Genomic DNA, 110,962 nt, shown 5'->3' with positions numbered 1-110,962 from the left:
CCAAGCTGGAAGCCTTTCAAGGCCGCCACATCGACGGCCACGCCCCCCTGCTGCGCGGCAACGACTTGAACGGCTATATCGCGGCCGGGATCAGGACAGAACACGAGGCAACATCCTACGAAGAAGGCCTTGAGAAACTGCGCAAGGGCATGCGGGTGCTGATCCGCGAAGGCTCGGTTTCCAAGGATCTGCACGCGCTGGCGGGCCTGCTGACGGAACGCCACGCGCCCTATCTGTGCTTCTGCACCGATGATCGTAACCCGCTCGATATCGGTGAGCATGGGCATCTCGATTACCTGATCCGCACCGCGATCAGTCTGGGTGCCCCGCCCTTGGCCGTCTACCGCGCGGCCTCGCTTTCCGCCGCCGAGGCCTTCGGGCTGAAGGATCGCGGTCTGATCGCACCCGGCAAACGCGCCGATATCGTGGTGATCGACAGCTTGGAAACCTGCCATGTCGCGCAGGTGTTCACGGCTGGGGTTGAGATCACCGATGCCGCCTTTGCCGCACGCCAAGAAATCCCGCCTGTGGCGCGCCATTCGGTAAAGGCCCTCAAGATCGAGCCGCATCACTTCCGCACAGGCGGCAACCGGGTGGAAACCCCGGTGATCGGCATTCTGCCCGGCAAGATCATCACCGAGCATCTGACCTATCAGATCGCCCCCGAAGATGGCGACAAGCGCCCCGATATCGCCCGCGATCTGGTGAAGATCGCGGTGATTGAACGGCATGGTGTGAACGGCAACCGCGCGACGGGGTTTGTGAAGGGCTTCGGACTGCAACGCGGCGCGATTGCCTCTACCGTCTGCCACGACCATCACAACATCGCCGTGGTGGGGGCGGATTACGCCGATATGGCGCTGGCGGTGCAACGGCTGGGTGAGATTGAGGGCGGGTTTGTGGTGGTGGAGAATGGCCGCGTGCTGGCCGAACTCGCGCTGCCGGTGGCGGGGCTGATGAGCCTGAAATCCTTCGAAGATGTGCGGGCTGATCTGGTGGCGCTGCGGGCGGCGGCGGCCTCGCTGGGGGTGGTGCTGGAAGAGCCTTTCCTGCAACTCGCCTTCCTGTGCCTGCCGGTGATTCCGCATCTGAAAATCACCGATCACGGCATGGTCGATGTGGATCGGTTCGAGGTGATGCCCTAGCGCAATTCCGGCCCTCACCCCGAGATACGTTTGATCGGATGAAATGCGGAGTGCCGGGTATCTTCATCTTGGTTCAAATACTCCCGCCGGAGGCTCCTTCTGCCAATGTCGGATGCCTCCGGCGGGAGTATTTGAACCAAGATGAAGACGCGGTGCGGCGATCTTGGTCAGCGGTCAAGACCTGACCCGCGCCGTCTTGTGGGCGAGACCGCCGGGACGGGGTGCAAATTTAATCTTGTTTTAGGCAGCGCAGGCGTGCTCCCCAAGCCGCCCCGGACTTGATCCGGGGCCTCCACCGCGGGTCAAGGGGCGGTTCTGGCCATTGCTTTCCTTGGGCAGGCTACGCGATAGTCTTGCCAAATGGAGGACCCCAATGGCCAATACATCGCAAAGCTTGTTTGAACGCGGCACGCGCGTACTGGTCGAGGGGGTATCCTCGGCCTCGCGCGGGCCTGCGACCTTTGGCGGGGCGCCACGCTATATGTCGCATGGCGCGGGCGCGCGGCTTTATGACGTGGATGGGCGGGAGTATATTGACTGGATGATGGCGTTTGGCGCGTTGCCGCTGGGTCATGCGCATCCGGCGATTGTGGAAACCGTCACGCGCGAAGTGGCGCGCGGCACGCATTTCGCCACCGCGTTGGAGGTTGAGGTTGAGGTTGCCGAGATCCTTGTCGGCCTGCTGCCGCATGTCGACAAGGTGCGCTTTGCCAATACCGGAACCGAAGCCTGCATGGCCGCTTTCCGCCTTGCCCGCGGCCATACTGGGCGCCGCAAGATCATCAAGTTTGAGGGGCATTATCACGGTTGGGCGGATAATATCCTGCTGAACACCAACCCGATGCCCTTGGCTGCCTTGGGCCATCCGAACGACCCGATCCGCATTTGCGACTCGTCTGGCATCCCGCCAGAGGCGCAGGCCGATACCGTGGTCTGCCGCTGGAATGATGTGGAAGCGTTAGAGCGGGTGATGGCGCTGCACGGGCGCGAGGCGGCTTGCGTTGTCACCGAAGGTGTCATGTCAAACATGGGCGTGATCCCGCCCGCGCCGGGGTATCTGATGCGGATGCAAGAGCTGTGCCAGCACTACGGCGCGCTGTTTTATCTGGATGAGACGGTGACGGGGTTTCGCTTGGCAGCCGGGGGCTGTGCGGAACTGTATGGTCTGACGCCCGATATCGTCACCTATGGCAAGGCGCTTGGCGGCGGTTTGCCGATGGCGATGATCGGCGGGCGGGCCGAGATCATGGCGGGGCTGGAATGGGGCAAGGTCTTGCACTTCGGCACCCATAACGCCGGGCGTTTGGCGCTGCATGTGACCAAGATGATGTTGCAAACCATGCTGGCTGATGATCAGGCAGGGTTCCGCCGCATCAAGAACCTTGGCAAGGCGATGGCGGATGAGGTGCGCAAGGTCGCCAAACACTCCAACCGGCACGGAATCGTCGTGCAGGGGGTGAATTCGATGTTCCAGATCTTCTTCACCGATCTGGAAGCGGTAACTGATTACCGCGATTTCTGTGGCCATGTTGACCGCGGTAAGTTCCGCGATTTCGCGCTGCGGCTGATGGACAAGGGGGTTTACATGAACCCTTCTGCCACCTTGCACTCGTTGTCGTCGGTGGTGCATTCCGAGGCGGATATTGCCGCGACAGGCGCGGCGATTGCGCAGGTGCTGGAGGAGATGCCGTGAAGATCGGCATCCTCGGGGTCGGGCATCTGGCGGAATATCTGGTGCGCGGGGCTGCGGGGGTGGAGTTTGTTCTCAGCCCCGGTTCGGGCGGCAAGGCCGATCGGCTGGCGGCGCGGTTTGGCTGCACGGTGGCGGGCAGCAATCAGGCGGTGGTGGATCAGTGCGATATGGTGCTGGTCTGCCTGCCTGCGGCGACGGGATTGGCGGTATTGCAGGGCTTGCAGTTTCACGCAGGCCAGTCGGTGTGTTCTGCGATGGCGGGGGCGTCGTGGGCTGCGCTGTCGGCGGCGGTTGGTCCAGCGCAGGCGTTCTGCACCATGATGCCGGGGTTTGCCAATGCGTTCTCGGTCGGGCCGTCGCTGCTTTATCCTGATGATGCAAAGTGGGGGGCGTTTCTGGCCCTGCTTGGCCCGGTGCATCGGTTTGACGATGCCCGTAGTTTCGAGACGGCGGCGGTGTTTGGCGCGATGTCAGGCGCGTCGTTTTACCTCTTGCGGCATCTGATGCGCTGGTATGTGGCGCAGGGGCTGGAGGAAGCCGCGGCGCGGGCGCTGGTGGCCGAGACGTTTCGCGGCAATGCCGAGGTGTTCTTGCGCGCGGATGCGGGGCTGGATGCCATTGCCGATGGCGTGACGACCAAGGGCGGCATCACCGCGCAACTTGTGGGCGTGCTGGAGGGGGCGGGGGCGCTGGCGGCTTGGGATGCGGGGATGGATGCGGTGCTGGCACGGATGGTGCCGGGGCGCTGAACATTTCCATCGCCGCCCCGGACTTGATCCGGGGCCTCTGTTCACGCCAAGAGGCCCCGGATCAAGTCCGGGGCGGCGAGGTGCATTAGGTCAGCTCAGCACCAGCCCGCCCTCACGTTCCAGAAACGCCACCACATCCTTGATGCCCTTACCGTGGCGCAGTTGCGCCAGCACATAGGGGCGCTGGGCGCGCGCGGTCTGGGTGTCGCTTTCCAGCAGCGTCAGATCAACGCCGACGTAAGGCGCAAGGTCGGTCTTGTTGACCACCAGCAGGTCAGACCGCGTTACCCCCGGCCCGCGTTTGCGCGGAATGTCCTGCCCTGCGGCGGTGTCGATGACGTAGATGGTGATATCGGCCAGCTCGGGTGAGAAGGTGGCGGCAAGGTTATCGCCACCGGACTCGATCAGGATCAGGTCAAGGTCGGGGAAGGCCTGCCGCAGATCGGCCACGGCGGCAAGGTTGATGCTGGCATCCTCGCGGATCGCGGTATGCGGGCAGCCGCCAGTTTCCACTCCGCGAATGCGAGCGGCGGGCAACACCTGCGCGCGGGTCAGATAATCGGCATCCTCGCGGGTGTAGATGTCATTGGTGATCGCGGCCATCGAGCAGCGCTGGGCCAAAGCGCGGCAAAGCTGTTCGGTCAGCGTGGTCTTGCCCGCGCCAACCGGGCCGCCGATGCCAACGCGCAGGGGGCCATGAGGGTTCGTCATGTGCGGAAAATCCTTACCGGTAAAGTTTCATGGCGCATCGCGGCGATATCGGCGCGGAAGGCGCTGGAATGCAGCGCTGACAGCGGGGCCTCGGCATATTCGGCGGCCAAAGCGGTGATGCGCGGGGCAAGGCGGGCCAGCACCATCTGGCCATCGGTTTGCCCGAGCGGCACAAACCGCACGGCGGCAGAGGTTAGTTGCGCCGCAAGGCCTTGCAGCCAAAGCGTCAGAACCTCTGCGGTCGAAACGCGCAAGGGGGCGGTCGCAGCCCCCACGGCGATTGGATAGGGGCGGGCGGGATGATCAACCCCGGTGATCGCACTGATCGCAAGCGCAAAGGCGCGGCCTTGTTCCTGCAACTCGGTCACACGTTCGGCACTCGGGGCAAGCGCGAGGATCAGCGCCGTCAGCCCCGCCAGATCGGCCTGCGCTTGGCGGGCATGGGCAAGCACTATGGCGTCAATCCGGCCCGAGCCGTGGCGCAGGATGGCAGCAATCCATCCCTCCAGATCCTGCGCCGTGCGCACATCACCGTCCGAAATCGCCACCTCCAGCCCCTGCGAATAGGCAAAGGCCCCGATGGGAAAGGCGGGCGAGAGCCATTGCACAAGCCGCAGGCGGTCGGTCGGGTCAGCCATGCGTGGCCCCAAAGTTCAGCGCGAAATGGCCTGCGGGGCCATGATCATGCCCCATCGTGCGACCATGGCCATAAGCGCCACCTTCCGGGCGGAACGGCGCGATGTGCAGGGTCAGCGTTGCCCCCAGACCCTTCAGCATCGCCTCGATCACCGGATCGCGGCGGATCACCAGATGGCCCTCGGCCACCTGACAGGGCGTGTGCCGGTTGCCGATATGCCAGGCCAGCCGCGGCAGATGCCCCTCGACCCGCACCACGGGTTCTTCCGCCGCCACCACCGCGACCTTGCGGCCATCATCCAGCACAAAGGCATCGCCATCTTCAACCGAGATCGTCTCGGCCAGATCGACCATGAAACTGGCCCCGCTTTCGCAGGTCAGCCGTTTGCGGCGCAGAAAGCGTTCGTCATAGGACAGCACCACCCGATCCATCGCACCAGCGGCGGCGTTTCGCAGTAAAGATCGGGCAGGGAGCATGGGTCAGCCTTTCGGAGTAAGTGAGGTCAGCCCCAACTCACGGCTGGCATCGCCCTTGCGATCAATCACGCGGGTTTCCAAGCCAAAGCCAAGGTCGGGGAAGTAGATGAAGCGGCGGGTGAGGTCGGTGTTCTTGTTGGTGAAATGCGCCTCAACCGGCTGGATGGTATAGCTGCACCCCGACAGTTTCGCGGTCTTGGTCGGCAGATAGCTGTAGGTGACTTTATAGCTGCTGCGGGTGATCACCGGGCCGGATTGCAGGCCAGCCTCAAGGCTTTTGCGCTCTGACACCGTGGTCGCCCAAGTGGTATCGGCCTTGGGCAGCGGGGGCTTGCCGCTGAACTTATAGCTGAAATCGCCGCCCGGACCGCCGCCGACATAGTTTTCATTGGTGGGTGTCGATTGCCATTCGGAATCGTAAATGCCCAAGCGCGACAGGCGTTTGTCGCGCCATATGCCGTTGGAATTGGTCGCATAGTCGATTTCAAACATCTTGCCCGCCGCGCGGATAATGCCGGTGTGGCCATCCTCGCGCTTGAAGGTCACGCCCGTGGCAAGGCTGTCAGCGGTCACGCAATCGGCATGGGCGGGCAGGGCGATAGCAAGGCAGAAGGCAAGGGGAATGCGCAGCATAGTCATTGGGAACCTCGGCGTTGAACTGCCTCGATCATAAATCTGCCGATGCCTATCGCCCATGACAAATTCCGTCAGAACAGGAAATAGCGCTGCGCCAAGGGCAGCTCTGTCGCGGGTTCGCAGGTGAGGAGTTCGCCATCCGCGCGGACCTCGTAGGTTTCCGGGTTCACGGTGATTTCGGGCCGCGCGTTGTTCAGCACCATGTCGGCCTTGCCAATCGTCCGCGTGCCTTGCACCGCCAGAACGGTTTTGCCCAAGCCCAGCTTGCCGCCCACATCATCCGCCAAGGCCGCCTGGGAAACGAAGGTCGCAGAACTTGCCTGCATCGCGCGGCCCAAAGCGCCGAACATCGGGCGCGAATACATCGGCTGCACCGGGATCGAGCCATTGGGGTCGCCCATCTGCGCCACCACAATCATGCCGCCCATCAGCACCATTTCGGGCTTGGCCCCGAAAAACGCCGGGTTCCACAGCACGAGGTCTGCCCGCTTTCCTTCAGCAATCGAACCGATATGGGCCGAAACCCCATGCGCAATCGCCGGGTTGATGGTGTATTTCGCGACATAGCGACGGGCGCGCAGGTTGTCATTCTGCCCGGTCTCATCGGCCAGACGGCCCCGCTGGACCTTCATCTTATGCGCCGTTTGCCAGGTGCGGATGATCACCTCGCCAATCCGCCCCATCGCCTGACTGTCCGACGACAGGATGGAAAGCGCCCCCATGTCGTGCAGGATGTCTTCCGCCGCAATCGTCTCGCGCCGGATGCGGGATTCGGCGAAGGCGACATCTTCGGGGATGGATTTATCAAGGTGATGGCAGACCATCAGCATATCCAGATGCTCTTCCACCGTGTTGCGGGTGTAGGGCATCGTCGGGTTGGTCGAGGACGGGATGATATTGGCGTGGCCGACCACCCGCAGAATATCCGGGGCATGACCGCCGCCCGCGCCCTCGGTATGAAAGGCGTGGATGGTGCGGCCCTTGATCGCGGCCAAGGTGTTCTCGACAAAGCCGGATTCGTTCAGCGTGTCGGTGTGGATCATCACCTGCACGTCCATATCGTCGGCCACCGACAGGCAGCAGTCGATGGCGGCGGGGGTGGTGCCCCAATCCTCGTGCAGTTTCAGCGCCGATGCGCCTGCCTTGACCATTTCCACAAGGCCAGCAGGCTGAGATGCATTTCCCTTGCCGGAAATGCCAAAATTCATCGGAATGGAATCCAGCGCCATCAGCATCCGCCCGATATGCCACGGGCCGGGGGTGCAGGTGGTGGCCAAAGTGCCATGCGCCGGGCCGGTGCCGCCGCCGAACAGCGTGGTGACGCCGGAATGTAGCGCATCCTCGGCCTGCTGCGGGCAGATGAAATGGATATGCGCATCCATGCCGCCGGGGGTCAGGATGCGGCCTTCGCCTGCGATCACCTCGGTCGATGGCCCGATGATGATATCGACGCCCGATTGCGTATCCGGGTTGCCCGCCTTGCCGATCTTGTGGATCAGCCCATCGCGCAGGCCCACGTCGGCCTTGTAGATGCCGGAATGATCGAGGATCAGCGCGTTGGTGATCACGGTATCCACCGCCCCGCCCGCGCGCGGGATCTGGCTTTGCCCCATGCCATCGCGGATCACCTTGCCGCCGCCGAATTTGACCTCCTCACCATAGGTGGTCAGATCGCGTTCGACTTCGATGATCAGATCGGTGTCACCCAGCCGGATGCGATCCCCGGTGGTCGGGCCATACATGGCCGCATAATCGGCGCGGGCGATGCGTGTGGCCATTTACAGATCCCCCATCACGGCAGAGTTGAACCCGAACACCCGGCGCAAACCGCCATAGGGCGTTAACCGCACCTCGCGCGATTGCCCCGGCTCGAACCGCACAGCGGTGCCTGCGGCGATATCCAGCCGCATCCCGCGCGCGGCGGCACGATCAAAACTCAGGCCGGGGTTGGTTTCGGCAAAATGGTAGTGGCTGCCCACCTGCACCGGACGGTCGCCGGTGTTGGCGACCATCAGCGTGATGCTGGGCTGGCCTGCATTCAACTCTATCGTGCCTTCGGCGGGAAACACTTCGCCCGGAATGACTTTGGGGGGAATCATGGCGTCACCCTGCAAAGGCGAGCGCAAGGCCCGCCGCAGCCGTCACGCCACCCAAAGCGCGGGCGAGTTTGCCGTTCAGCGCCAGACCCAAAGCCAGCCCCGCCCCGTGCAGCAGCGCCGTGGCCGCCAGCATCGCCGCCCCAAAGGCCAGCCCGTTGCCAACCATCTCGGTCCCATGCGCCGCGCCATGGGCAAGGCCAAACAGGCCAACCAGCGGCAAAGCCACGGCCAAGGGCGCACGCAGGGCCAGCGCCACGACAGCGCCCAGCAGAATGACCGAGGCAAGGATGGCAGGCTCTACCGCCGCCGCAGCCGCACCAAGATCAAGGTTCATCGCAAAAGCGCCGCCCACGGCCATCGCAGACAGAAACGTCGCAGGCAGCGCCCAACGCGCCCGCCCGCCCAGCATCGCAGCCCAAAGCCCGACGCCGACCATCGCCAGCAGGTGATCGCTGCCGGTGAAAGGATGGGTGAAGCCCGCCAGCAAGCCCGTGCCATGCCCCGGATGCGCCAAGGCGACCGAGGGGGCCATGATCAGTGCGACAGAAAGAATACGTTTCATCTGAACCTCTTAGCGGATGGGGTGGTGGACGGTGACAAGCTTTGTCCCGTCAGGAAAGGTGGCCTCGACCTGCACCGAATGGATCATGCTGGGGATGCCATCCATGCATTGATCAGCGGTGATCACGTGCGCGCCTGCCTGCATCAGATCGGCCACGGTGCGGCCATCGCGCGCGCCTTCCACCACGAAATCGGTGATCAGCGCCACCGCCTCGGGGTGGTTCAGCTTCACCCCACGCGCCAGCCGCCCGCGCGCCACCATGGCGGCGACCGAGATCAGCAGTTTCTCACGCTCTCGCGGGGTCAGGTTCATCGCAGTCTCCTACATCTGCCAGACGCGGGGCAGCGGACCCGTCCGCAAAGCCGCCAGCGCCAGCGCCACTTGTTGCTTCAACGGCCAACCATCGCGGGCCGTGATCCGGGCGATACATTTGCCATCCCAACCCGAGGCCGCAGCCTCGCAGCCCGCATGAGTCAGCACAGTGCGCAACCGCGCCACCGCATCCTCGGCCCCCTGCGCGATCAACGCGATCACCGCAAAACCGCGCGCCTGCCCCAGCAGCGCGGCAGAGGCATCGGCCAGCACACTGGCATCCATCCGCAGCGTCTCGGCCCAGACCGTCACCCCGCCACGCCGCACCATCCGCGCATCGGTCAGCCTTGCATCGGTCAGGGCTTCGCCCATCGCGTGCCGCCCCAGAACCACGGTTTCGGCCAGCAGGCAACTCGCACCGCTTGCCAAATCCACCTGTGTATCCCGCGCCAAGTGGCTGGATTGAAACAAGATCGTCTCTTGCGGCAACCAATCCAGATGCCCGCCCGCCCCCACGCTGGCCTGCACCTTTGCCCGTGCCGCAGCACCCCGGCTGGCATAGACCCGCTCGGCCGTCTGCGTGGTGGCGGTCACGCTGCACCCCGCGCCCAAATCCAGCCGGTAGGACAGCGCATCGCCATCCGTCAGCCCGCCCGAGGTGTTCAGAAACACCACTTCCGGCACGCCCGCCACCCGTGGCAACATCGCCTTGGCCGAGCCTTGCTGCGCCAGATCGACCAATCGCGCACGCCCATCCAGACAGCGAAAGCTGGCAAAGGCAGCACCTTGGCTGCGCTGCATCGGGATCGCGGGGGTGGCCAGCATCAAGAGGACTCCTTGCCCGCGACTACAGCACCACGGATTGGGAGCGAAAATGCGCAGCCGAAGAATGGCGCGGAAAACGGCATAGTCGTGAGGGAATCCGCCCGATATAGCAGCGAAACGCCCAAATTATATGCAATAAGCCAATCGACAGTCGCGCGCTTGTGCAGCCAACTCCGGGCGGAAGCAGGAAACGCACCGCGTTTCCCCGCCCGAGTGCGTGGTCTCACCCTGTAGACGGTTCAGCACGAAACCCAATGAGGCCAGCACCCGACCCGGCGAGCGAGAAGCGCCCGCCATGGCTGCGTCGGGCGCTGGCCGGGCCTTGAAGGCCCGGCGGTTTCAGCGGCACGCGCACAGCGTGGCGAAGGCGATGGCCTTCGCCAAAACCCTAACACGGCGGGGCTGTGGTATCGCGCAGCACCAGCCGCAGCGGCAGGTCGGGCAGGGTGATCTCCTCGCCCGCCATCTGTGCCACCAGTTGCGCCACGGCCTGCGTGCCGATCTCACGCAGGGGCTGGGCAACGGTGGTCAGCGCGGGTAGCACATAGCGCGATTCCGGCAGGTCATCGAAGCCGATCACCGAGATGTCCCAAGGCACAGAAAGCCCCGCGCCAATCGCGGCATGCACCGCCCCAATGGCAGCAATATCCGTGGTGCCAATCAACGCCGTGGGGCGTTCGCCCCCCGTCAAGATCCCCGCCGCCAACGCGCGGCAGGCGTCGAAATCATGCGCGGGGCCAAGCACCACCTGCGCGCCCAACCCCGCCTCGGCCAGACGTTGCACCGCACCTTGCACACGCGCCTGCACCGGCGGGCTGTGCTGCGGCGCGCCGATCACCGCAAAACGGCGGTGGCCAAGGCCCAGCAAATGCTCGGCCATCATCCGCCCGCCCAAGTGATGATCTGCCGCCACCCGCTTCACCGATAGCCCCGGCAAGGCCCGGTCAATCGCCACAATCGGCACGCCCGCATCGACCAGCCGCTGATACTGCGCGCTATCCTCCAGCACGCTGGCCGCCAGCACGCCATCCACCTGCTGAGACAACAGCATCGAGATATACTGCGCCTCTTGATCAGCACTTTCATCGGTGCAGCAGATCAGCGCCTGCAAGCCACGGCGGAACAATTCCCGCTCGATCACATGCGCCAGAATCCCGAAGAACGGCACATCCAGCGCAGGCAACACCACGCCCACCATCCGGCTGCTGCCGCTGCGCATCCGCCGCGCGCTGGCGCTGGGGGTAAATGCCAGATCGGCAATCGCCTGCTCCACCCGAAACCGCGTCGCAGCACTGACATAGCCGCTGTTGTTGATCACCCGCGACACCGTCGTCACCGAGGCGCCCGCATATTTTGCAATGTCGCGAATACTGGTCATACGCCGCGCGCAACCCCGGTGGTCAAGATGTGCTTCCGTGCTAGTCCGATATCCGGCTTGTGTCAAAGCCGTCGCCGCCGTATCGCTGGGCCATCCGCCCTGCGGCCAGACCCGGAGTTTGACCTGATGCGCCTTCATACCCGCCTTTTCGCCACCTTGGCTGCTCTGCTGGCGCTAGCCAGTTGTCAGGTTGGCGGCGGCATGACCTCGCCGCGCGCAGCGCCGGTTCTGGGCGGTGCTTTGCAGATCGGCGTGCCGCCGGGCTATTGCATTGACGGCAAGGCCAGCCGTGAAACCCGCGACAGCGCGGTGTTTCTGATGGGTCGCTGCTCGGATGCGATGAAGGCCACGCCAGCGCTGATCACCGTGTCGATTGGCCAAGGCGGCTCGGCGGGGGTGATGACGGCGGGGGGGCCTGCGCTGGCGGCGTTCTTTGCCTCAAAGCAGGGCCGCGCCACGCTCTCGCGCTCGGGTCGGGCGGGAGATGTGAAGATCATCGCGGCCTTGGGGTCAGGCGATGCGTTTCTGCTACATCTGCAAGACCGCAATGTCGGCGAATACTGGCGCGCGGTGATCGGGGTGAAGGGCCGCCTTGTTACCCTGTCGGCCACCGGCACCGATGAGATCCGGCTGGACCCTGCCGAAGGCCGCAAAATTCTGGAACAAGCGTTGGATGCACTGCGGGCTGCCAACAAAACCGCCGCTTGATCGCGCCGACTTGCCCAGATCGCAACAGTTCTTCGCAAATCACACCGCTTTAGGGTGGAGTATTAAGAATTTTGCAGCGATAACAGCATAGTTTCCATATATTCAACAATGCACCCTCACGGGAAAATGCGGGAAGGTTTCATGGCAAAGCGATCTGGGGCAGAGCGATCAGGATCGGGTCGAATGTCAGGTTTGGTCGATCGGCTGTTGAACAAGCGCGCGCTGCGCCGCTGGGGCGAGGCTGCCGATGCCGCCCCCGCCACCGATCTGGATGGCCTGCGGTCCTTGCGCACCCGCGCCCGGGCCCTGCGCCGCAACCTTGACCGCGTTATCCACGAGGCCGACCACCGCCTTGCCCTGCCGGTGATCGGGTCAAACATCATCCGCAAACCGCTTGGCACCGATTGGGCGTGGCGACCCGAGTTGTGGAAGGGTTCGATCCCGGTGCCAGGCTTTGCAAGCGTGCCCAGCAAGGCCCCGGTTTACGACGGCGCGACGATTTTCCACGATTGCCGCCGATCAGAACTGACCGTCCGCCAGATTCGCAACACGCGAGAGGCCGATATCGCCCCGTTCGGCTTTCGGATGGACGTGTTCCGCTTTGACGGCTCTTTCCTGTCGCTGGTGGTCGATATGCCCGAAGACGCAGCGCGTGGGCTGAAACAGAACCATATCATCCGCATGGATGTGATCGTCGAGATGGAAAAGCCGCTGGAAATCTTCGCGCGGCTGAACATCAAACACGGGCCGAACATCGAACAAATCGTCCGCGAATTGCCGCTGAATGAGGAAGAGGTGATGGTGGAATTCGACCTCGCCTATTCCAAGATCAACGAAAAGCGGGTCGAGAAACTCTGGGTCGATCTGATCTTTGAAGGCCCCGAGATGAACCAGATCATCCTGCGCGACGTGACCTTCTCGCGCCGCCCCCGTGCTGAACTTTAGGCCATGCTGAACTTTGACCCGCGCCGAACTCTGAGGTTTTGATGTCTGACACTATTCTTACCAAAACCCGCATCCGCGCTGGCGTCTGGGAAGGCGTGCTGACCGGGGTTTCCGGTGCCCCGGCGCTGGATGTGCTGCATCTGGAACAACCCGTCCCTGGCATCAATGTCACCGCCATTGCGGACCGTCCCGGCGAATATGCCGTGCAGGTGCCGATCCCATCCGAATTGCTCAGCGAAGGCGTGCAGACTTTCCTGATCCGCAATCGCGGCACCGGGCAAACCTTGGCGCATTTCACCATCATCACCGGCGTCGCGATGGAAGACGATGTGCGCGCCGAGATCGACCTTCTGCGCGCCGAGTTGGACATGCTGAAGCGCGCCTTCCGCCGCCATTGCCTTGAAACCTCGATGTAAGCGGTAAGCGCTGCACCTCCGCCAATTTCTCGCCGCCCCGGACTTGATCCGGGGCCTCGTTTTCTCGCAAACCGCCAACATTGTCACAAACCGCCCGCGCCCCGTGGCCGCGGCCATCGCCGCGGCCATGCGCCCCGTCCGACCCTACCCGACCGTGGCCCAAAGGCCGCGGTCAACGCCCGCCCCCCGCAGGGCGGGTGTTCCACCCGCCGGGGCGAGCGCTGACCTACCCGGTCTTGTGTGATGAGCGGTCCAACCCCAAGGTGCCCACGCAGGCGGGGCCGAGGCAGTGCCTCGCCTTTTCCCGCCTGAAGCAATCGGCACAACGGGATGTCTGCTCTAACGACCTGATTTCAGGAACTAACCCGCCCTCCAACCTCCTGTCCCGTGACGCCGCGTTCCCGATGACAAGCCCGCAATTTCCCGCCATCCTGCGGCAAACCCGGAGGAAACCGATGCCCTATCCCCACCTGCTCGCCCCGCTTGATCTGGGCCATATCACCCTGAAAAACCGGGTGCTGATGGGCTCGATGCACACCGGGCTAGAGGAAACCGGCGACTGGAACCGCGTCGCCGAATTTTACGCCACCCGCGCCCGTGGCGGGGTTGCCCTGATGGTCACGGGCGGCATGGCCCCCAATGCCGAAGGCGGCGTGTTCCCCGGCGCTGCGGGCCTGTTCAGCCCTACCGATATCGCCAACCACCGCATCGTCACTGACCGCGTCCACGCCGCAGGTGGCCGGATCGCCATGCAGATCCTGCACGCGGGCCGCTACGCCTATTCCAAGGATTGCGTGTCAGCCTCCCCCATCAAATCGCCGATCTCGCCGTTTCCGCCGCGCGAACTCGATGAGGCGGGCATCGAAAAACAGATCAGCGATATCGTCACCGCCGCCACCCGCGCCCGCGAGGCAGGCTATGACGGGGTCGAGGTGATGGGGTCGGAAGGCTACTTCCTGAACCAGTTTCTTGTGACCCACACCAACCACCGCACTGATCGCTGGGGCGGCAGTTTTGAAAACCGCATGCGCCTGCCCGTTGAAACCGTCGCCCGTGTCCGCGCCGCCGTTGGTCCGGATTTTATCCTGATCTACCGCATCAGTCTGATCGACCTGATCCCCAATGGCCAAACCTGGGATGAGGTCACAACCCTCGCCCGCGCCATCCAATCCGCCGGGGCCAGCATCCTGAACACCGGCATCGGCTGGCACGAGGCGCGGGTGCCGACCATCGCCACCTCGGTGCCCCGCGCGGCTTTCGCGCATCTAACCGCCCGCCTGCGCCCCGAAGTATCGATCCCGGTGATCACCTCAAACCGCATCAACACCCCTGACGTGGCCGAGGCTTTGCTGGCCGAAGGCGCTGCCGATATGGTCTCAATGGCGCGGCCATTTCTGGCCGACCCGGATTTCGTCGCCAAAGCGGCGGCGGGGCAGGCGGACCGCATCGCCCCCTGCATCGCCTGCAATCAGGCCTGTCTCGACCATACCTTTTCCGGCAAGCTGACCTCCTGTCTGGTCAACCCGCGCGCCTGCCATGAAACCGTGCTCCGCTACGAACCCGCAGCCACCCCGAAATCCATCGCGGTTGTGGGCGCAGGTCCCGCTGGCATGATGGCTGCGTTGGTCGCAGCCAAGCGCGGCCATCGCGTGACGCTGTTTGACAAATCCACCACCCTCGGCGGCCAGTTGAACCTCGCACGCTTGGTGCCGGGGAAGGAAGAATTCAACGGCCTCGTCCACTGGTTCGCGGCAGAGGTTGCTGCCTCGGGGATCGAGACAAGGCTTGGTGCAACGGCAGGCATCGACGATCTGCGCGGCTTTGATGAGGTGGTCGTGGCCACCGGCGTCAGCCCGCGTGATCCGGGGATCGTGGGGCAAGCACGCGGGCTCAGCTATATCGAGGCGCTGAAAGGTGCCCCGGTGGGTCGCCGCGTCGCGGTGATCGGGGCTGGCGGCATCGGCTTTGATGTGGCTGAATTTCTGGTGGCGGGCGGTCATTCCACCACCGAACACCCTGCTGAATGGCGGCGAGAATGGGGTGTGGGCGATCCCGCCACCACGCCCGGTGGTCTTGCAGACCCCGCACCCGACGCGCCCGCCCGGCAGGTTTGGCTGTTGCAACGCAAGCCGGAAAAGCCCGGTCGCAAGCTTGGCAAGACAACCGGCTGGATCCATCGCGCTGCCCTGCAAATGAAGGGCGTCAAGATGTGGGGCGGGGTCAGCTATCTGGGCATCGAGGACGGCGGCTTGCGAATTGCGCGCGACGGGGTCGAGGAAATCTTGCCCGTGGATGATGTCATCCTCTGTGCGGGCCAAGTGCCCGAGCGCCACTTGGCCGACAGTCTGGCCGAGGCCGGGATCACCGCGCATATCATCGGTGGCGCGGATGTTGCGGCGGAATTGGACGCCAAGCGCGCGATTGATCAGGGCGCGCGGCTGGCGGCAAGTCTGTAGTTACGATTTGCCCGCCAGCAGGGCATCCATCGCGTCTTTCACCGCGCCCATCGGCTTGGCATTCGACCCCCAGCCCTTGACGAAATTGCCATCTGGGCCAATCAGCACCTTGTTGAAATTCCAGCCCGGCACAAAGCCTTGGCTGTCTTTCACCCACGCATAGAACGGGTCCACCGACCCTTTGGCGACATGCGCGATGGTCGTCATCGGCAGGGTCAGACTGTAGTTCAACTCGCAGAATTCCTTCACCTCGGCATCCGAGGACAGTTCTTGGTTGAAGTCATCGGATGGCACCGCCAGTACCACAGCCTTGTCGCCGTAATGGTCCGACAGCGCCTGAAGATCGGTATATTGCGGGGTGTAGCCGCACATCGAGGCGGTGTTGACCACCAGCACCGGCTTGCCGCGCCATTGGGCGGTGTCATAGGTGCCGCCATCAATCGAGGTGAATGTAAAGCTGGGCGCGGGATCGGCGGCTTCGGCCATCGGGATTGCTCCGGTTTGCGACAGGAAAAGTGCTGCGGCGAGAAGGGCAGGCGTGCGGTGCGGTATCATGCGGGCCTCCGGGGTTGCTTGGCAAAGATACGCTGCGGGGCGGGGATTGGATCAGTTATGGCAGGTCAGGTCCCGAACCGAGTGCAAACTCTGCGGGGCAGAGTTTGCCGGTTCGTTGCTCATAAGGCGGAACGCCGTTGAGCAAGGGGTGTGGGCCGAGGTGCTGCGCTCGGGAAATCTGGCCGCGCCTGACTGGGCTGGCGCGGTAACGCGCCTGCCGGGGGCAGGCAGGCGCGGCCAGATTTGTTTGGGAACAAATCTGGCAAGAAATTCACGCCGCGCTGCCGTATGAAAATAGGGCGCCAAACTCACCCCCGTATCGTGTCACCCTTTTGCAGCGTCGGGAACAGTTCGATCACCTCGCCGCCGATGGTGCCAGAGGCGTGTTTGCCGGCGATGATCTCTGCCGCAACCCGGCCGATTTCCAACCGGCAAGCGTCCATCGTCGCCAGTTTGCGCGGCAAACCATCCAGCAATTCAACGCCATTGAACCCAGCCAGACCGATCTGCCCCGGCACGTCGATGCCTTTCGACAGGCAATACAAAAGTCCACCTGCGCCGATCATGTCATTTGAATAATACAGGAAATCCACCTGCGGATTGCGCGTCAGCACCGCTTCGGTCATCTCGCGCCCCTTCAGCAGCGCTGATCCGCCCGAGTAAAACTCGCGCTCCACCAACGATAGCCCCGCTTTCGCCAAAGCCTCCTCGAACCCTTCCAGCCGTTTGCGCGCCCGGTGGTCGTGCGGCATCATCGTGCCAAGGAAGGCAATATTGCGATAGCCCGCGGCGATGATCGCCTCGGCCATTTGCCGTCCGGCGCGGCGGTGCGAGATGCCAACCGCGCTATCGACCGGGCTGCCGTCAATATCCATGATCTCGACAATCGGAATCCCGGCCTGCGCCAGCATCGCCTGCGACGCATCGGTATGCTCAAGCCCTGCGATGATCACGCCCGAGGGCCGCCACGACAGCATCTCATACAGCACCGATTCCTCGCGGTCGGGCGAGTAATTCGTCACCCCCACAACGGGTTGCAGGCCGGTGTCCTCCAGCGTGTCGGAAATGCCGGTCATCACCTCGGGGAACACCATGTTCGACAGCGAGGGGATGATCACCGCCACCAGATTGACCCGCTGGCTCGCCAAGGCCCCGGCGATCTTGTTCGGCACATAGCCCAGTCGGCGCGCGGCCTCCAACACCCGCTCGCGCGTGGTGTCCGACACATCGCCACGGTTGCGCAGCACGCGGCTGACCGTCATTTCGCTGACGCCTGACGCCTCGGACACATCGCGAAGGGTCAGGGTGCGGCGCGGATCAGAGATCGGGGGTTTGCTCAAGGGACTGGCCTGCAAAAGGGTTTCTTCCTTGTTATCGCCAATTGCGCATATGTCCAAGCCCCCGTTGGCCGATGCGCCCGCAGCCACGGACGCGGGCCGAAGATATGGCTTGTTTCGCGCGGCGATTTGCGCTATGTTAGCGGTAACAGCATTCGTGCTGGCGATATTCGGCGCGTCCTGCAAGCTCTCAACCCAGACGCGACGAACCCGAGGGGGAGTGGTGGGCCAAAAGTCACTCCCCCTTAATTTCCCCCCGTTGTTTTTGCCGATCTGCGCGGCCAATCCTGTTGCATCTGGCTTGGTTTTTTCGCATGAAAGGGCGTGTGACTCCGTAGCTCAGCCGGATAGAGCGGCGGTTTCCTAAACCGTAGGCCGCGTGTTCGAATCACGCCGGGGTCACCATTTTTACAAAGGAATGGTCATGCGGACGCAGGCGCTTCAAGGGTTTCTGACCGCTGTCGAGGCGGGCTTGCAGGCGACACAGGGCGTCGCGGCCGAAGTTGCGGCAACTGCCGTGGCACGCTGGCGCGGTGCTGCGGGTGTCGCCCAGCCCAAAACCGAACGCCTGCCGGTCTGCGACTGGATCGCCCCGGCACTGGCCGCCAATCCCTGCGCGCTGACCCAAAGCTTTGCCCAGATCGAGCAGCACCTGTGCTGGACCCGCAGGTCAACGGCGCGGCCCGAAGATACCGTGTTCTGGAACGGCCACGCCAATGCGTTGGTGCTGGGGCCGGGCGGACTGGAAGAGCGTGACGATGTCTGGCTGGGCGTCACGGTGATGGCCCCGAATGTGCTTTACCCCGACCACAACCACCCGCCCGCCGAGGTCTATCTGCCGATGAGCGCTGGGGAATGGTGGAACGCCGATATGAACTGGACCGACCCCGGTTTGCAGGGCTTCATCTACAATCCACCGGGGATCTTGCACGCGATGCGGTCCGGGCCAGCGCCGTTTCTGGCGCTGTGGGTGCTGCCGATCTAGCCATCGTGCGGGCTGGCCAAGATTGGCCCTTGCAGGTGGAAATCCGCCTGAACCACAACATATTGTATAAATCGGGCGAAACTCAGCCTTAAAGCACAAGTCATTCCCAGATGGGAAGGATTTTCGCCACGCCTGCGCCGCCTGCCGCAAACAAAAGGGCCCGCGTGATGCGGGCCCTTTCTATCACGCGTCCAGATGTTCGACGTTCAGCGCATTGGCCTGAATGAAGTCGCGGCGGGGTTCCACAACATCCCCCATCAGCTTGGTGAAAATGTCGTCGGCCTCGGCCAGATCATCGACCTTCACCTGCAGCAGCGTGCGCGCTTCGGGGTCAAGCGTGGTTTCCCACAGCTGTTCCGGGTTCATCTCGCCCAGACCTTTGTAGCGTTGCAGCGTCAGGCCCTTTTCCCCCTCGGCCAGCACCGATTTCAGCAGATCAATCGGGCCATGCACCAGTTGCTCGCGGTCTTTGCGGGTCAGCTTGGCGGGGTCGCGATAGACATCACGGGTCTCGCGCGAAATCGACGCCAACCGCCGCGCCTCGCCCGAGCGCAGAACCGCACCGTCCAGCGTGCGCAGCTCTTCCACACCGCGCAGCACGCGGCTCAGGCGGATGCCGTGATCTTGCGTGATGCGGCCCGTCCAGCCCTTTTCATACTCGGCAGCGATCAGGTTCAACCGTTCGGCCACGGTATTGGCCACCGCTTGCAGGTCACTGTCGGCTTGGCCCTGATCGAACGCCCCGGCCAAAGCCGCCTGTTCCAGAATCCCGCGCGGGTAGTTGGTGGGGAAGCTGTCCAGCGCCCGGCGGAAAGCCCGCGCGCCGTCGATCACCCGGCGCAGGTCGGCCCCGGCAAGTTCCTCGCCATGCGGCAGGATCAGCACGGCACCCTCAAGCCCCATGTCGATCAGGTAATCTTCCAGCGCGGATTGGTCCTTGATGTAAACCTCAGACTTGCCGCGCGCGACCTTATACAAAGGCGGCTGCGCGATATAGAGATGCCCCGCCTCAATCAGTTCCGGCATCTGCCGGAAGAAGAAGGTCAGGATCAGCGTGCGGATATGCGCGCCATCCACATCGGCATCGGTCATGATGATGATCTTGTGATAGCGCAGCTTCGCCAGATTGAACTCATCGCGGCCAATCCCGGTGCCCATCGCGGTGATCAGCGTGCCGATTTCCTGGCTGGCCAGCATCCGGTCAAACCGGGCGCGCTCGACGTTCAGGATCTTGCCCTTCAGCGGCAGCACCGCCTGATTGGCGCGGCTTCTGCCCTGCTTGGCCGACCCCCCTGCCGAGTCACCCTCGACCAGGAACAGTTCGGCCTTCGAGGCGTCTTTCTCCTGACAATCGGCCAGCTTCCCTGGCAGATTCGACACATCCAGCGCCGTCTTGCGGCGGGTCAACTCGCGCGCCTTGCGGGCAGCTTCGCGGGCCATCGCGGCCTCGATGATCTTGCCAACGATGATCTTGGCGTTCTGCGGGTTTTCTTCAAACCATTCCGCCAGCTTTTCGTTGACCATATTCTCAACCGCCGGACGCACTTCCGACGACACCAGCTTGTCTTTCGTCTGACTCGAGAATTTCGGATCAGGCACTTTCACCGACAACACGCAAGTCAGCCCCTCACGCGCATCATCGCCGGTGAAATCGACCTTCTCGCGCTTGGCGATGCCCGAGGATTGCGCATAGGCGTTGATGGTGCGGGTCAGCGCGCCCCGGAAACCGGCCAAATGCGTGCCGCCATCCCGCTGCGGGATGTTGTTGGTGAAGGGCAGAACCATCTCGTTATAGCTGTCGTTCCACCACATCGCGACTTCCACCACGATGCCGTTACGCTCACCGATCATGTAGATCGGTTCGGCCATGATCGAGGTTTTCGAACGGTCGATGTATTTGACGAATTCCTTCACACCGCCTTCATAGAAAAGCTCGGTGTGCAGGGCTTCGGCGGGGCGTTCATCTTCGATGATGATCCGCACACCCGAATTCAGGAACGCCAGTTCGCGCAGACGGTGTTCCAGCGTCTTGAAGCTGTAGTCCAGATTGGAGAACGTGCCATCCGGGATGTTGGTCTTGGCCGATGCCAGAAACCGCACCTCGGTGCCCCGCATCCCCGGCGCTGGGCCAACCTCATGCACATGCACCACGCATTCGCCATGCTCAAATCGGGCGCGATATTCGATGTCGTTGCGCCAAACCGTCAGCTCCAGCCATTCCGACAGCGCATTGACCACCGAAACGCCCACGCCATGCAAGCCGCCCGACACCTTGTAGGCATTGCCGGAATCGTCGGTGTTGTTGAATTTGCCGCCCGCGTGCAACTGGGTCATGATGACCTCGGCGGCTGACACACCCTCTTCCTTGTGCATATCGACCGGGATGCCGCGCCCGTTATCGCGCACCGAAACCGAGTTGTCGGCGTGGATTTTCACCGTCACCGCCGTGGCATGTCCGGCCAAAGCCTCATCAATGCCGTTGTCGACGACTTCATACACCATATGGTGCAGACCCGAGCCGTCGTCGGTATCGCCGATATACATGCCGGGACGCTTGCGAACAGCCTCTAGGCCTTTGAGAACTTTGATAGAATCTGCGCCATAGGATTCAGGCTTCTTGGGCTCTTCGGCCATGTGGTTTTCACCCCTTGAATTACCTGCGCAATATAGCGGTTCAGGGGGGGGATGTCACGCCTTGGGCCCAATATTTAGCGGTTTGACGCTGCAATCACCAAGCCAACGCCAATCAGCAAAATCCCCGAGATCAGGTTCAGTTTGCGGATGCTTTCCGGGCTGGACAACAGGCGGCGGGCGCGGTCGAGAAACAGCGCAAGGCCGATGTTGCCCAGCATCGGCACGGTGGCAGAAACCAGCAGGATCGCCGCGATGTCGGGGGCCTTGACGCGCGAAAGATCAAAGAACCCCGGCAGCACACCCATGTAGAACAGGATGGCCTTGGGGTTGCCGATCACCGCCGCGACGCCAACGGCAAAGCCCGCCCACATGCCCGGTTTGGTCATCCGCCCATCGGTGCTGGGGGCGACGGCAGGCTTGCGGATCAGCAGAATACCCATGACGACGAACACCACAGCCGCAACCCAGCGTAGGGCGTGCAGGAAATCGGCATAGACCGAGACGATCCAGGTCAGCCCAAAGATCGCAGCCATCGGCCAGATCAGATCGCCCAAGGCCACACCAACGGCCAGCGGCCATGCACTGGCAAAACCACCCGACAAAGCCCGCGCGGTCAGCGCCACCCAAACCGGGCCGGGGATCACCCAAAGCAAGGCCATGCCGCCCGCGTAAAGCATCAATTCGTAAAACGTGACGGTCATGATTATTCCCCCCGCGGCTTGCTTAGAAGAGCGGGCCGAGCATGTCCAGCGGGGCGGTGGCGGGCCAGATTTGGGCGCGCAGGGGCAGCACCATCAGGGTCTCCGCAGGCTCGGTGGTTATGGCAGTGGTGTGGGTGTTGGTCATCTCGACAAAGGTCAGGATGTTGCTGTGCCCAGCAAAGCCGTGGCCTGCGTAAAGCGGGGCGGTGCCGAACAGGGTCAGAAACTGGGCAGGGCTGGTGCGGCAGTGCCGGATCGCGGTTTGCAGCAGGCGGCTGGCAAGGCCTTGGCCGCGCTGGTTGGGGTGGGTGCAGACCTCGGCCAGACCGGCTGTATCGACCATGTCGGGGCCAAGCCGGACGGCGCGCAGCAGGATCGCGATATGTGCGGTGATCTGGCCCTGATCGCGGTGGATCACCCGCAGGTGCGGGCGCTGGCGCAGATAGCTGCGCTGGTCGAAATTATCGCCAAAGCAGAGGGTCAGCAGATGGGCGATCTGCGTCTCATCTGCTGCGGTCAGCGCCCATTCGGGGATGATTTCGATCATGGGCTGACCTCGGATTGGCCTTGGTGATCGCTGACATGCAGGGTTTGTCCGCGCGCGCCAAGGCTGTCGAACAGATTGGCCTCGGTTCCCGTCATCAGGGCTTGCGCACCCAAGGCGCAGATCTCGTCGTAAAGCGCGGCGCGGCGGGCGGTGTCCAAGTGAGCGGCCACCTCATCCAGCAGCAGGATCGGCGCAGCCCCGAGATCGGCGGACAGCGCGCGGGCATTGGCAAGGATCAGGCTGATTAGTAGGGCCTTTTGCTCGCCGGTAGAGCATTGCGCAGCGGGGGTGGCTTTGGCGGTAAACATCGCGGCAAGATCGGCGCGGTGCGGCCCGATCAGCGTGCGGCCCGCCGCCATGTCGCGGCGGCGGTTGTCGGCGAGGGCTGGGCCAAGATCGGCGGCATCCTCGCCGATCAGCGTCAGATCGGCGCGCGGAAAGGCGGTTTCGGCATCGGCTTGGGCGGCGTGCAGGCGGGCGAGGGCGGCCTCACGGTTGGCGGTGATCTGCGCGCCCGCCTGCGCCATCTGACTTTCCAGAGCGCCATACCAATGCGGATCGGTGATCTGGTCTTTCAGCAAACGGTTGCGGTCGCGCATGGCCTTTTCATAGGCCAGCACCGCCTCGGCATGGTCAGGCGTGAAAGACAGGGTAAGCCGATCAAGAAACCGCCGCCGCCCCTCAGCCGCCTCGATCCACAGCCGATCCATCGCGGGCACCAGCCACAGCACGCGAGCGATGCGGCCAAGCGCGGTCTGCGTGGCCAGTTTGCCGTCAATGCGCACAGCCCTGGCCTCACCGCCCTCGGCCCAGGTTTCCACCTGATGATCGGCGTCAAAGCCGTGGAGGTTGGCGGTGATCTTCCAGCCCAACGACTCGGGCTTGCGGGCAATCTCGTCGGCACCGGCGCGGCGCAGGCCACGACCGGGCGACAGCAGCGAAACCGCTTCAAGGATATTGGTCTTACCCGCACCATTCGGGCCGACAATCGCCACCGGGCGGCCATCAAACGCCAACCGCGCGGCCTTGTGGCTGCGGAAATGCGAAAGGCTCAGCGCGGTAATAGCCAGACCACTCACGCTTTAACCCTTCATCTTGGCGAAAATACTCTGGGGGTTTGGGGGCTAGCCCCCAATTCTGTCGCCCAGTTAAACCCGCATCGGCATGACGACATAGACCGCCGACATGTCATTGCCTTCACGCATCAGTGTCGGATCGCCCGAGGAATTGAACAGGAACACCGCGTTTTCGCGATCTACCTGAGACGCGATTTCCAGCAGATACTTGGCGTTAAAGCCGATCTCCAGCCGCTCATCGCCATAGGCCACGGCGAGTTCTTCTTCGGCGGCACCGGAATCCGGCGCGTTGACCGACAGGATCAGGCGGTCTTCGTCCAGCGCCAGTTTCACCGCGCGCGAGCGTTCCGACGACACCGTCGCCACGCGGTCCACCGCCTTGGCGAATTCGGTGGCATCAACTTCCAGACGGCGGGTGTTGCCGGTGGGAATGACGCGGGTGTAATCTGGGAAGGTGCCGTCGATGACCTTTGAGGTCAGCGTGATTGCCGGAGTAGCAAAGCGCACCTTGGTTTCCGACACCGAAACCGCGATTTCGGCGCTGTCGTCATCCAGCAGTTTCTTCAATTCGTTCACGGTCTTGCGCGGAACGATCACGCCGGGCATCCCCTGCGCGCCTTCGGGCAAGGGGGCGTCAATGCGGGCAAGGCGGTGGCCGTCGGTGGCCACACAGCGCAACACCGCGCCCACGTCACCTGTCGAGACATGCATGTAAACGCCGTTCAGGTAGTAGCGGGTTTCCTCGGTGGAAATCGCGAACTTTGCCTTGTCGAACAGGCGGCGCAGCACCGGCGCGGGGGCCGCGAAGTTCGAGGAATATTCCGAACTTGCCATCACCGGGAAATCTTCACGCGGCAGGGTGGCAAGGCTGAAGGTCGATTTGCCTGCAGCAATGGTCAGACGGCCGGAAGCCGCGTCCTCGGTCAGCGCCACCAGCGCGCCATCGGGTAGCTTGCGGATGATTTCGTGCAGCATCACGGCAGATACTGTGGTGGCGCCGGGGCGTTCCACCATCGCGGGCGCACGGTCGACCACTTCGATATCCAGATCGGTGGCGCGGAAGGACACAGTGTTGCCTTCGGCCTCGATCAGCACGTTGGCCAGGATCGGAATGGTGTTGCGGCGTTCCACCACCGATTGCGCCTGTGCCAGCGCCTTGAGCAGAGTTGCGCGTTCGATGCTGATCTTCATGTCATTCCCCTTGGCGGCACCCCCGGTCGGGGAGGCCAAAATTACCCGGATTTTGCCGGTTCACAAGCATTTTCGGGCGGTTGCAACCGAATCCGCGGCAGGCGATGCCCCAGCCGCGCGTGTTACGACTGCAATTGCCGCCGGAGCAGTTGCAGATCGTCGGAAAGCTGCGAATCGGTGGTCATCAACTCTTCGATCTTGCGCACGCCATGCATGATCGTCGTGTGATCGCGGCCACCAAAGCGACGGCCAATTTCAGGCAGACTGCGCGAGGTCAGTTGCTTGGCAAAATACATCGCCACCTGACGCGGACGCGCGATGTTGCGCAGCCGTTTCGGGCCGATCATGTCGGACAGGCGGATGTTGTAATGCTCGGCCACTTTGCGCTGGATTTCTTCGATGGTCAGCTTGCGGTCCGAGGCGCGCAGGATGTCGGCGAGGCAATCTTGCGCCAGTTCCAGCGTGATTTCACGGCCCACGAGGCTGGCAAAGGCGAACAGCCGGGTTAATGCGCCTTCCAGCACGCGGACATTGGTGGTGATGCGGTGGGCAAGGAATTCCAGCACTCCGGTGGAAATCGCCAAACCCTTGTATTGCTGGCGATAAAACTCGGCCTTCTGTTGCAGAATGCCCAAGCGCAGTTCGTAATCGGTAGGGTGCAGATCGACGACAAGGCCGGATTGCAGGCGCGATTTGATGCGGTCTTCCAAATCCTTGATCTCACCCGGCGCGCGGTCGGCGGAAATCACGATCTGTTTGTTTTGGTCAATCAAGGCGTTGAAGGTGTGGAAGAATTCCTCTTGGGTGCTGTCTTTGCCCGCGATGAATTGCACATCATCGACCATCAGCACATCGACCGAGCGGAACAATTCCTTGAAATCCATGATTTGTTTGTCGCGCAGGGCTTGGACGAAGCGATACATGAATTGCTCGGCAGACAGATACAGCACGCGCAGTTGCGGCTGGCGCGACTGAAGCTCATGCGCAATCGCGTGCATCAGGTGAGTTTTCCCCAAGCCGACGCCACCATACAGAAACAACGGGTTGAAGGTGACGGGGCCACCTTCGGCAACACGGCGGGCGGCGGCATGGGCGAGTTCGTTGGGCTTGCCGACGACAAAGCTGTCAAAGGTAAAGCGGGCATCCAGCGTGGCACCCGGCAGGTCTTCATCGCTGCGCGCACGGGTTGCTTTGGCAGTGGCCGGGCGGGCGGGCTTTTCCGGCGTGGGGGCTGCGGCGGGGGTATTCAGCGGCACGAAAAACTCGGTGCGGCCAGCGGCATGGCCCTCGGCATTCAAGAGGCCAAGGATATGATCGGAATAGTTGCGCGACACCCAGTCGCCGAAAAAGGTGGTGGGCACTTCAAACCGCGCGACACCATCGCGCAGACCGGCCCAGCGCAGGGGTTCGATCCAACTGGTAAAATTGTTCTTGCCGATCCGCTTTGCCAGCGTCTCGCGTACCTTGCCCCAGGCCTCGTGCGTCATTCTCTTGTCTTCCCCAAGCGCCTTACGCGGATGCGATGGCGCCTTCTGTTTGTCCCACGTTCCCACGCGGTTCAGCACGACTGTTTCCACCGGAAAAACACTCTGGGTACGCAGGGCAAAGACCCGCACACACAAGAGCGCCCCAACCCGGTGGAGGGGACAAAACTTTAACGTCCGCTTCCCTAAGATCGGGGGCGGTGTTTTGAAATTCTGTTGGCCAAATTCTGGCGCAAGCAGTGTAACATTCGGACGGAAAAGGATAATTTCAGGTTGTTTTACGTTTGGCTTGGCAGCAACGCCCCTGATTTTTCTACTTTTACGGCCTCATGTCCCCCAGACGAAGTGAATCGCTTGGGCAAGTTAGCAAGCCGTCGCGGGGCGCTGCAACCGAACTTGTTGCTTGACAGGAGTTTGCTTTCGCGAATCCCCCGGACCGTGCAATTCGGCAACGCTGCGGGCAGAAACCGCGAAAAATTGCGTCTTGGAATCGGGCTGACGCTTGCGTTTTGCGATTTCAGGACAGTGCGGATGACCGATTCTACGACCCGCTTGCGGGCCGGTTTCTGTGCGGAAATGCGATAGGGCGCGGCCTTTCGGCGCGCGCCCTATCGTGACGTAAGGTCAGCTTGGGCTTGGCAGCCCGATCAGTTCAGGCAGCCGGGGTTGCCAGCGCTTTGACGCGCGATGCCAGACGCGAGATTTTGCGCGACACTGTGTTCTTGTGCATGACACCTTTCGAGACGCCGCGTGCCAGTTCCGGCTGTGCGTTCTTCAGGGCCAGAGCAGCGGCTTCTTGGTTGCCGGAAGCCAGAGCTTCTTCAACTTTGCGCAGGAAGGTGCGGATGCGCGAACGGCGGGCTTTGTTGATGTCTTGACGGGCTTCAGCCTGACGAGCGCGTTTTTTAGACTGGGCAGTGTTTGCCATGGGTGGTGTATCCTTGGGGTCGGTTAAATTCGGTCGCGCAAAAACCCCAAGGCCCCCTCAAAGGTGAAGGGATGATTCTGCCTAGAAGCGGGCTCACACGCATGTAACGCAGGCCTATAGGGCAAGTGGGGCCGAAAGGAAACAGCTAATCTGCCGCTGATTGCGGGCGTTGACCCGGCATGGGTCGCGCGCGATGATGGCTGCAACCGATGATGACGGACATTTGCCCATGGATATGACTCGCCCGCCCGCCCATCTGTCTGCAACGGCGCTGGCGATGATTGCAAGCCCGGACCTGTTCAGCAATCTGCGCCGCACGCGGATCACCCGCACGGTTTACGATGGCACGCCGATTTTCTTCACGGTGGCTGATCGCAAAGACCGCATTCAGGCGCGCCATGCCAAGGGGCGGTTTTACGAGCCCGAGGAGTTGAAACTGATCGCACAGCACTTTCCGCGCGGCGGGGTGTTTTGTGATGCCGGGGCGAATATCGGCAATCATTCGATCTATGCGCTGAAACTGCTGGGTGCGTCGGCCAGTATCCCGTTTGAACCAAATCCGGCGGCCTATGAATTGTTTCTGTCGAACATGATCCTGAACGGGTGTCTGGATCAGGTGAACCTTTCGACGCTGGGTTACGGTCTGTCAGACAGCAGCGATGTGCCGTCGATGAATCTTGAGGCGCGCGAGAAAAATCTGGGTGCGACGCGGCTGGTGGCCTCGGATGAAGGTCAGATCACCATGGCGGCGGGTGATGCGCTGCTGGCGGGCGCGCGGATTGATTTTCTGAAGGTGGATGTCGAGGGGATGGAACTGGAGGTGCTGCGCGGGTTTGAGCAAACCATCGCGGCCCATCGTCCGCCGATCTTTCTTGAGGTCGATCACAAGAACAATGACGCGCTGATGGCATGGGCTGGGGCGCACGGCTATGGCGTGCTGGTCGAGGGGCGGTCGTTCAAGATGAACCGCAACGTGCTGTTGGGGCCGGTCGGATAGCGCAACGCTATGTAAAATGGCCGCCACGTTTCTGCGCGGCGGCCATGTGTTTGCAAGTCAAGGCTCAGGCGTTTTCTTTCGCCATCAGTGTTTCGGTCGAGGCGAAGAACATCGCCTGACTGACGGCAGAGCGCACTTGTTCTTCGGTATAGGGCTTGTTGATCAGGAAAGCGGGTTCGGGGCGTTTGCCGGTCAGCAGACGTTCCGGGAAGGCGGTGATAAAGATCACCGGAATCTGATCGAAACCGCCGAGAATGTCGTTCACCGCATCAATGCCCGACGAACTGTCGGCCAGATGAATGTCAGCCAGAATCAGATCAGGCATTTCTGCCTTGGCCAAAGCCACGGCTTCCTTGCGGGTGCGTGCCACGCCCGTGATCTGATGGCCCATGCCTTCGACGATGCCGATGATGTCCATGGCGATGATCGCCTCGTCCTCGATGATCATCACGCGGCCGCTGACGGTATCCGTCATCTCACGCAGGGCGAGCGTGATCAGGCCTTGGGCTTCTTCGGCGTCGATCTGCATGATGGCTGCGATCTGTTCCAGCGAGAAGCTTTCGATGTAGTGCAGCAGCAATGCCTCGCGGCTGTTCGGTGTCAGATCAGCCATATGCGCTTGGGCTGCGGCAGAAAGCCGATCATCCGCTTGGCCCAAAGGTGCGCCAGAACTTGCCCAAACCATGTGGAAAACATTGAACAACGCAACTTTTGCATCATCTGCTTCACCGATCAGCGCGGGTTCGGCCAACACGGTTTCCAAGGCCGCAACCGCATACTGATCGCCGCTGGTCTGATTTCCCGTCAAAGCGCGCGCATAGCGGCGAAGGCTGGGCAGATGCGCCGCAACCAGATCGGAAAGATTTGCCTTTGCTTCGGCGCTCATTATTTTACTCCCACTTCGATTTTCTTGGGAACCAAACGCACCGGACCGCGTTTGGTTCCCCGAGTAGAACGGGAATTTGTAAAATGCGCAATCATGGTTCGAGGCCGGAGCAGGACGGTCAATCAGACCAGATCAAGGCTCAGATCGAAGAAAACCTAAAGCGGGTGTACCAGTCGGCTTTGGTCGAGGAAGTGCCTGACCGCTTCAAAATGCTGTTGCAGCAGTTGAAAGAAAAAGACGCTGGTAAGAACGAGGCTCAGAAATGAACTCGGATCCGGCAGCTGAAACGGATCCGCGTGATCAGCTTGTGGAGCATTTGCGCCCCCTGCGCGCCTTTGCTATCAGCTTGACGCGGAATGTGGCCGCAGCGGATGACCTGGTGCAAGATACCATTTTGAAGGCCTGGGCCAGCATCGACAAGTTTCAACGCGGCAGCAATTTGCAGGCCTGGCTGTTCACGATTCTGCGCAACACCTATTATTCCAGCTTGCGCAAATCCCGCCGCGAGGTTTCTGACCCGGATGGGGCCTATGCCGCTGGCTTGAGCGTGAAACCAGATCACGATGGTCGCATGGCTTTCACCGACTTTTTGCGGGCATTTGATGCCTTGTCGGATGAACACCGCGAAGTGCTGATCCTTGTGGGTGCCTCGGGGTTTTCCACCGAGGAAGCCGCCGAGATGATGGGTGTCGCTGCGGGCACCGTCAAAAGCCGGGCTTCGCGGGCGCGCAAACGGTTGGCGCAACTGCTGGGGCTGGCCGATGGTGAGGGCATGTTTTCCGGCATAGATGCCATCACCGACGCAGTTATAGGACGGGGTGCGGCCGCCACCGGATGAACACGCACAAATCTCCTTCGCAGCAACCAGCAGCGCGTCCGCCGTTTCACAACCGGCTGGGCGCGCGTTTGGCTTTAATGGTCGCAGTGGCAATGTTGCCGCTGGGATTGCTGGGGCTTGTGCAATCGCGTGCCGCCAATGACGAGGCCGGACAGCGCGCAAATCTGGCGATCATGGACGAAACCTTGCGCGCAGCAACGCCGCAGATCCGGCTTATTCTGGCAGCGCAGGTGATGGCCTCGACGCTGGCGAAATCGGTGTCAGTCGCCGAGATTACCGAGGATACCACGCGTTGTCGGCAACTGATGGCGCAGGTGGCGGCAGAGGAACCTGCATTGTCGCTGGTGTCTTATGTGCCGCTGTCGGGCAAGCTGACCTGTTCCTCGGTTGGGCGCGATTTTGATCTAAGCCAGAGTGACGGCTTTCTGAAGGTGCGCGATCTGCTGAAGCCGGCCTTTAGCGTCAGCGCGAAAGGCCCGGTTTCAGGCGTTTCGGTTTTGTCGGTGACGCATCCGGTGTATGACGCGGCGGGGGTGCGGGTGGGGTTTGTCGCGCTTTCGATGCCGCATAAATCCTTGGGTGACGCGGCCATTCAGCATGACGTGGCAGAAGGTCATCAACCGCTGGCGCTGCTGACATTTGATGCCGATGGCGAGGTGCTGACCTCGTCGGTCGGTTTGCAAGAAGCGCCGCAAAGTCTGCCGGTGAACACCACGCTAAAGGGTCTGGCGCAGGGCAACGCACGAACCTTTGTGGCCGAAACCGTCGGGGGCGAGCGGCGGATATTTTCGGTCTTGCCGATGGCAGATGGTCTGTTCCTGCTCGGGTCGTGGCAACGCCCCAGCGGGATCACCGTTCTGGGTCAAGATATCGGGCCCTATGTGGTGCCATCGCTGATGTGGATTGCCGCCATGATGGTGGCGTTACTGGGTGCAGAAAGCCTGGTGGCGCGGCATATGCGGCGTGTGGTGGGGGCAATGACAGCCTTTGCTGGCGGTGATCGCAAGCGGGTGACGCTGGATCTGGCGAAAAGCCCCGCCGAGATCAAGGAACTGGGCCGCGCATTTTCTGTGATGACCGAGACGATCCTGCGCGACGAGGCCGAGCTTGAAGACATGCTGCGGCAAAAGGAAATCCTGCTGCGCGAGGTGCATCACCGCACCGGCAACAGCCTGCAACTGATCGCCTCGATCATGCGGATTCATATCCGGCAAGAAAAATCCGTGACCGTGCGGATGATTCTGGAAGGCTTGCATGATCGGGTGATGGCACTGGCGACGGTGCATATGGGGCTTTATGAGACCGCCGGTCAAAAAGATGTCAAAATGGATGCGCTGTTTTCGGGCGTGATCCGGCAGATCAGCGGTTTGGGCAAGAAAGCCAGCGCCAAGCCGCATATTGCGACCGATTTCCAGCCGATCCAATTGATCCCCGATCAGGCAGTGCCCTTGGCTTTGCTGCTGACCGAATTGCTGGCTGGTATGCCCCAATCCGAGGCGCAGGCGGGGCAGGTTGAAGTGTCGTTGCTGCTGCTGGATGGTGGCCAGCGCGCGCGGCTGCATATCAAAGGGCCGGCCAGCCTTGGCACCGCGGCGTCTGATCAGCCAACGCCGACGGCGATTGGCACGCAGTTGGTGCGCGGCTTTGCCCAGCAGATCGGCGGCGCGGTGACGGTAGCCAACACCAAGGAAGTGGTGGATGTGACCGTCGATTTCCCGATCCGCGAGGCGTTTGACGTCTGAAGATCGCCGCGCTGGGGTGGACGGACAGGCGCCCGCGTGGGCGGTTTGCCCCTGAAGTCAGGCCAGCCATAAATCCACTCAGGTCCGCTCCGGGCGCTGACCGGGCCTTTGGTGCCCGGCGCTTACAGCGGCACTTGCATCGCGTGGCGACTGCGGTGGCCATAGCCATATTGTTCAAGATGAATGTCGATCAGCCCTCGTTCGGCTGGCAAACATAGCAGGTTTGCCAACAAGAACGGAGACCAACAAAAACAGGCACCGCTGTCTTGCGACAGCGGTGCCTTATCGGGCAGGTTCAGCGACGGTCTACGCTACGAGGAGTTACGCAGACCGCGGCTTCCGGCCAGAATGTCCATCGCCTCATGCGCGCGGCGACGCTCATGCGCCAGCAGGCGCCGGGTTTCTTCCAACAAACGGTCCCGCTCTTTTGCCAGTTTGCGCTCTTGCGACGGCTGGCGCAGCCAAGCGGCCGTGACTGCGGCCCCCAAGGCCAAAGCCGCGCTGGTGACGGCTACGGGGTGATCGTTGACCACCTTTGCGGTCGAATTGCGCAGGGAAAGCTGTGCCTCATAAGCGGCTTCGCGTGCGGCGAGGATACGATCCTGAGCCGAGCTCGAAAGCTGCTCCAACCCGCGACGCATGGCCTTGCGCACATCCTGCGCCAGATCGGCCAGCACGGCTGCGCGCTGTTTGGCATAGTCCAGACCATCAAGCGCCAAGGATTCCAGCTTGTGCAGGCTGACATTGGCCTGCGCGCGCAAAGCCTCGGCTTCTTCGATCCAATCGAAATCATCATCTTCGATGGGCTGAGCCGGGCCACCTTCGTCTTCCCAGCGCGCCTTGGCCTCAAAGCTGGTGCCGCTGAGGCCATTCTCCAAAACAGGCTCGGGCTTGCGCCGCAGCATGTACCACGCCAGACCAGCCCCCAGCACCGAAACGATAACTGGATTGGCACGGGCAACCTGACCCACGGTTTGCGCATGGTTCAGCAGATCGGTGGCCACGCCGGGGCGGGCAAAGCGATCACCCAAGGCAGACAGCGAAGCTTTCAAAGCGGCGCGATCTTGCTGCATCCGCTCTTTCACCAGATGGGGTTCAATTTTATCCATTCGCATCGGACTCTCCTGTCGTTGCGCCTATTCGGCGGGGACACTGGGTTTGAAGCGGGTCAGACCCTTGCCCACATTTTGAAACGTTTGCGTTGCTTGCGGGCGCGGCTGTTCAAGCAGCGACAACCCCCAGCTTATGCAGAGATATGCCGCCATCAGCAGCACCGCGCCAACCGTCAAGCCGGCAGTCCCAGCTGTCAGCCCCATCGCGACCAAAGCCGCGACGCTTGCCCCGGCAAGCAGGTTCAGCGCAATCACGCCAAACATCGCTGCCATGACGAACTGAACCGCAGATCGCCGCATCGCACGCATGTTTTGCCGCACTTCGGTCTTGGCCACGGCAGCTTCGCCGCGCACCACCCGGTCCACTCCGTTCAGCACGTCGCTGAACAGAACGAAGCTGTCGCGGGACTGCGGCGCGCTCATCCGCGGCGACCGGGATTGCGGGATTTCGATTGCAGCAGTTGTGCAAACACGAAGCCCAATGCGGCTGCACCAATCGCGACGGTGCCGGGGTTGCGGCGGGCGTAGGCCTTGGTGCTGGACACCAGATCGCTGATCGAGCCTGCGCGCAAATGGTCGGCCACGTCAGACACGCCACCGGCAACGGCTTCTACCACGCGGCCAGACGCGGCGCGGGTGCCATCGGCGGCATCATGCAGCGCCTTGGCCAAGCGATCACCGCCATCAGCCAGTTTCGATTTCGCCGAACGGAAGCCCGATTGCGCGGCATTGCTGAGATCGTCCAGGCGGTCTTCGGCAGCCGCGGCGGCTTCAGAGGCCTGCGCACGGATTTTGCGCGATGCGGTCTGACCAAATTCTTTCGCGTCATCCACCACATCGGCCGCATTGTCGCGTGCTTTGCGGCCCAGTTGAGACGCTTTCTCGGCTGCGGTATCGACAGCCTCATCAGCCACAGCTTTGGCGTTTGCGACGGAGTCTTTCAGGGAGTTCGCGTTCATCTTCTGTCCTTTGTCTCATAACGCAGCCATGCGTCTGGAGAAGCCCCAGACGGGCAGGCCGCAGATCACAGTTGAAACCTTGGCAGCAGGGCGGGCCGTGCCACCGCGATACGGACGGTTCAAGTCCTGGGCGCAGGATTGGGGTGCTGGCCCGAGATAGTGCCGTCCTTGGCATCACTGACCCGATAACGTCGCTTGCCTTGAATTGGTTCCCAAGAAAAAGCGATCGTTGGTGGAATGATCGCAGCCCGATGATTGCCCGCACCCTGCATGACATCTGTTCGCTCAGACATGCAGAATAGGGCGCAGCCGAAATCTTATAAAGCTTCGCCGCCTGGCATCGGAATCTGCCATGGGAACCAGACACTGGCCTGCGTGTTGATACAGCATCACTGCACCGACAGCCGCCGCAACGCTGTCACATCCTACAGGAGAATGATCATGTTGAGCTGGGCTTTGACCTTTCTTGTTATCGCGCTGATCGCCGCTGCTTTGGGTTTTGGCGGCATCGCCGGCACCTCTGCCGGGATCGCTCAGATCCTGTTTTTCATCTTCTTGGCGCTGTTCGTCATCTCGATGATCGCGCGTTTGATGAACGGGCGTTCGCGATTCTGACACGCCTTTCTGACCTCCCAAGCCTTCTGCCCGGAAGGACACCTTAAGGCCGCAGGTTCGCCCTGCGGTCTTTTTTGCATGTTTCAGACTGTTTCAGCGATGTGTGGCGGGGGACATATCTCTGCCAACGGTTGATCTGCAAATTTCTTCAAAAATCAGAATGCGTATTTCAAAACGCGTAGATTTAATTCATGTATGCAAAACCGCGATGTGAATCGGCTTTAGATGCAAGGTAGGCGAGATATGAACGGGATCGAAGCCCCCTCGCAAGTCTGGGTGTGCCCGACCGAGAAGTCGCAGGGTATTCTGGGGTTTGTCACGGCGATGACGCTGGCCAAGCGTAGCTTGCCTTACGAGGTGGGCTTCGCCAGTTGTGCCTTTGGTCTGGCCTTGTACATCCGCTTTCTGTGCGATCCGATCCTGCCGCCCGGTTTCCCGTTTTTGACCTTCTTCCCGGCGGTGTTGCTGACATCGGCCTTTGCCTCCGTGCGGGCGGGAACGGTCGTTGCGGTGGCAAGCGGTTTGGCATCGCGCTATTTCTTCATCGCGCCAGTGGCCTCGTTTGGCCTGAGCGGGGCTTCCGCCGTGGCGATGGCGTTTTACACGCTGGTCGTGATGACCGAGATCTTGCTGATCACGGCGATCAAGCAAACCCTGTTGCGCCTGCGCGCGTCGCAGCAGCGCAGCGCCGATCTCGCAACCTCGCGTGAGTTGATGTTTTCTGAATTGCAGCATCGGGTATCGAACAATCTTGGCACGGTGGCAGCACTTTTGCGGCTTCAGGCAAGCCAGACCAAGGATGCCGAGGCCAAGCAGGTGCTGTCGATGGCGCAGGTGCGGATCGCCACGATCTCGCGGCTGCAACGCAGGCTGCATTCGCCCAACATCCAATCTGTCGCCGTGGCCGATTTCATTCGGGACATGGCGGCAGATACGATTGATGCGGCAGGGGCAGGCAGCAATGTCTCGCTGCAATTCAATCTGGTCCCCGTGCAAGTGGTCCACGAAAAGGCCATCCCGCTGGGGCTGATTGTCAGCGAGTTGCTGATGAATGCGGTCGAACACAGCGCGGGGCGCGATGCAGAATCGGTGGTGATCACCATTTCCCTGTCACAGCACCCGCGCGAGGGTGGCGGAAATCTGGTGACGCTGGATGTGAACGATTCCGGCAAAGGCGTGCCCGAGGGCTTTGATATCGAGACATCGAAAAGCCTTGGCATCAGCATTGCCCGGCAATTTGCCACGCAGTTGTCGGGCAAACTAAGCCTGTTCAACGCCCCCGATGGTGGCGCGATCGCGCGGTTGCAGTTCGAGAATTAAGGCAAGCTGCCGCAATAGCCCCTTGTTTCGATGTTTCCATGCCATCAACGATGCGCGGTAATACCCCGGATAGAACGCAAGCGCGCCCCGATCCTGCCCGATTTGGGATCAATAAGGGTCCATCTGCCCACTCTGCTCGCTTGGGGAAAACAATGGACCGACTAACCGAAATGGAAGCCTTTGCCACGGTCGTAGACCAAGGCGGCTTCACCGATGCTGCGAAGAAGATGGGGATTTCGAAATCTGCCGTTTCGAAACACGTCTCTGCGCTGGAGGCCCGCCTTGGCGCGCGTCTTTTGAACCGAACCACTCGCCGTGTCTCACCCACCGAGATCGGCCTTGCCTATTACGACCGCGCCCGCCGCGTGCTGAACGATGCCGGAGAGGCCGACGCCTTGGTGACGTCGATGCAATCCGCACCTTCGGGCCTGCTGCGAATTTCTGTCGCGACCGATTTCGGCGTTAACCTGCTGTCGCCAATTCTGGGCGATTTCCTGCTGGAATACCCCGACATCACCGTCAACATGGTGCTGAACAACCGCTATGTGGAATTGATCAGCGAAGGCTTTGATATGGCTATTCGGGTTGGGGAACTCGAAGACAGCTCACTCCGGGCCCGCAAGCTGACCGACACCACCAAGCGGATGATCGGCAGCCCGTCGTATTTCCAGAAATACGGTCGCCCGATGAAGATCGACGATCTGAACGACCACAAGCTGCTGCACTATTCCAACCAGGCCAATGGCAACGTCTGGAAGGTCATCGCGCCGTCAGGTGAAAAGCGTCAGGTGCGCACGGCTGGCTGGCTGACCGTCAACGATGGCCAAAGCCTGCTGAACGCGGCGATTTCGGGCCTTGGCATCGCCTATCTGCCCAGCTTCCTTTATGCTGATGCGATGAAAGCCGGTCAGGTGGAAGAGGCCATTCCGGGCCTGCCAGTGGAAACCCTGGGCATCTACGCCGTCTATCCGCCGGGTCGGTTCACTCAGCCGAAAGTGCGCGCCTTCATCGACTTTCTGGCGCGGCGGTATCTCGATAAAGGCCCCGATCTTTGGTGACACCAAAGCCATTCCCAAGCGCCAAGACAGTTTTGTAAGTGGTGCGATGGTTATTGCAGGGTCGAGGTCAGCACGACCTCGACCCTGCGATTTTGTTGCTGGCCTTCCGGCGTCTGATTGCTGGCGCGCGGCGCAAGTGGCCCCACGCCATTGGCGCTGACCTGCGCTGCCGCAACGCCATATTGCGCAATCAGACTTTGCCGCACACTTTCGGCGCGTTTCTTTGACAGCGCGATATTGCTGGCCATGCCGCCCGAAGCATCGGTGTGGCCCACCAAGGTCACGGCTTGGCTGGGGTTGGCCTGCAACCACTGCGCCAGCGCGGTAAGCGATGGATAAGTGCCGTCGCTCAGCGCCGAAGACCCCGATCCGAACACCAGATCGTCCAGCACCATCGCCTGCCCAAGGTCCAGCGTTTTGCCAATATCCGTATCGGATTGGGACGGTGCAGCGGGCTTTGCCGCAGGTGTCAGCGCAAAATTCCCGGTCTGCGGCGAAGTGATTGCAGCAGTAGCAGCCTTCGCCGCACCGCCGATCTGCGTCAATTGCACATAGGCGTTTTCCGGCGATTTGCTGACCATCAGGCCCAGGTATTCCTGCCCATTCGCCCCCACGCGCTGCGCCGCCAAATAGCGGTAATCGCCCAGATCAACATGCATATCCGGTTCGGCCACCACTTCGCTGCCATAGCGGAAATCATAGCCACCGCAGGCTTCGGTTTCGCATTCAAAGATCACCTTGAAACCCGCCGCCGCGATCTGCTGGCGCAAGGCATTTGTCACCTCAAGCGTCGAAGCTGCGGGCAGCGCAATCCGCCACGCGGTTTGCTCCAGATTGCCTTCGGTCAGTTCTGACGCGATCTGGCCATTCTGAAACGGGCCTACGGCCAGGCGGAAAGAGGCCAGCGCCTCGCTGCGTTCGGCGGTTGTGACGGCGGGGGCGGGAAACTGCAGCTTCAACTGCGGGGCCGCCTGCGCCGATGCGGCACAAAGGCTTAGGCAAAACGCCACGGGCAACGGGCTGATGTTCATGGTTCTGGCCTCTGTCGGGCTCATTTCTGTCGATAGTGATACTGTCCCACAATCGTCATCCCCAAGGAAGCATAAAGCCTGCGCGCCGGATCATTGGCGACCGTCACCACCAAAGACAGCGTATCTGCCCCATTTTGTTGCGCCCACACCGCCGCCGCCCGCAAGATATTGTGCGCGGAACCCTGCCGACGTTGGCTGGGTGTCACCTCAAGCGCGTGCAGCATCGCAACATTGTCATGGATCGCCACAAACGCCGCGCCCGCCGCGCGATCCTGCGCACGGCCCAGAATGACGGTTTTTGGCCCCTGCACCCGCTCCATCACCGCCAAACGTGCCGGACCAATCCCACCTTCGACCCAAAGATCGGCAGCAATCGCCATCGGCGGCCAATGCGGAAAGGTGGTCATATGTTCGGGCGGCTGTGTCATTCCCGCAAGGGCGGCGGCATAGGCCACCACCGGATCAACGATCCGATACCCGCGCGCCATCAGCGCCTGATCCAGCGCGCCATCACCCTCGCGGATCAGGAAAAGCGCCGGCTGCTGCAAGCCGGCCATCGCGGCTTCCGCCTGCGGAATGTCAGTGTCTTGCCAAGTGCCCTCTGCCGTCGTGGCCGATACCCGCTTGCCGCCGCCCTGACCGTTGCGAATGGTCCAAGGCCCCAGTGCCGATGTGGCGGCTGGCCCCCAAGTGGCCTCCATCACCGCCAAAAGGTGTTCAGGCGTCATCCAAACAGCTCCGTCAACTGCACCATCGCCGCGTTCAGCCGCGCGGCATCGGTGCCCCGGATCACCAGATTGGTGCCATAAGCGCCGTTCTGGGTGAACGGATATGACCCCATCGACAGATCGGGAAATGCCGCCGCCAAAGCGCCAAACTGCGCCGCAATCTCACCCTCGCCCCGCAAAACGCGCAAATTCTGGCTCAGCAGCGGCGGTCCTCCCGTCAGTTGCGGCAGCACCGAGGCCAGCATTGCCTCAAAGATATTCGGCACCCCCGCCATCACATGCACATTGCCAAGGCTGAACCCCGGCGCGATGGAAACCGGATTTTCGATCAGCACCGCGCCATCGGGGATGCGCGCCATCCGCTGCCGCGCCTCGTTGAACGGCAAGTTCTGGCGCTGATAATGCGCCGTCAGCAGCGCCACCGCATCATCGCGCAAGCCAATATGCACGCCAAAAGCCGCTGCGATCGCATCGGCGGTGATGTCGTCATGGGTGGGGCCAATACCGCCAGATGTGAACAGATGGTCATATTTGCCGCGCAACGCATTCACGGCGGCCACAATCTCGGCATGGTCATCCGACACCACCCGCGCCTCGGCCAGCGTGATGCCGTGCTTGGTCAGCGCGCCCGCAATATAATGCAGGTTGGAATCGCGGGTGCGGCCTGACAGAATCTCGTCACCGATCACCAGCATCGCGGCAGTAGGGTTGGGCATGGAACGCTCCTTTTCTTGTGGGCAGCATAGGTCAACTGGGGCGCAACAGGCCAGAGCGCACTGCACCTCTGGCAAACTGCCGCTGCATCGCTTATTTAAGCCGAAACCGGAGGATGACCCGTGGAAGAGATCCGTGGCCGCGTGACCAAGAATGGCATTCGCATTTATGAAGATGCGGATTTCGCAGGCATGCGCGCGGCGGGCCGATGTGCGGCGGAAATTCTGGATATGGTGGCCGATCTGGTCAAGCCGGGGGTGACGACCGCCGCCATCGACGATTTCATTCGCGAAGAGATCGAGCGGCGCGGCGTGGTCTCGGCCACGATTGGCTACAAGGGCTATCAACACGCCTCGTGCATCAGCGTCAACCACGTGGTCTGCCACGGGATTCCGGGTGCCAAGGTGTTGGCGGACGGCGATATTCTCAACGTCGATGTGACGGTGATCGTCGATGGCTGGTTCGGCGATACCAGCCGGATGTATGTGGCAGGCGCTGTGCCGCGCAAGGCCGAACGGCTGATCGAGGTCACGCATGAATCGCTGATGCGCGGTATTGCGGCGGTGAAGCCGGGCAATACCTTTGGCGATATCGGTTATGCCATTCAGTCTTATGTCGAGGCCAACCGCATGTCGGTGGTGCGCGATTTCTGCGGCCATGGGCTGGGGCTGGTGTTCCACGCGCCGCCAAACGTGCTGCACTATGGCCGCCCCGGCACGGGGGCTGTGCTGGAAGAAGGCATGATCTTCACCATCGAGCCTATGGTGAACCTGGGTCGCCCCGAAACCAAAGTGCTGGCAGATGACTGGACGGCGGTGACGCGCGACAAGTCGTTGTCGGCGCAGTTTGAACATTCGGTCGGCGTGACGGCAACGGGGTGTGAGATTTTCACCCTGTCACCCGCAGGCAAATTCCACCCAACCTGGGGCTGATCGGCGGGCTAAAGACCCAACAATCCCGGCAAGTCTTTCATATCGCTGAACAGAATCGCCCCCTCGGCGGCAAGGGCCTCGCCGCCATGTGCGGCATAACCATAGCAGCGCATCCCGGCACGCGCCGCCGCCCGCGCGCCGGTGGCGCTGTCCTCGATCACCACGCAATCGGCGGGGGCGGTCTGCATCGCCTCGGCGGCCAGCAGATAGACATCCGGCGCGGGTTTCGGTTTGCCGATGCTTTGGCCTGAAAACAGCCCTTTGAAGCGCTCGGTCAACCCATGCTGCCCCAAGGTGATTTGCATCTTCTCTGCCGAGCCGTTTGATCCCATCGCAAACGGAATCCCCGCCGCATCCAAGGCATCCAGCACCGCCAGAATCCCCGGCACCAACGGCGTGCCCAACCGCAGTTCAGCATAAAGCCGGGCGTAGAAATCATCGCACCAATCGGCGGGCAGGCTGGCCCCCATGCCGTTGGCCTTCTCGCGCAGGCCTTGCAGCGTCATGCCCAGAAAGATCTGCGGTAGATCGCCGATCGGCAGCGGCAGGCCAAATCGGGTCAGATCGCGCGACAGCATCTCAAACAACATCGGTTCGCTGTCCACGACAACGCCGTCACAGTCGAAAATTACAGCTTTCGGGGTCATTCCGGGGCTTTCAGGATGGTGACAAGCGTGTCACCATATTTGCGTTGATCCATCTGCGCGAAGCCAGAAGGAGGGTTGGGAGGAAGGCTTTCCTCCCATATAACAAGAGCTTCCGGCACAAGCCACGGTGTCAAAGCGGCCAGCGCCACCTCACCCATCGCCTTGCCATAAGGTGGGTCAAGGAAAACCACGTCAAACGCAGCGCCTAGGTTCAGGCCGGGTTTGGTAGCATCGCGGCGCAGGATCTCGCAGCGATCCTTGGCCCGCATCAGCGCGATATTGCGCTTCAGCAGCGCCAAACCCGCAGCACCATTCTCGATGAAACTGGCCGAAGCAGCGCCCCGCGACACCGCCTCCAGCCCCAACGCGCCGGTGCCCGCGAACACATCCAACACCCGCGCGCCCTGCAACGGATTGCCATAGCCGCCATTGATCAGCAGGTTAAAGATCGACTCGCGCACGCGGTCCGAGGTGGGGCGCAGATGCGCTTTCGCATCGCCCGTCCCAACCTCTGCCAGATGCAGTCCGCGCGCCGATCCGCCGATGATCCTCATGCTTTCAGCAGCGATTTCATCTCAGTGGCGGGGTCGGCCAGCGCGGCTTTCGACGGCGATTTACCGCTTTCAATCAACCGCTTGCCGACCATATAGGCCCGCGGATCGTTCATCGCATCGACGGCGAGCAAAGTATCGCCCTGGAAATACCAGAAGCTCACGCTGCCGCCATCCGGTCCACGGGTGACGATGTTGTCATAGCCCACGTTCAGCCCGGCGATTTGCAGCTTGCAGTCGTATTGATCCGACCAGAACCACGGCTGCGCCTCATAGACCACGCCCGCGCCCAGGATATTCTCGGCCACAGTTTCGGCCTGATGGATCGCATTGCCTACCGATTCCAACCGCCAGCGCCCGCCCTTGTGCGGGAAACTGGCGCAATCGCCTGCAGCCCAAATGTGCGGATCGGTGGTGCGGCCAAACTCATCGGTCTTGATGCCGTTCTCAATCGCCAGCCCCGCCGCCTCGGCAAGGCCTGTGCCGGGCAGAATGCCGACACCTGCGATGATGAAATCGGCGGGCAGTTCGGTGCCATCGCTGAGCCTCACGCCCGAAACCCGGCCCTCACCCAAGATCTGCTCCAACCCCGTCGATTCAAGGATCTTCACGCCATGCGCCGTGTGCAGCGCGCGGAAGTAATCGGAGGTTTCAGGTGCCGCGACCCGTTGCAGAATGCGCGGGGCCATCTCGATCACCGTCACATCCAGCCCAAGTTTCGCGCCCACCGCTGCCGCTTCCAGCCCGATATAGCCGCCACCGATCACCACCAGCCGCCGCCCCGGCGCGAATTCCGGCTTCATCGCATCGACATCCGCCAGACTGCGCACCGTATAAATCCCGGCCAAGTCGCCGCCGATCTTGCCGGGCAGCCGCCGCGGATATGACCCGGTGGTCAGCACCAGCGCATCATAGGAAATCACATCATTGCCGATCATCACCTTGCGGGTAATCGGCTCAATCGCCGAGACTTTTTCGCCCAGTTTCAAGGTGATATCATGCTCGGCATAGAAATCTGGGCCGCGCAGCCACAGCCGTTCTTCCTCCATCTCGCCCAGCAGATAGGCCTTCGACAACGGCGGGCGTTGATAGGGTGGCGCGGCTTCATCGCCGATCAGCGTGATGCCGCCTTGATGACCCAACGCGCGCAATTTGGCGACCAGGGCCGCTCCAGCCTGACCTGCTCCGATGACGACGATATCCATGCTGCGCACTCCCTCTGGTCGAATGTTCGCGCGGACCCTATATCCCGCAGGACAGGTAACGCAACGCGAGAGGGATAGAATATGACGATTTCTGTTGGGGCCAAACTGCCGGACGCATCCTTGCAGATCATGGGCGGAAACGGGCCAGAGGCCGTATCGCTGGCCTCGAAACTGGCTGGCCGCAATGTGGTGATCTTTGGGCTTCCCGGCGCTTACACTGGCACCTGCACCACTGCCCACGTGCCAAGCTTTATCCGCACCAAGGAAAAACTCGCCGCCAAAGGCGTGGACGAGGTGATCTGCCTGTCGGTGAACGACGCCTTCGTGATGAAGGCTTGGGGCGATTCGACCGGGGCCACCAACGCGGGCATCACCATGGCGGGCGATGTGGATGCGGGTTTCACCAAGGCCATCGGCATGGAATTTTCCGTGCCCGCAATCGGCTTCTTTGACCGCTCCAAGCGGTATGCTCTCTATGCAGTCGATGGCGTTGTGAAGGTGCTGCACGCTGAAGAAAACGCCGGTCAGTGCGATATCTCCGGCGGCGAAGCCATGCTGGCAGCGATCTGAGCAATTTGTGACTCTGCGTTCGCATCAATATGAATGCAGAGTCACAAACCCTAAGCGATCCGGTTTGCGCGGGTTTCGCAGAGGCAGGAAATCGGCTCGGAATGGTTGCGAACAACCTCGACCCCGCCCGCGATCTTGTCCATCTGTTTCGCCAAGGTGATGTCCAACGCCGACAACCCGTTGCAATCGTGTGTGACCAGCGTGACATCCACGATGTTGAATTTATTCGACCATTCCGGGTGATGGTTCAACTTTTCCGCCGCCAGTGCCGCGCGCGACATAAATCCCCAGGCTTCGGAAAAATTCTTGAATTTCCAAACCTTGCGGATTGCATCGCGGTCTGGCACCGCGCCCCAGCCGGTTTCGCCCAAGGCGGGCAGCGCAGCGCGATCTTCGGTGCTCAGCAGTTCAGCCATTGGGTTTCCTTTCAATCTTCTGAGGACACGCGCCGGAATGGTCCGTAGGCGGTGAGAACCTCGATTTCCTCATCAACAGCGCGGCGTTCTTCGACAAGATAGCGCGCCACCGCGTCGCGGAAAGCCGGATCGGCGATGTAGTGCAGCGAATGCACCGGCATCGGCAGATAGCCGCGCGCCAGCTTGTGTTCCCCCTGCGCCCCAGCTTCAACCCGTAACAGGCCCTGCGCAATCGCCCAGTCAATCGCCTGATAATAGCACAACTCGAAATGCAGGCAGGGGTGATCCTCGATACAGCCCCAATAGCGGCCATAAAGCGTATCCCGCCCGATGAAATTTAGCGCGCCCGCAACCGGAATTTCGCCGTTGAACGCCAGCACAAGCAACACATCCTCGCGCATCGTGGCTTGAATTTCATCGAAGAACGCGCGCGTCAGGTATGGCGTCCCCCATTTGCGGCTGCCCGTATCCTGATAGAAAATCCAGAACGCATCCCAATGCGCAGGCTCGATCTCATCCCCCGTCAGCGCGCGGATGGTCAGCCCCGACGCACGCGCAGTTTCGCGTTCCTTGCGGATCATCTTGCGTTTGCGGCTGGAGAGATCGGCAAGAAAATCATCAAAGCCCGCATAGCCGCGATTCTCCCAGTGAAACTGCTGGGTGATGCGGTGCAACATGCCATGCTGGCCCGCCAAAGCCTCGGCCTCGTCCTGAGTGCAGAAGGTGATGTGCAGCGATGACAGCTTGTTCTGCTCGGTCACGCCAATCGCGGCTTCCAGCAGGGTTTCGCGCAAGCCGGGATCGCCCAAAAAACGCGGCCCCGTGGCTGGGGTGAAGGGCACCGCCGCTTGCAGTTTCGGATAATACCGCCCGCCCGCGCGTTCGAATGCCTGCGCCCAGCCGTGATCGAAGATATATTCGCCCTGACTGTGCGATTTCACGTAAAGCGGCAGGGCCGCAACCGGGGCCTGATCGCGCAGGATCAACGGGCGCGGCTGCCAGCCCGTGCCTTTGCCGGTGGAATGTGAACGCTCCAGTGCCGACAAAAACCGATATGTGGTGAACGGGTCAGCCGGGCGACCGGGTTCGGGGCAGGCAAGGGCATCCCATTCCGCCGCCGTCAGCTCTGCCATGCCGTCAAGAAGCTCTGCCTGCATCATCCGCCTGTGTTTTAAGCCAAGGCTGGGGGCCGTGTGGCCCCCAGACCCCGATGAGTTCTGCCTGTGCAGCAGATGGGGTGGGGCCTGATTTCGTCAAGCGCTCAGGGCTGCGGCATAGCCTTCGAAGGTGACATTCTGTGCCACCTTGCGCGCCTCTGCCTCGGCTGCCGGGGATCGGATCGTCCAGCACAAAATTGCAGCACCTTGCGCTTTCAGATCAGCCACGCGGGGGCGGGACAGGTCGGCGGCTTCGTGGCTGATAAAGCTGGACAAAGTGCGGTCGTAATCGGGGATCGCGCGCAGTTGACTGCAGGTTTCAGCCGCCAGCGGCGCCCAGTCCGTCGGATCATAGGCCGAGGTGGTCAGCCCGCGCGGGATGGCGGGGGCAAGGCGCGCCATATGCGCGATGGAATGCGGATTGAACGACATCACCGCGACCGGACCTTTGTCATCAGCCAGCAGCGCGGCGGTCGCAGCCTCGAGCCGGCCATCGGTGTCAGACATGGTGTCGGTCTGGTCCTTGATCTCGATCAGCAGCGGGGTGCGGCCCGCCACCAGCGTCAGGATTTCCGCCAGCGTCGGGATTGTCTCGGCGCTGTCGCGCAAGCTGATCCGCGACAGTTCTGCGGCGGTGTGATCCTTGACCAGCCCGGTCGCAGGCGTAAGCCGATCCAGCGCCTCATCATGGAACACCATCGCCACGCCATCGCTGGACAGTTGCAGGTCGATCTCGATGCCATAGCCCGCCGCAATGGCCGCCGTGATGGCCGCCCGAGAATTCTCGGGGCGGCCTTGTGCGCGGTCATGGTAGGCGCGGTGGGCGAGGGGGGCGGTGAGAAACCCGGCGGGCAGGGGCGCGCGCATCACTTGATCTCGAAGATGCCTTCGATCTCCACCGCCACCCCGAACGGCAACGACGCTGCGGAAACCGCCGAGCGGGCGTGGCGGCCTGCATCCCCCAGCACGGCAACCATGAAATCGGATGCGCCGTTGATCACCTTGGGTTGGTCAACGAAATCGGCGGTGGAGTTCACGAAGCCCACCAGTTTCACTGCCCGCACCACGCGGGAAAGATCGCCGCCGCAGGCCTTCTTCAACTGCGCCAGCAGGGAAATCGCGCAGGCCTTCGCGGCTTCGGCCCCTTGTTCAATCGAAAGATCCGCCCCCAGCTTGCCCTTGATCTGGCCGCTGGCATTGGCGCTGATCTGGCCCGAGATATGCACCAGATTGCCGGTCTGAACGAAAGGCACGTAATTGGCCGCAGGCGCTGGGGCGTCGGGCAGGGTGACGCCAAGTTCGGCGAGGCGGGCTTCGATGCTGGACATGGTCGGGCTCCTGATCTGGTTTGGCGCAGGCTATCCGGGGCAGAGCATGGGGGCAAGACTTGGCTGGTCCCAACTCGGGACCTTTTTTGATATGACTAATCAATGGGTTAGCATAGTGGATTTAAGGAAATCTTAACGATTTGGCCCGTTCACAGGCTTTGGCAATGGCAGGGCGCGGCCATCCGGGTGCGCGGAAGGGGTACGGGGAGGGCTTGGCCCTCCCCGTATGCCGTCAGCCCTCGCGGAACGCCATTTTGAAGTAATCGGTGAACGGCTTCAAAAGATAGCTCATCGGAGAGCGTGCGCCAGTCTCGATAAACGCCTCCACCGGCATACCGGGCAGCAGGGTTTGCTCTTTCAGCTTGGCCAATTCGCCCTCATCCAGCAAAATCTCGGCGCGGAAATAGCTGGCTTGGGTGCGTTGATCGACCAAGGCATCGGCAGAGATCGTCGCCACATGGCCGAAAATCTCGGGCGTGGTGCGGGCCGAAAACGCCGGGAAGGCAAGGCGCACCTTTTGGCCGACATGCACCTCGTCGATATGGATCGGCTGCACCTGCGCGGTGATCACCAAGGGGCGGTCTTGCGGGATGATGTAAAGCACAGGCTCTGCCGGGCGCAGCACCGAGCGTGGCGAGGTGACTTGCAGCCCCAACACCAGCCCTGCCACCGGCGCGCGAATGTCCAGACGCGCGATGCGTTCGATCAACGCGCGGCGACGCTCGACAAGTTCCAGCACTTGCGGGCCAAGATCGCGCAACTGGGTGTTCGCCTCTTCGCGCCGGACCGCAGCCAGACGCAACACCTCCAGATCAATCTCGGTGCCGCGACCTTCGGCTTGGGCTTTCGAGGCGATCAACTCACCCATGCTGCCTTGCAACGAGGCCTTGTTGCGCTCCAGTTCCAGCACCCGGCTGGATTGGGCAAGGCCCTTGTCCAGCAGCGTTTGCTGCGCGGTCAGTTCCTGTTCGATCAGGGCAAGCTGTTGCTGCAAGGCTGCGATCTGCGCATTCACGCCATCAATCTGCGAGGCGATCTGACCTGCGCGTTTGCCCAGTTGCTCGGTCTGCCGGGCAAGACTTTCCTTGCGGGCGGCGAAAAGCTTGCGCTGGCCTTCGATTTGCTCGGCCACATCGGGGCGGGTTTTGGCCAGATCGACCAGTTCGCCGGTAAAGCTGGGCGCGTCTTTGTCGTCACGCTCTGCCTCCATCCGGGCGCGGCGGGCGAGCATCTCGAAAAGCTGGCCCTCGACAATGGCCAGTTCCGATTGCAGCAGGCTGCCATCCAGCCGGATCAACAGATCGCCAGCTTTCACCGCCTGTGCCTCTTTCACCGCGATTTCCGCGACAACGCCGCCGTCGGGGTGGTTCACAATCTGCTTGTTCTTTTCGACCTCAAGCTGGCCATTGGCCACGATGGCACCGTCGATTTCGGTGGTCAGGGACCAGCCACCAAAGCCGAACACCAGCAGGGCGACAGTGACAAGCCCGATGATCACCGGGCGCTTGGCCGACCATGCCGGGGCAAGGGTAGAGGGCGGATTGGCTGCGGATGCCACGGGGGCAACAGCGGTCGGTTTCACCGGGGCGGGGGTTTGGTTCATGATACGCCTCCGGGCGCGGTCGCAGTTGTGATCTGGTTATGGTTCTTCACCATCTCACGCAGGACGGCATCGCGGGGGCCAAAGGCGCGGCGCATCCCGTCTTCCAGCACCAAAAGCAGTTCACATTCCTGAATGGCGGCGGGGCGGTGGGCCATGATCAACACAGCGCCTCCTGCCTCTTTGGTGGTGCGAATGGCGGTGTTCAGCGCAATTGTGCCGTCGTTGTCGAGGTTGGAATTCGGCTCGTCCAGCACCAGAATCACCGGGTTGTTGTAAAGCGCACGCGCAAGGCCGATGCGCTGGATCTGCCCGCCCGACAGGCGGCCGCCGATCTGGGAAATCCGGGTGTCATAGCCTTCGGGCAGTTTGATGATCATGTCATGCGCTGCGGCCCGCTTTGCAGCGTCAACGATCTTGGCGGCATCGGCATGGTCTTGCAGGCGGGCGATGTTCTCGGCAATCGTGCCGTCAAACAGGGTGATGCGCTGCGGCAGATAGCCGATGTAGCTGCCGAGGATGTCGGGGTCGTATTGATCCAGCGTTGCGCCATCCAGACGCACCTTGCCGCCTGCGGGCTTCCAGACGTTGATCAACGCGCGGGCAAGGGTGGATTTGCCCGCACCTGATGGCCCGATCACACCCAAAGCCTGCCCCGGCTCCAGCCGGAAGTTGATCGCCCGCAGCACGGCTTGCTGTTCGCCGGGGGGGATCACGGTCAGGTTCTGCGCCTCAAGCACGGCTTTCGGATGCGGCAGGGCGGTGCGCGGTTGTTCTTCCGGCACGCGCGACAGCAGGTCCGACAGGCGGCGGTTGGCTTCCTGCGCGCGGGTGATGATCGCCCATTGGCCGATGACTTGCTCGATCGGTGACAGCGCGCGGCCCATCAGGATCGAGCCTGCGATCATCGCCCCCGAGGAAAGTTCGCCCTTCAGCACCAGCCAGGCCCCCATGCCCAGCATCGCCGATTGCAGAAACACCCGGAAGGTCTTGCTGATGCCGCCAAAGCTGCCCGCCAGATCGCCCGCCTTGATGCTGGCGGCAAGGGCCGCCCCGCGCGCCTTTTGCCAGCGGTCAAAGGCGGCGGTGGTCATGCCAAGCGCCTGCACGGTTTCGGACTCGCCCTTGATCAGGTCAGACATCCGCTCTGCCCCCAAGGTCAGGTTGTTGGTGCGGGTGAGTGGCGCAAGGGTCAGGCGCTGGTTCAGGATGGTGACGATCACCAGAATGATGCCACCCACCAGCGACAGGATGAACAGATAGGGGTGGAAGATGTAGATCGCGATGAAGAACAACGGCATGAACGGCAGATCGAAAAGCGCCAGCAGCACGGGTGAGGCCCAAAGCCGCTGGATCGCCTCCAGATCGCGCTGCGCGGCGATGGCGGTGGGCTCGTTCGGTTGCAGGGTCAGGCGGCGCATCGCGGCAGAGAACACCCGGCGGTCGAGCCGATCCTGCATCTTTGCACCGATGCGCGCCATGACGCGGGCGCGGACGTTATCCAGAATACCAAGCGCGAGGAACAGGAAGGTGACAAGCACCGACAGCGCCACCAGCGTCGCCTCGGATCGGCTGCCCAGCACCCGGTCATAGACCTGCAGCATATACAGCGACCCGGTCAGCTGTAGTGCGTTTGCGAACACCGAGAACAGCGCAACAGCCCACAACAGGCCGCGTTGATCGGCCCGCGCCGCGCGAAGCTCTGCTTCCCCGCGACGGTTATCCATTTGGCTCATCGCCATCTCCGTTTCTGCCCGTAGCCTGTCTGGCCGCAGCCCATTTTTATGGCCAAAGGATCGGCGGAAATCATCCAGCGTCACCGCTTGGCCACGTTTGGCCGTTGTCTTAACCTCTTGCGCCGCTTATCCCTTGTCTTTCACCGACAAAATCTATGTGTGACGCGTAAAGCTCGGCGGGAATGTAGAAGTATGGCGCAAGTGATTCCATCTCTTTCTGAAACAATCCGCCGATTTAGCGCGGTTTGTGTTGGGATTGCATTAACGCTGGCAATAGCGGGGTGCGCCAAGGCTCCGGTATCGGACACGGTGAATGATCCGGCCGAGGGATTTAACCGCAAGGTGTTTGCCTTCAACGTCGCCGTCGACAAGGCCGTCTTGCAGCCTGCTTCGGATGTGGCGGGGTCCGGGCGCGGCCCGATCCTGACCGGCGTGCATAACTTTGCGGCCAACCTCGACACCCCCGGCGATATTCTGAACAACGTGCTGCAGGGCCGTTTGATGAAGGCTGCGGCCAACACGCTGCGCTTTGGCGTCAACACCACGGCGGGGATCGGCGGGCTGTTCGACCCCTCAACTGCGCTTGGCCTGCCCGCACAGGAAACCGACTTTGGCGAGACGCTGTATGTCTGGGGTGTGGGCGAGGGCAACTATCAGATGTTGCCGCTCATCGGCCCCTCGACCGAGCGCGACACCGCTGGCCTGATCGTCGATTACGCGATCAACCCGCTGCGCTTTGCCATCAAATCGCCGGAAAGTGATTATGTGACGGGCGCGAAGGTGATTGATAAGATTGGATCACGCGCACGCCATAGTGATACGGTGGATTCGATCCTATATGACAGCGCAGACCCCTACGCGCAGGCCCGCCTGCTGTATCTGCAAAATCGACACTACACGCTGGGCGAGGCCCCATCGGATGCAAACTTTGAGGACCCTTATGCACAATAACCATTCCATGATGTCGCGTCGCCGCTTTGCAGCAGGCTTTGCGCTGGGTTCGGTTGCACTGGCCCTGCCGCTGCCGTCGCTGGCGCTGACGGTGGATGATGCCAAGGACATGATCGGCAAGGCTGTGGCCGAGATCAACACGACCATCGCCAGCGGCAAATCGCAAACCGCGATGTATGGCGATTTTGAGCGGATTTTCAGCCGCTACGCTGACGTTCCGACGATTGCACGTTCGGCTTTGGGTGTGGCGGCGAAAAAGGCTTCGTCTGCGCAGATGGCCAGCTTTACCAAGGCGTTTCAGGGCTACATCAGCCGCAAATATGGCTCGCGCTTCCGCGAATTCATTGGCGGCTCGATCGAAGTCACCGACGCCCGCCCGATCAAGAGCTATTACGAGGTGATCTCGGTGGCGCATCTGAAGGGGCAGGCACCGTTCGATCTGCGTTGGCATGTGTCGGACAAGTCTGGCAAGAACCTGTTCTTCAATATCATCATTGAAGGCGTGAACATGCTGGCGTCCGAGCGCACCGAGATTGGCGCTATGTTGGACAAGCGCGGCGGTGATATCGACAAGCTGATCGCGGATTTGAAGACGGCCTAAGGATGGCATGAAGAAGGTGCGTGCAAGCACGCACCCTACGGCCAAGCAGACAGCCTAAGCCCGGAATCAAGGCGCTTTAGCGCCGCCGGGCAGCGCCAGACCGCCCCCTCGGGCGGGCGCTATTGCGATCTCTCGCCTAGAATCTCTGGGGGGTTGGCTGACCCATAAACCGCCTAGAACCTATGTAGTTCGCCCACCCGGCGGTCAGGCGCTGCCCTGTGTTGCGCGCACAAACGAGCCCCCATCACCCCGCCGCCCCGGACTTGATCCGGGGCCTCATGGCGGATGAAGCGAGGCCCCGGATCAAGTCCGGGGCGGCGGGGGTTAGGGGATGGAAACAGCGCGGGATAACCCGTGCAAAATGCCACTCACCACAACATCTTGTGGAATCCGGGCTTAAACCCGCCCGAAACCACAAGTCATTCCCAGATGGGAAGCGATTTCCACCGCCCTGCCACCACGCCCTCGCTGCCAAAACCAGCGTCAGTTGCCGCTTTTCAGGATGTCTTTCAACAACGCTTCAACCTGATCATCGCTGGGGTTCATCAGCGGCACAGAAGGCTCGGACGGCTGCTGCTGATAGCTGGGGTCTTCCGCATAGGGGTCAACCGGCTGGCTAGAGGCGTTGGCAGCATTCGGCGGCGCGCGGTATTCCGGCACGATCAGCGGCAGTTCGGTGACAGGCACGCCATCTTCCACCCGTGTCATCACCTCGTGCCAGATCTCGGCAGGCAGACCGCCGCCCGTCACACCCTTCAACGGCGTGTTGTCATCATAGCCGATCCAGACACCCGCCACATAATCGGCGGTAAAGCCGATGAACCACGCATCCCGCGCAGCACTGGTGGTGCCGGTCTTGCCCGCAGCAGGGCGGCCATCCAGCCGCGCACGGGTGCCGGTGCCACTATCGACGACCTTTTCCATCATGAAGGTCAGCAGTTTGGCGGCCTTTTCCGAGATCACCCGTTCGCCAATACCCCCGCCCGCACCCATCAGGCTTTCGTCCTCGCCTTTCAGCTTCAACTCGACCAAGCCATAGGGCGTTACCGACGAGCCACCGTTCAGGATGCCGGCATAGGCCCCGGTCATCTCGATCAGCGTCGATTCTGATGCCCCCAGTGCCAGCGCGGGGCCAGCGGCCAGGTCAGACTGAATGCCAAAACCCTTGGCAATTGCCGCCACCGCATCGCGCCCGACTGCTTCGGAAACCTTCACCGCCGGAATATTGCGGCTTTCCTCCAAGGCTTGCGTCAGGGTGATCAGGCCTTTGAACTTGTGATCGTAGTTATCCGGTGTCCAGGCTCCTGATCCGGGGATATGCAGGGTCAGCGGCACGTCCTCGACATAGTCCGAAGGCGACCAGCCCAGATCAAGCGCGGCGGCATAGACAAAGGGTTTGAACGACGATCCGGTCTGGCGCAGCGCTTGCGTCGCGCGGTTGAACGCGCCCGCACTTTCGGTTTTGCGCCCGCCAACCATGGCACGCACGGCGCCATCCGCGCTCATCACCACAATCGCGGCTTGGGCCTTGGAGCCCTTGGCCACCTTGTTGTCGAACACCCAAGCAAGGGCATCTTCTGCGTCTTTTTGCAGTTTCTGGTCTAGCGTGGTGCGCATCACAACGTCTTCGGTGGTGGTCTTGGTCAGGAAGTCGGGCGCGGTCTCCATCACCCAATCGGCAAAAAAGCCGCCAGATTTGGTCTGCGCCGCCTCGGAAAGTTGGGCCGGGTGCGCATGGGCATCGGCGGCTTCCTCCGGCGTGAGATAGCCCTGCTCAGCCATCAGGTCGATGATCACATCCGCACGATCCTGCGCGCGTTTCAGGCTGTTGGTGGGCGCGTATTTCGACGGCGCTTTCAGAAGCCCCGCCAGCATCGCGGCCTGTGCCGGGGTCAGATCATTGGCCGAAGTGCCGAAATAACGCTGGGCGGCGGCCTCAAAACCCCGCGCACCGGCACCCAGATAGGCGCGGTTGAAGTAGATCGTTAGGATTTCTTCCTTGGTATATTTGGCTTCCATCGCGATGGCATAGGGGATCTCTTTCAGCTTGCGCTTCACCCCGCCGGATCGGCAGTCAGCTTCATAGTCCGCTTCGGATTTCCATTGTTTCGGGTCATAGGGCACGCCCAGACACAGAAGTTTCGCCACCTGCTGCGTGATGGTCGAACCGCCGTTGCCTTCCAGCGGCCCACGCCCTGCCGCGAGGTTGATGCTGATCGCCGAGGCAATACCGCGGGGCGAGACGCCAAAGTGGTGGTAAAACCGCTTGTCTTCGGTCGCGATCACCGCATTTTTCAGATAGGGTGAAACCGTGTCGGCGGTGATCTGGCCACCAAACGTCTCACCGCGCCAGGCGAACACGGTATCGTTGCGGTCCAGAAGGGTGACAGAGCCTTTGGCCCGGCCATCGAGCAGCGCCTCAACTGGCGGCAGTTGCTGGTAGAAGTAGAACACGATGCCCGCCAGCACCATGCCGCCCACCGCCGCGATGCGCCAGAACGTGCCCCAGATGATCCGCCAGATCGCGCGCACAAACCGCGTCAGGATGTTGCCCGAGCGTGGCGCAGGCGTCTTGCGTGGGGCAGGTTTCTTCGGCGGCGGAGTGCCGCGCCCGCCAGTGGTGGCTGCCTTTTGCGTGATATACCGCCGGTCTGCCACCAGCGATTTTCCGCCTTTGCCCGATGTCGCCATGCCTGTTTGTGCCCTTTTAAGCGGTTTTCAGCACTCTACCCGGTTCGGCGGGGAATGCGAAGCGGGGCGGCGTCCGATTCGCGGTTCCTTGCCGCTTAAATTTGCGCCGCGTGGTGGCTATCGAGATTAAATTTTAGGCAATACCCCGGCGCGCCCATTTTTTACGCCGCCGAAAACTTGTGCTGCACCTGCGAACGCCGCCTGATCATCGGCGAGGGCCGCCAAGGGCCTTGGGAAACAAAGGGGTGCATCGTGAAAATGATCATAGCCGCCATCAAGCCCTACAAGCTGGACGAGGTGCGCGAAGCGCTGACCGCGATCGGCGTGCAAGGGATGATGGTGACGGAAATCAAGGGCTTCGGCATGCAGTCGGGCCACACTGAAATCTACCGTGGTGCAGAATATGCGGTGAATTTCGTGCCGAAGATGCGGCTGGAGATCGTGGTCAGCGATGCGCTGGCCGATACGGTTGTGGACGCGATCACCAAGACAGCGCGCACCGGCAAGATCGGTGACGGCAAGATTTTCGTGTTGGATGTGGAGCGTGCCTTGCGGGTGCGCACCGGCGACGTCGATGACGACGCGCTGTGAGAGGGGACAGAACATGCTGAAGAAACTAGGACTTACGGCGGCGGCGATCATGGCGGCCTTGCCTGCTTTGGCGCAGACCGCGACGGATGCCACCGCTCCGGTGGTTGAGGCTGTGGCCGAGGCTGCGGCCCCGGTGATGGACAAGGGCGACGTGTCGTGGATGATGACCTCGACCGCCCTTGTGCTGTTCATGACCATTCCCGGCCTTGCGCTGTTCTACGGCGGCTTGGTGCGCAGCAAGAACATGCTGTCGATCCTGATGCAGACCACGCTGATCGCCTGCCTCGTCATGGTGATCTGGGCGGTTTACGGCTATTCGGTGACGTTCGGCGGCGGCACCTCGCCCTATTGGGGCGGCTTCGGCAAACTGTTCCTGTCGGGCGTGACCGCTGACAGCATGTCGGCGACGTTCTCGGCGGGCTATGTGATCCCGGAATATCTGTTCATCGCCTTCCAGATGACCTTTGCCGCAATCACGCCCGGTCTGATCATTGGTGCCTTCGCCGAGCGCGTGAAGTTCACCGCTGTTCTTGCCTTCTGTGCACTGTGGGTGACGTTCGTCTATTTCCCGGTCGCGCATATGGTCTGGGATGCTTCGGGCCTGATCTTCAACATGGGCGCGATTGACTTTGCAGGCGGCACGGTTGTGCATATCAACGCCGGTATTGCGGCCTTGGTCGGTTGCCTTGTGATCGGCAAGCGCGTCGGCTACGGCAAGGAAAACATGGCACCGCATTCGATGGTGATGACCATGATCGGCGCGTCGATGCTGTGGGTTGGCTGGTTTGGTTTCAACGTCGGCTCCAACCTGGAAGCCAACGGCGGTGCGACGCTGGCGATGATCAACACTTTCCTCGCGACTGCTGCGGCTACGCTGGCTTGGTCGGTGCTGGAAGGCATTCAGCGCGGCAAGGCTTCGATGTTGGGGGCTGCTTCGGGTATGGTGGCTGGTCTGGTCGCGATCACCCCGGCTTGTGGCACGGTTGGCCCGATGGGCGCGATTGCGCTGGGCATCATCGCGGTGCTGGGCTGCTATTTCTTCGTCACCGTGGTGAAGAACAAGCTGAAATATGACGACAGCCTTGACGTGTTCGGCGTGCATGGCGTGGGCGGCATCATCGGTGCCGTGCTGACGGGTGTGTTCTCGGCAGGCAGCTTGGGCGGTGTGAAGGGCGATGACTATTCCATCGCAGCACAGACCTGGATCCAGATCGAGGCTGTGGCAATCACGCTGGTCTGGTCGGGTGTGATCTCGTTCATCCTCTACAAGCTGGTGGATATGACCATCGGTCTGCGCGTGGATGCCGACACCGAGCGTCAGGGGCTGGACCTCGCCAGCCACGGCGAAGCGGCTTACCACGGCTAATCTGAGGCTTTACAGGCAAGCAAACGGCAAAGGCCCGCAGATTTCTGCGGGCCTTTGGCATGGGGGTGTCGACAATTTATCTCGGGTAGTCTGGCGAAGGCCATTGCCTTCGCCATGCGGTGCAGGTGCCGTTGAAACCGCCGGGCCTCTATGGCCCGGCCAGCGCCCGACCCGCCCTCGGCGGGCGCTTCTCGCCCACCGGGTCGGGCGCTGGCCTCAATGGGTTTCTCGCTGACGTGACTTCAGAGGCAAACCGCGCAAGCGGGCGGGGAAACGCAATGCGTTTCCTGCTCCCGCCCGGATTTGACTAGCTGCAAGCGTGTGAATGTTGATCGGCTCTAGGCGGCGAGGCTGATGACGGCGGTGCCTGCCACGGCGAGGATGGCACCGAGCCATGCCCAGAGGCCGGGGGCGCGGCGGCTGGTGGCCCAGATCATTGGCAGGATCAGGATCGGCGTCATCGAGGACAGGGTGGTGACGATGCCGACCTCTCCATAAGACAGCGCCGCCATCATCAAGGACATGCCCAGAAACATGCCGAACAGGGCAGAGAGGCTGACATCCCGCATCGCGCGTGGCCCCGGCAGCCGGGCAGCGCGGGCGAAGGGAAAGGCCATCAGCAGGATGTAGAACGCCACGCCAAGACCCGAGCGGATCGCCATGGCGGTGAAGGGATCAACGCCGCTGGCCATCGCGGGGCGGGCGAACAGGCTGCCCCCGGCTTGGCCTATCGCGGTGATCAGGCCCAGTGCCACGCCCAGCAGGGGCACGCGGCGGGGTGGGGCATCGGCGGTTTTCTCGGGCATGGCGACGGCGAACAGGATGCCCGCGACGATCATCGCGATGCCAAGCCCTTGGGTGGCATTGATCGTCTCACCCAGAAACAGATAGCCGAGCAGAAGGGCGAAGGGCGAGGCCAGTGCGAAGAACATCGCGGTGACGCGGGGGCCGGTGACGTAGATGGTGGCGAAGAAGGTGGTCGAGGCCAGCATGATGCCAGAGGCGGACGATGCGCTGAGCAGGCCGAATTGCGTCAGTGTCAGCCCGCGCCAGCCGCCGATGGCGATGGATGCGGTGGCGGTCAGGGCAAAGGCGATGCTCATTTGCCAACGCGCCAGTTGAAACAGGCCCATGCGGGTGCTGACCGAACTGATCAGCATCGACGACAGGGCAAAGCTGCTCGCCGCTGCCAGCGACAGGGCAATGGCGAGCATGTTTCTAGCCGAGCGATGCGATGGCAGCGGCGAGGATCGGCACGGTTTTGGCGTTCAGGCCGGCGATGTTGATGCGTGAATCGCCCACCATGTAGATGCCGTGTTTCTCGCGCAGGGTGTTCACCTGTGCTTCGGTCAGGCCCAAGCGGCTGAACATCCCGCGGTGGCTGGCGACGAAATCAAAGCGATCCGAGTTGGTGGCGCGGCGCAACTCATCCGCAAGGCTTTGGCGCAGGGTCAGCATGTTGAGGCGGACTTCCTCCAGTTCTGCCTGCCAATCGGCGCGCAGGGTGTCGTCCTCGAGGATCATCGTCACCAGCCGCGCGCCATGGTCGGGCGGGAAGCTGTAGTTCTGCCGGTTCAGGAAGGCGAGATTGCCTTGGGTGACAGCGCGGCGGGAAGGCTCGCCAAGGGCGATCAGGATGCCGGTGCGCTCGCGGTAGATGCCGAAGTTCTTGCTGCACGAGGCGGCGATCAGCACCTCGGGGAAGGTTTCGGCGATCATACGGGTGGCGGCGGCGTCTTGTTGCAGACCGTCGCCGAAGCCTTGATAGGCAAGGTCGATGAAGGGGATAGCACCACGCGCCAGCAGCAGGTTGGCGACCTCGACCCATTGCGGGGCCGACAGGTTCGCGCCGGTGGGGTTATGGCAGCAGCCGTGCAGCAGCACCGCATCGCCCGCCTTCACCGCGCCCAGGTCTTCAATCAGGCCCGCGAAGTCGATGCCACGGGTTGCGGCGTCGAAATAGCGATACTCGGCCATGTTCATGCCAAGGTATTTGATGATCGAGGGATGGTTCGGCCAGGTCGGGTTCGACAGCCAGACGGTAGCGGTGGGCGAGGCCAGCTTGATCAGTTCCAGCGCTTGCCGGATCGCCCCGGTGCCGCCGGGGGTTGCGACTGAAGCGGCGCGGTCTGCGTAGCCGTCGCCAAGGATCATCTTCACCATGGCCGCGTTATAGGCAGGCTCGCCCGCAAGGCCGGTGTAGGTCTTGGTGGTCTCAACCTCCCACAGCTTTTTCTCGGCGGCTTTCACGGCGCGCATCACTGGAGTCAGGCCGGTGGCGTCTTTGTAAACGCCGACGCCAAGGTCGATCTTACCGTCGCGCGGATCGTCCTTATACATCTGGATCAGTTGCAGGATTTTGTCCTGCGGCTGCGGGTTCAGCGACTCAAGCATTGATTTATCCTTTTTCGACCGCAAGGTCGTCATACATGCCCCATTCGGCCCAGGAACCGTCATAAAGCGCATGGTTGCGGTGGCCGATGCGTTCCAGCGCGAGGCTGAGAATCGCAGCGGTGACACCCGATCCGCAGGAAGTGATTGCGGGTTTTGAAAGGTTCACCCCAGCAGCCTCGAACACCGCGCGCAGGGCGTCGGGGGATTTCATCGTGCCGTCGGGGTTCAGCAGCGTGGTGTAGGGCACGTTTTTGGCACCCGGAATATGGCCCGAGCGCAGGCCGGGGCGGGGCTCGGGCACTTCACCGCGAAAGCGCGGTGCGCCACGGGCGTCGATGATTTCGGCCTCGCCCAGTTTGGCGGCATGGGCGACTTGGGTGACGTCTTTCACCAGATGGTTCTGGCGGCTGACGGTCATGTGGCGGTCGCGCACGATCGGCGGCATATCTTCAATCTCGCGCCCCTCGGCCCGCCATTTCGGCAAACCGCCGTCCAGCACGGCCACGTCGGTCTTGCCCATCAGCCGGAAGGTCCACCACACGCGGGCGGCGGAAAACAGGCCAGAGCCATCATAGATCACCACCTGATGCCCGTCACCGATGCCCATGGCGCGCAGGCGCGAGATGAATTTCTCAGGCGGCGGGGCCATATGTGGCAGGGTCGAGCGGTGATCGGTGATTTCATCAATGTCGAAGAACCGTGCGCCGGGGATATGGGCTGCGGCATATTCAGCCTTCGCATCGCGGCCCGCGTCGGGCAGATACCAACTGGCGTCGATCAGCCGCAGATCGGGGTCAGCGCGATGCGCGGCCAGCCAAGCGGTGCTGACGAGGGTTTTCGGATCATCGGCGGGGGATGGGGTCATCTGGGGCCTCGGGGCTGCGGGGATCGGCAGGATGCCGTTGCAGTTAAACCGATGGAGCCTGCCAGACAAGAGACGGCGGGCGCGGCAAGGCGCGCCCGCGCAAGAATATTAGCTTTTCGCCATCGCGTTCTTCACGGCACCAATGATCGCCATCAGCACGCCGCCACCGACGCCGCCCGAAGCCAGCGAGGCGATGATCGAGCCGACATCGGTGCCGCCGGTGGTCGCCGCCGCTGCACCCGCGCCGCCCAGCATCGACAGGATCTGCCCGCCGAGTCCGCCGCCCAGAATACCGACAATCGAATTGCCCAAGGTGCCGAGGTTGAGGTTCTTCAAAACCGCACCAGCCGCATTGCCACCCAGCGCACCAGCGATAAGCTGAATGATCAGATTCATATCCATAATACTCTTTCCTTACCCTATCCATGCCCGCCGTTGTAGCGTGACATTTCACAGGTTTTTCTGGACCTGAAAGCGGCCTGTCGCATAGGGGGAAATATTGCAGAGGTTCCGCAGAGTATCGGCCTCGTCAGCCAAGCCCTATAGCTTGGCCTTCATGCCCTCTTTCATGATACGGGATTTTTGACGATCCCAATCACGCTTGGCAGAGGTCTCGCGCTTGTCGGCCAGCTTTTTGCCCTTGGCGACCCCCAGCTTCAGCTTCACCATACCGCGTTCGTTGAAATACATCTTCAACGGCACGATGGTCATGCCTTCACGGCCCACGGCGTTCCACAGCCGCGACAGTTCCTTCTTGGAAACCAGCAGCTTGCGGCGGCGGCGTTCTTCGTGAGGAAACATCACCGCTTGCAGATAGGGCGCGATATAGCCGTTGATCAGCCACAACTCGCCACCTTCGACGCTGGCATAGCTTTCGGCGATGTTGGACCCGCCCTTGCGCAGCGATTTCACCTCGGAGCCGTGCAGCATGATGCCAGCCTCCAGATCCCACTCGATGGCGTAATCGAAGCGGGCGCGGCGGTTTTCGGCGATCAGTTTAGAGTTGGGGTCTGATTTTTCTACCATAATACGCCCGAAATAGGGGTTCGGGGACGCAGAGTCCAGCTTTCGGGGCGGGAAGTTTTGGTGGCAGCGGGGATGGGCTGCACCCACCGCTCCACTGCGGGCGGTCAGGCGGCAAGGCGTTTGGCGCGGCGCGACAGCAGGGCGCGCGCCGCTGCCAGATCAAGGCGGGGAAAGAAGCTATCCTCGGGAAACCGGTTCGCGCCGTCAAGCAGGCCGGGGCAGTGCAGCAAGACACCAGTGTTGGCGTAGATCACTTCCTCATCCGCGAAAAGCGGCGTGATGATCTGCAACGGGGCTTGCGGGCGATGCGGCTCTGCGGGTGCGTTGAGCAGCGCCAATGCAGGGATCAGGGCGTACGGGGTTGCATCGGTTGTGGCATCATCCAGCGTGTCGATCAGCAAATGCTGACCGGGCAGCAGGATCAGATCAGAGCAGGCATCGTAGTGGCCACCCGGCAAGGTCAGAACGCTGGTTTCTTGCGCAGGAAATAGCCAGCGGCGATCCATCCGCAGGATGCGGGCCAAGCCACCATCCAAAGTTTGGACACAATCTCCGGCCTTGAGGGCGTCAATCGGTTGCCAGCCTTGCGCTGTTTCGACCAAAGTGCCCGCGACAAGGCCGGTTGTCAGAGGGGAAAGCACCGTCTCGACCGGTGAGAAATCAGTGAGGCTGCGAGAAATATCCTGCATAAACATGCTGTTGTCCCTTCGTGTTAAGATGTGTGGCGGTGATGTCTGATTGCGGCCCAATAAGAACCTGAATTTCGCCATTTTTTCGACACGGGCGCGGCAGGGGTTTGTCACTGTTCTTCTATTCGAAACAGTATCTCGGAAACTGGCCGAGACTTGGCCGTTTCAGCGACGGATTAGCGCCTTGTTAAGCAACAATCCGGGGGAGTTCAGGTGATTCGGCGACTTTGGCCGAGGATGATCACGCCGCAGGCGACGATGATCGCGGCACCGGTCAGGGTCGCTGCGTCGGGGCGCTCGCCAAAAACCGTCACGCCGAGGATCATCGCGAACAGCAAGCGGGTGTAGCGGAACGGGGTGACGACGGCGATTTCGCCTGCGCGCATCGCGGTGGTTAGTGCGGCATAGGCGCTGATGCCAAAAGCGGCGGCCCCGGCGATCAGCGCCATGGCGTTTGGGCCGGGCATTGCCGCCTTGCCGGTGACGGCGGTGATGATCACGCCCGACAGCGCCAGCATGATAAAGCCGGTGACGCCAAGCTGTGCGTTTGACAGCGCGGGCGGCGCGGCGCGGGTGGCAAGATCGCGGCCGGCAAAGCCAAGCATGGCGACCAGTGCCAGCAGCGATAGTGCCGAAAAGCCGCTGAGACCGGGGCGCAGGATGATCATGACGCCCAGAAAGCCCAGCAGGATCAGCAGCCAGCGCTTCAGCCCAACGGTTTCGCCAAAGAACAGCGCGGCCCCCAGCACCACCACCAAGGGCGTGGCTTGCAGGATCGCCGAGGCGACGGAAATTGGCGTCAGCGCGATGGCCAGTGCGTAGAACAGCCGCCCGGTGATCTCAAACCCCGAGCGCAGCGCCATGGTGCGGGTGAACATCGCAGCGGGGATCGGGGCGTGGCCCGCGCGCAGGGCGAGGCCGGAAAACACCGCGATGCCGATCAGCCCCATGATCAGAATGGCCTCGCCCACCGGAATCGTCTGGCTGGCGGCTTTCAGAAACGCATCCTCGACCGCGAAGCCCGCCATGGATGCGGTCATATAGAGGCTGCCGCGCAGGTTGGGGGTCATCAGGCGGCCTTTCGCTTCATCTTGGCGCAAATACTCCCGCCGGAGGCTCCGCCGCAAGCGAAAGGCGCCTCCGGCGGGAGTATTTTACCAAGATGAAGACCAAAGATGGATCAGATCAGCCCAGCATGCTGCATGGCAGCTTTGATGCGGGTTTTGGTCGGATCAGTCAGTGTGAGCAAAGGCAGGCGGACTTCTTCGGCGCAGAGACCCAGCAGCGACAGGCCGTATTTGGCACCGGCAAGGCCCGGCTCAAGGAAGATCGCTTCGTGCAGCGGCATCAGTTTATCCTGATAGGCCAAGGCTTTTGTATAATCGCCCGCCAAAGTCGCCGCCTGAAATTCGGCGCAGAGGCGCGGCGCGACGTTGGCTGTGACCGAGATGCAGCCAACCCCACCATGGGCGTTGAAGCCCAAGGCGGTGTCGTCATTGCCCGAAAGCTGGATGAAATCGGCACCGCAGGTTGCGCGTTGCTGGCTGACCCGCTCGATCTTGCCGGTAGCGTCTTTGACGCCGATGATACGCGGCAGTTTTGCCAGTTGGCCCATGGTTTCCGGTGTCATATCGACGACCGAGCGGCCGGGGATGTTGTAGATCACGATCGGCAAAGCGCAGCAGTCGTGCAGGGTGGTGAAATGCGCGACGAGGCCTGCTTGCGTGGGCCTGTTGTAGTAGGGCGTCACCACAAGGGCTGCATCGGCACCAACTTTTTCGGCAAAGCGGATCAGCGAGATGCCTTCAACGGTGTTGTTCGACCCGGCACCCGCGATCACCGGCACGCGGCCCGCAGCGGTTTCCACCACCACCTCGATGACTTTCTGGTGTTCTTCGTGGGAAAGCGTCGGGCTTTCGCCGGTCGTGCCGACCGGAACCAGCCCGGTCGAGCCTTCGGCGATGTGCCATTCGACCAGCTTCTTCAGCGTCACCAGATCGAGTTCACCGTTCTTGAACGGCGTAACCAGTGCGGGAATGGACCCTTTGATCATGGTGCGCGTCTCCTCTGGAAGGGCGATTGGAATCGCCGTGTGTAAGCGCTGCCTACCTAACGGGGCTTCGGCGTTTTGCCAAGTATACGCGACGAATTGCCGGGTCACGGGGTTTTGGGTTGTGGGAAACCGGGGCTTCCGGCAAAGTTCGGCCATGAGCAGAATAAGCAAGATCGCAAAAGCGGTCACGATTGGCATTTTACTGGTGATGTCTCCTATGGCGCGGGCGGATGAGTCTGCGTCGCTGTCGGCTGCGCTGAAGGCGGCGGCGCGGCAGGATTGGCCTGCCGCGTTGACGGCGGCGCAGGGGGCGGGCGCGGTGGGAGGCGACGTGATCTTGTGGCAATGGCTGCGTGACGGTCAGGGCAAGCTGGGGGATTACGAAAGCTTCATCGCCCGCAGGCCGGATTGGCCGGGTTTGGCACTGCTGCGCGAAAAGGGCGAGGTGGCGGCGGCACGCTCGACCGACCCTGCGCGGGTGGTGGCGTATTTCGGCAAGGGCTCGCCGAAAACTGGCGCTGGGGCGGTGGCTTTGGTGCGGGCTTTGCAGGCGCTGGGGCGGAAAAGCGATGCCGAGGCGGTGGCGTTTCAGGCCTGGGTCGATCTGAAATTCACGTTGGAAGATGAGCAGGCGATGCTGGCGCTGGAGGGCGATGCGTTGTCGGTCGCGCATGAGGTGCGGCTGGATCGCATCCTGTGGCAAGGCGGGCGCAAGGCCGAGGCCGAGCGGATGATCCCGCGGGTGTCAAAGAACTGGCAGGCGCTGGCAAAGGCTCGGCTGGCGTTGCGCGACGACAGCCCCTTGGCGGTGGCTTTGGTCGATGCGGTGCCCAAGGATGTGTTGGGCGATCCGGGGCTGGCGTTTGCGCGGTTTGATTACCGGATGCGGGCGGATCGTTATGACGATGCCGCGACGCTTATCCTAGAGCGTAGCAAGACCGCTGCGGGCTTGGGCGACCCCGATGCCTGGGGTAAGCGGCGGGCAGATTTGGCGCGGGTTCTTCTGCGGCAGGGCGAGCCGAAGCTGGCGCTGCGGGTGGCAGCGAACCATCAGATGACCAAGGGCAACGACTATGTCGATCTGGAGTTTCTGGCGGGCTTCATCGCATTGCGGAAACTGGGCGAGCCGGATGTGGCGATCAAGCATTTCAAGCATTTGAAGGAAGCGGTGGCGACGCCGATCTCGGTGGCGCGGGCGGAATACTGGATGGGCCGCGCGCTGGAGGCCAAGGGCGACAAGGCGGGCGCGGATGTGGCCTATGCGCGGGCGGCGCGCAATCAGACGGCGTATTATGGCATGCTCGCGTCGGAAAAGATCGGGCTGCCGCTGGATCCGGCCTTGGTGAATGTGGGCGAACCGACGCCCGCTTGGCGGACCGCCGGGTTCGCGGGCAGTTCGGTGCTGGCGGCGGGGATGGCTTTGGCCGAGGCCGGGGATCGGACCTTGGCGAAGCGGTTTTTCTTGCAGGTGGCCGAGGGGCTGGATGCCACGGGCTTGCAGCAACTGGCCGATCTGGCGCTGCGGATGGATGAACCGCATATCGCGCTTTTGGTGGCCAAACAGGCCGCAGAGCGCGGCGTGATCCTGCCGCGCGCCTATTACCCAATGCCCGCGATGGTGCCGGATGGCTTGGCGGTCAGCCGGGCTTTGGCACTGTCGATCTCGCGCCGGGAGAGCGAGTTTGATCCGGCGGCGCAAAGCAAGGTGGGGGCGCGTGGCTTGATGCAGGTGATGCCTGCCACGGCCGAGCATGTGGCGAAAGGTTTGGGCGAGGCAGCTTCATCGGCCAGCCGGTTGATCACCGATCCGCCGTATAACGTGCGGATGGGGTCGATTTACCTGAGCCATATGATCGAGAAATTCGGCCCGTCGATTGCCCTGATCGCCTCGGGCTATAACGCAGGGCCGGGGCGGCCGGGGAAGTGGATCGACCAGTTCGGCGATCCGCGGAAGGAGAGTGTCGATGTGGTGGATTGGGTCGAGATGATCCCGTTTGGAGAGACCCGCACCTATGTGATGCGGGTGGCCGAGGGGGTGGTGATCTACCGCGCCAAGCTGAAAGGCGTGGCGGGGCCGGTGCGGATCACGGCGGAGTTGACGGGGCGGTAGCGCGCGACGCAATGCAGTTTGAACGCAGGCCAAGCAAACCGACGAAGCCCGGAATCAAGGGCGAAGCCCGCCGGGCAGCGCCCGACCGCCCCACCGGGCGGGCGCTATTGTCATGGTTCGCCTAGAAATTCTGTGGAGTTGGCTGATCTATAAAGTGCCTAGACGATCGGTGGCTCGCCCACCCGGCGGTCGGGCGCTGCCCTTTGTTGTGTTACACTTGCGGCGGTCCTTGCTGTTTTACTCATTGTCGCCCCGGATTAAGTTGGGGTGGCGGATGAGGGAGGTGGCGACGCCTCAGATCTGCGGCGGTTCCACCGCTTTCACCCGTTGCCGCCAGAGCGTGAACAGGCCGGCGGCGACGACCACGCAGGCGCCGATGGCTACATTCGGGCGCAGGGTTTCGCCAAACAGGAACACGCCCAACAAAGCGATGAACATCAGTTGCAGATAGGCAAAGGGCTGCACGGCAGAGGCTTCGGCCACGGCATAGGCTTTGATCAGCAACCAGTGGCCGATGATCGCGGTGCAGCAGAGCGCGCCCATCCACAGCCAATCGCCGGGCAGCATCGGTTGCCAGTGCCACAGGCCGATGGGCGTCATGGCGACGGCGCCGACCACGCCTGTCCAGAAGAATGACACCGAGGCCGGGTCTTTGCGGGCGACAAAGCGGGTGAGCAGGCCGTAAACCGCGAACATCAGCGCGCTGATGAAGGGGATCAGCGCCCAGGGCGAGAATACGGCAAATCCGGGCTCAAGGATGATCAGTACGCCGACAAAGCCGATGGCGATGGCAGTCCAGCGCCGCCAGCCGACTTTCTCACCCAGCACCGGGCCAGAGAGGGCTGCGACCAGCAGGGGATAGCAGGCGAACACCGCATGGCTTTGGATCAGACCCAGATGGATGAATGCCAGCACCATGGCGCAGACCTCGGCGACCAGAATCACGCCTCGGGTGATTTGTTGGGCGGGAAAGCGGGTGCGGGTGGCCGCACGAATGCCGCCGGGACTGCGCGCGGCGAGCGTGACGACGAAGGCTGCAAACACCCAGAAGCGAAGCATCACCACCATATAGACGTTATAGGTGCCGCCCAGATGGCGAGAGATCCCGTCTTGCAGAGCGAACACCACGGTGCTGGCCACCATCAGCCAGATGCCCAGCTTGAGATTTTGTGCAGTTTTCATGGCGTTACCTGATTGGTTGCATCGCCGGGCGCGGCGCGGGTTTGCCACAACGAATAGATGCCAGCGGCGATGATCAGGGCAGCCCCGATCAGCACGGGAAGGGCCAATTCCTCACCAAAGAAGGTGATCCCAAGCAAAGCGATGAACACGAAATGCAGATAGGCGAAGGGCTGCACGGCAGAGGCCTCGGCGACTTCGTAGGTCTTTTGCAGCAGCCAGTTCGACAGGATGGAAATGGTGGCATAGGTGGCGAAGATCGGCCAATCCTGCGCTTGGATCGGCTGCCACTGTGGCAGGCCAAGCGCGGTCATCATGATCGCTCCCAAAAACGCAGGCCAGAAAAAGCTGGGGAAGAAGGCTTCGTCCCGCGCGGTGAGGCGGGTCAGCACACTGTAGGACGCGAAGAAGAATGCGGTGATCAGCGGCAGCAGGGCGGGCCACGAGAACACGCCCTGGCCGGGGCGCAGGATGATCAGCACGCCGATCAGGCCGACGCCGACGGTAGCCCAGCGTTGCCATGTCAGCCTTTCACCCAGGATAGGGCCGGAAAGAGCGACGACGATCAAGGGGCAGACGGCAAACACGGCATGGGCGTTGATCAGGCCGATCAGCGTGTAGGCATAGACCATGACGCAGATTTCAATCACCAGCATGGTGGCGCGCAGAAATTGGGCAAAGGGCCGACGGCTGCGCAGGGCGGCGCGCAGGCCCTCGGGGCGGCGCAGCGCGAGGGTGATCACGAAGGCGGCAAACACCCAATAGCGGATCATCACCACCATCAGCGTGTTGTAATTGCCCGCGAGCAACCGTGACAGCGCGTCTTGCACCGCGAAGGCCGCAATGGCGGCGATCATCAGCAGGATACCTTTGCGGTTGTTCATCGAAGGATTCCTGCCGACATATGGCGTTTGCGGCCATGGCCGGGGCGGCGTTCTACCGCGAAGCCTGCGTCTTGCAAGGCGCGGCGGACGTGGCCTGCGGCGGTATAGGTGGCGAATGTGCCGCCCGTCGCGGTGTGGCGGGCGACTTGCGTCAAGATTTCGGGCGACCAGAGTTCGGGGTTTTTCGCGGGCGAAAAACCGTCAAGAAACCATGCGTTGGCTTTGTGCGGCCATTGGGCAAGGGTCTCGCGGGCATCACCGAGGATGATTTCGACGCTGATCGGGCCAAGCTGAAACCGGGTTTCGCCTGCGGCCCATGCGGCCAGAAAGGGGTCTGCCACGGCGCGGGCTTCGGGGAAGTGATCCAATGCGCGGGCGATGTCTGCGGCGGGTAGCGGGAAGGCTTCAAAGCTGGTGAAGCGGATCGGGGTCTTGGTGATCAGCGACAGGGCGAGCAGGTTCAGGCCAGTGCCAAAGCCGAGTTCTGCGACATGGAAGTCTGGGGTCAGGCGGGCGGGCAGGTCGTTGCCCGCCAGAAAGACGTGGCGGGTCTCGGACAGGCCATCGTTCAGCGAGAAGTAAGGGTCGTCAAAGCGGGTCGAGACCGGGATTGCGCCGTCTTGCCACGTCAGGGCTGATTGTGAGGAGGTGGTCATTGTCATATGCCCTTGGTCGGGCGGACCATGGGGAAGGCGGCGCGGAATGGCAAGAGTTGATCTGACGGTGCGGGGCGCTGGGATTTTCGGGCTGTCGGTGGCATGGGAGGCGACGCGACGTGGTGCGCGGGTGCGGGTGATCGAGGCGGTGGGCGTGGGGGCCGGGTCTTCGGGCGGCGTCGTTGGCGCGCTCAGCCCGCACGTGCCCGAGAACTGGAACGAGAAGAAGGCATTTCAGCTCGACAGCCTGTTGATGGCCGAGGGTTGGTGGCGCGAGGTTGAGGCGGCGTCGGGGTTACGGTCGGGCTATGCGCGGCTGGGGCGGTTGCAACCCTTGGCGGATGAGGCGGCGGTGGCGCTGGCGCTGGCGCGTGGGGCCGAGGCGGCAGAGTTGTGGCGCGGGCAGGCGGCTTGGCGGGTGGTGGCTGCGACGGGAGCGGCGTGGGAGCCTGTTTCGCCCTCGGGCTGGCTGGTCGCCGACGATCTGAGCGCGCGGCTGCATCCCCGGCTGGCCTGTGCGGCGCTGGTTGGGGCGATCAGGGCGGAGGGGGGTGAAGTTATTATGGGCGCGGCCGAGGATGCTGGGCCTGTGGTCTGGGCCACGGGGGCTTCGGGGCTTGCGGAGTTGGGGGCTGATCTGGGGCGCGACATGGGCGGGGCCGAGAAGGGGCAGGCGATCTTGCTGCGCCATGCCGCGCCGGAGTTGCCGCAGCTATTGGTCGCGGGGCTGCATGTGGTGCCGCATGTGGATGGTACGGTGGCGGTGGGGTCGACATCCGAGCGGGACTACCAGGATCTGGGCGTCGATCACCGGGCTGACGATCTGCATGCGCGGGCCGTGGCGGCGCTGCCGGTGTTGGCGGGGGCCGAGGTAGTGGAGCGCTGGGCGGGGCTTCGGCCCAGATCAAAGTCTCGCGCGCCGGTGCTGGGGGCCTGGGCGGGGCGGGCGGGGCATTTCATCGCCAATGGCGGCTTCAAGATCGGGTTCGGGATGGCCCCGAAAGTGGCCGAGGTGATGGTCGATCTGGTGCTGGAGGGGCGCGATGCGGTGCCGGAGGGATTTCGGGTTTAAGGGCGGTCCCGAGTTGGGACCTGAATTGTCTTGTTTGACAACAGGGAGTTGGTTTGTGGCGTTAACGCCTTGTTCAGATTTGGTACAGCAGGCGGGCATCTGCGCGGGTTGACGCCATGTGGCCCGGATCAAGTCCGGAGCGGCTTGGGAGGGGCGCAGATGTTGGGACTGACCGGCTGAGCGGGCTTGAACAACGGGCGTTGCGCTTTGGGCGACTGTGGGAGCCTCCGGCGGGAGTATTTGGGCCAATGTGAAATGCCAAAGGAGAGGCTTTTGGTCATCCTCTGCGCTTAAATATCCCCGCCGGAGGCATCCGCGGCTGCCGCAGGCGGTCACGCTAGCAGGCGCGCGCCCTCAATCCCGCTGATCGTTGCGGTCAGGATTTGGCCCTCGGACTGATCGGTGGCGAAGGCGACTTCGGTGAATTGCTCGGTGCGGCCCAGGCGGGGGCCTTCCAGCAGGATGCGGTGGGTGACGCCTATTTGCGCGGTCAGGTGGCGGGTGAGGGCGGCGTCACCCGCGGCGCGCAGGCGGGCGGCGCGGGATTTGATCTCGGGGCCTTTCACTTGCGGCATCCGCGCCGCGGGGGTGCCTTTGCGCGGGCTGAACGGGAAGACGTGCAGGAAGGTCAGGTTGCAGTCAGTCACCAGTTTCAGGGAGTTTTCGAACATCGCCTCGGTTTCGGTCGGAAAGCCTGCGATGATATCGGCGCCGAAGATCATGTCGGGGCGGAGTTTTTGCGCGTCTTCGCAGAAGCGGATGGCATCATCGCGCAGGTGGCGGCGCTTCATGCGTTTCAGGATCATGTCGTCGCCCGCCTGAAGTGACAGGTGCAGGTGGGGCATCAGGCGGGGCTCAGACGCGATGGCCGCCATCAGGGCATCGTCGGCCTCAATGCTGTCGATGGAGGAAATCCGCAGCCGGGGCAGGTCGGGCACAAGGCGCAGGATACGCATGACCAGATCGCCAAGCCGGGGTTGGGCGGGCAGGTCGGCACCCCATGAGGTGAGGTCAACGCCGGTGAGGACGATCTCGTTAAAGCCCTTGTCCACGAGGCGTTTGATCTGTTCGACCACGACTCCGGCGGGAACCGAGCGGGAATTGCCGCGGCCATAGGGGATGATGCAGAAGGTGCAGCGGTGGTCGCAGCCGTTTTGCACCTGCACATAGGCGCGGTGGCGGCCAAAGCCGTCGATCAGGTGGCCTGCGGTTTCCTTGACCGACATGATGTCATCGACCTGCACCTTTTCGGTGATGCCGATCAGGTCGGGGGCCTTCAGGCTGGCCCAAGTGGAAGCCTGCATTTTCTCGGTGTTGCCGATGACCTTGGTGACCTCGGACATGGCGGCGAAGGTTTCGGGCTCGGTTTGTGCGGCGCATCCGGTGACGATGATCTGTGCGCCGGGGTTTTCGCGGGCGAGTTTGCGGATTTCCTGTTTGGCCTGGCGCACGGCCTCTGCGGTGACGGCGCAGGTGTTGACCACGACAGCACCTTCGACACCTGCGGCGGCGGCGAGTTCCTTCATCGCCTCGGTTTCATAGGCGTTCAGGCGGCAACCGAGGGTGGCGAAGATCGGTGGGGCGGCGTTCATAGCGCGGCCAGAAAGGCGGGGGTCAGGGTGCCGCTGAACACGTGGGCGGTGGGGCCGGTCAGCCAGACGCCGTCGTCGCGCCAATCGACCTGCAGGGTGCCGCCGTCAGCCTCGACCGTCACCGCGCGCCCTGTGAGGCCGCGCAGATGGGCGGCTACGACGGTGGCGCAGGTGCCGGAACCGCAGGCGAGGGTAATGCCTGCGCCACGCTCCCACACCCGCATGCGCAGATGGTCGGGGGCGATGAGATGGGCGAATTCGACATTGGTGCGCTGTGGGAACAGCGGGTGATGTTCGATGCCGGGGCCTTCGGCGGGCAGGTCAACCGCTTCGGCGTCTTTGACGAAGAACACGCAATGTGGGTTGCCCATGCCCACGGCGGCGGGGGTGCCGGGCAGCGGCAGGTTTAAGGTATCGACGGCGTGGGACAGCGGGATCTCGGACCAATCGCGCTGCGGGTGGCCCATGTTCACCGAGACGCGGCCATCGGGCAGGCGTTTGGCATGCAGGGTGCCGCGTTGCGTGGTGAGGCTGAGGGCGTCGCTGCCAAGTTCGTGCATCATGTAATCGGACACGCAGCGGGTGGCGTTGCCGCAGGCCCCGGCGCGGGAGCCGTCGCTGTTCCAGAAATCCAAGGTGAAATCGGTGTCTTGCGAATCGCTGATCTCGGCCAGTTGGTCAAAGCCCGTGCCACGGTGGCGGTCGCCCAAAGCTTGTGCCAGTTTGGCGGTCACGACGGTATCGCGACCGCGTGAGTCGATGATGACAAAGTCGTTTCCGGCTCCGTGCATCTTCATAAAGGCAATCTGGCTTGGTGCTTTGCGGTTTTCCATGGCCCGCATATACGCCGCGCCGCAGCTTTTTGCCAGAGGGCGGCGTTTTGCCCCTTGACCCCATCCGCCCCGCCCCCTAATCAGCGCGGCAGTTGTGGGCCGGTAGCTCAGTTGGTAGAGCAGCTGACTTTTAATCAGCGGGTCATGGGTTCGAGTCCCGTCCGGCTCACCACCACACCTTAAGGCCCGACCGGAAACGGTTGGGCCTTTGGTTTTTCCGGGATCGAAATCAGCAACACTTACCGATGCAGGTCGACGATTCTGCGGGATCAGGCGCGCGGGATGGTCTGAAAAACGTCACGAGTTTTGCGGCTGATTTTCTGCCTGCGAATCGGGCTTCTTGCTTTGGATCGGCGGGGATTTATGGCAAGGTCTTTGATGTATCGGCAGAGGTCGTAAATGATCTATCCCGACATGCGGGGCCGTGATTTATGAGCGTTGTAAGGTGCCATTCGCAAGGATGGAGAATTGGGAAGCCGGTGTAATGCCGGCGCTGCCCCCGCAACGGTGATGAAGTTAAAGGCGTGACAGGAGGCCACTGAGGCGCAAGCTTTGGGAAGGTGTCGCGCTGGGGGTGAAAGTCCCGATTTCGCAGCCCGGAAACCAGCCTTGCCCCGAAAGATCAGCCCAGCCGGATGCGTCCGGTTTGCCAACACAACTGTCCGCGCGGGAGGCGGGGACTCATGAGGTGCCAGATGCTTAATTCAGCCGAAATCCATTCCGAACTGCTTGCCCGCCGCAAGGATTATGCCCTGAGCCATGCGCTTTATTGCGATGACGGGGTTTATGCCGCCGATCTGGAGCAGATCTGGTATCGCGAGTGGCTGTTTGCCGCCCCTGCTGCATCTCTGCCGAAAGCGGGCGCGTTCATGACCATGCAGGTCGGTGCCTATCCGGTGGTGATCACGCGCGGCAACGATGGCATGATCCGGGCGTTTCATAACGTTTGCCGCCATCGCGGCCAGCGGCTGTGCGCCAAAGAAACCGGGTCTTCGCCGAAACTCGTCTGCCCCTATCACCAATGGACCTATGATCTGGACGGCAAGCTGCAATATGCCCGCGACATGCAGGAAGGCTTCAACCCCGCCGAGCATGGCTTGAAGAAGGTGCATTGCGTCGATCTGGGCGGGATGGTTTTTATCTGCCTTGCGCAAGTGCCGCCGCCGATTGCCGAACTGGCCAAGACCATGCCGGGGTTCCTTGCCCCTTCGGGGTTGAAGGATGCCAAGGTGGCGTTCAGCTCGACCATCGTCGAGAATGGCAACTGGAAGCTGGTGATCGAGAATAACCGCGAATGCTATCATTGTGGCGGCTCGCATCCGTCTTTGTGCAGGACGTTCAGCGACAATCCGAAAATCGCGGCGATGAATGGCCCGAATGAGGCCAGCGGCGAGATTCTGGCGCATTGGACCCGGTGTGAGGCTGCAGGCCTGCCGTCGCGCTTCACCCATGACAAAGCGATGCAGTGGCGGTTGGCGCGGGTGCCTTTGTTGAACAACGCCGAAAGCTATACGATGGATACCAAGGCGGCGGTGGCCAAGCGGATGGGCGCGATGCCGTTCAATGATGCGGGCACGCTGTTGTTCTATCACTACCCGAACACTTGGAATCACTTCCTGGGCGATCATGCGATCACCTTCCGGGTGCTGCCGATCTCGGCCACCGAAACGCAGGTTACGACGACTTGGCTGGTGCATAAGGATGCGGTGGAAGGCGTGGATTACGATCTGAACCGGCTGACCGAGGTCTGGATGCACACCAATGACGAAGATCGTCTGGTGGTCGAGGAAAACCAGAAGGGCATTCTTTCACCTGCTTATGAGCCGGGGCCCTATTCGACGTTTCAGGAAGAAGGCGTGATCCAGTTCATTGACTGGTATTGCAACGTGATGACCGAGCGGATGGCGCCGAAGCCCGCCTTGGCGGCGGAGTAGATCATGGCGAAAACGCGTGCCAACTGGACTGCCGAGCCGTGGAACGACAGCCAGATGCTGGAATGTTCAATGGTGGTGCCGGAGAATGACGACACCGCTACCTTTGCCTTCCGCGCGCCGAATGGGGCGTGGTTTGATTATCAGCCGGGGCAGTTCATAACTTTGGACTTGCCAGTTCCGGGCGGCAATGTGCAGCGGACCTATACGCTGTCGTCCTCGCCGTCGCGGCCCCTGTCGATCACCATCACGGTGAAGGCGCAAAGCACGTCTGTTGGCACGCGTTGGATGCTGGATAACTTGCGTCCGGGGATGATGATCAAGGCTTATGGGCCGTCGGGTATTTTCAGTTTCCACCGCCATCCCTCGCCGAAATATCTGATGATCTCGGCAGGGTCGGGGATTACGCCGATGATGTCGATGACCACTTGGGCGTGGGATTCGGGGCAGATGCCGGACATCGTATTCGTGCATGCGGCGCGGCGTCCGTCCGAGATTATTTTCCGCGAGCGGCTTGAGCAGTTTGCCAACCGCGTGCCGGGGTTGCAGTTGCGCTTTACGGTCGAGGAGGCTGATCCGTTCCGGGCTTGGCCGGGGTATAAGGGGCGGCTGAGCCAGATCATGCTGGGGCTGATGGCGCCGGACTATCTGGAGCGTGAGGTGTTCTGCTGTGGCCCCGAGCCATTCATGCAGGCGGTGCGCGAGATGCTGCAAAGCCTGGGCTTTGACATGGCGCGCTATCATCAGGAAAGCTTTGGGCTGGCGGTGGGCAGCGAGGCCGATGCGCCAGTGCTGGACGATGTGACGCCCGAGGAGGGGGCGCAGGCCGAGATAACCTTTGCCGACAGTGGCGTGGTGGCTGCTTGTGGCGAGACCGATACCGTTTTGGCGGTGGCCAAGCGGTCGGGGCTGAACATTCCGTCGGGCTGCACCTTTGGGTTGTGCGGGACGTGCAAGGTCAAGAAGCTGTCGGGCGATGTGCATATGGTGCATAACGGCGGGATCTCGGATGATGATATCGCCGAAGGCTATATTCTGGCCTGCTGTTCGCATCCGATGGGCAAGGTGGCACTGGCGGTCTAAGGGCTGAAGTGGGGTTTTGCCCGACTTGGCCGCAGACAAATCGGGTTGCGGCACAATGCCCCTTGCTCAACGGCCTTCAGCCTTATGAGCAACGAACCGGCAAACTCTGCCCCGCAGAGTTTGCTTTCGGTTCGGGCCTATGCGGCATTTGCCACTATTCCTTTGGCTTGCCGCCCAGAAACATCCCCAGCAGGGCCGCAGCCAAGGCGGGGCCGATCAGGCTGAACAGGCTGGCTTCGGCGTTGTGCGCTTTCAACTCGGCCAGCAGCGTTTGCGCGGCAGGGGATTGCAGCGGGCTGGCGGTGCGCAATCTGATCCGCGCCAGCAGGCCGCAGATCAACGCCAGCACAAGCCCCGCAGCGCCAACCAGCAAAGCGGCCCCGATCGGGCCAAGCAGATGCGCCAGCCAGATCCACAGCGCGGCGGCAAAGCCAATCAGGGCGATGATGGCAAATACCACCGATGCGGCAAACAGGGCTGATGCCTGTGCCATCCGGCGCGCGGCATGGGCCATGGCAAGGCGGGCAGCGAGGGTGATCAGCGCCAGCATTTACCGACGCCCCCAGAGCAACCCGACCAGCAGACCCACCCCACCGGCCAGCGCCAGCGCTTGCCACGGGTTGCGGCGGGCTTGATCGGTCAGGTCGGCCAATTTCGCCTCGGCGCTGCCGCCGATATCGGCCAAGCGGGCGGCCCCACTTTGGCGCAGGGTCTCGGCATGAGCAGACAGGCTGGCACGCAGGGATTCTGCGCTGGTGTGGCGCAGATCGCCCAAGGTTGTCACGATATGCGCGATGTCATCGCGCAGCGCCGCAATCTGCGCTTCGAGTAGGGCAAGGTCTTGATCGGTATCAGATTTTGACATGGCTTCCTCTTAGGCTGGGATCTTGCTGCGGCGGCGCGATACGACGCGCGGCGTGGGTTTGTGGGTGTCTGGCACCGGCTTTGGCGCTTCGCGCTGCCAAGCGGCCTCTAACGCGGCTTCAAGGCTGGTTACGGCAAAATCGGCACCGATATCTTCGGCCTCGGCCAATTTCGAGGGCGAGACCGCCTGAAGATGCCGCAGACCCGAGGCGCTGTCGACCAGATCCGGGGGCATTTGCAGGATCACCACGCCCACGCGCAGATGCGGCGCGGCGCGTTTTATGCGGCGGATGTGCAGCAGCGAGGCGCGGGCGGGGCGGTGATCGAGATAGCAGAGCAGCAGGCAATCGGCGTTGTCGGTATCGAGCGCCGCCAGTCGGGACGGGGCGAGATCAAGATGCGGCGAAAACTCAGCCGCGGCGCCCTCGGCTTGCAACACCTGCGCCAGAACTGCGGCGGAGACATCATCCAGTGCCGAACGACCGCCGACGACGCGGAACCGCAGGCCAAGGCCGGGCAGCGGCGTTTCGGTGACGGCATCGCGCTCGGCCTCCATTTCGGCTTGCAAGTCGGCCACGACTTCAAACGCCACCGTGGCCAAGCGGGCCTGTTGTTCGGCAGTCAGCACGCCGCGCTCGGAATCGTCTTGCGCCAGCAGAAGGGCGGGGACCATTGCGGTTTGGTGGTAATCGACGACATCCAATTCCTCCAGCGCCTCGGTAGCACCAAAGGTGGCCTCCATCGCATCGCCTGCCAGCATCCGCTGATAGAGTTTCGCATGCGGGGCCAGAACGGGCTCGTCACCGAACAGGATGTCAAACAGCGCGAATTGCGGGATGTGGCGGCCCAGCACGACAAGGCACACCGTCAGCGGGGTGGACAGGATCAGGCCAAGTGGCCCCCAGAGGAAGGTCCAGAAGATCGCCGCGACGATGATCGCAAGCGGGCTGACCCCGGTGCGCGAGCCGTAAAGCCAAGGCTCGATCACGTTTGAGGTGACAAGTTCTACGACCGCAAACAGCGCGCCCGTCCACAGCACGGCCGACCAGTCGGGCGATACCGCGAAGGCCAGAAACAGCGGGAAGGCGGCGGCGAGGACAGAGCCGATATAAGGCACAAAGCGCAGGATCAGCGTCAGCATCCCCCACAGGGCGGCGTTGGGAACGCCGATGAAATACAGACCGATGCCGATGGGCACGGCATAGATGGTGTTCACCAGCAGTTGCACCAGCAGGTAATTGGCGACGCGGCCCCCGGCCTCTTCCAGCACTTGGGTGGTGCGATACAGGTCATTGGTGCCGACAAGGCGGATGAAGCGGTCGCGCAGGTCTTCACGTTCCAGCAGCATGAAGATCACCACGACGATGACAAGGCCAACGGTGGCAATCGGGCTGATCAGCGGGATGACGAGATTTTCTAGAAACGCCAATGCGTTGGAGGATTGAACCACCTCGACCGGCATCGGCTTTTCGATGCCCGAGGGCAGGGCCGCGCCGATTTCGGTGTTGATTGCGCTGATCATGTCCGACAGGCGCGAGGCGAGGCCATGCTCACCCCCGGTGGCCTTCAGGCTTTCAACCTTGTGGATGATATTGGCCTGAAAGATCGGTAGGTTCTGCGCCAGTTGCGCCAACTGGCTGGCCACAACAAAGGAAAAGATCGCGATCAGGCTGAACGCCAAAGCGACGACGATCAATACGCTCCATAACAGCGGCAGACCCCGGCGGCGCATCGCGGTGACAAGCGGTGACAATGCGAAGGTGATCAGCATGGCGATGGCCAGCGGCACGAACACATCTTGCGCAACAAACAGCACGATGGCGACGGCGACCACGGTGGCCAGTTGCGGCATGGTGATCCGGGACGCACCGCCGGGTTGCGGTGGCGGCAAGAAGCTGGCCTCAGACATTTGCGCCCCTTTGAAACAGGTAAGCTCACGCAGCCATGGTGCGGTGAGTGGGCATGTTGTCAAGCCCGTTACCAGAACGCACGGGCGGGGTGTCGGTTCCCTTTCGTTGGGCGGTCAGACCGAGACTTCTGCCCGCAGATCCTCTCGGCTGAAATCGCTGCGGGAACCGGATTTGGCGACAGCGCCCCGGCGCAGGACGTAGAACTGATCGGCAAGGTTGTAGGCAAAGTCGAAGTATTGCTCGACCAAGATGATCGCCATGTCGCCTTTGCCTTTCAGATATTCGATGACGCGGCCGATTTGCTGGATGATGTTGGGCTGGATTCCTTCCGTCGGCTCATCAAGCAGCAGGACTTTCGGGCGCATGATCATTGCGCGGGCGATGGCAAGTTGCTGTTGCTGGCCGCCCGACAGATCGCCGCCACGGCGGGCTGTCATGTCTTTCAGGACGGGGAAGAGGTCGTAGATTTCCTGTGGGATTTTGTGGTCGGGTTTTGGCAGCAGGGCGAAGGCGGTTTCCAGATTTTCTTTGACGGTGAGCAGCGGGAAGATCATCCGGCCTTGTGGCACCACGGCCAAACCGCGCTGGGCCATGTCCTGCGGGCGCAGTTTTCCCAAGTTTTCACCGTCGAGTTCCACCGTTCCGGCAGAGCGGATATGGGTGCCGGCAAGGGCCTTCAGAAAGCTGGTCTTGCCGACGCCATTGGTGCCCATGATGCAGGTGACTTCGCCAGCGCGGGCGGCAAAATCAATGCCGTGCAGGATTTGCGATCCGCCGTAATGCAGGGTCAGGCCTTGGGTTTTGATCATCATCCGCGCCCCAGATAAACGTCGATCACATCCTGGTTTTTCGTCACGTGGTCGAGGCTGCCTTCGGCCAGAACCGAGCCGTCGTGCAGCACCGTCACTCGGCAATTCAGGCGGCGAACGAATTCCATATCGTGTTCCACCACCACCACCGCGCGGGTTTTGGCGATATCGACCAAGAGTTCGGTGGTCTTTTCTCGCTCGGCCAATGTCATGCCTGCGGCGGGTTCATCGACCAGCAGCAGGCGGGGTTCTTGGGCGAGGAGCATGGCGATTTCCAGCCATTGCTTTTGGCCGTGACTGAGTTCGCCCGCCTTGCGCGGCAGGTGGTCGGAGAGGCCGACTTGAGCGGCGAGGGCTGCGATGCGGTCATGGTCGGCGGGCTTGCTGCGCCAGCCGAGGACGCGCCAAGGGTTGCGGCCGGCTTTCAGGGCAAGAGTGAGGTTTTCTGTCACCGTCTGATCTTCAAACACCGTCGGGCGCTGGAATTTGCGGCCCACGCCAGCGCGGGCGATCTTGGCTTCGGACAGTTTCAGAAGCGAGGCGGATTTTTCGCCGAAGGTGACGGTGCCGGAATCGGGTTTGGTTTTGCCGGTGACGATATCCATGAAGGTGGATTTGCCTGCGCCGTTGGGGCCGATGATGGCGCGCAACTCCGCCGGGCCGATCGAGAAGGTCAGGTTGTTTATGGCGCGGAAGCCGTCGAAGCTGACGGTGACGCCGGAGACTTCTAGAAGTTGGCTCATTCCAGTGCCTCCTGCTCTTGCAGCGATCCTTGGTCGGGGCCGAGGGGCGCGCCTTTGCGGTCAGGGGCATGGCTGCCGGTAAAGTAATCGAACAAGCCGCCGATGCCTTTCGGGGCGAACAGGGTGACGCAGACGAAGGCAGCGCCGAGCAGGACTTGCCACCAATCGACCCAGTTGATCGTAGCGAAACCCAGCGGGATCGAGGGGGCGCGGCCACCGGTGAACCAGCTTGAGAGCAGCGAGACGACGGCAGCGCCGATCACCGCGCCATACAGGCGGCCTCGGCCCCCGATGGCGACCCAGACGGCGAGATAGATTGAGGCGATGGGGGCGAGTTCGGCGGGGTTGATGATGCCGGCTTGCGGGTAGTAGAGCGCGCCTGCGAGGGCGGTGATCACTGCGGTCAGGGTGAACACGAACAGTTTGTAGCCTTCGACCGAATAGCCAAGGAAGCGAACACGGGCTTCGTCATCGCGGATCGCGCGGATCACCGAGCCGAATTTGCCGGAAACGATCCAGCTTAGGGTGAGGTAGGCTGCGCCCAAGGCTGCGGCAGAGGCCCAGAAGAACCACAGGCTGATGCTGTCTTGGCTGACGGCATCAAGGCCCGGCAGGTTTTGCAGGCCGGAGAGGCCGTTGTTACCGCGCAATCCGCTGTCATTCTGGAACAGGTAAAGCGCGAGGGCGAGGGTCATGGCTTGGGTCAGTATCGACAGATAAACCCCGGTGACGCGGCTGCGGAAGGCGAGCCAGCCAAAAATCAGGGCCAAGAGGCCCGGCAGCGCCACGACAAGCAGCAGTTGCAGCGGCAGGCTGTGCGCAAAGGCCCAGATCGTTGGCAGATCGGATGCGCCGACGACGCCGAAGATCTGGCTTGCGATGCCTTGCTGGATTTCCTGCGCCGTGGCGGGCAGGCCGGAATTGGCCAGCGAGGCGATGACGATTTCCTCGGTGCGGGCATACATCAGCCACATGCCGATCATGTAGCCACCCAAGGCAAAGAAGGCCATGTGACCGAGGCTGAGGATGCCTGCATAGCCCCAAATCAGATCCATCGCCAAGGCGGCAAGGCAGAGGCAGAGGGTTTTGCCCAATGTTTTGACGAAAGAGGTCGAGATCAGCCCGTAATGCGCGGCGAAGGTGGTGAGCAGGGTGAAGATCGCAAGGCAGGCGATGAAGATCAGCAGCGACGGCGTGCGGGTGAGGAATGAGCGGGTCATGCGATTTCCTTGCCCGAAGGCCGGGGGCCAGCCCCCGGACCCCCGGAGTATTTTTGCCAAGATGAAGGGGCTAAGGTGTGCTGCATATTCAATCTCCTGCCGCGCGGCCCTTGAGGGCGATGATGCCGCGGGGGCGGAACTGGATGAACAGGATGATGAACAGGATCATGTAGGTTTGCGCCGCGAGGGTGTTCGAGGGGTTGAGGAACTCGATCATCTTTTGCAGCCCGCCGATCATGGTCGCGCCCGCAAGTGCGCCCCAGATGTTGCCGACGCCGCCGACCACCACGGTCATGAAGCTTTGCACGATGTAGTCGGTGCCGAGTTCGGAGGTGACTTTGGCGAACAGGCCGATGGCCACGCCCGCGATGCCTGCGATGCCGGAACCAAGGCCGAAGGTCAGCATGTTGATGCGGTCGGGGTTGATGCCCATGCTGGCGGCCATGGTGGGGTTTTGCGTGACGGCGCGTACTTCGAGACCCAAACGCGTGCGCTTCATCAGCCAGAGGAAGAACGACAGGAATAGCAGGGCCAGCACGAAAATGGCGATGCGGATATAGCTGATCGAGACCACATCGTTCAGGGTCAGCGCGCCGTCCAGCCATGCCGGAGAGGTCAGCGGGCGGGCTTGGGTGCCGAAGACGTTTTTCAGGATCTGTTGCAGCGCAATCGAGATGCCGAAGGTGGCAAGCAAAGTCTCCAACGGGCGTTTGTAAAGGTGGCGGATCACCAGACGCTCCATCGCCACGCCTGCGGCGAAGGTGACGGCGAAGGCTAGCGGCAGGGCGATCAGGATCGAGGCGGTGTAGTTCGGGACGTAGAGTTGCACGACATAGCCGGTGTACGCGCCCATGGTGATGAACTCGCCATGAGCCATATTGATCACGCCCATGACGCCGAAGGTGATGGCAAGGCCGATGGCGGCAAGGAAGTAGATCGAGGCCAGCGAGAGGCCGTCTAGGGCGAGGTCGGCGGCCTGCATAGCGGCGACCTTATGGCCGATGGATTTCAGCGCGGCACTGGCGGCTGTGGTCACGGCGGGGTCCGGCTCGGTGTAGATGTCGTAGAAATGATGGGCATTCAGCGCGGCTGCGGCCTCATCATCGGTGGCGGCTTGCGGCACGGTGCCTGCGGCTTCCAGCGCGGTATAGGCGCGGTCGCGGGCGGCTTGGGTGTCGAGATCAGCGAGGGGGATGCCGCCGACTGCACCGTTGGCCAGGTTGGCGATCAGGGCGGCGCGTTGGGCTTCGATGGTCAGACGGGCAGGGGCGAGGTTGGCGTCAACCAGCAGGTCGTAGGCCTCGGCTTCAGTCAGATCGCGGCCGGGCTTCAACTCGCGCGCGATGTTGGCGGTAGGGGGCGTGGCGGCGGCCAGTTTGGTGATGGCCAGCAGCGGGTTCAACGCGCCGCGCAGATCAAGGCCAAGGTCGGCACCAAAGCTGTTGATGGCGGCGATGCGGGCGGCAGAGTCGGGGTCAAAGCGCAGGGTCAACAGGCGTTCGAGGCGCTGTTTCTGGGCTTTCAGCGAGGTGTCAGGTTCGGTGTCGATGGCGGCGCGCAGGGGGGCGAGGGCCTCGGGCTTGGGGTCTTTCGCGATGGAGTCCAGGGCTGCGGCGCGTTTGGCGCGATCAGGGTCGGACAGGGTGAATTGCACCAAAGCGGTGGCGATCATGCCGCGCACGCCGGCGTTGGGCTTCAACTCGGTGATGTCGGATTTCGCGGCCTGGCCTGCGGCAGCACCTGTCAGATCGCGCAGGGCGTAGCCGCCTTCGGTGGGCGTTATCAGAAAGAACATGCCATCGGATTTGCGGATGCCGAGGCCCTTGTTCGCCCAAGCCTCCAACACTTCTGCGGCGGCGGGGTCGCCACTGGCCCCCAAGGCATCAATCACCGGGGCGATGGTCTGGCGCGAGGCTTTCTGCACCAAAGCTGCGTTGCTGGCGAGGATTTCGGCGGCGGTTTCGGCGCGCAGAGGGGCGACGAACAGGAGTGCCAGAAGGCAGGCCAGCAGAAAGCGCATGGGGAAGTTTCCGGTGGGGGAGGAGGGGAGGGGCCGGATGGCCCCTCCGCGCTGCTTAGTAGTTGGATTTCAACTGCACGCAGGTCTTGGTTTCTTTGTTATACATGCCGCATTTCAGATCTTTCCAATCAGCCTCCAGCACTGCCGACTCGGGAAGGAAATCGGTCCATGCGTCGCCCGGAACCGGATCGGTCTGGCTGATGATGTCGAACTGACCATCGGCGCGGATCTCGCCGATCAGCACCGGCTTGGTCAGGTGGTGGTTCGGCAGCATCTCGGCGGTGGTTCCCGTCAGGTTGGGGAATTTCTGGCCGATCATCGCATCGGACACCGCATCGACAGCGGTGGTGCCTGCGGCTGTCACCGCGTTCACCCACATGTTGAAGCCGATGTAATGCGCCTCCATCGGGTCATTGGTCGGGCGCTTTTCGTCTTTGATATAGGCGTGCCATTGCTCGATGAACGCCTTATTTTCCGGGGTGTCAGCGGACATGAAATAGTTCCAGGCCGCCAGATGGCCGACGAGGTTCGAGGTATCGAGGCCCGCCAGTTCCTCCTCACCCACCGAAAACGCGCAGACCGGGAGTTTATCGGCGGTGACACCTGCGGCGGCGAGTTCTTTGTAGAAACCGATGTTGGCGTCGCCATTGATGGTGGAAATCACCCCGGTCTTTTTGCCGTCCGCACCCAAGGCCACCACATCGGCCACGATCTTCGACCAGTCGGAATGGCCGAACGGGGTGTAGTTGACGAAGATATCCTCTTTCGGGATGCCTTTCGAGATCAGGTAAGCCTCAAGAATGTTGTTGGTGGTGCGCGGATAGACGTAATCGGTGCCGAGCAGGGCGAATTTCTTCACGCCGAGTTCTTCAAGGTAATAGTCCACCGCCGGGATGGCTTGCTGGTTCGGGGCAGCGCCGGTGTAGAACACGTTCTTCGAGGATTCCTCGCCTTCATACTGCACCGGGTAGAACAGCAGGCCGTTCAGTTCCTCGATCACCGGCAGCACGGATTTGCGCGACACGGATGTCCAGCAGCCGAACATCACATCGACCTTGGAAACGGTCAGCAGTTCGCGTGCCTTCTCGGCGAACAGCGGCCAGTCGGAGGCCGGATCGACCACGACGGCCTCCAGCTTTTTGCCCAACACGCCGCCCTTGGCGTTTTGCGCCTCGATCAGCATCAGCATGGTGTCTTTCAGCGTGGTTTCCGAAATCGCCATCGTGCCCGACAACGAGTGCAGCACGCCGATCTTGATGGTTTCACCGGCAGCGAAAGCCGCGCGCGGCAGCGCCATGGCGGCGATGCCCGAGGCCAAAAGCGAACGTCTGGTCAGTTTCATATTGTGTCCCCTGTTGGGCCCGCTCTGGCGCTTCCATTCTGGGGAAGAACGTCCATGGTGAGAGGGCAGTTTTGTTGCAACCCTGCGGTGGCGCGGTTGTGAAACCGCCGCGCGACCACCGGCTTGTGCCTGAGCAGACCCAAGCAGATGCAGCAAAGGCCGGGGCTAACCCTGCGGCAACGGTCTTGCGGGCGAAACGGGCGGCAAATGCGGATGGGTCAGGGCTTCTGCCTGTTTTGTGGGCGCGGCGCGATGCTGCGGCGCAGAAAGTGGGCGCTGCATGTGTGAATCGGTGGCGTTGGGCGACGCAGAACGGCGGGAAACCGACATATCGGGTCGCAGGGCGGGGTGGACGGCGGCGGCGCGCTGCCTATGCTTGGGGCAAACAGGCAGGCCAAATGGGGCAGGGGTAAGCGATGACGGTTCACGGACAGACCACGGCAGAGTTTGCGCCGCTGCGGGCAGCGTTTGAGGATTGCTTTGCGCTGGGCCAGCATGGCGGCTCGGTCGCGGTGGTGCATCGCGGCAAGCTAGTGGCCGAGTTGTGGGGCGGTTTTGCCGATGCGGCGGGTCAGCGCGCCTGGGCGCAGGATACGCTGGTGAATGTGTGGTCTTGCACCAAGGGCATCGCGGCAGTGGCGATGGCGATGTTGGTAGACCGGGGGCTGGTCGATTACGATCAGCCGATGGCGCGCTATTGGCCCGAGTTCGCAGCGGGCGGCAAGGCTGATCTGACGGTGGGAGAATGTCTGTCGCATCAGGCCGGGCTGGATGGGCTGGCGGTGCCGATGGATCTGGCGGGGCTTTACGCCGGTGCGCCATATGCGCAGGCGCTGGCGGCGATGGCGCCGTTGTGGCCGCCGCGCTGCACTTCGGTCTATCACGCGATCTCACTGGGCACACTGGTGGCCGAGCCGTTGCGGCGTGTGACGGGGCAAAGCTTTGGCGCGTTTCTGCGCGATCAGATCGCGGGGCCGATGGCGGCGGATATCCATGTCGGATTGCCCGAGGCGCATGAGGCGCGGCTGGCCGAGGTTATCGCCGGTCCGGGGATCATGGATGGCATCCATCAGGTGCTGGAGTCGGCGCATCCGCATGCCTGGCGCAACCCGGCGATTGGCCCGACCGAGCCGAACAGCCGCGCTTGGCGGGCGGCTGAAATTCCGGGGGCGAATGGGCACGCAACGGCCAAGGCGATGGCGCTGATTTACGGCGATCTGGTGTCGGATGCGCCCAAGCTGTTGTCGCGCCGCGCATTGGCCGAGGCGACCAAGCCGCGTTTCATCGGGCTGGATGCGGCGTTGGGCGGCGAGGCGTCTTATGGCGCGGGGTTTGGCCTGATGCAGCAAGGCGCGGCAGCGGGCAGTTTCGGCCATGGTGGCTGGGGTGGCAGCTTTGGCTTTGCCGATCCTGCGGCGCAGTTTGGCATCGGCTTTACCACCAATCACATGATGGGCTTTGGCGACGATATCGACCCGCGCCGCAAGCGGCTTGTCGATTGCGTTTACAATGTGCTTGCTGGGCTGAAATAGGAGGATACCATGCAAAAACCTCGTGCCCGCGATCTTGGCTTGCCGTTTCCGGGCCACCCCGGGCCGCTGAATGCGATCACCGATGTGGCCGGTGTCACGGTGGGCTTTACCACGTTGACCGATCCGGCACAGCGGATGCGCACCGGGGTGACGGCGATCCGGCCCCGCGATGATGCCGGTGTTCCGGTGCCGATTTGGGCGGGGCATTATGCTCTGAACGGCAATGGCGAGATGACCGGCACGCATTGGATTGATGATGCGGGTTATATGATCGGCCCGGTTTGCATCACCAACACGCATGGCGTCGGTGCGGTGCATCATGGTGTGACCAAATGGATGATCGAGCATTATGCCGAGTTTTTCCAGAAAGATCACGGCTGGGCAATGCCTGTGGTGGCCGAGACTTATGACGGCGTGTTGAACGATATCAACGCGCTGCACGTCACATCGGATCACGCCATCGCGGCACTATGGGCGGCGAAGGGCGGGCCGGTGGCCGAAGGCTCGGTTGGCGGCGGCAATGGCATGATTGCCTATCAGTTCAAGGCGGGGACGGGCACGTCATCGCGCCTGTTCGAGATTGGCGGGCAAAGCTATACGATGGGCTGTCTGGTGCAGGCCAACCACGGGCGGCGGCCGGATTTTCAGGTGTTGGGCAAGCCGGTGGGGCAGTTGATGCCGGAAGGCATGTTCGACCGCGGCACGCCGCAGAAGGAAATGGGCTCGATCATCGTGGTGCTGATCACCGATGCACCGCTGTCGGGGCTGTCGCTGCGGCAAGTGGCCAAGCGGGCGGCTTTGGGGATCGGGCGCGGTGGCACGCCGGGGGGCAATTCGTCGGGCGATATCTTTTTGGCGCTGTCCACCGCCAATCCGGGGCCGATGCCGCAACGGGCGGCGGCGGTGCTGACCAAAGCCGAGATCAATGGCGAGTTGATTGATCCTTTGTATCTGGCGGCGGTGCAGGCGGTCGAGGAGGCCGTGGTCAATGCCATCGTCGCAGGCGAGGATGTGGCGACGGTCAAGCCTGTGGGGCAGGTGGTGCCGGGGATTGATACCAAACGGCTGGCCGCGTTGTTCTGATGTTTGATCTGGTGATCTTTGATTGTGACGGCGTGTTGATTGATAGCGAGATCATCTCGGCGCAGATGCTGATTGACGCGCTGGCGGAGCGGGGCGTGCAGATTGATCTGGCCTATGTCGCGCAGCACTTTCTGGGGCGCAGCTATCCCACCGTGATGAACACCATCCGCGAGGCGTTCAACCTGACGCTGCCACCGGATTTCGAGGATCAGTATCGGGCGCGTCTGCTGGCGCGGTTTGAAAGCGAATTGAAGATCATGCCGGGGGTGGCCGAGGTGATTGCCGAAATGGGGGTGCCCTATTGCATCGCCACCTCATCCAGCCCGATGCGGGCGGCGCGGTCTTTGACCATGGTGGGGTTGGGGCATCTGGCGGATGCGCGGCTGTTCACCTCGACCCTTGTGGCGCGCGGCAAGCCTGCGCCGGATCTGTTCCTGTATGCCGCGGCAAAGATGGGGGCCGATCCGGCGCGCTGTCTGGTGATCGAAGACAGTCTGACCGGCATCAGGGCGGGGCTTGCGGCAGGCATGGTGGTTTGGCGGTTTACCGGCGGCAGTCACTTGCGGGACCGGGCTTTGGATGAGCCGGAAGATGCGCGCCCACACTTGAGGTTTGCATCCTTCGCCGACTTCTACGACATTGCGCCCGAATTGAAGGGGCACAGATGAGCCGGACCGATCCAGAACCGACGCTGAACGATGAAGCCGCGCGCGCGGGCTGGCTGTATTACGTCGGTGGTCTGACGCAGGATCAGATTGCAGCAGAGCTTGGGGTATCCCGCCAGCGCGCGCAGCGTCTTGTCAGCCGGGCCATGGCCGAAGGGCTGATCCATGTGCGGCTGAATCACCCGATTGGCGCCTGTCTGGATATGGAGGCCGAACTGACACGCCGCTTTGGCCTGCTGCGCTGCCGGGTGGCACCCAGTCTTGGGCCGGGGGCGGATGGGGTGCGGGCTATTGGGCCAGCGGCTGCGGCGGAACTGGAGCGGTTCTTGCGGATGCCCGCGCCTTCGGTGATTGCCTTGGGCACCGGGCGCGCGATGCGCGGCATGGTCGATGCGATGACGCCGATGGATGCCGATCAGCACCGATTGGTGTCGCTGATCGGAAACATCGCGCCGGATGGCTCGGCGTCTTTCTTTGACGTTGTGATGCGGATTGCCGACAAGGTGCGCGCGCCGCACTATCCCATGCCGGTGCCGGTGATCAGCCCGACGCCTGCGGAGAACGCGGCATTTCACGCGCTGGGGCCGGTGAAAAAGGTGGTCGATCTGGCACAGGCGGCGGATGTGGTTTTTGTGGGCGTCGGCCAGATGAGCAATGACGCGCCGCTGCTGAAGGATGGCTTTGTCAGCCGCGCGGAACTGGACGAGATGCAGGCGGCGGGCGCGGTCGGCGAGGTCGCCGGTTGGGTGTTCGACTCGCAGGGGATTTATTTGGATGTGGGCACGAACACACGCACAGGTGGTGTTCGAGTCGCGCCGGGGTTGGATCGACCATCCATCGGGATTGCTGCGGGTGCATCGAAGGTTCCGGCGATTGCTGGGGCATTGAAATCACGCATTATCAACGGCTTGGTGACAGACGAGCCAACCGCGCGGGCGTTATTAAACCGCCTATAATCTTTGCAGATGCGGCGGAAAATGGGGCTTGACGGATCACACCTTTTTGTGAGCAATTACTCACTAAGCGATGAAATGCTCAATCGCTGATCTGGGAGGATACCAATGAACATGACGCTTCGCGCGCTGCTTGGCGCGACGGCTTTGCTTACCCTTGCGGGTCTTGCATCGGCCGAAACCACGATCACTGTCGCCACCGTGAACAACGGCGACATGGTTCGCATGCAAGGGCTGATGGACGATTTCTACGCCAAGAACCCCGACATCAAAGTTGAGTGGGTTACGCTGGAAGAAAACGTTCTGCGCCAGAACGTGACCACCGATATCGCGACCGGCGGTGGCCAATACGACGTGATGACCATCGGCACCTATGAAGTTCCGATCTGGGGCAAGCAAGGTTGGCTCGCCAGCCTGAACGATCTGCCCGCCGATTACGATGCCGCCGACATCCTGCCCGCCATCGCTGGCGGTCTGACTGTTGATGGCAATCTGCTGGCTGCACCGTTCTACGGTGAATCCTCGATGGTTATGTATCGCAAAGACCTGATGGATGCTGCTGGCCTGAAGATGCCTGACGCGCCGACCTGGACCGATATCGAAGCTGCGGCCAAGGCGATGACCAATCGCGACGCTGGCATCAACGGCATTTGCCTGCGCGGCAAAGCCGGTTGGGGCGAGAACATGGCCTTCCTGACCGCGATGTCGAACTCTTTCGGCGCGCGTTGGTTTGATGAAAACTGGGTTGCCCAGTTCGATCAGCCGGAATGGAAAGCCACGCTGGATTTCTATTTGAACCTGATGACCAACTACGGCCCGGCTGGCGCATCGAACAACGGTTTCAACGAAAACCTGACGCTGTTCCAACAAGGCAAGTGCGGCATGTGGATCGACGCCACTGTGGCAGCTTCGTTCGTGACCGGCAAAGACAGCACCGTGGCTGACAAGGTTGGCTTCGCTCTGGCACCGGATAACGGTCTGGGCAAGCGCGGCAACTGGCTGTGGGCATGGTCTTTGGCAATCCCGGCTTCGTCGCAAAAGCAAGAGGCTGCCAAGGCGTTCATCAACTGGGCAACCAACAAAGACTATCTGGCGCTTGTCGCTTCGAAAGAAGGCTGGGCAAACGTGCCTCCGGGCACCCGTGCGTCGCTTTATGCGAACCCGGAATACCAGAAAGTGCCGTTCGCCAAGATGACGCTGGACAGCATCAACTCGGCTGACCCGACGCATCCGACCGTCAAGCCGGTGCCTTATGTCGGCGTGCAGTTCGTCGCTATCCCGGAATTTGCGGGCATGGCAACCAGCGTGGGTGAGTTGTTCTCGGCAGCTTTGGCTGGCCAGAAAACCGGCGATGAGGCTTTGGCCGAAGCACAGGCGCTTGTGGCCGACGAGATGACCTCGGCTGGTTATACCAAGTAACGTCGAAAGCTACGACCGAAGGCCAACACCTCCTCGATTGGCCTTCCTGCCTTCCCCGCAATCTCCCAAGGTGCGGGGAAGGCTTTCAGCCAAGCTGACCCACTCTCCCCCTTACGTTCCCGGTCTTTGTTCGGAGAATTATCATGGCGACGCAATCTTCTCGCGCCACTGCACGACTTATGGTCGCGCCATCAGTTATCCTGCTGTTCATCTGGATGATTGTGCCGCTGGCAATGACGATCTGGTTTTCCTTCCGTATCTACCGCTTGCTGTCGCCCGATCGCACTGGCTGGGCCGGTGTGCGCAACTACACCTGGTTTTTCAACGCGCCGGATTTCTGGCTGGGCATGAGCAACACGCTGTTGCTGGTAGGCGGCGTGCTGGTCATCACCATCGTTTTCGGGGTGCTGATCGCGATGCTGATTGATCAGCCGGTCTGGGGCCAAGGCCCGCTGCGGATTCTGGTGATCTCGCCGTTCTTCGTGATGCCGCCTGTGGCCGCGTCGATCTGGAAGAACCTGTTCATGCATCCGCAGAACGGCCTGCTGGCATCTGCCGCGCATGGGCTGGGGATGGAGCCGATCTTATTCCTGCAATCCTATCCGATGGCGTCAATCATCTTTATCACCTCATGGGAGTGGTTGCCGTTTGCCACGCTGATCTTGCTGACCGCGTTGCAATCCTTGTCGTCCGAGCAGCTTGAGGCCGCAGAGATGGATGGCGCCTCGGCGCTCAACCGGTTCCGCTTTATCACCTTGCCACATATGACCCGCGCCATCACCGTGGTGATCCTGATCCAGACGATCTTCCTGTTGAGCATCTTTGGTGAGATTTTCACCACCACGCAGGGCGGGCCCGGATCGGCCTCTACCACGCTGCCCTACATGATCTATAAGCAAGCGCTGATCGCCAAAGACATCGGCCGCGCCGCTGCGGGTGGGATCATTGCCGTCATTCTTGCCAATATTGTCGCCTTCTTCCTCATGCGCAGCATGGGCAAGCACCTAGACGCTTAACAGACGGAGATCACCTGATGGCCCGCTCAGTCTCAACCCGCCGCAAGCTCTTCTTCACGCTCGCCGCTTGGTCAGTCGCCTTTCTTATCTTCTTTCCCGTGTTGTGGACGATCCTGACCAGCTTCAAAACCGAAGCCAGTGCCGTGGCCTCGCCGCCCGAATTGTTCAGCGCGGATTGGACATTGCAAAACTACGCCGATGTCTGGGCGCGTTCGGATTATCCGCGCTTCTTCATGAACTCGGTGATCATCTCGATCGGTTCGACCGTCTTGGGTCTGCTGATCGCCATTCCGGCGGCCTGGTCGATGGCATTCGTGCCGGGCAACAAGACCAAAGACCTGCTGATGTGGATGTTGTCGACCAAGATGATGCCCGCAGCGGCTGTGCTGATCCCGATGTATCTGATCTTTCAGAAAACCGGGCTGTTTGATACCCGCACCGGGCTGGTTCTGGCGCTGATGCTGATGAACCTGCCGGTCATCATCTGGATGCTTTACACCTACTTCAAGGAAATCCCCGGCGAGATCCTTGAGGCCGCGCGGATGGACGGAGCCAGCCTGAAAAACGAGGTGCTGTATATCCTCACCCCGATGGCGGTACCGGGCATCGCTTCGACCATGCTCTTGAACATCATCCTGGCATGGAATGAAGCGTTCTGGACGATCACGCTGACCACGGTAAACGCCGCCCCGCTTTCGGCCTTTATCGCCAGCTTTTCAGCACCGCAGGGCCTGTTCTACGCCAAGCTTTCGGCGGCTTCCACAATGGCCATCGCGCCAATTCTGATCATGGGCTGGTTTGGCCAGAAACAACTCGTCCGCGGTTTGACCTTCGGCGCGGTGAAGTGAGGATATCATGGGTAAGATCGTTCTAAAAAAAGTCCGCAAGTCTTTCGGCGATGTGCATGTCATCCCTTCGGTCGATCTGACGATTGAAAATGGCGAGTTCGTGGTGTTCGTCGGCCCCTCGGGCTGCGGCAAATCCACCTTGCTGCGGCTGATCGCGGGGCTGGAAGATACCTCCTCCGGCATCATCGAGATTGACGGCAAAGATGCCACCGCGCTGCCCCCCGCCAAGCGCGGGCTGGCAATGGTGTTCCAGTCTTATGCTCTCTATCCGCATATGTCGGTGCGCAAGAACATCGCGTTTCCGCTGAAAATGGCGGGGATGGATCAGGCTGCCATCGACAAGAAGGTCGAAGGCGCCGCCAAGGTGTTGAACCTGACCGGCTATCTAGAGCGTCGCCCCGGCCAGCTTTCGGGTGGTCAGCGCCAACGGGTCGCCATTGGGCGGGCGATTGTGCGTGAACCCGCAGCTTTCCTTTTTGACGAGCCGCTGTCGAACCTTGACGCCGCGCTGCGTGGCAACATGCGGTTGGAAATCACCGAACTGCACCAGAACCTGAAAACCACGATGATCTATGTGACACATGATCAGGTCGAAGCGATGACGATGGCCGATAAGATCGTGGTGCTTCAGGCTGGCAATATCGAGCAGGTCGGCAGCCCGCTGGAGCTTTATAACCATCCGGCGAACGTGTTCGTGGCAGGCTTTATCGGCAGCCCGCGCATGAACCTGATGACAGGCGCAGACGCGCAGTCGATGGGGGCGACGACAATTGGCGTGCGTCCCGAGCATATGGAGATCTCGACCACCGCCGGGATGTGGAAGGGCACGGTTTCTGTGGCCGAACTGCTGGGCTCGGATACTTTCCTGCACGTCAATGTCGAAGGCCAAGGCTCTGTCACCGTGCGTGCCGGTGGCGACGTGAACCTGCGCCACGGCGATACCGTGTTCCTGTCACCGCAGGCCGGCAAGGTGCATCGCTTTGGTGCCGACGGAAAGGCTATGGCATGAGGCTGGAAGGTAAAACCGCACTGATTACAGGCTCGGCCCGTGGTATCGGGTTGGAGTTTGCCCGGGCCTATATCGCCGAGGGGGCCACGGTCGCCTTGGCCGACATCAATGCCGAGGCAGTTGCGAAAGCTGCCGCCGCGCTGGGGCCAAAGGCGATTGGCGTGCAGATGGATATCACCTCGCAAGCCTCGATTGACGCGGGGTTTGCTATGGCGATCGACAAGATGGGCGGCCTCGACATTCTGGTCAACAACGCGGCCCTGTTCACCGCTGCCCCGATTTCCGAGATCACCCGCACTGATTATGAACGTTTGTTCGCCGTCAATGTATCGGGTACGCTGTTTTGCATGCAGGCCGCGGCCAAGCATATGATCGCGCGCGGAAAAGGTGGCAAAATCATTAACATGGCCAGCCAGGCCGGTCGTCGCGGTGAAGGGTTGGTCGCGGTTTATTGCGCCACCAAGGCGGCGGTGATCAGCCTGACCCAAAGCGCGGGGCTGGGGTTGATCGAGCATAAGATCAACGTCAACGCCATCGCTCCCGGTGTGGTGGATGGCGAGCATTGGGATGGCGTTGATGCGTTCTTCGCCAAATATGAAAACAAGCAACCCGGCCAGAAAAAGCGCGAAGTGGGGGCCGCCGTGCCGTTTGGCCGGATGGGAACCGCTGCCGATCTGACAGGCATGGCGATCTTCCTCGCCACGCCCGAAGCTGAATATATCGTCGCGCAATGCTTCGGCGTTGACGGCGGCAACTGGATGGCATGAACATGAACGACAGTTCGCAAACCGCAAACCTGCCCGCCTATGACCGCAGCAAACTGACGCCGGGGATCGTGCATATCGGCTTGGGCAACTTCCACCGCGCACATATGGCGGTGTATCTCGACGATCTGTTCGCCATGGGTCTGGCGCATGATTGGGCCATTTTGGGTGCCGGTGTGCGTGAGGGCGATGCGCGGATGCGTGATGCGCTGATGGCGCAGGATTGTCTGTCCTCGATCATCGAGCTTGACCCCAAAGGCAAATCTGCGCGTCGCGTGGGCGCGATGATCGGCTTTGTCGAGGTGCAGCCGGATAACGCCGCGCTGATCGCCGCGATGGCCAAGCCCGAAATCCGCATCGTCTCGCTGACTGTGACCGAAGGCGGTTATTTCATTGATCCGGCGACAGGGCAGTTTGACCCCACCGCGCCCGAAATCGCCGCCGATGCCGCCAACCCGCACCGCACCGCCTTTGGCGCTATCATCGCGGCGCTGAAGGCGCGGCGTGCGGCGGGTATCCAACCCTTTACCGTGATGTCCTGTGATAACCTGCCCGGCAACGGCCATGTCACCGAAGCTGCCGTGGTGGGGCTGGCGCGGCTGTCCGATCCGGCCTTGGCCGATTGGATCAAGGCCAATGTCGCTTTCCCAAATGGCATGGTCGACCGCATCACCCCCGCCACCGGCCCGCGCGAGCGTGCCATGGCAGCGGCGTTTGGCTTGGGCGACGATCCGGTGCCTGTCACCTGCGAGCCGTTCCGCCAATGGGTGCTGGAGGATAACTTCCCCGCAGGCCGCCCGCCGCTGGAAAAAGTCGGCGTGACCTTCAGCAACCACGTTCACGCCTATGAGGCGATGAAAATCCGCATCCTGAACGGCGGCCATGCCACCATCGCTTATCCCGGCGGTCTGATGGATATCGAATATGTGCATGAGGCGATGGCGCATCCGCTGATCCTTGGCTTCCTCAATAAGCTGGAAACCACCGAGATCATCCCGACCGTCGCGCCGGTGCCGGATACCAATCTGGTCGACTACTACGCCAAGATAGTCGAGCGGTTCTCGAACCCCGAGGTCGCCGATACCGAGCGGCGGCTGTGTCTGGATGGATCGAACCGCCAGCCAAAGTTCATCGTGCCGCCGCTGCGGGATCGGCTGGCTGCGGGGCAATCCTGTGATGGGTTGGCGCTGGTGTCGGCGCTGTGGTGCCGCTACTGCAATGGAGTGTCTGACAATGGCACGCTGATCGCGCCGAATGATCCGAACTGGGATGCGTTGCAGGTCATCGCCAAGACAGCGCAGAGCAATCCGCAGGCTTGGCTGGATCAGCGCACGATCTATGGCGATCTGGCCGAGAACCCGGTGTTTCAGACCGCTTTTGCCACCCAACTCGCCCGCGTCCGTGACGAAGGCTGCGCTGCGGCGCTGCGCGCTTACATCGGCTGATCCTCACCGAACAGCCGATGTGCAGCCGCGCAGACTTCCCCACATGCGCGGCTGCGCTTATCTCTGGCTCAACATATGGGCGTGCGGGATCATCCGGCACCGCCCAAGGAGACAGATATGACGATTGAACTCGGCCTTGATACCTTTGGCGACGTGACCATCGACGCCAATGGTGCGCAAAAACCGATGGATCAGGTGATCCGCGATGTGGTCGAACAGGCCGTGGTGGCCGATCAGGCTGGCGTGCATTTCATCGGTCTTGGCGAACACCACCGCCCCGATTTCGCGATTTCCTCGCCCGAGGTGATCCTGGCAGCCATCGCGGGCCGCACCAGCAAGATACATCTGGGCACGGCGGTGACGGTGCTGTCATCGGATGATCCGATCCGCGTGTTTCAGCGGTTTTCAACACTGAACGCAATTTCGAATGGTCGTGCCGAGGTAATCCTCGGCCGGGGCAGCTTTACTGAAAGCTACCCGCTGTTTGGCTATTCGATGGACGACTACGAACTGTTGTTCGAGGAAAAGCTGGATATTTTCGCCAAGCTGGTGCGCGAACCAAGCCTGACTTGGGCTGGTGAAACCCGCACGCCGCTGAAAAACCAGATCGTCTATCCGCCGGTTGGGCCGCAGGGGCTGACCACTTGGGTGGGCGTCGGCGGCAGCCCGGAATCGGTGGTGCGGGTGGTGCGGCAAGATTTGCAGCTGATGCTGGCGATCATCGGAGGTGATCCGCGCCGGTTCCTGCCCTATATCGACCTTTATCATCGCGCGGTGGATCAGTTGGGCAAAACCATGCGCCCGATTGGCATCCATTCACCGGGGTTCGTGGCAGAGACGGATGAGGCCGCGCAAGAGGCTTTGTGGCCGCATTACCAGACGATGTTCGGTCGCTTGGGCCGTGAGCGCGGCTGGCCGCCGACAACCAAGGAACGGTTCTTGGACGAGGTTCACCACGGCTCGCTTTACGTAGGCTCGCCGGAAACCGTTGCGAAGAAGATCGCTGCGGCGGTGCGCGATCTGAAAATCCAGCGGTTTGACATGAAATACGCCACCGGGCCGCAACCGCATGATCAGTTGCTGAACTGTATCCAGCTTTACGGCGAGAAGGTGATTCCGATGGTGCGTGATCTGTTGGCCAGCTAGTGCGCCCCTGATCAAATGATAAGCAAAGCTGCGGCGGGGCGACCTGCCGCAGCTTTTGTCATGCGAAGGCTGGGCTTTTGGGGCGGTCTGCCATGACAATGCCAAGATTGCCGCGCTAGCTGGCTTGACCTTAAACCGTATCGCCGCCTTTGGCGCGGAGACCCCATGCTTGATCTGTCCCCAGACCGCCTGACCCTAGAGCCCATCGAAATCGCCTCTCGCGATGAGATTGATGCCTTGCAGCTTTGCCGCCTCAAATGGTCGCTTGCCCATGCCTACCATAATGTGCCGCATGTCAACGCGGCCTTCAAAGCCGCTGGTGTGCATCCGGACGATCTGAAACAGTTGAGCGATATTGCGCGCTTTCCCTTCACCACCAAGGCTGATCTGCGGGCAAACTATCCCTATGGCATGTTCGCGGTGCCGCGTGAAAAAGTCGTGCGGCTGCATGCTTCGTCGGGCACCACTGGCAAGGCGACGGTGGTGGGTTATACGGCCAAGGATATCGACACCTGGGCGCATCTGATGGCGCGTAGCCTGCGGGCATGCGGCACGCGGCCGGGGGATGTGGTGCATCTGTCCTATGGTTATGGGCTGTTCACTGGCGGTCTGGGATTTCACTACGGCGCCGAGAAGCTGGGCTGCACGGTGGTGCCGGTTTCGGGCGGGATGACGCATCGGCAGGTCAATCTGATCGAGGATTTTGGTGCTACCACGATTGGCTCTACCCCGTCGTATATGCTGTCGATCCTTGATGAATACCGCGCACAGGGTCGTGATCCGCGCACATGCCCGCTGCGGGTGGGGGTGTTTGGTGGCGAGCCTTGGACCACCGCGATGCGTGCCGAGATTGAGACAGCCTTCGATATGCACGCGCTGGATTGTTATGGCCTGTCCGAGGTGATCGGGCCGGGGGTGGCGATTGAATGTGTGGAAACCAAGGATGGTCTGACGCTGTGGGAAGATCACTTTCTGGCCGAGATCATCGACCCTGAAACCGGCGCTGTGCTGCCGGATGGGGAATATGGTGAGCTGGTTCTGACCTCGTTGACCAAAGAGGCCTTGCCGATCATCCGCTACCGGACCCGCGATCTGACTCGGCTGTTGCCCGGCACGGCGCGGTCGATGCGGCGGTTGGAGCGGATGCGGGGACGCAGCGATGACATGATCATCCTGCGCGGGGTGAACGTGTTTCCCAGCCAGATCGAGGAGCAGGTTCTGGCGCATCCCGGTCTTGCGCCGCATTTCCAGATCGAGTTGCGCCGCGATGGACGACTGGATTCGATGCGGGTTCTGGTTGAGGCTGTGGCGGCGATGGAGGCCGCGGAACTGGCACGGTTGAGCGCGGGGCTGCACAAAAGAATCCGGCAGGTCTGGGGGATCAATGTGGAGGTGACGGCTGGCCTTCCGGGTTCTGTGCCGCGCAGTGAGGGCAAGGCGGTGCGGATTGTGGATCATCGCCCGAAAATCTAAGGGGCTTCGGGCTGGTCCCAACTCGGGACCAAATTTTTATAAATGAAAACAGCCTGTTAGGGTGTCCATTTTAACGATTTCTTAACGATTCGGCGGTTTTCTGGCTTTGCGTATGCGAACGGGTGGCTCTGGGCATTGCTGCGCATTGTACAAGAGGTGTGGGATGTTTGTGCCATTTTTGTTGTGCCTCGGCTCGGCTATTGGGTTGGCTGTGGCAGTGCTGCAGCCAGGTCTTGTTGATCTTGCAATGCTGTTTGGGCCGATGCTGTTGGCCGCAATCTGGCTGTTCGTCCGTGCTACGCGAGGACAATCGGCAGAGCATCAGGCGCGCGCCGAACGCGCGATCCACGGCCAGATCGCAACCCACAGCGGCCCGCCCCGACGCGGCCTGTTCACACGCAAGCCACCGCCGCCGAAATATGTGGTGGTCGATGGATCGAATGTGATGCATTGGAAAGATAACCTGCCGCAGATCGAAGTGGTGCGCGCCGTGGTCGACAAACTGACCGCCGCAGGCTTTGCCCCCGGCGTGGTGTTTGATGCCAATGCGGGTTACAAATTGATGGGCAAATATCGCCACGATTACGCCTTGGGCAAAATGCTGGGCCTGCCGCGCGATCGGGTGATGGTGGTGGACAAGGGCACGCCCGCCGACCCGGTGATCCTGGCCTCTGCCCGGGCCTTGGGCGCGCGGATTGTCAGCAATGATCGGTTTCGCGACTGGAAAGAAACCCACCCCGAAGTCGCCCTGCCGGGCCACGTGATTGCAGGCGGCGTTTGCGATGGGCAGGTTTGGCTGGATATGGCGTGAAAGACGGTCGGAGGCCCTGACAGACCATAATCCTGTCAAGGTTTGGCAGGGGACAGATGCCGGAGCCTCCGGCGGGAGTATTTTGACCAAGATGAAGCTGAAAGCCGCAGTCGCAGGGGCGAGGCCGTGCCAGTCATCCGTCGGAGCGATTGCATTTCCGGCCCCCCCGGACTATCTCACGATAGACCGATGTTACCGCAGGACAGGCGATGAACTGGATTTCAAACTACGTCCGCCCCAAGATCAACTCGCTGTTTTCGCGCCGCGAGGTGCCCGAGAATCTTTGGACGAAATGCCCGGAATGCGGGACCATGCTGTTTCACCGCGAGTTGGCGGCGAATCTGAATGTTTGCACCTCGTGCGATCACCATATGGCGATCAGCCCGCGCGACCGTTTCACTGGTCTGTTCGATGTTGGCGTGTTTGTCGAGGTGAAGGTGCCGGAGCCCGTGGTGGACCCGCTGCATTTTCGCGACCAGAAGAAATACCCTGATCGCCTGAAAGCGGCGCAGAAATCGACGGGCGAGCGCGAAGCGATGCTGGTGGTTGAAGGCGAAGTTGGCCGCACGCCGATTGTTGCCGTAGCGCAGGATTTCTCGTTCATGGCCGGTTCGATGGGCATGTATGTCGGCAACGCGATTATCGCGGCGGCGCAGCGCGCAGTGGCGACGAAGCGGCCGCTGGTGCTGTTTTCGGCAGCGGGTGGCGCGCGGATGCAGGAGGGGATTCTGTCTTTGATGCAGATGCCGCGCACCACGGTTGCGGTGCAGATGCTGAAAGAGGCGGGCCTTCCTTATGTCGTGGTGCTGACGCATCCGACGACGGGCGGGGTGACGGCTTCTTATGCGATGCTGGGCGATGTGCAGATTGCCGAGCCGAACGCGCTGATCTGTTTTGCTGGCCCGCGCGTGATTGAGCAGACCATTCGTGAGAAATTGCCCGAGGGCTTTCAGCGTGCCGAATATCTGCTCGACCACGGCATGCTGGACCGGGTGACGCATCGCAAGGCTTTGCGCGAGGAACTGGTGACGATTCTGCGGATGCTGATGAACCAATCGCCTGCGGTGAAGGGCGATCTGCCGCCGCCGGGCGAGATTCTTGAGGCTGCCGAGGCAAAAGCGTGAGTTCTGACGCGGTTCTTGAACGGATGATGACGCTGCATCCCAAGGTGATCGACCTTGTGATGGACCGGGTGGAGCGTTTGCTGGCCGCCTTGGGCAACCCCGAACGGTCGGTGCCGCCGGTGATCCATATCGCGGGCACCAATGGCAAAGGCAGCACGCAGGCGATGATCCGCGCGGGGTTAGAGGCGGGGGGGTCTCTGGTGCATGCCTATACCTCGCCGCATCTGGCGCGGTTTCACGAACGGATCAGGCTGGCGGGTGAGCTGATTTCGGAAGAGGCGCTGACGGCGCTGCTTGACGAATGTGTGAAGGCCAATGGCCCGGATGAGATCACGTTTTTCGAGATCACCACCTGCGCGGCGTTTCTGGCGTTCAGCCGCGTGCCTGCGGATTACACGCTGCTTGAGGTTGGTTTGGGCGGGCGGCTGGATGCGACGAATGTGGTGGAAAAGCCGGTGTTGACGGTGATTACCCCGGTTTCCATCGACCACCAGCAATATCTGGGTGAGACTTTGGCCGAGATTGCTGGCGAAAAGGCCGGGATCTTGAAGCGCGGTGTGCCTTGTGTGGTTGGCCCGCAGGAAGATGCTGGCATGGCGGTGATCGAGGCGCGGGCGGCGCGTCTGGGCTGCCCGGTGCTGGCGTTTGGCCAGCAGTGGAGCGCTTGGGAAGAGCGCGGGCGACTGATTTATCAGGATGAGAACGGTCTGCTGGACCTGCCGCTGCCGAACTTGCCGGGGCCGTTTCAGATACAGAACGCCGGGGCGGCGATTGCGGCGCTGCGGGCGTTGGGCAAGGATGCGGCGGCTTGTGAGGCGGCGGTGACGCGCGCCTATTGGCCGGCGCGGATGCAGCGGCTGCGGGTGGGGCCTCTGGTGGAAAGCGCGCCGGGGGTAGAGTTGTGGCTGGATGGCGGGCACAATCCGGCGGGTGGCGCTGCGGTGGCGGCGACCCTCGCACGGATGCCTTCGCGCGAGACGCATCTGATCTGCGGCATGCTGAACACCAAGGATGTACGCGGCTATATGGAACCTTTGGCGGGCTGCGTGACGCGGCTGCATGCGGTGTCGATCCCCGGTGAGAAGAACACGCTTCCGGCCGAGGTGACGCGGGATGCGGCGGCCTCTGTGGGGATGGACGCGGTGGTGGCGGATTCGGTCGCCGGGGCTTTGGCGAAGATTGCGGCCACGTCACCCAATGCGCGTGTGCTGATCTGTGGCTCGCTGTATCTCGCGGGCGGGGTTCTGCGCGAGAACGGCTAGACGGCCCGCCGCCTTGGCCCTCGGCTGCCCCCCAAGATGTTTGGGCGGCGAGGATAGCGATGTCGCGCTCGGCACGACCGCCCTATTCGGGCCGCAATCTTGCGTGACCTTGCAGGCGATCAAACTTTCTTGGTTGCTGTGATGACTGATCTTTCGCCTTTGGCTGTGCCGATGTGGCAGCGCAAGCAGCGTGTCGCCGTCCTCGTGGATGGTGACAATTTCCCACATTCAGATCTGGCGCGGTTAGAGGCGTTGGCGGCAGGCTATGGCGAAGTTGTGATCCGACGGGTCTTTGGCGATGCAAAGCGTGTGGGGGGCTGGCCGGAAGCCATGGCTTATCAAATGCTGCATTGCGACAGTGGGGTGGGCAAAAAGAACCTGGCAGATATGCACCTGACGGTGGCGGCGATGGATTTGGCGCAGCGCGGACTGGCAAGTGCGTTCGCCATTGCCTCGGATGATCGTGATTTTGAACCATTGACCCAATATCTGATCGAAACCGGGCGAACGGTGGTGCGGGTTCGCAAACCTGTTGAAAATTCAAAGCCGAGCGACACATCGAACTCCAAGGTTATCCCTGCTATGGCGCGCTCACCACTGGAGATACTGGTTTGTGAGGCGATCAAGGCCAATGGCGCGGCGTCGGGTTTGCTTATCGCTGATCTCAACGCTCGAATACGGCAGAGCGTGCAAACGAAGATAAGTGATACAGCCGAGGGCAATTGGAGGGCTTATCTGACCGCACGACCGAATCTGTTTGTGTGCGACGGAAGGGGGCCAGGCGCGCGGGTGCGGCTGAAACCCTAACCCTTCCCCCCATAGCGCGCCATGAACATCGACACGGCTCCGTCAATGACGCGGGCGGTGTCGGCGGCGGTGCAGCAGGGGCTGGGGGTGAAGATCATCCGGTCTTGGATATCGACCTTGCAGAGTTGCGCGAACTGGGCGGCGGCGAAGGGGATGTCGTCGATCACCAGCTCGCCCCGCTCGCAGGCGGCACGCAAGATTTCGGCGAGGCGGTCTTGCACCAGCTTTGGGCCGGAGTGGTAGAATTGATGCGCCACGGCAGGGAAGTTTTCGGATTCCGCAACGGCAATGCGAAAGATTCGCTGGCCGAAATCTGACAGCATGAAAGCTGTGATCTTTTGCGCGGCCAATCGCAGCACTTCGGCAATGGGCGCGTTGGGGTCGATATGGGATTCGGCGTCATCGGCCTGACGGCGACATTCGGTGCTGGCGATTTCCAAGAAAAGCAGGCGTTTGTCGGGGAAATAGGCGTAAAGCGTGGCCTTCGATACGCCAGCCTCTCGCGCAATGTCATCGACCGAGGCGCGCTCAAAGCCGTCGCGCATGAAAACAACGCGCGCGCCTTCCAGCACTTGATCGAACTTGCGACCTTTCACAATCAGTTGCGGCTTGGCACCCATGCTATCCCCCATGCCGCAATCTATAGCGGCTGGGGGGCGGCGGGCAAGCGGTTGGATCATTTGCCGGGTTGGCCTGCGTTTTGCGTCGAGACGCTGGTGGTCGATGGCGGAAAGGTCAGGTCGGGGAGATTGACGCTCATCGAGAAGGCCGAGGCTTGGGTGGCGGCGGCGAGGGTCAGCAGCAGGGCGGCGGCGAAGGGTTTCATATCAGGCTCCTATATCTGAACTCATCGGTTCAAAAGTGAAAATGAACTGATTCGTTCAGTTTGGCAAGCGAAAAATGAACTGAGCGGTTCAGATTGCATTTTGGGGCTTGGCGTGCAGGGTGGGATCGGCGTATTTAGAATCATTCCAAATTAGGGTGTGACCGACATGGGGTTCAACATTTCCAGCCGCAGGCGCTTTGCCGATCTGACCGAGCAAGAGGTCTTGGCGCTTGCGATTTCGTCGGAAGAGGACGACGCGCGGATTTACCGGACCTTTGCGCAAGGGTTGCGGGCGGAATATCCGGCCTCGGCAGCGGTGTTTGACGAGATGGCAGCCGAGGAAGACGGGCATCGGCAGCGGTTGATTGACCTGCATGTCAGTCGGTTTGGCGGGGTTATACCGTTGATTCGGCGCGAGCATGTGGCCGGGTTTTATGCGCGGCGGCCGGTTTGGCTGACGGAAAATCTGGGGCTGGAGCGGATCCGCGACGAGGCTCGGGCGATGGAGCATAGCGCTGCGGAGTTCTATGCCCGTGCGGCGGCGCGGACATCTGATGCGGCGACGCGGAAATTGTTGGGGGATCTCGCGGCGGCCGAGGTGGGGCATGAGCAGCACGCCGAGGGGTTGGAGGCTGATCTGCTGGGGCCGGAGGTGCGCGATGGCGAGGATAAGGTGGCGCGTCGGCAGTTTATCCTGACCTGGGTGCAGCCGGGGCTGGCGGGGTTGATGGATGGTTCTGTCTCGACCCTCGCGCCGATCTTTGCGACGGCTTTTGCCACCCAGAACACCTGGACGACGTTTCTGGTGGGGCTTGCGGCCAGTGTGGGCGCGGGGATCTCGATGGGGTTCACCGAGGCCGCGCATGATGACGGGGTGCTGTCGGGACGGGGGTCGCCGTTCAAGCGGGGCTTGGCGAGTGGGGTGATGACCGCGCTGGGCGGTTTGGGTCATGCACTGCCCTATCTGATCCCAGACTTCTGGACGGCGACCAGCATCGCGATGGTGGTGGTGTTTGTGGAATTGTGGGCGATTGCCTGGATTCAGAACAAGTTCATGGAGACTCCGTTCCTGCGGGCGGCGCTGCAAGTGGTGGTCGGGGGCGCGTTGGTGTTCGCGGCCGGGGTGCTGATTGGGGGCGGTTGAGGCGTGGTCCCGCTTGGGGACCACGGCGGAATGTCGTTGAATCAATGCTTTAGCTTTTTGCGTTAAGAGTTTGTTCAGAGATGCCCGCAAAGGCTTGTGTCGGCGCAGGCGGCGTGAAACTCTGGCAGCATGCTGGCGATTTTGCTGAAAACTCTGCCGTTCTTTGCGGTGATTGGCCTTGGCTATGGCGCGGGGCGGCTGCGGTTTTTCAGCGCCGAGGCGACGGCGTATCTGACGAAATTCGTGTTCTACTTTGCGCTGTCGGCGATGCTATTCGGCTTTGCGGCCAATCTGGACTTGGGCGATGTGTTTTCCTGGGCGTTTGTCTGGGCGTATTTTCTGGCCTCGGCGCTGGTCTGGGCCATTGTGGCCGGGGTGGCGCTGCTGCGTGGTGCGAAGCCGGAAGAAGCGGTGTTTGAGGCGCATACCGGGATCATCGGCAATGTGGGTTTCCTTGGCATTCCGATGCTGACGCTGCTGCTGGGACCGGCGGCGGTGGGGCCGGTTTTGCTGGTGCTGGCGGTGGATCTGGTGGTTTTTTCCAGTGTTTTGACGCTGCTTGTGGTGGGCCTGCGCGAAGGCCGGATGTCTTGGGGCATCTTTCGGGTGCTGGCCGTGGGCTTGCTGAAAAACCCGATGATCGTCTCGGTGGTGTTGGGGATGGCTTGGGGTGCGACCGGATGGGCGGTGCCGGTGCCGGTGAATGAATTCATGACGATGCTTGGGGCTGCGGCGACGCCCTGCGCGCTGTTTGCGATTGGCGCCAGCCTCGCGGGCCGCAGCGCGGAACGGCTGGAGGTGGCGGCTTGGCTGAGTTTTGCCAAGCTGGTGCTGCATCCGGCGGCGGTGGGGCTGGCGGCACTGGTGATTTTCCCGGTGGAGCGTTATGCGGCGGGGGTGATGGTGGCGGCGGCGTCTTTGCCGGTGGCGGGAAATGTGTTCATTCTGGCGCAGCATTTCAGGGTGGCACCGCAGCGGGTTTCGACGGCGATCCTGATCTCGACCGCGGCATCGGTGCTGAGTGTGACGGCGGTGATTGCGTTTGTAACGCATTGAAATTCAAGACGGACTAAAGGGATATGACGATGAAAACCATTTCAGAAAACCGGGCTTTTGGCGGCGTGCAGGGCGTGTATAGCCATGCCTCGGCGGCGACGGGGACCGAGATGACCTTTGGGCTGTTCCTGCCTGCCGAAGCCGAGGAAGGGCTGGTGCCGGTGCTGTGGTATCTGTCGGGGCTGACCTGCACGCATGAAAACGCGATGGTGAAGGCGGGCGCGCAAAGGTGGGCGGCAGAGGTGGGGATTGCGCTGGTGTTCCCTGATACGTCGCCTCGGGGTGAGGATGTTCCTAACGATGCGGCCTATGATCTGGGGCAGGGCGCGGGGTTTTATGTGAACGCGACGCAAAGCCCGTGGGACAAGAATTTCCGCATGTGGGACTATGTGACGGAAGAACTGCCGCGCGAATTGTTCAAGGCGTTTCCGATTGCCGAAGCCGCACAAGCGATCACCGGGCATTCGATGGGCGGGCATGGGGCGCTGACCATTGCGATGAGCTTTCCGGGGCGGTTCCGCTCGGTTTCCGCCTTTGCGCCGATCTGCAATCCGACGGCAAGCGATTGGGGCCGCAAGCAATTTGGTGCCTATCTGGGGCCGGATGAGGCGGCTTGGGCGGCGCATGATACGACGCTGTTGATGAAAAAGCGCGGCTTTGATGGGCCGATTTTGATTGACCAAGGCACCAGCGATCAGTTTCTGGATTTGCTGAAGCCCGAGGCCTTGGCGGGCGCGATGGCTGAGCGTCGGCAGGGTGGCAGTTTTCGGATGCAAAAGGGCTATGATCACAGCTATTTCTTTGTCAGCACGTTCATGGAAGAACATGTGGCGTTTCATGCGGGGGCACTTAATGCTTAAAGCGGCGGTTTTGATGGCGATGATCGCATCTCCGGCCTTGGCCGGTGGTGTGGAAGATCAGGTGTTGGCGGCGGTGAACAAGGCGCGGGCCGGGGCGGGCTGCTCGGCGTTGACGGTGAATGCCAAACTGGTGAAGGCGGCAAAGGGCCATGCAAAAGCGATGGCCGAGCAGAATTTCTTCAGCCATTCCAGCAAGAACGGCGCGAAGTTCTCGAGCCGCATCAAGGCGCAGGGCTATAGCTATAGCAAGGTGGCCGAGAATATCGGGGCGGGGCAATCTTCTGCTGCCGGGATCATGGAAAGCTGGATGGGCAGCAAAGGGCATCGCAAGAATATTCTGGATTGTGCGTTGCGGGAAACCGGGATTGCGATGGTATATCAGCCGGATGACAAGCCCCTGAAGGGGCAAAGCTATGCGATGAAATACTATTGGGTCGAGGTTTTTGCCGCTCCATGACTGGATCAAGCGGGGCTGGCCGGATTTTCATTGATGCTGACGCCTGCCCGGTGAAGGCCGAGGCCGAGCGGGTGGCGACGCGGCATCAGATGCGGATGATTCTGGTCTCGAACGGCGGTATCCGGCCATCGGCGAACCCGCTGGTGGAAAGCGTGTTTGTGGCGGCGGGGCCGGATGAGGCCGACAAGTGGATCGCCGAGGCCTGCGGTGTGGGCGATGTGGTGGTGACGGAGGATATTCCGCTGGCGGCGAAATGCGTCGCGGCGGGGGCCAAGGTCGTCAAGCACAATGGCGAGGAGTTGACGCCTGCCAATATCGGCAATGTGCTGGCGACGCGAGATCTGATGCAGGATTTGCGCAGCGCCGACCCGTTTCGGCAAGGCGGCGGGCGGCCATTTTCCAAGGCGGACCGTTCGCGCTTTCTGGAAGTTTTAGAGCGGGTTGTGCGGCAAGCGAAGCGGTGATGTCGGCTCTAGGCTAGACGCAGGGCGTTTGGCGCGGTGAGTTGGGGCATGTCTGACATTTCCAAGAAGAGTAACTCCGGTATTTTCTTCGCCCTTGGTGGCGGGGTTGTGCTGTCGATGAATGATCTGGCGATCAAGGCGCTGTCGGGTAGTGGCTATGCGCTGCATCAGGTGATCTTGCTGCGGGCGTTTATCGGGATTGCGATTGTGCTGGCGGTGATCTGGGCCTCGGGCGGCGGGTTTCGGCAGCTGCTGACGCGGCGGCCGCTGGATCATCTGTTTCGCGTTTGCATCGTGATGTGCTCGAACATCACCTATTTCGTCGGGCTGTCGCTGATGCCGTTGGCGGATGCGGTGGCAACGGCGTTTGTGGCGCCGCTCTTCGTGACGCTGATGTCGGCGGTGATCCTGGGTGAGCAGGTCGGGCCACGACGTTGGGCGGCGGTGGCGGTGGGGATGCTGGGCGTGGTGGTGATGACGCGGCCGGGGGCTGGGGTGATCCAGCCGGCGGCGATTCTGGTGCTGATCTCGGCGTTCTGTTACGCCTCTAGCCATATGATGACGCGGCGGATGCGCGGCACTGAAAGTGCGATGACGTTGAATTTCTTCGTGCAGGTCGGGTTTATCGTGGTCAGCCTGAGTTTCGGGTTGATCGCGGGCGATGGTCATTTGGCACAAGCGCCGGGCAGCACTTGGGAGTTTCTGTTCCGACCTTGGCATATGCCCCCGGTGGCCGATTGGTGGGCGTTTGTGGCCACGGGCGTCGCGGTGGGGGTGGGCGGCTTGATGATGAGCCAGGCCTACCGGACCACCGAAGCCGCGTTGATCGCGCCGTTTGAGTATATCGGCATGCCGATGGCGATTTTCTGGGGGGCGGTGGTGTTCGGCACTTTGCCGGACCATACGGCTTGGGTGGGGATTGCGCTGATCTGCGGCGCGGGGCTTTATACCTTGTGGCGCGAGACGGTGAAAAAGAAGAAGGATCTGGATGTTGCAGCCCCAAGCGGTGATATTTGACATCGGCAATGTGCTGACGCGTTGGCAGCCGGAAGCGTTCTATGACCGGGTGATTGGTGAGGAGCGCCGCCGTGCCCTGTTCGATGCCGTTGATCTGCATGGCATGAACGACCGCGTCGACGAAGGCGCATTGTTTCGCGAAACGATCTATGATTGGGCTGCGCGTCACCCTGAATGGTCTGCGGAAATCCGGCTGTGGTATGATCGCTGGATCGAACTCGCTTCGCCCCGGATTGAGGGCAGCATTGCCTTGCAGCGGGCGTTGCGGGCCAAGGGGGTGCCGGTGTTCGCGCTGACCAACTTCGGGCGGTATTCGTTTGAAGAAGCGCTGCCGAAGATGGATTTCCTGCAGGATTTCGACCGCCGCTATGTCTCGGGCGTGATGGGGGTGATCAAGCCTGATCCGCTGATTTATCAGATGGTTGAGGAAGATTGCGGTATCGCCCCCGATCGGCTGTTGTTCACCGATGACCGCGCCGATAACATCACGGCGGCGGCGCGCCGGGGCTGGCGGACGCATCAGTTTGAAAGCTGGCAGGGCTGGGCACAACGATTGGTTGCCGAAGGGTTGTTGAGCAAGCAAGAGGCGGGGCTATGAGCATTGAAATCGTGGGGCCAGAGGCCGAAAAGCTGCTGTCTTGGGCGGGTTTGTGTGACGCGCTGGAGGCTGGGCACCGCCTTCCGCGTGCGGAAATCAACGATTTGCTGCTGTATCGCGGCAGCGACACCTTGCTGGATCGTGCGGCGTGGATTGATGGCCTTGGCAGTCTGGTCAAGGTAGCGACTGTGGTGCCCGGCAACGCGGCACGCGGACTGCCCAGCATCAACGGCGCGGTCAACCTGTTCAACGATGCGACTGGACAGCTTGAGGCTTTGGTGGATTTTCACCTAGTCACCAAATGGAAAACCGCCGGTGACAGCCTGCTTTCGGCCAGCAAGCTGGCACGCAAGGACAGCCGCAATATCCTGTTGGTGGGTGCGGGAACGGTGGCGAAGTCGATGGTGCAGGCTTACAGCGCGCTGTTTCCGCAGGCGAGATTCAGCATCTGGAACCGATCGCCTGCCGGGGCGGAAGCTATGGCCGCTGCTGACCCTCGGGTGACGGCGGTCAGCGATCTGGCGGCGGCGGTGCGGGCGGCGGATATCATCTGCACCGCGACGATGAGTAAAACGCCGGTGTTGCAGGGGGCATGGCTGCAGCCGGGTCAGCACATCGACCTGATTGGCGCCTATACGCCGGGGATGCGCGAGGCGGATGACACGGTGATGCGGCGGGCCTCGGTATTCGTCGATTCGCGCGCGACGACGGTGCATCATATTGGGGACATCATTGACCCGATTGCGGCTGGCGTGATCACAGAGGCCGATATCAAGGCCGATTTCTACGACATGGCGCAAGGCAGCTATCGCCGCAGTTCCGACGATGAAATCACCGTGGCCAAGAACGGCGGCGGCGCGCATCTGGACCTGATGACAGCGGCCTACATTCTGGCAACGTGGCGCGGACGGTAAGCGCAGCCTCAAGAACAAAAGCGCCCTTGTGGGGCGCTTTGACGTTCAGGAATTATGCGGGAATTTGGTCGGAGCGAGAGGATTCGAACCTCCGACCCCCTGCTCCCGAAGCAGGTGCGCTACCAGACTGCGCTACGCTCCGACCGTGGCGCGGGGTTAAACCGTTGTGCGCGGGTTTGCAAGAGGGCGCGCGTGGTTTTATGCCCGGATTTCCTATGCATCGCCGTCGGTGCCTGACAGGCCTTCGGTCTTGTTGCGAAGACGGCGGCGGTCGAAAAGGCGCAGCCAGAGGCCGATGCGGGGGATCGCCCCGAAATCAAAGCGCGAGCGGGTTTCCAGCACGGGCCGATTGATCGAGACGGAAGGTTTGTCTTCACGCATGACGATATAGACGCCTGCGGCAATGATCACGCCGGTGCCGACTGCTGTCCAGAAATCGACCTCTTCGTTGAAGATGAAAAAGCCGTAGATGATCGCCCAGATGATTTGGCTGTATTGCATGGGCGCCACGATGATGGCTGGCGCACGCCGATAGGCGGCAATGGTCAGCATCCCGGCCAGCATACTCAGCAGCGCCATCGCGCCCATCATGCCCATATGTTCCACCGGCACAGGCACATAGACAAAGGGCAATGCCAGCGCCATGACGACAAAGTTGGCCACCATCGGATAAAGCATAAGCACGACCGAGCGTTCGTCATGGCCGATCTTGCGCACGATCACCGAGGTCATCGCGCCCAGAAGTGCAGCCGCAAGTGCGGCCAAGTGGCCAAGGCTGAGCGGCTCTTGCCCCGGTCGCAGCACGATCATCACGCCAGCAAGGCCGATGACGATGGCAAGGCCACGGTGCAGGCCCACCTTTTCACCCAAGATCGGGATTGCGAGCAGGGTGATCAGGATCGGCATGGCGAAGAAGATGGCGTAGCATTGCGCCAGAGGCAGCACGGAAAACGCATAAAAGCCGGTGATGCCGTTCACTACGGCGGAGGCGGTGCGCAGGGCTGTCCAGTACGGGTGTTTCGGAATCAGATTGCCGTCGGTGCGGTCGCTCATCAGCAGAATGGTGATCAGCGGGAAGGTGAGCAGGGTCGAGAAAAAGATCAGCTGAAACGCGCTGTAGCTCGCCCCCAGAAACTTCACCAGCACGTCATGTGTTGCGTAAATCGCAAAGGCAGCCAGCGCTAGAAGCGCGCCGCGCAGGTTCGATTGAGCAACGGGCATGGCGGGCATCCGGGGAGGTGGGGGTTGATGCCAACCTGTCGGGCCTTGCGGGTTAAAGTTCAAGGGGGAAGCTGCATTTGACCGTGATTTCGCGCGATTTTCCCCGGCTATCCGGTTGGTTCTGGCGCGGTCAGCTTGGCGGGGTTTCGTCTTCGGCCTGCGTTGCGTGTTGCGGCTGGGATGGGTTGGCAGGCGTCTTGCGGCCAAGCCAGGATTTCAGTTTGCCCAGAACCGCGCCGCCCACCAGCAGCACCAAAACGAAACCTTTCTTCAGGAAGGCGAGCAGCACCACCAACAGCCCGGTTTTTGCCGCAACCTGACCTGCGATCAGCCCGCCAATGCCCACGGCGGCGACGGTATCGACGCCTGGGACAAAGTCGGAGTAGCGGTTGCCTTCGGTGAAATTCACCATCTTCAGGACTTCGGGGGCTGCGGCCTCGACGGCGGGCAACTGCTTGATATCGGCGATAAAGCTGAGCACCAGCACGCCACGGCGGCCGAGGATTCGGATGTCGTAATTCAGCGTCTCGCCAGCAGTATCGGAAAATTGCAGCCGCTTGGCCCAATAGAGCTTGCGGGTGGATTTGTCATAATGTGGGGTCGCCGCCCAGCCTTTGATTTCAACCGCTGCATAGCCTGCCTTGGTGCGCTCGGCATTGCCGTCCAGCGCGTCTTTTTGCATGGCGGTCAGCATTTCATCGTAGTTGTAGCTGTCGGCGTCTTCATCCGAGACATAACCCATCGGATCAGAGGTCAGCGTCACCGCCCAGTCGCCGTCAAACGGCGTGGTGCCTTTCGGCAGGATCAGGCCAAGGATCGTGTCGTCCGGCGGGTTGCCCCACAGAGTTTCCAGCACATAGCGCGCATCTTTGGCGTTCAGCATGTAGAACGCATCGGGCAGGGCGATTTCAGCGGTGCCATCGCTGAGTTTGATTGTGCCATGTTGCAACTCTAGCGCGCCGGTGGCGGCCTGATACTGCGGCTCGATCTGGCTATAGACTTCGGGGAAGGCGGTTTTGAAATTTTCTGCCGCAGCAGGCAGGGTCAGCAAAGCGGAAAACACCGCCGCAAGGGTGGCACGCGAAACAGGGGTCACTGGAAATCTCCTTGGCGAACAATGCCCGCCAAGGGTAGGACTTTATCCGGCCTTATAGCAATCGTTGATTGGTTACAGGCTGGCTTCCATCGCAGCGATGATCGCATCGCCCATCTGGGTGGTGGACACCGGGGTGCCGCCTTCGGGGCCCATCAGATCGGCGGTGCGGACGCCGTCTGCCAGCACTTTCTCGACCGCTTTCTCGACACGCGTCGCCTCGGCCCCCATGTCGAACGAATAGCGCAGCGCCATCGCAAACGACAGGATGCAAGCGATCGGGTTGGCTTTGCCTTGGCCCGTGATGTCGGGGGCGGAGCCATGCACAGGCTCATACAGTGCCTTCGGGCGGCCATTGGCTTGCGGCAGGCCCAGAGAGGCCGAGGGCAACATGCCAAGGCTGCCGGTCAGCATCGCGGCCATATCGGACAGCACATCGCCGAACAGGTTGTCGGTGACGATCACGTCGAACTGCTTGGGCCAGCGGCAAAGCTGCATCGCGCCGTTGTCGGCATACATATGGGTCAGGGCAACGTCGGGGTATTCCTTGTCATGGATTTCCTGCACCACGTCGCGCCACAGAATGCCCGATTCCATCACATTGGCCTTCTCCATCGAGCAGACCTTGTTGCCGCGCTTGCGGGCGAGTTCGAACGCCGAGCGTGCCACGCGGGCGATTTCCGATTCGGTGTAGCGCTGGGTGTTGATGCCCACACGCTCGTTGCCTTCCATGAAGATACCGCGCGGTTCGCCGAAATAGACGCCCGAGGTCAGCTCGCGCACGATGACGATATCAAGGCCAGCGACCACATCGCGCTTCAGGCTGGAGAAATCGGCCAAAGCATCGAAGCACTGGGCAGGGCGCAGGTTGGAGAACAGGTCCATTTCCTTGCGCAGGCGCAGCAGGCCACGTTCGGGCTTTACCGAGAAATCGAGCTTGTCGTATTTCGGGCCACCGACGGCACCCAGCAGCACGGCATCGACTTCTTGTGCGCGGGCCATGGTCTCATCGGTCAGGGGTGTGCCGTGGGCGTCGTAGGAACAGCCACCGACCAAACCTTCGGACACGTCAAAGGTCACGATGCCTTTGGTGTCGAACCAAGCGATCAGCTTTTTCACTTCGTCCATGACTTCAGGACCGATGCCGTCACC

General features: G+C 61.9%; 111 protein-coding genes, 3 tRNA genes and 1 riboswitch (2 of these 115 only partly in view). Of the genes, 51 read left to right on the top strand and 63 right to left on the bottom strand.

From position 1 onward, the window contains the following. The 3 genes from ade to ACFOGH_RS18670 form a co-directional block, all read left to right on the top strand. On the top strand, positions 1–1,145 hold the 3' portion of the coding sequence (gene ade, locus ACFOGH_RS18680; protein WP_380074686.1) for an adenine deaminase. It extends 556 nt beyond the left edge of the window; the window shows 1,145 of its 1,701 coding nt (coding positions 557–1,701); its start codon lies beyond the left edge, outside the window; it ends in the stop codon at positions 1,143–1,145. Between the two features lie 373 nt (positions 1,146–1,518). After that, entirely contained in the window at positions 1,519–2,838 is a 1,320-nt protein-coding gene (locus ACFOGH_RS18675) for an aspartate aminotransferase family protein (protein ID WP_380074685.1), read from the top strand. After that, entirely contained in the window at positions 2,835–3,587 is a 753-nt protein-coding gene (locus tag ACFOGH_RS18670) for a pyrroline-5-carboxylate reductase dimerization domain-containing protein (protein ID WP_380074684.1), read from the top strand. Before ACFOGH_RS18675 ends, ACFOGH_RS18670 begins: the two co-directional genes overlap by 4 nt. A 90-nt stretch (positions 3,588–3,677) precedes the next feature. Here ACFOGH_RS18670 and ureG read toward each other — a convergent pair whose 3' ends face one another. From ureG to ACFOGH_RS18620, 10 genes are all read right to left on the bottom strand, one after another. Then, positions 3,678–4,298, bottom strand: coding sequence for an urease accessory protein UreG (gene ureG / locus ACFOGH_RS18665; RefSeq protein WP_380074683.1), 621 nt, complete (start codon positions 4,296–4,298; stop codon positions 3,678–3,680). Then, on the bottom strand, positions 4,295–4,936 hold the full coding sequence (locus tag ACFOGH_RS18660; protein WP_380074682.1) for an urease accessory protein UreF: 642 nt from the start codon (positions 4,934–4,936) through the stop codon (positions 4,295–4,297). The genes ureG and ACFOGH_RS18660 overlap by 4 nt, the downstream gene beginning before the upstream one ends. Beyond that, the gene (locus tag ACFOGH_RS18655; protein WP_380074681.1) at positions 4,929–5,411 is read right to left on the bottom strand and encodes an urease accessory protein UreE; all 483 of its coding nucleotides are present in this window, start codon (positions 5,409–5,411) and stop codon (positions 4,929–4,931) included. The genes ACFOGH_RS18660 and ACFOGH_RS18655 overlap by 8 nt, the downstream gene beginning before the upstream one ends. Before the next feature lie 3 nt (positions 5,412–5,414). Beyond that, positions 5,415–6,044: a hypothetical protein gene (locus ACFOGH_RS18650; RefSeq protein ID WP_380074680.1), complete on the bottom strand. Its 630-nt coding sequence runs from the start codon at positions 6,042–6,044 to the stop codon at positions 5,415–5,417. A gap of 74 nt (positions 6,045–6,118) precedes the next feature. Next, positions 6,119–7,825 carry an urease subunit alpha gene (ureC, locus tag ACFOGH_RS18645; RefSeq protein WP_380074679.1) on the bottom strand — a complete coding sequence of 569 codons (1,707 nt, stop codon included), beginning with the start codon at positions 7,823–7,825 and terminating at the stop codon, positions 6,119–6,121. Beyond that, on the bottom strand, positions 7,826–8,146 hold the full coding sequence (locus ACFOGH_RS18640) for an urease subunit beta (RefSeq protein ID WP_380074678.1): 321 nt from the start codon (positions 8,144–8,146) through the stop codon (positions 7,826–7,828). A gap of 4 nt (positions 8,147–8,150) precedes the next feature. Then, on the bottom strand, positions 8,151–8,708 hold the full coding sequence (locus ACFOGH_RS18635) for a HupE/UreJ family protein (protein WP_380074677.1): 558 nt from the start codon (positions 8,706–8,708) through the stop codon (positions 8,151–8,153). Positions 8,709–8,717: 9 nt separating this feature from the next. Further along, positions 8,718–9,020: an urease subunit gamma gene (locus ACFOGH_RS18630; RefSeq protein ID WP_380074676.1), complete on the bottom strand. Its 303-nt coding sequence runs from the start codon at positions 9,018–9,020 to the stop codon at positions 8,718–8,720. Between the two features lie 9 nt (positions 9,021–9,029). Further along, positions 9,030–9,845: an urease accessory protein UreD gene (locus ACFOGH_RS18625; RefSeq protein ID WP_380074675.1), complete on the bottom strand. Its 816-nt coding sequence runs from the start codon at positions 9,843–9,845 to the stop codon at positions 9,030–9,032. A 388-nt stretch (positions 9,846–10,233) separates the two neighbouring features. Beyond that, positions 10,234–11,223 (bottom strand): LacI family DNA-binding transcriptional regulator, encoded by a 990-nt coding sequence (locus ACFOGH_RS18620; RefSeq protein ID WP_380074674.1) that lies wholly within the window; start codon positions 11,221–11,223, stop codon positions 10,234–10,236. 126 nt (positions 11,224–11,349) lie between these two features. Between ACFOGH_RS18620 and ACFOGH_RS18615 the strand changes: the two genes are divergently transcribed. From ACFOGH_RS18615 to ACFOGH_RS18600, 4 genes are all read left to right on the top strand, one after another. Beyond that, a complete protein-coding gene (locus ACFOGH_RS18615; protein WP_380074673.1) occupies positions 11,350–11,931 on the top strand; it encodes a hypothetical protein in 582 nt (193 codons plus the stop codon). Between the two features lie 183 nt (positions 11,932–12,114). Next, entirely contained in the window at positions 12,115–12,876 is a 762-nt protein-coding gene (locus ACFOGH_RS18610) for a DUF6478 family protein (protein ID WP_380074672.1), read from the top strand. A 41-nt stretch (positions 12,877–12,917) separates the two neighbouring features. Beyond that, the gene (locus ACFOGH_RS18605; RefSeq protein ID WP_380074671.1) at positions 12,918–13,292 is read left to right on the top strand and encodes a hypothetical protein; all 375 of its coding nucleotides are present in this window, start codon (positions 12,918–12,920) and stop codon (positions 13,290–13,292) included. Positions 13,293–13,747: 455 nt separating this feature from the next. Then, the gene (locus ACFOGH_RS18600; protein ID WP_380074670.1) at positions 13,748–15,748 is read left to right on the top strand and encodes an oxidoreductase; all 2,001 of its coding nucleotides are present in this window, start codon (positions 13,748–13,750) and stop codon (positions 15,746–15,748) included. On the opposite strand, the gene ACFOGH_RS18595 is transcribed toward ACFOGH_RS18600, so the two are convergent. Both ACFOGH_RS18595 and ACFOGH_RS18590 read right to left on the bottom strand, forming a co-directional pair. Continuing rightward, complete coding sequence (locus ACFOGH_RS18595) at positions 15,749–16,303, bottom strand: glutathione peroxidase (RefSeq protein ID WP_380074669.1); 555 nt, start codon at positions 16,301–16,303, stop codon at positions 15,749–15,751. Between the two features lie 308 nt (positions 16,304–16,611). Continuing rightward, on the bottom strand, positions 16,612–17,643 hold the full coding sequence (locus ACFOGH_RS18590) for a LacI family DNA-binding transcriptional regulator (protein ID WP_380074668.1): 1,032 nt from the start codon (positions 17,641–17,643) through the stop codon (positions 16,612–16,614). A 325-nt stretch (positions 17,644–17,968) separates the two neighbouring features. On the opposite strand from ACFOGH_RS18590, the gene ACFOGH_RS18585 reads away from it, so the two are divergent. Next, positions 17,969–18,045: transfer RNA gene (locus tag ACFOGH_RS18585), tRNA-Arg, on the top strand. A 19-nt stretch (positions 18,046–18,064) separates the two neighbouring features. Further along, entirely contained in the window at positions 18,065–18,625 is a 561-nt protein-coding gene (locus ACFOGH_RS18580; RefSeq protein WP_380074667.1) for a dimethylsulfonioproprionate lyase family protein, read from the top strand. 183 nt (positions 18,626–18,808) lie between these two features. Here ACFOGH_RS18580 and gyrB read toward each other — a convergent pair whose 3' ends face one another. The 7 genes from gyrB to rpsT form a co-directional block, all read right to left on the bottom strand. Then, positions 18,809–21,259 carry a DNA topoisomerase (ATP-hydrolyzing) subunit B gene (gyrB, locus tag ACFOGH_RS18575; RefSeq protein ID WP_380074666.1) on the bottom strand — a complete coding sequence of 817 codons (2,451 nt, stop codon included), beginning with the start codon at positions 21,257–21,259 and terminating at the stop codon, positions 18,809–18,811. Positions 21,260–21,333: 74 nt separating this feature from the next. Beyond that, positions 21,334–21,960, bottom strand: coding sequence for a LysE family translocator (locus ACFOGH_RS18570; protein ID WP_380074665.1), 627 nt, complete (start codon positions 21,958–21,960; stop codon positions 21,334–21,336). Positions 21,961–21,982: 22 nt separating this feature from the next. Further along, positions 21,983–22,507, bottom strand: a complete 525-nt coding sequence (locus ACFOGH_RS18565; protein ID WP_380074664.1) for a GNAT family N-acetyltransferase — start codon at positions 22,505–22,507, stop codon at positions 21,983–21,985. Continuing rightward, the gene (gene recF / locus ACFOGH_RS18560) at positions 22,504–23,586 is read right to left on the bottom strand and encodes a DNA replication/repair protein RecF (RefSeq protein WP_380074663.1); all 1,083 of its coding nucleotides are present in this window, start codon (positions 23,584–23,586) and stop codon (positions 22,504–22,506) included. The genes ACFOGH_RS18565 and recF overlap by 4 nt, the downstream gene beginning before the upstream one ends. A 69-nt stretch (positions 23,587–23,655) precedes the next feature. Continuing rightward, positions 23,656–24,774 carry a DNA polymerase III subunit beta gene (dnaN, locus tag ACFOGH_RS18555; protein WP_380074662.1) on the bottom strand — a complete coding sequence of 373 codons (1,119 nt, stop codon included), beginning with the start codon at positions 24,772–24,774 and terminating at the stop codon, positions 23,656–23,658. 122 nt (positions 24,775–24,896) lie between these two features. After that, positions 24,897–26,261: a chromosomal replication initiator protein DnaA gene (gene dnaA / locus ACFOGH_RS18550; protein ID WP_380074661.1), complete on the bottom strand. Its 1,365-nt coding sequence runs from the start codon at positions 26,259–26,261 to the stop codon at positions 24,897–24,899. 649 nt (positions 26,262–26,910) lie between these two features. After that, positions 26,911–27,186, bottom strand: a complete 276-nt coding sequence (rpsT, locus tag ACFOGH_RS18545) for a 30S ribosomal protein S20 (protein WP_380074660.1) — start codon at positions 27,184–27,186, stop codon at positions 26,911–26,913. Positions 27,187–27,415: 229 nt separating this feature from the next. Between rpsT and ACFOGH_RS18540 the strand changes: the two genes are divergently transcribed. Beyond that, on the top strand, positions 27,416–28,183 hold the full coding sequence (locus ACFOGH_RS18540) for an FkbM family methyltransferase (RefSeq protein WP_380074659.1): 768 nt from the start codon (positions 27,416–27,418) through the stop codon (positions 28,181–28,183). 64 nt (positions 28,184–28,247) lie between these two features. Here ACFOGH_RS18540 and ACFOGH_RS18535 read toward each other — a convergent pair whose 3' ends face one another. Then, positions 28,248–29,069, bottom strand: a complete 822-nt coding sequence (locus tag ACFOGH_RS18535) for a response regulator (protein WP_380074658.1) — start codon at positions 29,067–29,069, stop codon at positions 28,248–28,250. Positions 29,070–29,152: 83 nt separating this feature from the next. Between ACFOGH_RS18535 and ACFOGH_RS18530 the strand changes: the two genes are divergently transcribed. The 3 genes from ACFOGH_RS18530 (at position 29,153) to ACFOGH_RS18520 (ending at position 31,649) form a co-directional block, all read left to right on the top strand. Further along, entirely contained in the window at positions 29,153–29,335 is a 183-nt protein-coding gene (locus ACFOGH_RS18530) for a NepR family anti-sigma factor (RefSeq protein WP_380074657.1), read from the top strand. Continuing rightward, complete coding sequence (locus ACFOGH_RS18525; RefSeq protein WP_380074656.1) at positions 29,332–29,907, top strand: RNA polymerase sigma factor; 576 nt, start codon at positions 29,332–29,334, stop codon at positions 29,905–29,907. The genes ACFOGH_RS18530 and ACFOGH_RS18525 overlap by 4 nt, the downstream gene beginning before the upstream one ends. A gap of 77 nt (positions 29,908–29,984) precedes the next feature. Further along, positions 29,985–31,649 carry a sensor histidine kinase gene (locus ACFOGH_RS18520; protein WP_380074655.1) on the top strand — a complete coding sequence of 555 codons (1,665 nt, stop codon included), beginning with the start codon at positions 29,985–29,987 and terminating at the stop codon, positions 31,647–31,649. Positions 31,650–31,960: 311 nt separating this feature from the next. Here ACFOGH_RS18520 and ACFOGH_RS18515 read toward each other — a convergent pair whose 3' ends face one another. The 3 genes from ACFOGH_RS18515 to ACFOGH_RS18505 are packed head-to-tail and all read right to left on the bottom strand — an operon-like array spanning position 31,961 to position 33,720. Continuing rightward, positions 31,961–32,764, bottom strand: coding sequence for a hypothetical protein (locus tag ACFOGH_RS18515; RefSeq protein ID WP_380074654.1), 804 nt, complete (start codon positions 32,762–32,764; stop codon positions 31,961–31,963). A gap of 21 nt (positions 32,765–32,785) precedes the next feature. Further along, the gene (locus ACFOGH_RS18510; RefSeq protein ID WP_380074653.1) at positions 32,786–33,184 is read right to left on the bottom strand and encodes a phage holin family protein; all 399 of its coding nucleotides are present in this window, start codon (positions 33,182–33,184) and stop codon (positions 32,786–32,788) included. Continuing rightward, positions 33,181–33,720 (bottom strand): hypothetical protein, encoded by a 540-nt coding sequence (locus ACFOGH_RS18505; RefSeq protein WP_380074652.1) that lies wholly within the window; start codon positions 33,718–33,720, stop codon positions 33,181–33,183. Before ACFOGH_RS18505 ends, ACFOGH_RS18510 begins: the two co-directional genes overlap by 4 nt. 441 nt (positions 33,721–34,161) lie before the next feature. On the opposite strand from ACFOGH_RS18505, the gene ACFOGH_RS18500 reads away from it, so the two are divergent. The 3 genes from ACFOGH_RS18500 (at position 34,162) to ACFOGH_RS18490 (ending at position 36,713) form a co-directional block, all read left to right on the top strand. Further along, a complete protein-coding gene (locus ACFOGH_RS18500; protein ID WP_380074907.1) occupies positions 34,162–34,335 on the top strand; it encodes a DUF1328 domain-containing protein in 174 nt (57 codons plus the stop codon). Positions 34,336–34,578: 243 nt separating this feature from the next. Then, complete coding sequence (locus ACFOGH_RS18495) at positions 34,579–35,655, top strand: sensor histidine kinase (protein WP_380074651.1); 1,077 nt, start codon at positions 34,579–34,581, stop codon at positions 35,653–35,655. Between the two features lie 152 nt (positions 35,656–35,807). Further along, positions 35,808–36,713 carry a LysR family transcriptional regulator gene (locus tag ACFOGH_RS18490; protein WP_380074650.1) on the top strand — a complete coding sequence of 302 codons (906 nt, stop codon included), beginning with the start codon at positions 35,808–35,810 and terminating at the stop codon, positions 36,711–36,713. Positions 36,714–36,763: 50 nt separating this feature from the next. Here ACFOGH_RS18490 and ACFOGH_RS18485 read toward each other — a convergent pair whose 3' ends face one another. Genes ACFOGH_RS18485 through ACFOGH_RS18475 form a run of 3 tightly spaced genes read right to left on the bottom strand, consistent with a single transcriptional unit; the run spans position 36,764 to position 39,188 of the window. Further along, complete coding sequence (locus tag ACFOGH_RS18485; RefSeq protein ID WP_380074649.1) at positions 36,764–37,744, bottom strand: OmpA family protein; 981 nt, start codon at positions 37,742–37,744, stop codon at positions 36,764–36,766. 20 nt (positions 37,745–37,764) lie between these two features. Next, on the bottom strand, positions 37,765–38,472 hold the full coding sequence (locus ACFOGH_RS18480) for a GNAT family N-acetyltransferase (protein WP_380074648.1): 708 nt from the start codon (positions 38,470–38,472) through the stop codon (positions 37,765–37,767). Continuing rightward, the gene (locus tag ACFOGH_RS18475) at positions 38,469–39,188 is read right to left on the bottom strand and encodes a competence/damage-inducible protein A (RefSeq protein WP_380074647.1); all 720 of its coding nucleotides are present in this window, start codon (positions 39,186–39,188) and stop codon (positions 38,469–38,471) included. Before ACFOGH_RS18475 ends, ACFOGH_RS18480 begins: the two co-directional genes overlap by 4 nt. Before the next feature lie 120 nt (positions 39,189–39,308). On the opposite strand from ACFOGH_RS18475, the gene map reads away from it, so the two are divergent. Further along, complete coding sequence (gene map, locus ACFOGH_RS18470; RefSeq protein ID WP_380074646.1) at positions 39,309–40,118, top strand: type I methionyl aminopeptidase; 810 nt, start codon at positions 39,309–39,311, stop codon at positions 40,116–40,118. A gap of 8 nt (positions 40,119–40,126) precedes the next feature. Here map and ACFOGH_RS18465 read toward each other — a convergent pair whose 3' ends face one another. Genes ACFOGH_RS18465 through ACFOGH_RS18455 form a run of 3 tightly spaced genes read right to left on the bottom strand, consistent with a single transcriptional unit; the run spans position 40,127 to position 42,521 of the window. Then, positions 40,127–40,765 carry an HAD family hydrolase gene (locus tag ACFOGH_RS18465; RefSeq protein WP_380074645.1) on the bottom strand — a complete coding sequence of 213 codons (639 nt, stop codon included), beginning with the start codon at positions 40,763–40,765 and terminating at the stop codon, positions 40,127–40,129. Then, positions 40,762–41,319, bottom strand: a complete 558-nt coding sequence (rsmD, locus tag ACFOGH_RS18460) for a 16S rRNA (guanine(966)-N(2))-methyltransferase RsmD (RefSeq protein ID WP_380074644.1) — start codon at positions 41,317–41,319, stop codon at positions 40,762–40,764. The genes ACFOGH_RS18465 and rsmD overlap by 4 nt, the downstream gene beginning before the upstream one ends. Beyond that, a complete protein-coding gene (locus tag ACFOGH_RS18455) occupies positions 41,316–42,521 on the bottom strand; it encodes an NAD(P)/FAD-dependent oxidoreductase (protein ID WP_380074642.1) in 1,206 nt (401 codons plus the stop codon). The genes rsmD and ACFOGH_RS18455 overlap by 4 nt, the downstream gene beginning before the upstream one ends. 81 nt (positions 42,522–42,602) lie before the next feature. Between ACFOGH_RS18455 and ACFOGH_RS18450 the strand changes: the two genes are divergently transcribed. Continuing rightward, entirely contained in the window at positions 42,603–43,091 is a 489-nt protein-coding gene (locus ACFOGH_RS18450) for a peroxiredoxin (RefSeq protein WP_380074641.1), read from the top strand. A 50-nt stretch (positions 43,092–43,141) separates the two neighbouring features. Here the strand turns inward: ACFOGH_RS18450 and ACFOGH_RS18445 are convergent, their stop codons facing one another. The 6 genes from ACFOGH_RS18445 to ACFOGH_RS18420 form a co-directional block, all read right to left on the bottom strand. Continuing rightward, positions 43,142–43,507: a 4a-hydroxytetrahydrobiopterin dehydratase gene (locus ACFOGH_RS18445; RefSeq protein ID WP_380074640.1), complete on the bottom strand. Its 366-nt coding sequence runs from the start codon at positions 43,505–43,507 to the stop codon at positions 43,142–43,144. Between the two features lie 11 nt (positions 43,508–43,518). Beyond that, positions 43,519–44,664, bottom strand: coding sequence for a GNAT family N-acetyltransferase (locus ACFOGH_RS18440; RefSeq protein WP_380074639.1), 1,146 nt, complete (start codon positions 44,662–44,664; stop codon positions 43,519–43,521). 96 nt (positions 44,665–44,760) lie between these two features. Beyond that, a complete protein-coding gene (locus ACFOGH_RS18435; protein WP_380074638.1) occupies positions 44,761–45,531 on the bottom strand; it encodes a glycerophosphodiester phosphodiesterase family protein in 771 nt (256 codons plus the stop codon). After that, positions 45,531–45,992: a RidA family protein gene (locus tag ACFOGH_RS18430; protein WP_380074637.1), complete on the bottom strand. Its 462-nt coding sequence runs from the start codon at positions 45,990–45,992 to the stop codon at positions 45,531–45,533. The genes ACFOGH_RS18435 and ACFOGH_RS18430 overlap by 1 nt, the downstream gene beginning before the upstream one ends. A gap of 232 nt (positions 45,993–46,224) precedes the next feature. Further along, a complete protein-coding gene (locus tag ACFOGH_RS18425; protein WP_380074636.1) occupies positions 46,225–47,595 on the bottom strand; it encodes an HlyD family type I secretion periplasmic adaptor subunit in 1,371 nt (456 codons plus the stop codon). Then, positions 47,592–49,328 (bottom strand): type I secretion system permease/ATPase, encoded by a 1,737-nt coding sequence (locus ACFOGH_RS18420; protein WP_380074635.1) that lies wholly within the window; start codon positions 49,326–49,328, stop codon positions 47,592–47,594. The genes ACFOGH_RS18425 and ACFOGH_RS18420 overlap by 4 nt, the downstream gene beginning before the upstream one ends. Positions 49,329–49,637: 309 nt before the next feature. Between ACFOGH_RS18420 and ACFOGH_RS18415 the strand changes: the two genes are divergently transcribed. Together ACFOGH_RS18415 and ACFOGH_RS18410 are read left to right on the top strand one after the other, a co-directional pair. Further along, the gene (locus ACFOGH_RS18415; RefSeq protein WP_380074634.1) at positions 49,638–50,279 is read left to right on the top strand and encodes an MlaA family lipoprotein; all 642 of its coding nucleotides are present in this window, start codon (positions 49,638–49,640) and stop codon (positions 50,277–50,279) included. A gap of 10 nt (positions 50,280–50,289) precedes the next feature. After that, positions 50,290–50,880 carry an MlaC/ttg2D family ABC transporter substrate-binding protein gene (locus ACFOGH_RS18410; protein ID WP_380074906.1) on the top strand — a complete coding sequence of 197 codons (591 nt, stop codon included), beginning with the start codon at positions 50,290–50,292 and terminating at the stop codon, positions 50,878–50,880. A 483-nt stretch (positions 50,881–51,363) separates the two neighbouring features. On the opposite strand, the gene ACFOGH_RS18405 is transcribed toward ACFOGH_RS18410, so the two are convergent. After that, complete coding sequence (locus ACFOGH_RS18405; RefSeq protein WP_380074633.1) at positions 51,364–53,571, bottom strand: transglycosylase domain-containing protein; 2,208 nt, start codon at positions 53,569–53,571, stop codon at positions 51,364–51,366. A gap of 252 nt (positions 53,572–53,823) precedes the next feature. Here ACFOGH_RS18405 and ACFOGH_RS18400 point away from each other — a divergent pair, with 252 nt between their 5' ends. Together ACFOGH_RS18400 and ACFOGH_RS18395 are read left to right on the top strand one after the other, a co-directional pair. Beyond that, positions 53,824–54,162, top strand: coding sequence for a P-II family nitrogen regulator (locus tag ACFOGH_RS18400; RefSeq protein WP_380074632.1), 339 nt, complete (start codon positions 53,824–53,826; stop codon positions 54,160–54,162). 13 nt (positions 54,163–54,175) lie between these two features. Beyond that, positions 54,176–55,528 carry an ammonium transporter gene (locus tag ACFOGH_RS18395; RefSeq protein WP_380074631.1) on the top strand — a complete coding sequence of 451 codons (1,353 nt, stop codon included), beginning with the start codon at positions 54,176–54,178 and terminating at the stop codon, positions 55,526–55,528. Positions 55,529–55,866: 338 nt separating this feature from the next. Here ACFOGH_RS18395 and ACFOGH_RS18390 read toward each other — a convergent pair whose 3' ends face one another. The 8 genes from ACFOGH_RS18390 to dapA all read right to left on the bottom strand — a co-directional run bounded on the left by ACFOGH_RS18390 (position 55,867) and on the right by dapA (position 62,555). Next, on the bottom strand, positions 55,867–56,742 hold the full coding sequence (locus ACFOGH_RS18390) for an EamA family transporter (RefSeq protein WP_380074630.1): 876 nt from the start codon (positions 56,740–56,742) through the stop codon (positions 55,867–55,869). A 4-nt stretch (positions 56,743–56,746) separates the two neighbouring features. Further along, positions 56,747–57,922 carry an amino acid aminotransferase gene (locus ACFOGH_RS18385; protein ID WP_380074629.1) on the bottom strand — a complete coding sequence of 392 codons (1,176 nt, stop codon included), beginning with the start codon at positions 57,920–57,922 and terminating at the stop codon, positions 56,747–56,749. Positions 57,923–57,926: 4 nt separating this feature from the next. Further along, the gene (gene sseA, locus ACFOGH_RS18380) at positions 57,927–58,787 is read right to left on the bottom strand and encodes a 3-mercaptopyruvate sulfurtransferase (RefSeq protein WP_380074628.1); all 861 of its coding nucleotides are present in this window, start codon (positions 58,785–58,787) and stop codon (positions 57,927–57,929) included. 108 nt (positions 58,788–58,895) lie between these two features. After that, positions 58,896–59,189 carry a hypothetical protein gene (locus ACFOGH_RS18375; RefSeq protein ID WP_380074627.1) on the bottom strand — a complete coding sequence of 98 codons (294 nt, stop codon included), beginning with the start codon at positions 59,187–59,189 and terminating at the stop codon, positions 58,896–58,898. A gap of 138 nt (positions 59,190–59,327) precedes the next feature. Continuing rightward, positions 59,328–59,813: an SsrA-binding protein SmpB gene (gene smpB, locus ACFOGH_RS18370; RefSeq protein ID WP_380074626.1), complete on the bottom strand. Its 486-nt coding sequence runs from the start codon at positions 59,811–59,813 to the stop codon at positions 59,328–59,330. A gap of 104 nt (positions 59,814–59,917) precedes the next feature. After that, entirely contained in the window at positions 59,918–60,508 is a 591-nt protein-coding gene (locus ACFOGH_RS18365; RefSeq protein ID WP_380074625.1) for a Hint domain-containing protein, read from the bottom strand. A 203-nt stretch (positions 60,509–60,711) separates the two neighbouring features. Next, positions 60,712–61,572: a DMT family transporter gene (locus ACFOGH_RS18360; protein ID WP_380074624.1), complete on the bottom strand. Its 861-nt coding sequence runs from the start codon at positions 61,570–61,572 to the stop codon at positions 60,712–60,714. Between the two features lie 110 nt (positions 61,573–61,682). Then, the gene (gene dapA / locus ACFOGH_RS18355; protein ID WP_380074623.1) at positions 61,683–62,555 is read right to left on the bottom strand and encodes a 4-hydroxy-tetrahydrodipicolinate synthase; all 873 of its coding nucleotides are present in this window, start codon (positions 62,553–62,555) and stop codon (positions 61,683–61,685) included. Between the two features lie 154 nt (positions 62,556–62,709). Here dapA and ACFOGH_RS18350 point away from each other — a divergent pair, with 154 nt between their 5' ends. Then, positions 62,710–64,665: a lytic transglycosylase domain-containing protein gene (locus ACFOGH_RS18350; protein ID WP_380074622.1), complete on the top strand. Its 1,956-nt coding sequence runs from the start codon at positions 62,710–62,712 to the stop codon at positions 64,663–64,665. Between the two features lie 294 nt (positions 64,666–64,959). Here ACFOGH_RS18350 and ACFOGH_RS18345 read toward each other — a convergent pair whose 3' ends face one another. The 3 genes from ACFOGH_RS18345 to mnmD are packed head-to-tail and all read right to left on the bottom strand — an operon-like array spanning position 64,960 to position 67,390. Further along, positions 64,960–65,847 (bottom strand): DMT family transporter, encoded by an 888-nt coding sequence (locus tag ACFOGH_RS18345; RefSeq protein ID WP_380074620.1) that lies wholly within the window; start codon positions 65,845–65,847, stop codon positions 64,960–64,962. Next, entirely contained in the window at positions 65,844–66,728 is an 885-nt protein-coding gene (locus tag ACFOGH_RS18340; protein WP_380074619.1) for a DMT family transporter, read from the bottom strand. Before ACFOGH_RS18340 ends, ACFOGH_RS18345 begins: the two co-directional genes overlap by 4 nt. After that, positions 66,725–67,390 carry a tRNA (5-methylaminomethyl-2-thiouridine)(34)-methyltransferase MnmD gene (mnmD, locus tag ACFOGH_RS18335; protein WP_380074618.1) on the bottom strand — a complete coding sequence of 222 codons (666 nt, stop codon included), beginning with the start codon at positions 67,388–67,390 and terminating at the stop codon, positions 66,725–66,727. Before mnmD ends, ACFOGH_RS18340 begins: the two co-directional genes overlap by 4 nt. Before the next feature lie 40 nt (positions 67,391–67,430). On the opposite strand from mnmD, the gene ACFOGH_RS18330 reads away from it, so the two are divergent. Then, positions 67,431–68,456 (top strand): NAD(P)/FAD-dependent oxidoreductase, encoded by a 1,026-nt coding sequence (locus ACFOGH_RS18330; protein ID WP_380074617.1) that lies wholly within the window; start codon positions 67,431–67,433, stop codon positions 68,454–68,456. A 332-nt stretch (positions 68,457–68,788) separates the two neighbouring features. Here the strand turns inward: ACFOGH_RS18330 and mtaB are convergent, their stop codons facing one another. Continuing rightward, on the bottom strand, positions 68,789–70,048 hold the full coding sequence (gene mtaB, locus ACFOGH_RS18325; RefSeq protein WP_380074616.1) for a tRNA (N(6)-L-threonylcarbamoyladenosine(37)-C(2))-methylthiotransferase MtaB: 1,260 nt from the start codon (positions 70,046–70,048) through the stop codon (positions 68,789–68,791). Then, complete coding sequence (dapF, locus tag ACFOGH_RS18320) at positions 70,045–70,881, bottom strand: diaminopimelate epimerase (RefSeq protein ID WP_380074615.1); 837 nt, start codon at positions 70,879–70,881, stop codon at positions 70,045–70,047. The genes mtaB and dapF overlap by 4 nt, the downstream gene beginning before the upstream one ends. 96 nt (positions 70,882–70,977) lie before the next feature. Here dapF and ACFOGH_RS18315 point away from each other — a divergent pair. The 3 genes from ACFOGH_RS18315 (at position 70,978) to ACFOGH_RS18305 (ending at position 73,895) form a co-directional block, all read left to right on the top strand. After that, positions 70,978–71,053, top strand: a tRNA-Lys gene (locus tag ACFOGH_RS18315). 254 nt (positions 71,054–71,307) lie between these two features. Then, a riboswitch (cobalamin riboswitch) is annotated at positions 71,308–71,507 on the top strand. A 69-nt stretch (positions 71,508–71,576) separates the two neighbouring features. Then, complete coding sequence (locus tag ACFOGH_RS18310) at positions 71,577–72,815, top strand: aromatic ring-hydroxylating oxygenase subunit alpha (protein WP_380074614.1); 1,239 nt, start codon at positions 71,577–71,579, stop codon at positions 72,813–72,815. A gap of 3 nt (positions 72,816–72,818) precedes the next feature. Next, positions 72,819–73,895, top strand: a complete 1,077-nt coding sequence (locus tag ACFOGH_RS18305; protein ID WP_380074613.1) for a 2Fe-2S iron-sulfur cluster-binding protein — start codon at positions 72,819–72,821, stop codon at positions 73,893–73,895. A gap of 154 nt (positions 73,896–74,049) precedes the next feature. Here ACFOGH_RS18305 and ACFOGH_RS18300 read toward each other — a convergent pair whose 3' ends face one another. The 8 genes from ACFOGH_RS18300 to urtA all read right to left on the bottom strand — a co-directional run bounded on the left by ACFOGH_RS18300 (position 74,050) and on the right by urtA (position 82,758). Continuing rightward, a complete protein-coding gene (locus ACFOGH_RS18300) occupies positions 74,050–74,445 on the bottom strand; it encodes a phage holin family protein (RefSeq protein ID WP_380074612.1) in 396 nt (131 codons plus the stop codon). Beyond that, positions 74,446–74,760, bottom strand: coding sequence for a glycine zipper domain-containing protein (locus ACFOGH_RS18295; protein WP_380074611.1), 315 nt, complete (start codon positions 74,758–74,760; stop codon positions 74,446–74,448). Between the two features lie 9 nt (positions 74,761–74,769). Further along, a complete protein-coding gene (locus tag ACFOGH_RS18290) occupies positions 74,770–76,668 on the bottom strand; it encodes an AI-2E family transporter (RefSeq protein WP_380074610.1) in 1,899 nt (632 codons plus the stop codon). Between the two features lie 114 nt (positions 76,669–76,782). Beyond that, positions 76,783–77,481 (bottom strand): urea ABC transporter ATP-binding subunit UrtE, encoded by a 699-nt coding sequence (urtE, locus tag ACFOGH_RS18285; protein ID WP_380074609.1) that lies wholly within the window; start codon positions 77,479–77,481, stop codon positions 76,783–76,785. After that, positions 77,478–78,221, bottom strand: a complete 744-nt coding sequence (urtD, locus tag ACFOGH_RS18280) for an urea ABC transporter ATP-binding protein UrtD (protein ID WP_380074608.1) — start codon at positions 78,219–78,221, stop codon at positions 77,478–77,480. Before urtD ends, urtE begins: the two co-directional genes overlap by 4 nt. Beyond that, entirely contained in the window at positions 78,218–79,441 is a 1,224-nt protein-coding gene (urtC, locus tag ACFOGH_RS18275) for an urea ABC transporter permease subunit UrtC (RefSeq protein ID WP_380074607.1), read from the bottom strand. Before urtC ends, urtD begins: the two co-directional genes overlap by 4 nt. A gap of 88 nt (positions 79,442–79,529) precedes the next feature. Beyond that, on the bottom strand, positions 79,530–81,461 hold the full coding sequence (gene urtB, locus ACFOGH_RS18270) for an urea ABC transporter permease subunit UrtB (protein ID WP_380074606.1): 1,932 nt from the start codon (positions 81,459–81,461) through the stop codon (positions 79,530–79,532). A gap of 55 nt (positions 81,462–81,516) precedes the next feature. Further along, a complete protein-coding gene (gene urtA / locus ACFOGH_RS18265) occupies positions 81,517–82,758 on the bottom strand; it encodes an urea ABC transporter substrate-binding protein (RefSeq protein ID WP_380074905.1) in 1,242 nt (413 codons plus the stop codon). Between the two features lie 461 nt (positions 82,759–83,219). Between urtA and ACFOGH_RS18260 the strand changes: the two genes are divergently transcribed. The 16 genes from ACFOGH_RS18260 (at position 83,220) to ACFOGH_RS18185 (ending at position 100,160) form a co-directional block, all read left to right on the top strand. Then, complete coding sequence (locus ACFOGH_RS18260) at positions 83,220–84,335, top strand: serine hydrolase domain-containing protein (RefSeq protein ID WP_380074605.1); 1,116 nt, start codon at positions 83,220–83,222, stop codon at positions 84,333–84,335. Positions 84,336–84,344: 9 nt separating this feature from the next. Next, positions 84,345–85,418, top strand: a complete 1,074-nt coding sequence (locus ACFOGH_RS18255; RefSeq protein ID WP_380074604.1) for a DmpA family aminopeptidase — start codon at positions 84,345–84,347, stop codon at positions 85,416–85,418. Beyond that, positions 85,418–86,086 carry an HAD family hydrolase gene (locus tag ACFOGH_RS18250; protein WP_380074603.1) on the top strand — a complete coding sequence of 223 codons (669 nt, stop codon included), beginning with the start codon at positions 85,418–85,420 and terminating at the stop codon, positions 86,084–86,086. Before ACFOGH_RS18255 ends, ACFOGH_RS18250 begins: the two co-directional genes overlap by 1 nt. Continuing rightward, complete coding sequence (locus ACFOGH_RS18245) at positions 86,083–87,039, top strand: sugar-binding transcriptional regulator (protein WP_380074602.1); 957 nt, start codon at positions 86,083–86,085, stop codon at positions 87,037–87,039. The genes ACFOGH_RS18250 and ACFOGH_RS18245 overlap by 4 nt, the downstream gene beginning before the upstream one ends. A 105-nt stretch (positions 87,040–87,144) precedes the next feature. After that, positions 87,145–88,455 carry an ABC transporter substrate-binding protein gene (locus ACFOGH_RS18240; RefSeq protein WP_380074600.1) on the top strand — a complete coding sequence of 437 codons (1,311 nt, stop codon included), beginning with the start codon at positions 87,145–87,147 and terminating at the stop codon, positions 88,453–88,455. A 143-nt stretch (positions 88,456–88,598) separates the two neighbouring features. Next, entirely contained in the window at positions 88,599–89,471 is an 873-nt protein-coding gene (locus ACFOGH_RS18235; protein WP_380074599.1) for a carbohydrate ABC transporter permease, read from the top strand. Positions 89,472–89,488: 17 nt separating this feature from the next. Then, positions 89,489–90,319 carry a carbohydrate ABC transporter permease gene (locus ACFOGH_RS18230; protein ID WP_380074598.1) on the top strand — a complete coding sequence of 277 codons (831 nt, stop codon included), beginning with the start codon at positions 89,489–89,491 and terminating at the stop codon, positions 90,317–90,319. A gap of 7 nt (positions 90,320–90,326) precedes the next feature. Continuing rightward, entirely contained in the window at positions 90,327–91,328 is a 1,002-nt protein-coding gene (locus ACFOGH_RS18225) for an ABC transporter ATP-binding protein (protein ID WP_380074597.1), read from the top strand. Continuing rightward, complete coding sequence (locus ACFOGH_RS18220) at positions 91,325–92,095, top strand: L-iditol 2-dehydrogenase (protein ID WP_380074596.1); 771 nt, start codon at positions 91,325–91,327, stop codon at positions 92,093–92,095. Before ACFOGH_RS18225 ends, ACFOGH_RS18220 begins: the two co-directional genes overlap by 4 nt. Before the next feature lie 2 nt (positions 92,096–92,097). Beyond that, complete coding sequence (locus tag ACFOGH_RS18215) at positions 92,098–93,537, top strand: mannitol dehydrogenase family protein (RefSeq protein WP_380074595.1); 1,440 nt, start codon at positions 92,098–92,100, stop codon at positions 93,535–93,537. A gap of 117 nt (positions 93,538–93,654) precedes the next feature. Beyond that, positions 93,655–94,683: an LLM class flavin-dependent oxidoreductase gene (locus tag ACFOGH_RS18210; protein ID WP_380074594.1), complete on the top strand. Its 1,029-nt coding sequence runs from the start codon at positions 93,655–93,657 to the stop codon at positions 94,681–94,683. 165 nt (positions 94,684–94,848) lie between these two features. After that, positions 94,849–96,156: a phenylacetate--CoA ligase PaaK gene (paaK, locus tag ACFOGH_RS18205; protein ID WP_380074593.1), complete on the top strand. Its 1,308-nt coding sequence runs from the start codon at positions 94,849–94,851 to the stop codon at positions 96,154–96,156. 262 nt (positions 96,157–96,418) lie between these two features. After that, complete coding sequence (locus ACFOGH_RS18200; RefSeq protein WP_380074592.1) at positions 96,419–96,967, top strand: NYN domain-containing protein; 549 nt, start codon at positions 96,419–96,421, stop codon at positions 96,965–96,967. Positions 96,968–97,176: 209 nt separating this feature from the next. After that, positions 97,177–98,091 carry an acetyl-CoA carboxylase, carboxyltransferase subunit beta gene (gene accD / locus ACFOGH_RS18195; RefSeq protein WP_380074591.1) on the top strand — a complete coding sequence of 305 codons (915 nt, stop codon included), beginning with the start codon at positions 97,177–97,179 and terminating at the stop codon, positions 98,089–98,091. A gap of 23 nt (positions 98,092–98,114) precedes the next feature. After that, the gene (locus ACFOGH_RS18190; protein WP_380074904.1) at positions 98,115–99,353 is read left to right on the top strand and encodes a bifunctional folylpolyglutamate synthase/dihydrofolate synthase; all 1,239 of its coding nucleotides are present in this window, start codon (positions 98,115–98,117) and stop codon (positions 99,351–99,353) included. A gap of 141 nt (positions 99,354–99,494) precedes the next feature. Then, positions 99,495–100,160: an NYN domain-containing protein gene (locus tag ACFOGH_RS18185; protein ID WP_380074590.1), complete on the top strand. Its 666-nt coding sequence runs from the start codon at positions 99,495–99,497 to the stop codon at positions 100,158–100,160. Here the strand turns inward: ACFOGH_RS18185 and ACFOGH_RS18180 are convergent. Beyond that, the gene (locus tag ACFOGH_RS18180) at positions 100,157–100,792 is read right to left on the bottom strand and encodes a TetR/AcrR family transcriptional regulator (protein WP_380074589.1); all 636 of its coding nucleotides are present in this window, start codon (positions 100,790–100,792) and stop codon (positions 100,157–100,159) included. The genes ACFOGH_RS18185 and ACFOGH_RS18180 overlap by 4 nt on opposite strands. Positions 100,793–100,836: 44 nt before the next feature. After that, positions 100,837–100,986 (bottom strand): hypothetical protein, encoded by a 150-nt coding sequence (locus ACFOGH_RS18175; protein WP_380074588.1) that lies wholly within the window; start codon positions 100,984–100,986, stop codon positions 100,837–100,839. A 166-nt stretch (positions 100,987–101,152) separates the two neighbouring features. Between ACFOGH_RS18175 and mbfA the strand changes: the two genes are divergently transcribed. From mbfA to ACFOGH_RS18135, 8 genes are all read left to right on the top strand, one after another. Beyond that, positions 101,153–102,130 carry an iron exporter MbfA gene (gene mbfA, locus ACFOGH_RS18170; RefSeq protein ID WP_380074587.1) on the top strand — a complete coding sequence of 326 codons (978 nt, stop codon included), beginning with the start codon at positions 101,153–101,155 and terminating at the stop codon, positions 102,128–102,130. Between the two features lie 129 nt (positions 102,131–102,259). Continuing rightward, positions 102,260–103,186, top strand: coding sequence for an AEC family transporter (locus ACFOGH_RS18165; protein ID WP_380074586.1), 927 nt, complete (start codon positions 102,260–102,262; stop codon positions 103,184–103,186). 29 nt (positions 103,187–103,215) lie between these two features. Next, on the top strand, positions 103,216–104,046 hold the full coding sequence (fghA, locus tag ACFOGH_RS18160; RefSeq protein WP_380074903.1) for an S-formylglutathione hydrolase: 831 nt from the start codon (positions 103,216–103,218) through the stop codon (positions 104,044–104,046). A gap of 13 nt (positions 104,047–104,059) precedes the next feature. Next, complete coding sequence (locus ACFOGH_RS18155) at positions 104,060–104,503, top strand: CAP domain-containing protein (protein ID WP_380074585.1); 444 nt, start codon at positions 104,060–104,062, stop codon at positions 104,501–104,503. After that, entirely contained in the window at positions 104,500–104,967 is a 468-nt protein-coding gene (locus tag ACFOGH_RS18150; RefSeq protein WP_380074584.1) for a YaiI/YqxD family protein, read from the top strand. The genes ACFOGH_RS18155 and ACFOGH_RS18150 overlap by 4 nt, the downstream gene beginning before the upstream one ends. A gap of 48 nt (positions 104,968–105,015) precedes the next feature. Then, on the top strand, positions 105,016–105,984 hold the full coding sequence (locus tag ACFOGH_RS18145) for a DMT family transporter (protein WP_380074583.1): 969 nt from the start codon (positions 105,016–105,018) through the stop codon (positions 105,982–105,984). Next, positions 105,956–106,582, top strand: coding sequence for an HAD family hydrolase (locus ACFOGH_RS18140; protein ID WP_380074582.1), 627 nt, complete (start codon positions 105,956–105,958; stop codon positions 106,580–106,582). The genes ACFOGH_RS18145 and ACFOGH_RS18140 overlap by 29 nt, the downstream gene beginning before the upstream one ends. Continuing rightward, positions 106,579–107,496, top strand: coding sequence for an ornithine cyclodeaminase family protein (locus tag ACFOGH_RS18135; protein ID WP_380074580.1), 918 nt, complete (start codon positions 106,579–106,581; stop codon positions 107,494–107,496). The genes ACFOGH_RS18140 and ACFOGH_RS18135 overlap by 4 nt, the downstream gene beginning before the upstream one ends. A gap of 65 nt (positions 107,497–107,561) precedes the next feature. On the opposite strand, the gene ACFOGH_RS18130 is transcribed toward ACFOGH_RS18135, so the two are convergent. The 4 genes from ACFOGH_RS18130 to leuB all read right to left on the bottom strand — a co-directional run. Further along, positions 107,562–107,638, bottom strand: a tRNA-Pro gene (locus tag ACFOGH_RS18130). 71 nt (positions 107,639–107,709) lie between these two features. Further along, positions 107,710–108,717, bottom strand: coding sequence for a DMT family transporter (locus tag ACFOGH_RS18125; RefSeq protein WP_380074579.1), 1,008 nt, complete (start codon positions 108,715–108,717; stop codon positions 107,710–107,712). Positions 108,718–108,847: 130 nt separating this feature from the next. Beyond that, positions 108,848–109,813, bottom strand: a complete 966-nt coding sequence (locus ACFOGH_RS18120; RefSeq protein WP_380074578.1) for a DUF2167 domain-containing protein — start codon at positions 109,811–109,813, stop codon at positions 108,848–108,850. 72 nt (positions 109,814–109,885) lie between these two features. Then, positions 109,886–110,962, bottom strand: the 3' portion of a protein-coding gene (gene leuB, locus ACFOGH_RS18115; RefSeq protein WP_380074577.1) for a 3-isopropylmalate dehydrogenase. It continues 30 nt past the right edge of the window; only the last 1,077 of its 1,107 coding nucleotides appear in the window; the start codon falls outside the window, past its right edge — the gene reads right to left on this strand; the stop codon is at positions 109,886–109,888.

Source organism: Cypionkella sinensis, from assembly GCF_042646385.1.
In the GTDB taxonomy this organism is placed as follows: Bacteria; Pseudomonadota; Alphaproteobacteria; order Rhodobacterales; family Rhodobacteraceae; genus Cypionkella; species Cypionkella sinensis.
The sequence above is the reverse complement of the archived record's forward strand: the minus strand, read 5'-3'. Positions and strand labels throughout refer to the sequence as shown.

Excerpts from the sequence above, each read along its gene's own strand:
- ACFOGH_RS18260 (WP_380074605.1), top strand. The coding sequence starts at position 83,220 with ATGACGGTTCACGGACAGACCACGGCAGAGTTTGCGCCGCTGCGGGCA.
- ACFOGH_RS18540 (WP_380074659.1), top strand. The coding sequence starts at position 27,416 with ATGGATATGACTCGCCCGCCCGCCCATCTGTCTGCAACGGCGCTGGCG.
- ACFOGH_RS18250 (WP_380074603.1), top strand. The coding sequence starts at position 85,418 with ATGTTTGATCTGGTGATCTTTGATTGTGACGGCGTGTTGATTGATAGC.
- ACFOGH_RS18425 (WP_380074636.1), bottom strand. The coding sequence starts at position 47,595 with ATGAACCAAACCCCCGCCCCGGTGAAACCGACCGCTGTTGCCCCCGTG.
- ACFOGH_RS18480 (WP_380074648.1), bottom strand. The coding sequence starts at position 38,472 with ATGACGCCTGAACACCTTTTGGCGGTGATGGAGGCCACTTGGGGGCCA.
- ACFOGH_RS18155 (WP_380074585.1), top strand. The coding sequence starts at position 104,060 with ATGGCGATGATCGCATCTCCGGCCTTGGCCGGTGGTGTGGAAGATCAG.
- ACFOGH_RS18520 (WP_380074655.1), top strand. The coding sequence starts at position 29,985 with ATGGTCGCAGTGGCAATGTTGCCGCTGGGATTGCTGGGGCTTGTGCAA.
- ACFOGH_RS18600 (WP_380074670.1), top strand. The coding sequence starts at position 13,748 with ATGCCCTATCCCCACCTGCTCGCCCCGCTTGATCTGGGCCATATCACC.
- ACFOGH_RS18390 (WP_380074630.1), bottom strand. The coding sequence starts at position 56,742 with ATGCTCGCCATTGCCCTGTCGCTGGCAGCGGCGAGCAGCTTTGCCCTG.
- ACFOGH_RS18150 (WP_380074584.1), top strand. The coding sequence starts at position 104,500 with ATGACTGGATCAAGCGGGGCTGGCCGGATTTTCATTGATGCTGACGCC.
- urtA (WP_380074905.1), bottom strand. The coding sequence starts at position 82,758 with ATGGCGCTGCCGCGCGCGGCTTTCGCTGCCGGTGAAACCATCAAGATC.
- ACFOGH_RS18505 (WP_380074652.1), bottom strand. The coding sequence starts at position 33,720 with ATGAACGCGAACTCCCTGAAAGACTCCGTCGCAAACGCCAAAGCTGTG.
- ACFOGH_RS18475 (WP_380074647.1), bottom strand. The coding sequence starts at position 39,188 with ATGCCCAACCCTACTGCCGCGATGCTGGTGATCGGTGACGAGATTCTG.
- mtaB (WP_380074616.1), bottom strand. The coding sequence starts at position 70,048 with ATGAACGCCGCCCCACCGATCTTCGCCACCCTCGGTTGCCGCCTGAAC.
- ACFOGH_RS18175 (WP_380074588.1), bottom strand. The coding sequence starts at position 100,986 with ATGAAACCCTTCGCCGCCGCCCTGCTGCTGACCCTCGCCGCCGCCACC.
- ACFOGH_RS18455 (WP_380074642.1), bottom strand. The coding sequence starts at position 42,521 with ATGGATATCGTCGTCATCGGAGCAGGTCAGGCTGGAGCGGCCCTGGTC.
- ACFOGH_RS18660 (WP_380074682.1), bottom strand. The coding sequence starts at position 4,936 with ATGGCTGACCCGACCGACCGCCTGCGGCTTGTGCAATGGCTCTCGCCC.
- ACFOGH_RS18445 (WP_380074640.1), bottom strand. The coding sequence starts at position 43,507 with ATGGCTGAACTGCTGAGCACCGAAGATCGCGCTGCGCTGCCCGCCTTG.
- gyrB (WP_380074666.1), bottom strand. The coding sequence starts at position 21,259 with ATGGCCGAAGAGCCCAAGAAGCCTGAATCCTATGGCGCAGATTCTATC.
- ACFOGH_RS18230 (WP_380074598.1), top strand. The coding sequence starts at position 89,489 with ATGGCCCGCTCAGTCTCAACCCGCCGCAAGCTCTTCTTCACGCTCGCC.
- ACFOGH_RS18580 (WP_380074667.1), top strand. The coding sequence starts at position 18,065 with ATGCGGACGCAGGCGCTTCAAGGGTTTCTGACCGCTGTCGAGGCGGGC.
- ACFOGH_RS18450 (WP_380074641.1), top strand. The coding sequence starts at position 42,603 with ATGACGATTTCTGTTGGGGCCAAACTGCCGGACGCATCCTTGCAGATC.
- sseA (WP_380074628.1), bottom strand. The coding sequence starts at position 58,787 with ATGACCCCATCCCCCGCCGATGATCCGAAAACCCTCGTCAGCACCGCT.
- urtE (WP_380074609.1), bottom strand. The coding sequence starts at position 77,481 with ATGATGATCAAAACCCAAGGCCTGACCCTGCATTACGGCGGATCGCAA.
- mbfA (WP_380074587.1), top strand. The coding sequence starts at position 101,153 with ATGGGGTTCAACATTTCCAGCCGCAGGCGCTTTGCCGATCTGACCGAG.
- dapA (WP_380074623.1), bottom strand. The coding sequence starts at position 62,555 with ATGATCAAAGGGTCCATTCCCGCACTGGTTACGCCGTTCAAGAACGGT.
- ACFOGH_RS18640 (WP_380074678.1), bottom strand. The coding sequence starts at position 8,146 with ATGATTCCCCCCAAAGTCATTCCGGGCGAAGTGTTTCCCGCCGAAGGC.
- ACFOGH_RS18465 (WP_380074645.1), bottom strand. The coding sequence starts at position 40,765 with ATGACCCCGAAAGCTGTAATTTTCGACTGTGACGGCGTTGTCGTGGAC.
- ACFOGH_RS18295 (WP_380074611.1), bottom strand. The coding sequence starts at position 74,760 with ATGTCAAAATCTGATACCGATCAAGACCTTGCCCTACTCGAAGCGCAG.
- ACFOGH_RS18350 (WP_380074622.1), top strand. The coding sequence starts at position 62,710 with ATGAGCAGAATAAGCAAGATCGCAAAAGCGGTCACGATTGGCATTTTA.
- accD (WP_380074591.1), top strand. The coding sequence starts at position 97,177 with ATGAACTGGATTTCAAACTACGTCCGCCCCAAGATCAACTCGCTGTTT.
- ACFOGH_RS18535 (WP_380074658.1), bottom strand. The coding sequence starts at position 29,069 with ATGAGCGCCGAAGCAAAGGCAAATCTTTCCGATCTGGTTGCGGCGCAT.
- ACFOGH_RS18625 (WP_380074675.1), bottom strand. The coding sequence starts at position 9,845 with ATGCTGGCCACCCCCGCGATCCCGATGCAGCGCAGCCAAGGTGCTGCC.
- ACFOGH_RS18615 (WP_380074673.1), top strand. The coding sequence starts at position 11,350 with ATGCGCCTTCATACCCGCCTTTTCGCCACCTTGGCTGCTCTGCTGGCG.
- rsmD (WP_380074644.1), bottom strand. The coding sequence starts at position 41,319 with ATGAGGATCATCGGCGGATCGGCGCGCGGACTGCATCTGGCAGAGGTT.
- dapF (WP_380074615.1), bottom strand. The coding sequence starts at position 70,881 with ATGGAAAACCGCAAAGCACCAAGCCAGATTGCCTTTATGAAGATGCAC.
- ACFOGH_RS18310 (WP_380074614.1), top strand. The coding sequence starts at position 71,577 with ATGCTTAATTCAGCCGAAATCCATTCCGAACTGCTTGCCCGCCGCAAG.
- ACFOGH_RS18630 (WP_380074676.1), bottom strand. The coding sequence starts at position 9,020 with ATGAACCTGACCCCGCGAGAGCGTGAGAAACTGCTGATCTCGGTCGCC.
- mnmD (WP_380074618.1), bottom strand. The coding sequence starts at position 67,390 with ATGACAATGACCACCTCCTCACAATCAGCCCTGACGTGGCAAGACGGC.
- ACFOGH_RS18395 (WP_380074631.1), top strand. The coding sequence starts at position 54,176 with ATGCTGAAGAAACTAGGACTTACGGCGGCGGCGATCATGGCGGCCTTG.
- ACFOGH_RS18605 (WP_380074671.1), top strand. The coding sequence starts at position 12,918 with ATGTCTGACACTATTCTTACCAAAACCCGCATCCGCGCTGGCGTCTGG.
- ACFOGH_RS18430 (WP_380074637.1), bottom strand. The coding sequence starts at position 45,992 with ATGTCCAGCATCGAAGCCCGCCTCGCCGAACTTGGCGTCACCCTGCCC.
- ACFOGH_RS18620 (WP_380074674.1), bottom strand. The coding sequence starts at position 11,223 with ATGACCAGTATTCGCGACATTGCAAAATATGCGGGCGCCTCGGTGACG.
- ACFOGH_RS18135 (WP_380074580.1), top strand. The coding sequence starts at position 106,579 with ATGAGCATTGAAATCGTGGGGCCAGAGGCCGAAAAGCTGCTGTCTTGG.
- ACFOGH_RS18375 (WP_380074627.1), bottom strand. The coding sequence starts at position 59,189 with ATGGATATGAATCTGATCATTCAGCTTATCGCTGGTGCGCTGGGTGGC.
- ACFOGH_RS18435 (WP_380074638.1), bottom strand. The coding sequence starts at position 45,531 with ATGCGCGCGCCCCTGCCCGCCGGGTTTCTCACCGCCCCCCTCGCCCAC.
- ACFOGH_RS18330 (WP_380074617.1), top strand. The coding sequence starts at position 67,431 with ATGGCAAGAGTTGATCTGACGGTGCGGGGCGCTGGGATTTTCGGGCTG.
- ureC (WP_380074679.1), bottom strand. The coding sequence starts at position 7,825 with ATGGCCACACGCATCGCCCGCGCCGATTATGCGGCCATGTATGGCCCG.
- ACFOGH_RS18500 (WP_380074907.1), top strand. The coding sequence starts at position 34,162 with ATGTTGAGCTGGGCTTTGACCTTTCTTGTTATCGCGCTGATCGCCGCT.
- urtD (WP_380074608.1), bottom strand. The coding sequence starts at position 78,221 with ATGAGCCAACTTCTAGAAGTCTCCGGCGTCACCGTCAGCTTCGACGGC.
- ACFOGH_RS18675 (WP_380074685.1), top strand. The coding sequence starts at position 1,519 with ATGGCCAATACATCGCAAAGCTTGTTTGAACGCGGCACGCGCGTACTG.
- ACFOGH_RS18200 (WP_380074592.1), top strand. The coding sequence starts at position 96,419 with ATGCTGTTGGCCGCAATCTGGCTGTTCGTCCGTGCTACGCGAGGACAA.
- ACFOGH_RS18145 (WP_380074583.1), top strand. The coding sequence starts at position 105,016 with ATGTCTGACATTTCCAAGAAGAGTAACTCCGGTATTTTCTTCGCCCTT.
- ACFOGH_RS18305 (WP_380074613.1), top strand. The coding sequence starts at position 72,819 with ATGGCGAAAACGCGTGCCAACTGGACTGCCGAGCCGTGGAACGACAGC.
- ACFOGH_RS18610 (WP_380074672.1), top strand. The coding sequence starts at position 12,115 with ATGTCAGGTTTGGTCGATCGGCTGTTGAACAAGCGCGCGCTGCGCCGC.
- rpsT (WP_380074660.1), bottom strand. The coding sequence starts at position 27,186 with ATGGCAAACACTGCCCAGTCTAAAAAACGCGCTCGTCAGGCTGAAGCC.
- ACFOGH_RS18635 (WP_380074677.1), bottom strand. The coding sequence starts at position 8,708 with ATGAAACGTATTCTTTCTGTCGCACTGATCATGGCCCCCTCGGTCGCC.
- ACFOGH_RS18510 (WP_380074653.1), bottom strand. The coding sequence starts at position 33,184 with ATGAGCGCGCCGCAGTCCCGCGACAGCTTCGTTCTGTTCAGCGACGTG.
- ACFOGH_RS18290 (WP_380074610.1), bottom strand. The coding sequence starts at position 76,668 with ATGTCTGAGGCCAGCTTCTTGCCGCCACCGCAACCCGGCGGTGCGTCC.
- ACFOGH_RS18345 (WP_380074620.1), bottom strand. The coding sequence starts at position 65,847 with ATGAAAACTGCACAAAATCTCAAGCTGGGCATCTGGCTGATGGTGGCC.
- ACFOGH_RS18210 (WP_380074594.1), top strand. The coding sequence starts at position 93,655 with ATGACGATTGAACTCGGCCTTGATACCTTTGGCGACGTGACCATCGAC.
- ACFOGH_RS18360 (WP_380074624.1), bottom strand. The coding sequence starts at position 61,572 with ATGACCCCCAACCTGCGCGGCAGCCTCTATATGACCGCATCCATGGCG.
- ACFOGH_RS18340 (WP_380074619.1), bottom strand. The coding sequence starts at position 66,728 with ATGAACAACCGCAAAGGTATCCTGCTGATGATCGCCGCCATTGCGGCC.
- ACFOGH_RS18420 (WP_380074635.1), bottom strand. The coding sequence starts at position 49,328 with ATGAGCCAAATGGATAACCGTCGCGGGGAAGCAGAGCTTCGCGCGGCG.
- ACFOGH_RS18235 (WP_380074599.1), top strand. The coding sequence starts at position 88,599 with ATGGCGACGCAATCTTCTCGCGCCACTGCACGACTTATGGTCGCGCCA.
- ACFOGH_RS18565 (WP_380074664.1), bottom strand. The coding sequence starts at position 22,507 with ATGATCGAAATCATCCCCGAATGGGCGCTGACCGCAGCAGATGAGACG.
- ACFOGH_RS18655 (WP_380074681.1), bottom strand. The coding sequence starts at position 5,411 with ATGCTCCCTGCCCGATCTTTACTGCGAAACGCCGCCGCTGGTGCGATG.
- ACFOGH_RS18650 (WP_380074680.1), bottom strand. The coding sequence starts at position 6,044 with ATGCTGCGCATTCCCCTTGCCTTCTGCCTTGCTATCGCCCTGCCCGCC.
- paaK (WP_380074593.1), top strand. The coding sequence starts at position 94,849 with ATGCTTGATCTGTCCCCAGACCGCCTGACCCTAGAGCCCATCGAAATC.
- dnaN (WP_380074662.1), bottom strand. The coding sequence starts at position 24,774 with ATGAAGATCAGCATCGAACGCGCAACTCTGCTCAAGGCGCTGGCACAG.
- ACFOGH_RS18240 (WP_380074600.1), top strand. The coding sequence starts at position 87,145 with ATGAACATGACGCTTCGCGCGCTGCTTGGCGCGACGGCTTTGCTTACC.
- ACFOGH_RS18225 (WP_380074597.1), top strand. The coding sequence starts at position 90,327 with ATGGGTAAGATCGTTCTAAAAAAAGTCCGCAAGTCTTTCGGCGATGTG.
- dnaA (WP_380074661.1), bottom strand. The coding sequence starts at position 26,261 with ATGACGCACGAGGCCTGGGGCAAGGTACGCGAGACGCTGGCAAAGCGG.
- ACFOGH_RS18485 (WP_380074649.1), bottom strand. The coding sequence starts at position 37,744 with ATGAACATCAGCCCGTTGCCCGTGGCGTTTTGCCTAAGCCTTTGTGCC.
- ACFOGH_RS18570 (WP_380074665.1), bottom strand. The coding sequence starts at position 21,960 with ATGACCGTCACGTTTTACGAATTGATGCTTTACGCGGGCGGCATGGCC.
- ACFOGH_RS18125 (WP_380074579.1), bottom strand. The coding sequence starts at position 108,717 with ATGCCCGTTGCTCAATCGAACCTGCGCGGCGCGCTTCTAGCGCTGGCT.
- fghA (WP_380074903.1), top strand. The coding sequence starts at position 103,216 with ATGAAAACCATTTCAGAAAACCGGGCTTTTGGCGGCGTGCAGGGCGTG.
- ACFOGH_RS18165 (WP_380074586.1), top strand. The coding sequence starts at position 102,260 with ATGCTGGCGATTTTGCTGAAAACTCTGCCGTTCTTTGCGGTGATTGGC.
- ACFOGH_RS18300 (WP_380074612.1), bottom strand. The coding sequence starts at position 74,445 with ATGCTGGCGCTGATCACCCTCGCTGCCCGCCTTGCCATGGCCCATGCC.
- ACFOGH_RS18220 (WP_380074596.1), top strand. The coding sequence starts at position 91,325 with ATGAGGCTGGAAGGTAAAACCGCACTGATTACAGGCTCGGCCCGTGGT.
- ACFOGH_RS18365 (WP_380074625.1), bottom strand. The coding sequence starts at position 60,508 with ATGTTTATGCAGGATATTTCTCGCAGCCTCACTGATTTCTCACCGGTC.
- ACFOGH_RS18190 (WP_380074904.1), top strand. The coding sequence starts at position 98,115 with ATGATGACGCTGCATCCCAAGGTGATCGACCTTGTGATGGACCGGGTG.
- ACFOGH_RS18245 (WP_380074602.1), top strand. The coding sequence starts at position 86,083 with ATGAGCCGGACCGATCCAGAACCGACGCTGAACGATGAAGCCGCGCGC.
- ACFOGH_RS18255 (WP_380074604.1), top strand. The coding sequence starts at position 84,345 with ATGCAAAAACCTCGTGCCCGCGATCTTGGCTTGCCGTTTCCGGGCCAC.
- ACFOGH_RS18385 (WP_380074629.1), bottom strand. The coding sequence starts at position 57,922 with ATGCTTGAGTCGCTGAACCCGCAGCCGCAGGACAAAATCCTGCAACTG.
- urtC (WP_380074607.1), bottom strand. The coding sequence starts at position 79,441 with ATGACCCGCTCATTCCTCACCCGCACGCCGTCGCTGCTGATCTTCATC.
- ACFOGH_RS18525 (WP_380074656.1), top strand. The coding sequence starts at position 29,332 with ATGAACTCGGATCCGGCAGCTGAAACGGATCCGCGTGATCAGCTTGTG.
- ACFOGH_RS18215 (WP_380074595.1), top strand. The coding sequence starts at position 92,098 with ATGAACGACAGTTCGCAAACCGCAAACCTGCCCGCCTATGACCGCAGC.
- ACFOGH_RS18410 (WP_380074906.1), top strand. The coding sequence starts at position 50,290 with ATGTCGCGTCGCCGCTTTGCAGCAGGCTTTGCGCTGGGTTCGGTTGCA.
- ACFOGH_RS18490 (WP_380074650.1), top strand. The coding sequence starts at position 35,808 with ATGGACCGACTAACCGAAATGGAAGCCTTTGCCACGGTCGTAGACCAA.
- ACFOGH_RS18495 (WP_380074651.1), top strand. The coding sequence starts at position 34,579 with ATGAACGGGATCGAAGCCCCCTCGCAAGTCTGGGTGTGCCCGACCGAG.
- ureG (WP_380074683.1), bottom strand. The coding sequence starts at position 4,298 with ATGACGAACCCTCATGGCCCCCTGCGCGTTGGCATCGGCGGCCCGGTT.
- ACFOGH_RS18515 (WP_380074654.1), bottom strand. The coding sequence starts at position 32,764 with ATGCGAATGGATAAAATTGAACCCCATCTGGTGAAAGAGCGGATGCAG.
- ACFOGH_RS18185 (WP_380074590.1), top strand. The coding sequence starts at position 99,495 with ATGACTGATCTTTCGCCTTTGGCTGTGCCGATGTGGCAGCGCAAGCAG.
- ACFOGH_RS18530 (WP_380074657.1), top strand. The coding sequence starts at position 29,153 with ATGCGCAATCATGGTTCGAGGCCGGAGCAGGACGGTCAATCAGACCAG.
- ACFOGH_RS18405 (WP_380074633.1), bottom strand. The coding sequence starts at position 53,571 with ATGGCGACATCGGGCAAAGGCGGAAAATCGCTGGTGGCAGACCGGCGG.
- ACFOGH_RS18440 (WP_380074639.1), bottom strand. The coding sequence starts at position 44,664 with ATGCAGGCAGAGCTTCTTGACGGCATGGCAGAGCTGACGGCGGCGGAA.
- ACFOGH_RS18595 (WP_380074669.1), bottom strand. The coding sequence starts at position 16,303 with ATGATACCGCACCGCACGCCTGCCCTTCTCGCCGCAGCACTTTTCCTG.
- ACFOGH_RS18140 (WP_380074582.1), top strand. The coding sequence starts at position 105,956 with ATGTTGCAGCCCCAAGCGGTGATATTTGACATCGGCAATGTGCTGACG.
- urtB (WP_380074606.1), bottom strand. The coding sequence starts at position 81,461 with ATGCGCTTTCTGCTGGCCTGCCTTCTGGCACTCCTGTTCGTCGCCCCT.
- ACFOGH_RS18180 (WP_380074589.1), bottom strand. The coding sequence starts at position 100,792 with ATGGGGGATAGCATGGGTGCCAAGCCGCAACTGATTGTGAAAGGTCGC.
- smpB (WP_380074626.1), bottom strand. The coding sequence starts at position 59,813 with ATGGTAGAAAAATCAGACCCCAACTCTAAACTGATCGCCGAAAACCGC.